99 protein-coding genes and 2 pseudogenes (1 of these 101 running past the window's edge) are annotated in these 115,343 nt (G+C 60.7%); 51 read left to right on the forward strand and 50 right to left on the reverse strand.

Annotation, left to right across the window (positions count from 1 at the left end; genetic code table 11):
- From pqqC to SOP85_RS06350, 4 genes are all read left to right on the forward strand, one after another.
- On the forward strand, nt 1–623 hold a 623-nt coding region (pqqC, locus tag SOP85_RS06335; RefSeq protein WP_323626421.1), incomplete at its 5' end, for a pyrroloquinoline-quinone synthase PqqC.
- Nucleotides 620–895 (forward strand): pyrroloquinoline quinone biosynthesis peptide chaperone PqqD, encoded by a 276-nt coding sequence (gene pqqD / locus SOP85_RS06340; protein ID WP_274077743.1) that lies wholly within the window; start codon nt 620–622, stop codon nt 893–895. The genes pqqC and pqqD, both read left to right, overlap by 4 nt.
- 13 nt (nt 896–908) lie before the next feature.
- Entirely contained in the window at nt 909–2,039 is a 1,131-nt protein-coding gene (gene pqqE / locus SOP85_RS06345; protein WP_442967896.1) for a pyrroloquinoline quinone biosynthesis protein PqqE, read from the forward strand.
- Nucleotides 2,005–3,831 (forward strand): S9 family peptidase, encoded by a 1,827-nt coding sequence (locus tag SOP85_RS06350; RefSeq protein ID WP_323626423.1) that lies wholly within the window; start codon nt 2,005–2,007, stop codon nt 3,829–3,831. Before pqqE ends, SOP85_RS06350 begins: the two co-directional genes overlap by 35 nt.
- Nucleotides 3,832–3,836: 5 nt before the next feature.
- On the opposite strand, the gene SOP85_RS06355 is transcribed toward SOP85_RS06350, so the two are convergent.
- Together SOP85_RS06355 and SOP85_RS06360 are read right to left on the reverse strand one after the other, a co-directional pair.
- A complete protein-coding gene (locus SOP85_RS06355; RefSeq protein ID WP_003228885.1) occupies nt 3,837–3,995 on the reverse strand; it encodes a YqaE/Pmp3 family membrane protein in 159 nt (52 codons plus the stop codon).
- A gap of 211 nt (nt 3,996–4,206) precedes the next feature.
- Nucleotides 4,207–5,490, reverse strand: a complete 1,284-nt coding sequence (locus SOP85_RS06360; protein WP_323606561.1) for an aspartate aminotransferase family protein — start codon at nt 5,488–5,490, stop codon at nt 4,207–4,209.
- A 169-nt stretch (nt 5,491–5,659) separates the two neighbouring features.
- On the opposite strand from SOP85_RS06360, the gene SOP85_RS06365 reads away from it, so the two are divergent.
- Complete coding sequence (locus SOP85_RS06365) at nt 5,660–6,589, forward strand: LysR family transcriptional regulator (protein ID WP_323626425.1); 930 nt, start codon at nt 5,660–5,662, stop codon at nt 6,587–6,589.
- A 227-nt stretch (nt 6,590–6,816) separates the two neighbouring features.
- On the opposite strand, the gene SOP85_RS06370 is transcribed toward SOP85_RS06365, so the two are convergent.
- The 10 genes from SOP85_RS06370 to bioB all read right to left on the reverse strand — a co-directional run bounded on the left by SOP85_RS06370 (nt 6,817) and on the right by bioB (nt 19,205).
- Nucleotides 6,817–8,595: an acyl-CoA dehydrogenase C-terminal domain-containing protein gene (locus SOP85_RS06370; RefSeq protein WP_323626426.1), complete on the reverse strand. Its 1,779-nt coding sequence runs from the start codon at nt 8,593–8,595 to the stop codon at nt 6,817–6,819.
- A 191-nt stretch (nt 8,596–8,786) separates the two neighbouring features.
- A complete protein-coding gene (locus tag SOP85_RS06375; RefSeq protein WP_323626427.1) occupies nt 8,787–10,583 on the reverse strand; it encodes an acyl-CoA dehydrogenase C-terminal domain-containing protein in 1,797 nt (598 codons plus the stop codon).
- 87 nt (nt 10,584–10,670) lie between these two features.
- On the reverse strand, nt 10,671–11,963 hold the full coding sequence (locus SOP85_RS06380; protein ID WP_274075529.1) for a GGDEF domain-containing protein: 1,293 nt from the start codon (nt 11,961–11,963) through the stop codon (nt 10,671–10,673).
- 173 nt (nt 11,964–12,136) lie between these two features.
- A complete protein-coding gene (locus SOP85_RS06385; protein ID WP_323606565.1) occupies nt 12,137–13,942 on the reverse strand; it encodes a phenylacyl-CoA dehydrogenase in 1,806 nt (601 codons plus the stop codon).
- Between the two features lie 253 nt (nt 13,943–14,195).
- Nucleotides 14,196–14,492: a pyrroloquinoline quinone biosynthesis protein PqqE gene (locus SOP85_RS06390; protein ID WP_323626428.1), complete on the reverse strand. Its 297-nt coding sequence runs from the start codon at nt 14,490–14,492 to the stop codon at nt 14,196–14,198.
- Between the two features lie 106 nt (nt 14,493–14,598).
- The gene (bioD, locus tag SOP85_RS06395; protein ID WP_323626429.1) at nt 14,599–15,279 is read right to left on the reverse strand and encodes a dethiobiotin synthase; all 681 of its coding nucleotides are present in this window, start codon (nt 15,277–15,279) and stop codon (nt 14,599–14,601) included.
- Nucleotides 15,276–16,088, reverse strand: coding sequence for a malonyl-ACP O-methyltransferase BioC (bioC, locus tag SOP85_RS06400; protein ID WP_274075533.1), 813 nt, complete (start codon nt 16,086–16,088; stop codon nt 15,276–15,278). Before bioC ends, bioD begins: the two co-directional genes overlap by 4 nt.
- A complete protein-coding gene (locus SOP85_RS06405; RefSeq protein WP_323626430.1) occupies nt 16,081–16,812 on the reverse strand; it encodes an alpha/beta fold hydrolase in 732 nt (243 codons plus the stop codon). Before SOP85_RS06405 ends, bioC begins: the two co-directional genes overlap by 8 nt.
- A complete protein-coding gene (gene bioF / locus SOP85_RS06410; protein WP_323626431.1) occupies nt 16,805–17,983 on the reverse strand; it encodes an 8-amino-7-oxononanoate synthase in 1,179 nt (392 codons plus the stop codon). Before bioF ends, SOP85_RS06405 begins: the two co-directional genes overlap by 8 nt.
- Nucleotides 17,984–18,149: 166 nt before the next feature.
- Nucleotides 18,150–19,205, reverse strand: a complete 1,056-nt coding sequence (gene bioB, locus SOP85_RS06415; RefSeq protein ID WP_020796035.1) for a biotin synthase BioB — start codon at nt 19,203–19,205, stop codon at nt 18,150–18,152.
- 94 nt (nt 19,206–19,299) lie between these two features.
- Here bioB and SOP85_RS06420 point away from each other — a divergent pair, with 94 nt between their 5' ends.
- From SOP85_RS06420 to rarD, 5 genes are all read left to right on the forward strand, one after another.
- On the forward strand, nt 19,300–20,040 hold the full coding sequence (locus tag SOP85_RS06420; RefSeq protein ID WP_323626432.1) for a ComF family protein: 741 nt from the start codon (nt 19,300–19,302) through the stop codon (nt 20,038–20,040).
- Nucleotides 20,041–20,103: 63 nt separating this feature from the next.
- Nucleotides 20,104–20,868, forward strand: a complete 765-nt coding sequence (locus tag SOP85_RS06425) for a TOBE domain-containing protein (protein WP_323626434.1) — start codon at nt 20,104–20,106, stop codon at nt 20,866–20,868.
- 67 nt (nt 20,869–20,935) lie between these two features.
- Entirely contained in the window at nt 20,936–22,837 is a 1,902-nt protein-coding gene (locus tag SOP85_RS06430; protein ID WP_323626435.1) for a PhoX family protein, read from the forward strand.
- 175 nt (nt 22,838–23,012) lie between these two features.
- Nucleotides 23,013–23,987 (forward strand): serine/threonine protein kinase, encoded by a 975-nt coding sequence (locus SOP85_RS06435; RefSeq protein WP_323626436.1) that lies wholly within the window; start codon nt 23,013–23,015, stop codon nt 23,985–23,987.
- Between the two features lie 206 nt (nt 23,988–24,193).
- Nucleotides 24,194–25,081 (forward strand): EamA family transporter RarD, encoded by an 888-nt coding sequence (gene rarD / locus SOP85_RS06440; RefSeq protein ID WP_323606569.1) that lies wholly within the window; start codon nt 24,194–24,196, stop codon nt 25,079–25,081.
- A gap of 215 nt (nt 25,082–25,296) precedes the next feature.
- Here the strand turns inward: rarD and SOP85_RS06445 are convergent, their stop codons facing one another.
- Nucleotides 25,297–25,815, reverse strand: a complete 519-nt coding sequence (locus SOP85_RS06445) for a glycine cleavage system protein R (protein ID WP_274075541.1) — start codon at nt 25,813–25,815, stop codon at nt 25,297–25,299.
- Nucleotides 25,816–26,317: 502 nt separating this feature from the next.
- Between SOP85_RS06445 and SOP85_RS06450 the strand changes: the two genes are divergently transcribed.
- Nucleotides 26,318–28,495 carry a malate synthase G gene (locus SOP85_RS06450; protein ID WP_323626437.1) on the forward strand — a complete coding sequence of 726 codons (2,178 nt, stop codon included), beginning with the start codon at nt 26,318–26,320 and terminating at the stop codon, nt 28,493–28,495.
- A gap of 62 nt (nt 28,496–28,557) precedes the next feature.
- On the opposite strand, the gene SOP85_RS06455 is transcribed toward SOP85_RS06450, so the two are convergent.
- Both SOP85_RS06455 and SOP85_RS06460 read right to left on the reverse strand, forming a co-directional pair.
- The gene (locus SOP85_RS06455; RefSeq protein WP_274075543.1) at nt 28,558–29,466 is read right to left on the reverse strand and encodes an EamA family transporter; all 909 of its coding nucleotides are present in this window, start codon (nt 29,464–29,466) and stop codon (nt 28,558–28,560) included.
- A 373-nt stretch (nt 29,467–29,839) separates the two neighbouring features.
- Entirely contained in the window at nt 29,840–30,283 is a 444-nt protein-coding gene (locus SOP85_RS06460) for a response regulator (RefSeq protein WP_323606571.1), read from the reverse strand.
- A gap of 254 nt (nt 30,284–30,537) precedes the next feature.
- On the opposite strand from SOP85_RS06460, the gene SOP85_RS06465 reads away from it, so the two are divergent.
- From SOP85_RS06465 to SOP85_RS06510, 10 genes and pseudogenes are all read left to right on the forward strand, one after another.
- Nucleotides 30,538–32,478 carry a putative nucleotidyltransferase substrate binding domain-containing protein gene (locus tag SOP85_RS06465; protein ID WP_274075545.1) on the forward strand — a complete coding sequence of 647 codons (1,941 nt, stop codon included), beginning with the start codon at nt 30,538–30,540 and terminating at the stop codon, nt 32,476–32,478.
- A complete protein-coding gene (locus tag SOP85_RS06470) occupies nt 32,475–33,182 on the forward strand; it encodes a 3'-5' exonuclease (RefSeq protein ID WP_323606572.1) in 708 nt (235 codons plus the stop codon). The genes SOP85_RS06465 and SOP85_RS06470 overlap by 4 nt, the downstream gene beginning before the upstream one ends.
- 224 nt (nt 33,183–33,406) lie before the next feature.
- Nucleotides 33,407–33,925 (forward strand): RNA polymerase sigma factor, encoded by a 519-nt coding sequence (locus SOP85_RS06475; RefSeq protein WP_032831242.1) that lies wholly within the window; start codon nt 33,407–33,409, stop codon nt 33,923–33,925.
- The gene (locus SOP85_RS06480) at nt 33,922–34,884 is read left to right on the forward strand and encodes a FecR family protein (protein WP_323626438.1); all 963 of its coding nucleotides are present in this window, start codon (nt 33,922–33,924) and stop codon (nt 34,882–34,884) included. Before SOP85_RS06475 ends, SOP85_RS06480 begins: the two co-directional genes overlap by 4 nt.
- A gap of 121 nt (nt 34,885–35,005) precedes the next feature.
- On the forward strand, nt 35,006–37,435 hold the full coding sequence (locus SOP85_RS06485; protein WP_323626439.1) for a TonB-dependent siderophore receptor: 2,430 nt from the start codon (nt 35,006–35,008) through the stop codon (nt 37,433–37,435).
- Between the two features lie 72 nt (nt 37,436–37,507).
- On the forward strand, nt 37,508–38,638 hold the full coding sequence (locus SOP85_RS06490) for a PepSY-associated TM helix domain-containing protein (protein ID WP_323606575.1): 1,131 nt from the start codon (nt 37,508–37,510) through the stop codon (nt 38,636–38,638).
- Nucleotides 38,635–38,814: a hypothetical protein gene (locus SOP85_RS06495; RefSeq protein ID WP_274075550.1), complete on the forward strand. Its 180-nt coding sequence runs from the start codon at nt 38,635–38,637 to the stop codon at nt 38,812–38,814. Before SOP85_RS06490 ends, SOP85_RS06495 begins: the two co-directional genes overlap by 4 nt.
- Before the next feature lie 275 nt (nt 38,815–39,089).
- Entirely contained in the window at nt 39,090–40,391 is a 1,302-nt protein-coding gene (locus tag SOP85_RS06500) for an MFS transporter (RefSeq protein WP_323626440.1), read from the forward strand.
- A gap of 168 nt (nt 40,392–40,559) precedes the next feature.
- On the forward strand, nt 40,560–41,189 hold the full coding sequence (locus SOP85_RS06505) for a glutathione S-transferase (RefSeq protein ID WP_323626441.1): 630 nt from the start codon (nt 40,560–40,562) through the stop codon (nt 41,187–41,189).
- A 147-nt stretch (nt 41,190–41,336) separates the two neighbouring features.
- Nucleotides 41,337–41,654 (forward strand): annotated as a pseudogene (locus SOP85_RS06510) (RHS repeat-associated core domain-containing protein); the annotation flags it as partial.
- 424 nt (nt 41,655–42,078) lie between these two features.
- On the opposite strand, the gene SOP85_RS06515 reads toward SOP85_RS06510, so the two are convergent.
- The 5 genes from SOP85_RS06515 to rloA2 form a co-directional block, all read right to left on the reverse strand.
- On the reverse strand, nt 42,079–42,303 hold the full coding sequence (locus SOP85_RS06515) for a hypothetical protein (RefSeq protein ID WP_274075553.1): 225 nt from the start codon (nt 42,301–42,303) through the stop codon (nt 42,079–42,081).
- Nucleotides 42,300–43,670, reverse strand: a complete 1,371-nt coding sequence (gene creD, locus SOP85_RS06520; RefSeq protein WP_323626442.1) for a cell envelope integrity protein CreD — start codon at nt 43,668–43,670, stop codon at nt 42,300–42,302. Before creD ends, SOP85_RS06515 begins: the two co-directional genes overlap by 4 nt.
- 72 nt (nt 43,671–43,742) lie before the next feature.
- On the reverse strand, nt 43,743–45,185 hold the full coding sequence (creC, locus tag SOP85_RS06525; RefSeq protein WP_323626443.1) for a two-component system sensor histidine kinase CreC: 1,443 nt from the start codon (nt 45,183–45,185) through the stop codon (nt 43,743–43,745).
- Complete coding sequence (gene creB, locus SOP85_RS06530) at nt 45,185–45,865, reverse strand: two-component system response regulator CreB (RefSeq protein ID WP_323626444.1); 681 nt, start codon at nt 45,863–45,865, stop codon at nt 45,185–45,187. Before creB ends, creC begins: the two co-directional genes overlap by 1 nt.
- A 59-nt stretch (nt 45,866–45,924) precedes the next feature.
- Nucleotides 45,925–46,431 carry a retropepsin-like aspartic peptidase RloA2 gene (rloA2, locus tag SOP85_RS06535; RefSeq protein WP_323626445.1) on the reverse strand — a complete coding sequence of 169 codons (507 nt, stop codon included), beginning with the start codon at nt 46,429–46,431 and terminating at the stop codon, nt 45,925–45,927.
- 165 nt (nt 46,432–46,596) lie between these two features.
- On the opposite strand from rloA2, the gene SOP85_RS06540 reads away from it, so the two are divergent.
- Nucleotides 46,597–47,484, forward strand: coding sequence for an acyltransferase (locus SOP85_RS06540; RefSeq protein WP_274075558.1), 888 nt, complete (start codon nt 46,597–46,599; stop codon nt 47,482–47,484).
- A 1-nt stretch (nt 47,485) separates the two neighbouring features.
- Here the strand turns inward: SOP85_RS06540 and SOP85_RS06545 are convergent, their stop codons facing one another.
- The 9 genes from SOP85_RS06545 to SOP85_RS06585 form a co-directional block, all read right to left on the reverse strand.
- Nucleotides 47,486–48,058, reverse strand: coding sequence for a DUF2780 domain-containing protein (locus SOP85_RS06545; protein ID WP_274075559.1), 573 nt, complete (start codon nt 48,056–48,058; stop codon nt 47,486–47,488).
- A 559-nt stretch (nt 48,059–48,617) separates the two neighbouring features.
- Nucleotides 48,618–49,817 carry a formaldehyde dehydrogenase, glutathione-independent gene (fdhA, locus tag SOP85_RS06550; RefSeq protein WP_323626446.1) on the reverse strand — a complete coding sequence of 400 codons (1,200 nt, stop codon included), beginning with the start codon at nt 49,815–49,817 and terminating at the stop codon, nt 48,618–48,620.
- 145 nt (nt 49,818–49,962) lie between these two features.
- Entirely contained in the window at nt 49,963–50,820 is an 858-nt protein-coding gene (purU, locus tag SOP85_RS06555; protein ID WP_046818241.1) for a formyltetrahydrofolate deformylase, read from the reverse strand.
- 147 nt (nt 50,821–50,967) lie between these two features.
- Nucleotides 50,968–51,600, reverse strand: coding sequence for a sarcosine oxidase subunit gamma (locus tag SOP85_RS06560; RefSeq protein WP_323626447.1), 633 nt, complete (start codon nt 51,598–51,600; stop codon nt 50,968–50,970).
- Nucleotides 51,601–51,756: 156 nt separating this feature from the next.
- Nucleotides 51,757–54,774, reverse strand: coding sequence for a sarcosine oxidase subunit alpha (locus SOP85_RS06565; protein ID WP_274075561.1), 3,018 nt, complete (start codon nt 54,772–54,774; stop codon nt 51,757–51,759).
- On the reverse strand, nt 54,771–55,100 hold the full coding sequence (locus tag SOP85_RS06570; RefSeq protein ID WP_274075562.1) for a sarcosine oxidase subunit delta: 330 nt from the start codon (nt 55,098–55,100) through the stop codon (nt 54,771–54,773). Before SOP85_RS06570 ends, SOP85_RS06565 begins: the two co-directional genes overlap by 4 nt.
- 14 nt (nt 55,101–55,114) lie before the next feature.
- Nucleotides 55,115–56,365 carry a sarcosine oxidase subunit beta gene (locus tag SOP85_RS06575; RefSeq protein WP_008057117.1) on the reverse strand — a complete coding sequence of 417 codons (1,251 nt, stop codon included), beginning with the start codon at nt 56,363–56,365 and terminating at the stop codon, nt 55,115–55,117.
- A 23-nt stretch (nt 56,366–56,388) separates the two neighbouring features.
- Nucleotides 56,389–57,642 (reverse strand): serine hydroxymethyltransferase, encoded by a 1,254-nt coding sequence (gene glyA, locus SOP85_RS06580; RefSeq protein WP_274075563.1) that lies wholly within the window; start codon nt 57,640–57,642, stop codon nt 56,389–56,391.
- A 283-nt stretch (nt 57,643–57,925) separates the two neighbouring features.
- Entirely contained in the window at nt 57,926–58,654 is a 729-nt protein-coding gene (locus SOP85_RS06585; RefSeq protein ID WP_323626469.1) for a TraX family protein, read from the reverse strand.
- Between the two features lie 131 nt (nt 58,655–58,785).
- Here SOP85_RS06585 and SOP85_RS06590 point away from each other — a divergent pair, with 131 nt between their 5' ends.
- Both SOP85_RS06590 and SOP85_RS06595 read left to right on the forward strand, forming a co-directional pair.
- Nucleotides 58,786–59,826 (forward strand): threonine aldolase family protein, encoded by a 1,041-nt coding sequence (locus tag SOP85_RS06590; RefSeq protein WP_323626448.1) that lies wholly within the window; start codon nt 58,786–58,788, stop codon nt 59,824–59,826.
- Between the two features lie 199 nt (nt 59,827–60,025).
- Complete coding sequence (locus tag SOP85_RS06595; RefSeq protein WP_323626449.1) at nt 60,026–60,850, forward strand: SDR family oxidoreductase; 825 nt, start codon at nt 60,026–60,028, stop codon at nt 60,848–60,850.
- A 118-nt stretch (nt 60,851–60,968) separates the two neighbouring features.
- Here the strand turns inward: SOP85_RS06595 and gbcB are convergent, their stop codons facing one another.
- Nucleotides 60,969–62,069, reverse strand: a complete 1,101-nt coding sequence (gbcB, locus tag SOP85_RS06600; RefSeq protein WP_046818719.1) for a glycine-betaine demethylase subunit GbcB — start codon at nt 62,067–62,069, stop codon at nt 60,969–60,971.
- A 283-nt stretch (nt 62,070–62,352) separates the two neighbouring features.
- On the opposite strand from gbcB, the gene gbcA reads away from it, so the two are divergent.
- Entirely contained in the window at nt 62,353–63,648 is a 1,296-nt protein-coding gene (gbcA, locus tag SOP85_RS06605; RefSeq protein WP_274075566.1) for a glycine-betaine demethylase subunit GbcA, read from the forward strand.
- A 1,033-nt stretch (nt 63,649–64,681) separates the two neighbouring features.
- Here gbcA and SOP85_RS06610 read toward each other — a convergent pair.
- From SOP85_RS06610 to SOP85_RS06640, 7 genes are all read right to left on the reverse strand, one after another.
- The gene (locus tag SOP85_RS06610; RefSeq protein WP_323606585.1) at nt 64,682–65,248 is read right to left on the reverse strand and encodes a GNAT family N-acetyltransferase; all 567 of its coding nucleotides are present in this window, start codon (nt 65,246–65,248) and stop codon (nt 64,682–64,684) included.
- Nucleotides 65,249–65,360: 112 nt separating this feature from the next.
- Complete coding sequence (gene etfB, locus SOP85_RS06615) at nt 65,361–66,131, reverse strand: electron transfer flavoprotein subunit beta (protein ID WP_323626450.1); 771 nt, start codon at nt 66,129–66,131, stop codon at nt 65,361–65,363.
- 15 nt (nt 66,132–66,146) lie between these two features.
- Entirely contained in the window at nt 66,147–67,367 is a 1,221-nt protein-coding gene (gene etfA, locus SOP85_RS06620; RefSeq protein WP_323626451.1) for an electron transfer flavoprotein subunit alpha, read from the reverse strand.
- Nucleotides 67,367–69,316: a dimethylglycine demethylation protein DgcB gene (gene dgcB, locus SOP85_RS06625; RefSeq protein ID WP_323626452.1), complete on the reverse strand. Its 1,950-nt coding sequence runs from the start codon at nt 69,314–69,316 to the stop codon at nt 67,367–67,369. The genes etfA and dgcB overlap by 1 nt, the downstream gene beginning before the upstream one ends.
- Nucleotides 69,317–69,453: 137 nt before the next feature.
- Entirely contained in the window at nt 69,454–71,514 is a 2,061-nt protein-coding gene (gene dgcA, locus SOP85_RS06630) for a dimethylglycine demethylation protein DgcA (protein ID WP_274075571.1), read from the reverse strand.
- A 15-nt stretch (nt 71,515–71,529) separates the two neighbouring features.
- The gene (locus SOP85_RS06635; RefSeq protein WP_323626453.1) at nt 71,530–72,060 is read right to left on the reverse strand and encodes a DUF5943 domain-containing protein; all 531 of its coding nucleotides are present in this window, start codon (nt 72,058–72,060) and stop codon (nt 71,530–71,532) included.
- A 78-nt stretch (nt 72,061–72,138) separates the two neighbouring features.
- Nucleotides 72,139–73,116 carry a dipeptidase gene (locus SOP85_RS06640; RefSeq protein ID WP_008033250.1) on the reverse strand — a complete coding sequence of 326 codons (978 nt, stop codon included), beginning with the start codon at nt 73,114–73,116 and terminating at the stop codon, nt 72,139–72,141.
- Nucleotides 73,117–73,352: 236 nt separating this feature from the next.
- On the opposite strand from SOP85_RS06640, the gene SOP85_RS06645 reads away from it, so the two are divergent.
- From SOP85_RS06645 to SOP85_RS06655, 3 genes and pseudogenes are all read left to right on the forward strand, one after another.
- Entirely contained in the window at nt 73,353–73,754 is a 402-nt protein-coding gene (locus SOP85_RS06645) for a lysozyme inhibitor LprI family protein (protein WP_274075572.1), read from the forward strand.
- 17 nt (nt 73,755–73,771) lie between these two features.
- A pseudogene (locus tag SOP85_RS06650) lies at nt 73,772–73,993 on the forward strand (helix-turn-helix domain-containing protein); the annotation flags it as partial.
- 33 nt (nt 73,994–74,026) lie between these two features.
- Nucleotides 74,027–74,443 carry a DUF3010 family protein gene (locus SOP85_RS06655; RefSeq protein WP_274075573.1) on the forward strand — a complete coding sequence of 139 codons (417 nt, stop codon included), beginning with the start codon at nt 74,027–74,029 and terminating at the stop codon, nt 74,441–74,443.
- A 119-nt stretch (nt 74,444–74,562) separates the two neighbouring features.
- On the opposite strand, the gene SOP85_RS06660 is transcribed toward SOP85_RS06655, so the two are convergent.
- Nucleotides 74,563–75,522 (reverse strand): GlxA family transcriptional regulator, encoded by a 960-nt coding sequence (locus SOP85_RS06660; RefSeq protein ID WP_274075574.1) that lies wholly within the window; start codon nt 75,520–75,522, stop codon nt 74,563–74,565.
- 209 nt (nt 75,523–75,731) lie between these two features.
- On the opposite strand from SOP85_RS06660, the gene choX reads away from it, so the two are divergent.
- From choX to SOP85_RS06690, 6 genes are all read left to right on the forward strand, one after another.
- A complete protein-coding gene (gene choX / locus SOP85_RS06665) occupies nt 75,732–76,676 on the forward strand; it encodes a choline ABC transporter substrate-binding protein (protein ID WP_274075575.1) in 945 nt (314 codons plus the stop codon).
- A gap of 76 nt (nt 76,677–76,752) precedes the next feature.
- Nucleotides 76,753–77,640: a 3-keto-5-aminohexanoate cleavage protein gene (locus tag SOP85_RS06670; RefSeq protein WP_274075576.1), complete on the forward strand. Its 888-nt coding sequence runs from the start codon at nt 76,753–76,755 to the stop codon at nt 77,638–77,640.
- A gap of 142 nt (nt 77,641–77,782) precedes the next feature.
- On the forward strand, nt 77,783–78,748 hold the full coding sequence (locus SOP85_RS06675) for an L-carnitine dehydrogenase (protein WP_323626454.1): 966 nt from the start codon (nt 77,783–77,785) through the stop codon (nt 78,746–78,748).
- 134 nt (nt 78,749–78,882) lie between these two features.
- Nucleotides 78,883–79,359, forward strand: coding sequence for a thioesterase family protein (locus SOP85_RS06680; RefSeq protein ID WP_274075578.1), 477 nt, complete (start codon nt 78,883–78,885; stop codon nt 79,357–79,359).
- 12 nt (nt 79,360–79,371) lie between these two features.
- Entirely contained in the window at nt 79,372–80,535 is a 1,164-nt protein-coding gene (locus SOP85_RS06685) for a gamma-butyrobetaine dioxygenase (RefSeq protein WP_274075579.1), read from the forward strand.
- 333 nt (nt 80,536–80,868) lie between these two features.
- On the forward strand, nt 80,869–81,135 hold the full coding sequence (locus tag SOP85_RS06690) for a hypothetical protein (protein WP_323626455.1): 267 nt from the start codon (nt 80,869–80,871) through the stop codon (nt 81,133–81,135).
- A 103-nt stretch (nt 81,136–81,238) separates the two neighbouring features.
- Here the strand turns inward: SOP85_RS06690 and SOP85_RS06695 are convergent, their stop codons facing one another.
- On the reverse strand, nt 81,239–82,342 hold the full coding sequence (locus tag SOP85_RS06695) for a GlxA family transcriptional regulator (RefSeq protein ID WP_007975492.1): 1,104 nt from the start codon (nt 82,340–82,342) through the stop codon (nt 81,239–81,241).
- Nucleotides 82,343–82,864: 522 nt separating this feature from the next.
- Nucleotides 82,865–84,241 carry an L-serine ammonia-lyase gene (locus SOP85_RS06700; protein WP_060542351.1) on the reverse strand — a complete coding sequence of 459 codons (1,377 nt, stop codon included), beginning with the start codon at nt 84,239–84,241 and terminating at the stop codon, nt 82,865–82,867.
- Nucleotides 84,242–84,679: 438 nt separating this feature from the next.
- Here SOP85_RS06700 and SOP85_RS06705 point away from each other — a divergent pair, with 438 nt between their 5' ends.
- From SOP85_RS06705 to choV, 3 genes are all read left to right on the forward strand, one after another.
- Nucleotides 84,680–85,627 carry a choline ABC transporter substrate-binding protein gene (locus SOP85_RS06705; RefSeq protein WP_274075581.1) on the forward strand — a complete coding sequence of 316 codons (948 nt, stop codon included), beginning with the start codon at nt 84,680–84,682 and terminating at the stop codon, nt 85,625–85,627.
- Between the two features lie 66 nt (nt 85,628–85,693).
- Nucleotides 85,694–86,539 (forward strand): choline ABC transporter permease subunit, encoded by an 846-nt coding sequence (gene choW / locus SOP85_RS06710; RefSeq protein WP_274075582.1) that lies wholly within the window; start codon nt 85,694–85,696, stop codon nt 86,537–86,539.
- A complete protein-coding gene (choV, locus tag SOP85_RS06715; RefSeq protein ID WP_274075583.1) occupies nt 86,536–87,714 on the forward strand; it encodes a choline ABC transporter ATP-binding protein in 1,179 nt (392 codons plus the stop codon). The genes choW and choV overlap by 4 nt, the downstream gene beginning before the upstream one ends.
- 212 nt (nt 87,715–87,926) lie before the next feature.
- Here choV and SOP85_RS06720 read toward each other — a convergent pair whose 3' ends face one another.
- Nucleotides 87,927–89,867, reverse strand: coding sequence for a BCCT family transporter (locus SOP85_RS06720; protein ID WP_274075695.1), 1,941 nt, complete (start codon nt 89,865–89,867; stop codon nt 87,927–87,929).
- Between the two features lie 380 nt (nt 89,868–90,247).
- Between SOP85_RS06720 and betI the strand changes: the two genes are divergently transcribed.
- From betI to yccS, 11 genes are all read left to right on the forward strand, one after another.
- The gene (gene betI / locus SOP85_RS06725; protein ID WP_274075584.1) at nt 90,248–90,841 is read left to right on the forward strand and encodes a transcriptional regulator BetI; all 594 of its coding nucleotides are present in this window, start codon (nt 90,248–90,250) and stop codon (nt 90,839–90,841) included.
- Nucleotides 90,842–90,903: 62 nt separating this feature from the next.
- Nucleotides 90,904–92,376, forward strand: coding sequence for a betaine-aldehyde dehydrogenase (gene betB, locus SOP85_RS06730; protein ID WP_323626456.1), 1,473 nt, complete (start codon nt 90,904–90,906; stop codon nt 92,374–92,376).
- A 152-nt stretch (nt 92,377–92,528) separates the two neighbouring features.
- Nucleotides 92,529–94,229 carry a choline dehydrogenase gene (gene betA, locus SOP85_RS06735; RefSeq protein WP_323626457.1) on the forward strand — a complete coding sequence of 567 codons (1,701 nt, stop codon included), beginning with the start codon at nt 92,529–92,531 and terminating at the stop codon, nt 94,227–94,229.
- Nucleotides 94,230–94,524: 295 nt separating this feature from the next.
- Nucleotides 94,525–95,250, forward strand: a complete 726-nt coding sequence (locus SOP85_RS06740; RefSeq protein ID WP_323606590.1) for an AzlC family ABC transporter permease — start codon at nt 94,525–94,527, stop codon at nt 95,248–95,250.
- A complete protein-coding gene (locus SOP85_RS06745; RefSeq protein WP_274075588.1) occupies nt 95,247–95,591 on the forward strand; it encodes an AzlD domain-containing protein in 345 nt (114 codons plus the stop codon). Before SOP85_RS06740 ends, SOP85_RS06745 begins: the two co-directional genes overlap by 4 nt.
- Before the next feature lie 229 nt (nt 95,592–95,820).
- Nucleotides 95,821–97,263, forward strand: coding sequence for a TldD/PmbA family protein (locus SOP85_RS06750; RefSeq protein ID WP_323626458.1), 1,443 nt, complete (start codon nt 95,821–95,823; stop codon nt 97,261–97,263).
- Nucleotides 97,263–98,600: a TldD/PmbA family protein gene (locus tag SOP85_RS06755; protein ID WP_323626459.1), complete on the forward strand. Its 1,338-nt coding sequence runs from the start codon at nt 97,263–97,265 to the stop codon at nt 98,598–98,600. The genes SOP85_RS06750 and SOP85_RS06755 overlap by 1 nt, the downstream gene beginning before the upstream one ends.
- 135 nt (nt 98,601–98,735) lie before the next feature.
- Nucleotides 98,736–100,163 (forward strand): multidrug transporter subunit MdtD, encoded by a 1,428-nt coding sequence (mdtD, locus tag SOP85_RS06760; protein WP_274075591.1) that lies wholly within the window; start codon nt 98,736–98,738, stop codon nt 100,161–100,163.
- A gap of 105 nt (nt 100,164–100,268) precedes the next feature.
- Nucleotides 100,269–101,606, forward strand: a complete 1,338-nt coding sequence (dbpA, locus tag SOP85_RS06765) for an ATP-dependent RNA helicase DbpA (protein ID WP_442967897.1) — start codon at nt 100,269–100,271, stop codon at nt 101,604–101,606.
- Between the two features lie 154 nt (nt 101,607–101,760).
- Nucleotides 101,761–102,939 (forward strand): NAD(P)/FAD-dependent oxidoreductase, encoded by a 1,179-nt coding sequence (locus tag SOP85_RS06770; RefSeq protein ID WP_274075593.1) that lies wholly within the window; start codon nt 101,761–101,763, stop codon nt 102,937–102,939.
- A 243-nt stretch (nt 102,940–103,182) separates the two neighbouring features.
- On the forward strand, nt 103,183–105,366 hold the full coding sequence (gene yccS, locus SOP85_RS06775; RefSeq protein ID WP_323626461.1) for a YccS family putative transporter: 2,184 nt from the start codon (nt 103,183–103,185) through the stop codon (nt 105,364–105,366).
- Nucleotides 105,367–105,381: 15 nt separating this feature from the next.
- Here yccS and SOP85_RS06780 read toward each other — a convergent pair whose 3' ends face one another.
- On the reverse strand, nt 105,382–106,119 hold the full coding sequence (locus SOP85_RS06780; RefSeq protein ID WP_323606593.1) for a substrate-binding periplasmic protein: 738 nt from the start codon (nt 106,117–106,119) through the stop codon (nt 105,382–105,384).
- A gap of 255 nt (nt 106,120–106,374) precedes the next feature.
- On the opposite strand from SOP85_RS06780, the gene SOP85_RS06785 reads away from it, so the two are divergent.
- A complete protein-coding gene (locus SOP85_RS06785; protein ID WP_274075596.1) occupies nt 106,375–106,827 on the forward strand; it encodes a GNAT family N-acetyltransferase in 453 nt (150 codons plus the stop codon).
- 98 nt (nt 106,828–106,925) lie between these two features.
- Here the strand turns inward: SOP85_RS06785 and SOP85_RS06790 are convergent, their stop codons facing one another.
- Genes SOP85_RS06790 through SOP85_RS06800 form a run of 3 tightly spaced genes read right to left on the reverse strand, consistent with a single transcriptional unit; the run spans nt 106,926 to nt 109,911 of the window.
- Nucleotides 106,926–107,222, reverse strand: a complete 297-nt coding sequence (locus SOP85_RS06790; protein WP_274075597.1) for a winged helix-turn-helix domain-containing protein — start codon at nt 107,220–107,222, stop codon at nt 106,926–106,928.
- 28 nt (nt 107,223–107,250) lie between these two features.
- Entirely contained in the window at nt 107,251–107,742 is a 492-nt protein-coding gene (locus SOP85_RS06795) for a M48 metallopeptidase family protein (protein WP_274075598.1), read from the reverse strand.
- 45 nt (nt 107,743–107,787) lie between these two features.
- Entirely contained in the window at nt 107,788–109,911 is a 2,124-nt protein-coding gene (locus SOP85_RS06800) for a putative bifunctional diguanylate cyclase/phosphodiesterase (RefSeq protein ID WP_274075599.1), read from the reverse strand.
- A gap of 321 nt (nt 109,912–110,232) precedes the next feature.
- On the opposite strand from SOP85_RS06800, the gene SOP85_RS06805 reads away from it, so the two are divergent.
- Together SOP85_RS06805 and SOP85_RS06810 are read left to right on the forward strand one after the other, a co-directional pair.
- Nucleotides 110,233–110,901 carry a polysaccharide lyase family 7 protein gene (locus SOP85_RS06805; protein ID WP_274075600.1) on the forward strand — a complete coding sequence of 223 codons (669 nt, stop codon included), beginning with the start codon at nt 110,233–110,235 and terminating at the stop codon, nt 110,899–110,901.
- Nucleotides 110,902–111,115: 214 nt separating this feature from the next.
- Nucleotides 111,116–111,499, forward strand: a complete 384-nt coding sequence (locus SOP85_RS06810) for a hypothetical protein (RefSeq protein ID WP_274075601.1) — start codon at nt 111,116–111,118, stop codon at nt 111,497–111,499.
- A 42-nt stretch (nt 111,500–111,541) separates the two neighbouring features.
- On the opposite strand, the gene fba is transcribed toward SOP85_RS06810, so the two are convergent.
- From fba to epd, 5 genes are all read right to left on the reverse strand, one after another.
- Nucleotides 111,542–112,606, reverse strand: coding sequence for a class II fructose-bisphosphate aldolase (fba, locus tag SOP85_RS06815; RefSeq protein WP_019694035.1), 1,065 nt, complete (start codon nt 112,604–112,606; stop codon nt 111,542–111,544).
- Nucleotides 112,607–112,739: 133 nt separating this feature from the next.
- Nucleotides 112,740–113,072, reverse strand: a complete 333-nt coding sequence (locus SOP85_RS06820) for an MliC family protein (protein ID WP_274075602.1) — start codon at nt 113,070–113,072, stop codon at nt 112,740–112,742.
- Nucleotides 113,073–113,128: 56 nt separating this feature from the next.
- Nucleotides 113,129–113,350: a hypothetical protein gene (locus SOP85_RS06825; protein WP_274075603.1), complete on the reverse strand. Its 222-nt coding sequence runs from the start codon at nt 113,348–113,350 to the stop codon at nt 113,129–113,131.
- A 35-nt stretch (nt 113,351–113,385) separates the two neighbouring features.
- On the reverse strand, nt 113,386–114,549 hold the full coding sequence (locus tag SOP85_RS06830) for a phosphoglycerate kinase (RefSeq protein ID WP_274075604.1): 1,164 nt from the start codon (nt 114,547–114,549) through the stop codon (nt 113,386–113,388).
- A 26-nt stretch (nt 114,550–114,575) separates the two neighbouring features.
- A protein-coding gene (epd, locus tag SOP85_RS06835; protein ID WP_274075605.1) for an erythrose-4-phosphate dehydrogenase crosses the window boundary here: on the reverse strand, nt 114,576–115,343 show its 3' portion. The gene runs 288 nt beyond the window's last position; the window shows 768 of its 1,056 coding nt (coding positions 289–1,056); its start codon lies off the right edge, out of view — the gene reads right to left on this strand; the stop codon is at nt 114,576–114,578.

Raw genomic sequence — 115,343 nt, forward strand, 5'->3', positions numbered from 1 at the left:
GCTGGGTCGCCAACCGTTTTTACTATCAGGTGAACATCCCGCTGAAGGACGCGGCAATCCTGGCCAACTGCCCGGACCGCGAGATCCGCCGCGAGTGGATTCAACGCCTGCTGGACCACGACGGCGCCCCCGGCGAAGACGGCGGCATCGAAGCCTGGCTGCGCCTGGGCCAGGCCGTCGGCCTCGACCCGGACCAATTGCGCTCCCAGGAACTGGTGCTGCCCGGCGTGCGCTTTGCCGTCGACGCCTACGTCAACTTCGCCCGCCGGGCCAGTTGGCAGGAGGCCGCCAGCAGCTCGCTGACGGAACTGTTCGCGCCGCAGATCCATCAGTCGCGCCTGGACAGCTGGCCGCAGCATTACCCATGGATCGACCCCGCCGGCTACGAATATTTCCGCACGCGCCTGGGTCAGGCGCGGCGCGATGTCGAGCACGGCCTGGCCATCACCCTCGAGCACTACAAGACCCGGGAAGGCCAGGAACGCATGCTGGAAATTCTCCAGTTCAAACTGGACATTCTTTGGAGCATGCTCGATGCCATGAGCATGGCCTACGAACTCAATCGCCCGCCGTATCACAGCGTGACCGGGGAACGGGTCTGGCATAAAGGAATCATCCTATGAGCTTCGATCGCAGCAAGACCCCGACCTGGCGCCCTGGCTACCGATTCCAGTACGAACCGGCACAGAAAGGCCATGTGCTGCTGTATCCCGAAGGCATGATCAAGCTCAATGAAAGCGCCGCGCTGATCGGCGGCTTGATCGACGGCGAGCGTGACGTCGCCGCGATTATCAATGAGCTCGACACGCAGTTCCCGGGCGTGCCCGAACTCGCTGACGACATCGAGCAATTCATGGAGGTTGCCCGTGCGCAGCACTGGATCGAACTTGCCTGATTCATCCAGCCAAGTGCCGCCCACACCCGAGATCGGCCTGCCCCTGTGGCTGCTGGCCGAGCTGACCTATCGCTGCCCGCTGCAATGCCCGTACTGCTCCAATCCGCTGGATTTTGCCGAACAAGGCAAAGAACTCAGCACCGAACAATGGCTCAAGGTGTTCCGTGAAGCACGGGAGATGGGCGCGGCGCAGCTGGGTTTTTCCGGCGGCGAACCCCTGGTGCGCCAGGACCTTGCCGAGCTGATTGCCGAAGCGCGCAAGCTGGGTTTCTACACCAACCTGATCACCTCCGGCATCGGCCTGACCGAGCAGAAAATCAGCGACTTCAAGAAGGCCGGGCTCGATCATATCCAGATCAGTTTCCAGGCCAGCGACGAGCAGGTGAACAACCTGTTGGCGGGCTCGAAAAAGGCTTTCGCGCAAAAGCTGGAAATGGCCCGCGCCGTCAAAGCCCACGGCTACCCGATGGTGCTGAACTTCGTGACCCATCGGCACAACATCGACAAGATCGACCGCATCATCGAGCTGTGCATCGCCCTGGAGGCAGACTTCGTCGAACTCGCCATCTGCCAGTTCTACGGTTGGGCACAGCTCAATCGAGTCGGGCTATTGCCGACCAAAGAGCAACTGGTGCGCGCCGAACGCATCACCAATGAATACCGCGCCAAACTGGAAGCCGAAGGTCATCCGTGCAAGTTGATTTTCGTCACGCCGGACTACTACGAAGAACGCCCGAAAGCCTGCATGAACGGCTGGGGCAGTATTTTTCTGACAGTGACGCCGGACGGAACCGCCCTGCCCTGTCACGGCGCCCGACAGCTGCCGGTGCAGTTTCCCAACGTGCGCGACCACAGCATGCAGCACATCTGGTACGACTCGTTCGGCTTCAACCGCTTTCGCGGTTACGTCTGGATGCCCGAGCCGTGCCGCTCATGCGACGAGAAGGAAAAGGACTTCGGCGGCTGTCGCTGCCAGGCGTTCATGCTCACGGGTGACGCGAGCAACGCCGACCCGGTGTGCAGCAAGTCGCCTCAACACGGCGTGATCCTCAAGGCCCGCGAAGAGGCGGAGCACGCGACCCAGACCATTGAACAACTGGCCTTTCGCAATGAACGAAACTCACGCCTCATCGCAAAAAGCTGAACCCTTCAGCGCCGCCAACGCCGTCGCGGCCGGTATCGACTTTGCCGAACTGCAGGTCGGCGCCCAGGGTTTGTTCTGGAACGAGTACCGCCCGGAGGATGCCGCGTGCCGGATCTGGCACTGGCGCGATGGCGTGGCCCACTGCCTGACGCCACCGCCGTTCAGCGTGCGCAGTCGGGTGTACGAATATGGCGGGGGCGCGTTTTGCCTGACCGGTGACGGCGTGGTGTTCGTCAATGAGGCCGATCAGCAACTGTATCGCCAGTCGTTGCAAGGTGAGACGCCCCAGTTGCTGACGTCCGGCGTGTGTCGATACGGCGATCTGCAGTTCGCTAATGGCCAAGTGCTGGCAGTCGAGGAAAATCGCAATGAACACCGCCTGGTGGCGATCGACCTGGCGGATGGCACGCGGCATTTGCTGGCCGAAGGCGCGGACTTTTACGCCGCACCGACCTTGAGTCCCGACGGGCAACGACTGGCCTGGATCGAGTGGAGTCGCCCGGACCAGCCGTGGACCGCGACCCGCTTGATGGTCGCCCATCGCCAGGCTGATGGCAGCTACGCCAGCCCCTTCTGCGTGGCTGGCGACCAATCCCAGGAGTCGCTGCAACAACCGCGCTTCGACAGTAACGGCCACTTGTACTGCCTGACCGATCGCGCTGGATACTGGCAGCCTTGGGTGGAGTCGGCCGATGGCCTGAAGCCGTTGCCCTGCGCCGCCGCCGACCACGGCCCGGCGCCCTGGCAACTGGGCGGCTGCACCTGGCTGCCACTGGGCAAAGGCAGCTACCTGGCCAGCTGGACAGAAGGGGGTTTCGGCCGCTTGGGACTTTGCGCCACCGAGTGCAACGACTTTACCGGCGACTACAGTCGCTTCCGCCATCTTGCACTGGATAAGCAGTTCATCTACTGCATCGCGGCGTCCCCCGTCAGTTCAGCGGCGGTGATCGCCATCGATCGCCAGACCCGCCAGGTGAAGGTCCTCGCAGGCGGCATTACACCGCTGCCCGCCGAGCAAATCAGTCGCCCACAAACCCTGCGCTACCCAAGCGGCTCGAGTGAAGCCCACGGCTTTTTCTACCCGGCCATGACCAGCGACGCCAAGCCGCCACTGGTGGTGTTCATCCATGGCGGCCCGACTTCGGCGTGTTATCCGATGCTCGACCCGCGCATCCAGTACTGGGCGCAACGGGGTTTCGCCGTGGCCGATCTCAATTATCGCGGCAGCAGCGGTTACGGCCGTGCCTATCGCCAGGCCCTGCATTTGCGCTGGGGCGAAGTCGATGTCGAAGACGCTTGCGCGGTGGTCAGCCATCTCGCTGATCGTGGCATGATCGACGGCGACAAGGCCTTCATTCGCGGCGGTAGCGCCGGAGGCTACACCGCGCTGTGCGCGCTGGCGTTCCACCAGGTGTTTCGTGCCGGCGCCAGTCTTTATGGGGTCAGCGACCCTGTGGCGCTGGGCCGGGCCACGCACAAGTTCGAAGGCGATTACCTGGACTGGTTGATTGGTGATCCGCAACAGGATGCCGAACGTTACGCCGCCCGCACGCCGTTACTGCATGCCAGCAACATTCACGTGCCGGTGATCTTCTTTCAAGGCGAGCTGGATGCCGTGGTGGTGCCGCAGCAGACCCGCGACATGGTCGAGGCCTTGCAGCACAACGGCATTCTGGTCGAAGCCCATTACTACGCGGATGAGCGCCACGGCTTTCGCAAAGCCGCCAACCAGGCCCACGCGCTGGAGCAGGAATGGTTGTTCTATCGACGGGTTATTGCGTCAGCAAATTGAATGGCTCAGCGCTTGGCGATGATGTACACCGCATGCACGATCCCGGGAATGTAGCCGCACAGCGTCAGCAGAATGTTCAGCCAGAACGCTCCGCCGAAGCCCACTTGCAGAAACACGCCCAGGGGTGGCAACAGAATGGCGATGATGATGCGGATAAAGTCCATGCGAGCAGCTCCTGATTGAAGGGGGCTCACGCGAGCCCATAACCAATCGACCTGTACCGTTGGTCAGGGTTCAGCCCGATTTGCCCGGCCAGTGTATCCAGGCCATGTTTCTGAACGACGCAGCTGCCACAAAAAAACGCCCCACGCCAAAAGAATCAGGCGTGGGGCGTGCGTTATACCGCGAGACGGTTCGGGAATTCTTGGGGCCTGCCTAGACGGCGATCCCTTTGCGACATTGCAGCTGCGCGGTGCGCACGCGGGAGAAAGCGCGGGCCAGGCGCAGCAGCATTTCATCGATGTTGGCTTTGCTCACCGTCAGCGCCGGGGTGAAACGCAGGCAATCGGCTTGCGGCGCATCGAGCAACAGCCCTTCGTACAGCGCGGCCTTGACCACGGCGTCGGCCGAGTCGTCGGACAGGGTCAGCCCCCAGAGCAGCCCTTGTCCGCGCAGTTCGCCGTGGCCATAACGATGGGACAATCGCTGCAGGCCTTCGCGCAGGTGCTGGGCCATTTCCCCGACATGCTCGAGAAAACCCTTGTCCTGCACACTGTCGAGCACCGCCAGGCCGGCCGCGGTCAGCAGCGCATTGCCATGATGGGTGCCACTCATTTCGCCCGCCTCGATGCAGCAGGCCTTGCCCCGCGCCAACAGCGCCGCCACCGGCACACCACCGCCAAGCCCTTTGCCGAGCACGACGATATCTGCGCGCACGCCGTAGGACTGTTCAGCCAGCAGGCTGCCACAGCGACCGACACCGGTTTGCACTTCGTCGAAGATCAGCAGGATGCCCAGCTCGCGACACAGGCGCTCGACCCCTTTGAGGTAATGCGCAGTGGCCGCAATCACCCCGGCTTCGCTCTGGATCGGCTCGAGCATGATCGCCACGGTCCGTTCATCCACCGCCGCATGCAGCGCCGCGAGATCATTGAAGGGAACGCGGCTGAAGCCCGGAAGCTGCGGCTCGAAACGGTTGATCAGGGTCGAGCTGTCCGACGCCGAAATCGTCCCCAGGCTACGACCATGGCAAGCCTGGTTGGCCACGATGATCCGCGAAGCGCCGCCGCGGTGCCGCTGCCCCCATTTGCGCGCCAGCTTGATCGCCGCTTCGCACGCCTCGCTGCCGCTGTTGAGCAGGTACGCCTGATCGCTGCCAGTGCTGTCACACAGGCGCTGGGCGAGATTGAGCATGCCGCGGTTATGCAAGCCGAAACCGGGATTGATCAGCGCTTGCGCCTGCGCGGTAATGGCACTGACCAGTGCCTTGGGGCTGTGGCCGAGGCTGTTGGCGCCGCCGCCCTGGGAGAAATCCAGGTACGCACGGTCCTCGCTGTCCCACAACCAGGAACCCTGGCCACGGACAAACACCTGCTTGGGACGATCGACACTGGGCATCAGGTACTCGCTGCAAAGATTGTCGTCCCTGGATGGGGCGCAATGGTCCGCCAGCAAATCATCGAGACTGGGCGATTGCCGACGCAGGCTGAACAGATTCATGGGATCAACCCTCGCAGAAGGTTTTTTGCGTTACCTATGCAAATGCCATCGAAGCAAAGGATATTCATCGCGTTCCGGGGCCCTGTAAGCCTTGTGAATGCAGTTAGACTAGGCCCAGGCAAGGCGTTGAGCCATTTCGATTTAGCAGCATTTTTGATAAGCATTACTTATGGATTTCAAGCAACTGCGTTATTTCGTCGCTGTGTATGAAGAGGGCCATGTGGGCCGGGCTGCCGAGCGCCTGTCGATTTCACAGCCGGCGCTGTCCCAGCAAATCCGCCACCTCGAACAATCCCTGGATGTAAGCCTGTTCGAACGCAGCAGCAAACGCCTGTTGCCGACCCTGGCGGCCCATACGCTGTACAACCATGCCCTGCCCTTGCTCGATGGCTTGCAACGGGCACGGGAAGCACTGGGCAACTTCAAGGGGCACGCGCTGCGCACCCTGGCCATCGGTGTGCTGCAAACCGTCCACACCAGCCTGGTGCCACAAATGCTCGAGCGGGTGCGCAAGGCTCAACCCCATCTGGTGGTGCAGATCTATGAACTGACCGGGCTGGAAATCGAGCGACGACTGCTCAATGGCTCCCTGGACATCGGCATCGGCTACTTGCCGCCTCGCCAGCCGGGATTGCACGGGGTGATGTTGTACGAAGATGAACTGACGCTGGTCATCCCGGCCGACCATCCATTGCGCGAATTCAAGAAAGTCTCCATGAGCCAGGCCGCCGAATTGCCAATGCTGCTGCTGGGCGAAGAATTTCAGATACGGCAGATCTGGCAGGCGCAACTGGCCAGCCTGGGACGACGCCCGCAGGTACAGGCCGAGCTGAACAACATGGTCGGCATTCTCGACAGCCTGCCGCACACGCGGTTGGCGACGGTGCTGCCCGGACGCTCGCAGAAAACCCACGGCAACCGGCAATTGTTGTGGAAACCCCTGAGCGAGCCGCGGGTGCCGCTGAAAGTCGGGTTGGTCTGTCGCGATGTGCAGCGGCAACAGGCCTCGCTGGCCTTGCTGCGCACGTTACTGGAGGAGGTGATCAATCGGCCGGATGAGCGTTTGAACAGCCCGTCGATACTGGATGACCTGGGCTAAACACTTTTCTCGAGGCAAAAGAAAACCCCGCCGAAGCGGGGCTTTGCAGACTGTTTCCCTGACATCCTTTTCACTCCGCCGTCCTGGCAGAATCCTACGTGTCCGTGTTGTTACTTTGCGCTTCCTGCGCTACGTCCATGAGAAGTAGATTAGCTGTGGATCCAATTTCCGACTATGGGAGAACAGCAGCACGTCATGTAAGAGAATGCTTACATTAGGTTACATCATCAGAATTGCCCGGCATCCAGCAGGAACAACGACTCGCTACCGGCCTTCACCGACGCGCTCAACGAGTGAATACGCGGCAGCAAGCGGGCGAAATAGAAGCGTGCGGTGCCCAGTTTGCTGGCGTAGAAATCGTCCTGGGTTTCTTTGCCCAGGGCGGCCTTGGCCATCAACGCCCACATGTAGGCGTAAGCGACGTAACCAAAGGTTTGCAGATACTCGACCGACGCCGCGCCGATTTCATTCGGGTTGTTTTTCGCCCGGTCCAGCAGCCATGAGGTCAATTCGTCGAGGGTGGTCACCGCATCGTTCAGTGGCTTGGTGAACTCCGCCAGGTCCGCACTGGCGGTGGCGGTGAAGTGACGAATCTCGTCGGCGAACAGGTTGTAGAACGCACCGCCCGTGCCGACGATCTTGCGCCCGACCAGGTCCAGCGCCTGGATGCCGTTGGTGCCTTCATAGATCTGGGTAATGCGTACATCGCGCACCAGTTGCTCCTGGCCCCACTCACGGATGTAACCGTGGCCGCCGAACACCTGCTGGCCGTGAACCGTGGTCTCCAGACCGAGATCGGTGAGGAACGCCTTGGCCACCGGGGTCAGCAAGGCCACCAGGTCTTCCGCGCGTTTGCGGGTGGTGGCGTCTTCGCTGAACTTGGCGGTGTCCAGTTGCATGGCGACGTAGGTGGAGAAGGCGCGACCGCCTTCGTTCGAGGCTTTCATGGTCAGCAGCATGCGACGCACGTCCGGGTGAACGATGATCGGGTCAGCCACTTTGTCCTTGTTCTGCGCGCCGGTTGGCGAACGGCTCTGCAGACGATCACGGGCGTACTCGACGGCGTTCTGATACGAGCGCTCGCCGGTGGCCAGGCCCTGGATGCCGACGCCCAGACGCTCGTAGTTCATCATGGTGAACATCGCCGCCAGGCCCTTGTTCGGCTCGCCGACCAGGTAACCGACGGCTTCGTCGAAGTTCATCACGCAGGTCGCGGAGGCCTGGATGCCCATCTTGTGTTCGATCGAGCCGCAGTTGGCCGGATTGCGCGCGCCCAGGCTGCCGTCGGCATTGACCATGAACTTGGGCACCAGGAACAGCGAAATCCCTTTTGGCCCAGCCGGCGCATCCGGCAGCTTGGCCAGCACCAGGTGGATGATGTTTTCGGTCAGGTCGTGTTCGCCGCCGGTGATGAAGATCTTGGTGCCGCTGACTTTGTAGGAACCGTCGGCCTGAGGCTCGGCCTTGGTGCGGATGATCCCAAGATCAGTGCCGGCGTGCGGCTCGGTCAGGCACATGGAACCGGCCCAGACGCCGGCGTACATGTTCGGCAGGTAGGCGGCCTTCAGCTCTTCACTGGCGTGGGCGTTGATCGACAGGCAGGCACCCGCAGTCAGCATCGGGTACAGACCGAACGACAGGCTGGCCGAGTTGACCATTTCTTCGACCTGGGCCGAAACGGCCTTGGGCATGCCCATGCCGCCGTAGGTCGGATCGCCACCGACACCGACCCAACCGCCTTCAGCGTAGGTCTGGTAAGCCTGTGGGAAACCTGCCGGCGTGGTGACGGCACCGTCCGCCCAGTGGCAACCTTCTTCGTCAGCGGCACGGCTCAGGGGTGCGATGCTTTTGCTGGTGACCTTGCCGGCTTCTTCGAGAATGGCTTCGACCGTTTCAGCATCAATGGTCTCGGCCAATGCTGGCAGCTCGGCCCAGAGTTTGGCGACCTCGAATACTTCATTGAGGACGAAGCGCATATCGCGCAGGGGCGCTTTGTAGTCAGCCATGGCAAACCTCGCAAGATCTAAACAGGTGAATCGTAGGAGTTGTGTTTTTCGTTGGTTCCGAGTGTAACCCAACAACTTTTGCGACACATAGGGTCGGTCTATGACCGTTTTGTAATGTTTAGTCACCGACTATTCAGTCATAAAAAAGCCCGCAATTCAGCGGGCCTTCCTTTGTGATTCATTTTAAAAGATTAAAGCGCGAATATTTCCGCTGGCAGCTTCATCAGGCAATCACTGCCTGCCTCGATGGCTGCCCGATGAGCGGCAGTACGCGGCAGCAATCGCTTGAAGTAAAACTCGTTGGTGGCCAACTTGCCCTGGCAATAATCGGCATCACCGCTGCCCGAATCCAGCTGCGCCTGCGCCACCAGCGCCATGCGCAGCCACAAGTAGCCGAGGATGATGTATCCGCTGTACATCAGGTAATCCACCGACGCGGCGCCGACTTCATCCGGGTTTTTCATCGCGGCCATGCCGACCTGGGTGGTCAGTTCGCCCCACTGCTGATTGAGCGCGTTGAGTTGCGCCACATAACCGGCCAACTGCTGATGCCCGGCGTTCGCCGCACAGAACTTGTGGACGATCTTGGTGAAGCCGCGCAGCAGCTTGCCCTGGCTGCCGAGGACTTTACGCCCGAGCAGGTCCAGCGCCTGGATTCCGTTGGTGCCTTCATAGATCGGGGCGATGCGGCAGTCACGAACCAGCTGTTCCATGCCCCATTCACGAATGAAACCGTGGCCACCGAACACCTGCATGCCATGGTTGGTCACTTCCAGCCCGGTTTCCGTCATGAAGGCTTTGCAGATCGGCGTCAGGAAGGCCAACAGGTCTTCGGCGTCCTGGCGCGCCGTGGCATCCGCGCTCAGGTGCGCCACGTCGAGCAATTGCGCAGTGAAGTAAGTCAGGGCGCGGTTGCCTTCGTTGAAGGCTTTCATGGTCAGCAACATCCGGCGCACGTCCGGATGCACGATGATCGGGTCAGCGGCTTTTTCCGGAGCCTTGGGGCCCGTCAGCGCGCGCATCTGCAAACGGTCGTTGGCGTATTTGATCGCGCCCTGGAAACTCGCTTCGCCCAGACACAAACCCTGCATGCCAGTGCCCAGCCGCGCGTGGTTCATCATGGTGAACATGCAGTTGAGGCCCTTGTTCGCTTCCCCGATCAAAAAGCCCTTGGCCCCGTCGAAGTTCAGCACGCAGGTGGCCGAGGCCTTGATCCCCATCTTGTGCTCGATGGAGCCGCAGGAAACGCCATTGCGTTCGCCCGCTTCACCCTCGGCATCGGGCAGGAACTTGGGCACGATGAACAGCGAGATGCCTTTGGTCCCGGCCGGCGCATCCGGCAGTTTCGCCAGGACCAGGTGAATGATGTTGGCGCTCATGTCGTGCTCGCCGGCGGAGATGAAGATCTTGCTGCCGGAGATCGCGTAGCTGCCGTCGGCCTGGGGCACGGCGCGGGTCTTGATGATGCCCAGGTCAGTGCCGCAATGGGCCTCGGTCAGGCACATGGTGCCGGTCCATTGGCCGGCGGTGAGTTTGCTCAGGTAGGTGTGTTTCTGCTCTTGCGTGCCATGGGCGTGGATCGCCGACATGGCGCCGTGGGTCAGGCCGGGGTACATGCCCCAGGACGTGTTGCTGGAACCGACCATTTCGCTGATGACCAGCCCCAGTGAACTGGGCAGCCCCTGGCCGCCATACGCCGGATCAGCCGCCAGGCCATGCCAGCCACCCTCGACGTATTGGGCGAAAGCCTGCTTGAAACCTGCGGGCGTGGTGACCACGCCGTTGTCGAAATGGCAGCCCTCTTCATCGCCGCTACGGTTGAGCGGCGCCAGCACGTTTTCACAGAACCGTGCGCCCTCTTCGAGGATCGCATTGATCATGTCCGGGCTGGCATCGGTGGCGCCGAGGGCGGCGTAGTTGCTGTGAAAATCGAAAACGTGGTCAATCAGAAAGCGCATATCGCGCAAGGGGGCCTTGTAGTCGGGCATGGTCATTTCTCCGGCAGCAGATGACTCAAACCTACTGCCGCCGACCCGCCCTTCACAATCACAGTCCAGACGCTGAATGCGCCGTCATCACTCAACCGTAGCGGCGTCCATGCGCACCGCGCCACGGCGGCTCTGCCCGAATGCCATCACGCAGTTACGCCCGGCGCCCTTGGCGCTGTAGAGCGCCTCGTCCGCGGACTTGAGCACTTTCTCGGGGGTGCGTTGCTCCACGCGTTCGGCAACGCCGATACTCACCGTCACAGACACGCTCGAGGCACTGGCGCCCGCGCGACGCTGCCGGCCCTGATTGTCATCCTGTGGACGGCTGTCCTGATTGCGCAGATGAATGTTGTAGGTGGCGATGGACTCGCGAATGACTTCCAGGTGCGGCATGCACTCTTCGAGGGTCTTGCCTGCAAACACCAAGGCGAATTCTTCACCGCCATAGCGATAGGCCTTACCACCCCCGCCGATTTTCGACAACTTGCTGGCGACCAGTCTCAACACCTGGTCCCCCACGTCGTGCCCGTGGGTGTCGTTGAATTTCTTGAAGTGGTCGACGTCACTCATGGCCAGCACATAGTTGCGCCCCAGGCGCTGCATGCGCTCATTCAACGCCCGGCGCCCCGGCAGCCCGGTGAGTTCGTCACGGAAGGCCATCTGATAGGCCTCATGGGCCACGGCGGCGGCGATCATCAGCATCACCTGGCTGCACATGATGTTCAGGGTGAAGGGCAGGATGAAGGTTTTCGGCAACATCCAGAACAGCCCGAGCAACCCCACCAGCTGGGCGGCATGCAGGGGCCTTGGGTGACGCCAGTACTGCCATGCCAGCAGCAGGAACACGGCGATGAACACAGGATAGGACAGCTGGATCAGGCTCATCCAGGCGCCGTGCAAGACAGGCCAGCGAATCTCCGCCAGCCACGCCAGCAGCGTCTGCGGATAACTTTGCTCAAGGGCCAGGGCCACGCTACCCACGGCCAGCAACACGGCGAAACGGGCGACCATGTCTTGGAACAGATGAGTACGCTCCTGCCACGCGGCGAACACGCCGAACAGCAACGGCAACAGCAGGCAGCACAAATGAAACACCACCGCGGCGTCCTCACGCACCTTGCCGTGGTCGCGGTAGTAATCGGTCTGGGTGTCGAGCAGGAAGTAGGCGATGTACACCGTGACCATCAGGAACAGTTCACGCTGGCGTCGATAGACTGCGCAGTAGGCACCGCCAAGCAACAGCACCAGGGTGGGAAGCACCTGGAACAGCGACGTGAAGAAGACGTTCAGGTCCTTGATGTAGGCAGCCGCGAGCCCCGCCAGCAACAGCAGCAATGAAGGCAAAAAGTGACTTACACGCATAGGGGAAGAACGCGGCAAAGGTAAGGCTCCGACCCGTCATATCAGTGATGGCAATGTGCCCATAACTGTAACGGCAGGAACCCGGACTTGCTTAGCCCATTACCGAGGTATTTTCATGACAGTGCCTGCGCAGGCACAAAAAAGCCGCTGCTCCGGAAGGAACAGCGGCTTTTCAAGAAGCGCGTTAAGACTTAGTAGCCCAGCGCGAAATCTTCTTCTTTCATGTCCATCAGGTTGTTGGCACCCGACAGCATGGTTGCAACGTGAGAGCGGGTACGCGGCAGGATGCGCTGGAAGTAGAAACGCGCAGTCTGCAGCTTGGCGGTGTAGAACGCCTCTTCGGATGTGCCGGCAGCCAGTTTCTCGGCAGCCAGGCGCGCCATGTCAGCCCAGAAGTAGGCCAGGCAGGCGTAACCGGAGTACATCAGGTAGTCCACGGAGGCCGCGCCGACTTCTTCGCGATCTTTCATGGCGGCCATGCCGACCTTCATGGTCAGCTCGCCCCATTCCTTGTTCAGTGCAGCCAGCGGTGCAACGAACTCTTTGACAGCGTCGTTGCCTTCGTTGGTCTGGCAGAACTTGTGGACGATCTTGGTGAAGCCTTTGAGGGCTTCGCCTTGGGTCATCAGCACTTTACGGCCCAGCAGGTCGAGTGCCTGGATACCGGTGGTGCCTTCGTACAGCATCGAAATACGGCTGTCGCGAACGTTCTGTTCCATGCCCCACTCGGCGATGAAGCCGTGGCCGCCGTAGATCTGCACGCCGTGGTTGGCGGATTCGAAACCGACTTCGGTCATGAAGGCCTTGGCAATTGGCGTCATGAACGCCAGCAGTGCGTCGGCTTTTTTCTTCTCTTCCTCGTCCACGCCGTACTTGACGATGTCGACTTGCTTGGCGGTGAAGTAGACCATCGCGCGGTTGCCTTCGGCGAACGCTTTCATGGTCAGCAGCATGCGACGTACATCCGGATGCACGATGATCGGGTCAGCGGCTTTGTCCGGCGCTTTCGGGCCAGTCAGCGAACGCATTTGCAGGCGATCACGAGCGTATTTCAGGCCGCCCTGGAAGCCGATTTCGGCGTGGGCCAGGCCTTGCAGCGCGGTACCCAGGCGTGCGGTGTTCATGAAGGTGAACATGCAGTTCAGGCCTTTGTTCGCCGGGCCGATCAGGTAACCGGTGGCCGCGTCGAAGTTCATCACGCAGGTGGCGTTGCCGTGGATGCCCATCTTGTGTTCCAGGGAACCACAGGACACGGCGTTACGCGCGCCAACCGAACCATCGGCGTTCGGCATGAACTTCGGCACGATGAACAGCGAGATGCCTTTGGTGCCAGCCGGCGCATCCGGCAGGCGGGCCAGCACGATGTGGACGATGTTGTCGGCCATGTCGTGTTCACCGGCCGAGATGAAGATCTTGGTGCCGGAGACTTTGTAGGAACCGTCGGCCTGAGGCTCGGCCTTGGTGCGCAGCATGCCCAGGTCGGTGCCGCAGTGCGGTTCGGTCAGGCACATGGTGCCGGTCCATTCGCCGGACACCAGTTTGGTCAGGTAAGCCTCTTGTTGCTCAGGCGTGCCGTGCTCGGAAATGGTGTTCATCGCGCCATGGGAGAGGCCCGGGTACATGCCCCACGACCAGTTGGCTTCGCCGACCATTTCGCTGACCGCCAGACCCAGGGACTCCGGCAGGCCCTGGCCGCCGTGCTCCACGTCGTGGGCCAGGCTTGGCCAGCCGCCTTCGACGAATTGCTTGTAGGCCTCTTTGAAGCCAGTCGGGGTCTTAACACCGGACTCGCTCCAGGTGCAGCCTTCGATGTCGCCCACACGGTTCAGCGGAGCCAGCACCTGCTCACAAAACTTGGCGCCTTCTTCAAGAATGGCGCTAACCATGTCTGGAGTTGCGTCTGCACAAGCCGGAAGGCTCTGATAGTGCGCCTCGTAGCCGAGCAGTTCGTCACGAACGAAGCGAATATCACGCAAGGGGGCCTTGTAGTCAGGCATAGCGATAAACCTCTGCTGATGTAACCGGGAATGAGCGACCGTTGTCGAAACGATCAAACAGTTGTTTGAAACATACGTTTACGCCCAAATCTTGTCAAGCACCGATCTTTTGCCATTCGTCATCCGACGCCCAATTAGCGCGCACGCGGGCCTGACGCTGTTGGCCTGAGCAACGCGCAGCGTGAGAAAGATAGTGGATAGCAGGACTCACGCTGAAAGCGTACCCGTCAGACGGTGCGCTTTCAGCGTGAGTTCAGGCGTAGGTGTCGATCAGGGTGCCAAGCATTTCGTCGGAAGCCTTGGCGACTTTGGCGCCCAGCTCCACCTGAAACCTGCCTTCGGCCATGGCGATGTTGCTGCTCACGAGGTCTGACTGCTGACTGCGGTCGACTGAACGCAGGCGATCGGCCTGAGCTTCGGAAGATTGGCTGGTCACCGAACGCTCGATCGTTGTGTTGGCGATTTGTCCGGCGGCTTGATCGACACGGTTCTGCCCCGCCTGGACAGTGCTCAGGCCAGCATAAAAAGCGGTATTACCCGAAATTTCCATGGAAGAACTCGTCCTTGCAAAGAGTCGTCAATACCCATTGAAGCAGACATACCGGGAAATGGCCCGTCAAAAACACTAATGGCACAGTGCCGCCATCGCCAATACCTTAGTCCAGCAGGTCCAGTTGCAGGTGCTCCGCCACCGCCTCGGCCGTGACCATCTTGAGTTTCGGCACCCGTCCCAGGCACGGCGCCGGGAGGCGTTCGGCGAGGGTTGCGAGGTTTTCTTCCAGGCGTGCGGTCTTCGGATCAATGATGTTCGCCACCCATCCCGCCAGCTGCAGGCCATCCCGGGCAATCGCCTCGGCCGTCAGCAACGCGTGGTTGATGCAGCCCAGGCGTATACCGACCACGAGGATAACCGGCAGGTTGAGTGCCATTGCCAGGTCCGACAGGTTGTCCTGGTCCGCCAATGGCACGCGCCAGCCGCCAGCGCCCTCGATCAGGGTGAAATCGGCCTGCATGTCGAGAATCTCGCGCATCGGCGTCAACAGCGATTGCACGGTCAACGCGATGCCGGCCTCGCGCGCGGCCAGGTGCGGCGCAATCGCCGGCTCCAGCGCCAGCGGATTGACCTGGGCGTAGGTCAGGGGCAGCGAACATTCCGCCAGCAGCGCCAGCGCGTCGGCATTGCGCAGGCCCTTGGGCGTCACCGAACAACCAGAGGCCACCGGCTTGCCCGCGGCCGTGCTTAACCCGGCTGATCGCGCGGCATACAGCAGGCCGGCGGCAATCGTGGTCTTGCCGACATCAGTGTCGGTTCCGGTGACGAAATACGCGGAGCTCATAAGGGTTTCTCCAAAACGGCATACACCACTTGATAAGTCGCCGGCAGGCCCTGGGCCTGACGAAACTGCTCATAAGCCTCGACCAGGCCGAGAATCCGCGCCCGACCGGTCAAGCCCCCCGGTCGCCCGGGGTTCAGGTTGTGCGCCCCCAAGGCCTTGAGCTCATGGGTCAGGCTGCGCACGTCCGGGTAATGCAGCACATGCGCCTGGTTTTCCAGGCTGATCGCCCGCAAACCGCTGGCCGCGCACAGCTGCTGATAAACGCCAAACTCGCGGAAGCGGTTGACGTGCACCATGCCATCCACCTGACGCCAGCTGTCACGCAGTTCGAACAACGTGCCCACACATAGACTAGCAAATGCGAAAACGCCCCCGGGTTTCAGTACTCGATGGGCCTCGCTGAGTACCGAAGTGAAGTCCGCGCACCACTGCACCGCCAGGCTGGAGAAAATCAGGTCGCACGTTGCATCGCGCAACGGCATGCGCTCGGCGTCGCCGGCGATGAAGTGCGTGGCGCCGCCCAAGGGCCGGGCGTGGTTGAGCATGCCTTCGGCGATGTCCAGGGCCACACCTTGGCTGACGGGAAACCGCTCACCCAGCGCACGACTGAAATGGCCGGTGCCGCACCCAAGGTCGAGCCAGCGCTGCGGCACGAACGCTTGGGGCAAACGGTTGAGCAACTGGCTGCCGACATCACGTTGCAACTCAGCCACGCTGTCGTAGCTCGACGCCGCACGGGAAAACGACGCGGCTACCTGGCGCTTGTCGGGCAAAGCGCCGGGCAATTGGGGAAAAGATAAATCAGTCATCGCCGCACTCATGCAAAAAGGCCTGGATCGCCCCCGCCACACCGTGGGGATTTTCCAGGAGGAACGCGTGGCCGGCCTGTTCGATCAGACCGATTTCAACATCCGGCAGCAGCGCCAGTAACGCCTCGGCGGCTTCTGCCGGCACCAGCCCGTCGAGGCCGGCATACAGATGCAATTGCGGACCGCGGAACGTCTGCAGGGCCTGGCGGGTGTCCAGTTGCGCAAGCAACTCCAGGCCACTCATCAGCACCGCCGGCGAGGAGTGTGGCGCGCCCCCGAGCAACAGCCTCGACAAGCCGCGCGGGTCTTCGGCACCTTGGGCACAGAGCAGTGAAAAGCGCTTCAACGTCGTGCGCGGATCGGTAGCGCAACCCGCCAGGAAGGCATCGAAGGTTTCCCCGGGCATTGCGGTTGGCCATTGTTCATGGCTGACAAAACAAGGGTTGCTCGCCAGGGTCAGCAGGCCACAGCAACGGTCGCCACGACGCGCCGCCAACTCGGACGCAAGCATGCCACCCAGCGACCATCCACCTAGCCAGGCGTCCTGTGGCACGCTGGCGTCGAGTTCATCGAGCCAATGTTCGAGATTGCTCGAGTCGAGCTCTGGCAGCGGCTCGATTTCCACGCGCAGATGTGCGTCCAGCCCCTGCAAGGCAGCGGCCAATGGCTCCAGCGGCGAAATCCCGAGACCCCAGCCGGGCAGCAGAATCAGTCGATCACGCATGGCCAGGCTCCGGTCCCAGTCGTTCATGACAATCGGCCAGTCCCTCTAACAATAGCTGCACTTGCGCCTCGCTATGGGAAGCGGTCAGGGTCACGCGCAGTCGGGCGCTGCCAGCCGGCACGGTTGGCGGGCGGATGGCGCTTACCATCAATCCGCGTTCGCGCAGCATCTGCGACAAACGCACCGCACGCCCGGCGTCACCGATCATGATCGGCTGGATAGGCGTGAAGCTGTCCATCAGCTCCAGGCCGATCTGCTCGGCGCCTTGGCGGAACTGGCGAATCAGCGCCTGCAAATGCTCGCGACGCCAATGCTCGTTGCGCAGCAGTTCCAGGCTTTTGAGGGTCGCGCAGGCCAGGGCCGGGGGTTGGCTGGTGGTGTAGATGTAGGGGCGGGCGAACTGGATCAGGCTCTCGATCAACTCTTCGCTGCCGGCGACAAAAGCACCCGCCGTTCCGAACGCCTTGCCGAGCGTGCCGACCAATACCGGCACGTCTTCCTGGCTCAGGCCGAAATGCTCGACGCTGCCGCCACCCTGGGCCCCCAGGGGACCGAAACCGTGCGCGTCATCGACCATCAGCCATGCACCCTTGGCCCTGGTTTCCCGGGCCAGCGCTGGCAGATCGGCAATGTCGCCGTCCATGCTGAACACGCCGTCGGTGACGACCAGCGTATTGCCGGTGGCTTTTTCCAGGCGCTTGGCCAGGCTCGTGGAGTCGTTGTGCAGATAGCGATTGAAACGTGCGCCAGACAACAGCCCCGCATCCAGCAACGAAGCGTGATTGAGCCGGTCTTCGAGCACCGTATCGCCCTGCCCCACCAGCGCCGTGACCGCACCGAGGTTGGCCATGTAGCCGGTGGTGAACAGCAGGGCACGCGGGCGACCGGTGAGGTCGGCCAAGGCTTCTTCCAGGGCGTGATGCGGGGTGCTGTGGCCGATGACCAGATGCGAAGCCCCGCCACCCACGCCCCACTTCGCAGCCCCGGCACGCCAGGCTTCGATCACTTGCGGGTGATTGGCCAGGCCCAGGTAATCGTTGTTACAGAACGCCAGCAATGGCTGGCCGTCGACCACTACTTGCGGGCCCTGCGGGCTTTGCAGCAATGGACGTTGGCGGTAGAGGTTTTCAGCACGACGGGCAGCCAGGCGTGCGGCGAGATCGAAAGACATGCAGGCCTCGGTGTCAGATCGCAGAGTGCAAAAGTTGCACGATCCCCTGTGGGAGCCAGCCTGCTGGCGATGACGGACTGTCACTCAACATTGACGTCGATTGACCTGACACCATCGCCAGCAGGCTGGCTCCCACAGGTTTGCATTTCTTCAGAAGGATCGGAGGTCAAACAGCCGCGTTATAGAACTGCTCGCTGCTCTTCTGCTCCACCAGCGCCTGTTCGATGGCAGCCTGATGCACTTCGTCGGCGTGTTCTTCGCGGGCTTCCGGCAGGATCCCCAAACGCCCGAACAGTTGCATGTCCTTGTCGGCCTGTGGGTTGGCAGTGGTCAGCAGTTTTTCGCCGTAGAAAATCGAGTTGGCGCCGGCAAAGAACGCCAGGGCCTGCATCTGCTCGTTCATGGCTTCGCGGCCAGCGGACAGGCGCACGTGGGATTTTGGCATCAGGATCCGCGCGACCGCGAGCATGCGGATGAAGTCGAACGGATCGACGTCGTCGGCATTTTCCAGCGGCGTACCGGCGACTTTCACCAGCATGTTGATCGGCACAGACTCCGGATGCTCCGGCAGGTTGGCCAGCTGGATCAGCAGGTTGGCGCGGTCATCGAGGGACTCGCCCATGCCGAGGATGCCGCCGGAGCAGATCTTCATCCCCGACTCACGTACGTAGGCCAGGGTTTGCAGGCGCTCGCTGTAGGTGCGGGTGGTGATGATGCTGCCGTAGAACTCAGGCGAGGTGTCGAGGTTGTGGTTGTAGTAATCGAGGCCGGCCTTGGCCAGCGCTTCGGTCTGGTCCTGATCGAGACGCCCCAGGGTCATGCAGGTTTCCAGGCCAAGGGCTTTGACGCCTTCGACCATTTTCAGCACGTAAGGCATGTCTTTGGCCGATGGATGTTTCCACGCCGCGCCCATGCAGAAACGGGTCGAACCGATGGCCTTGGCACGCGCAGCCTCTTCGAGGACCTTCTGCACTTCCATCAGCTTTTCTTTTTCCAGGCCGGTGTTGTAGTGACCGGACTGCGGACAATATTTGCAATCTTCCGGGCAGGCACCGGTCTTGATCGACAGCAGGGTCGATACCTGGACGCGGTTGGCGTCGAAATGAGCGCGGTGCACCGTCTGCGCCTGGAACAACAGGTCATTGAATGGCTGAACGAAGAGTGCTTTGACTTCGGCCAAAGACCAGTCATGACGCAAAGTTGCAGAGGTGCTGGCGCTCATGGGCGTTTCCTTTGTTTTATGCTTTGGCAGGCGACCGGGAAAGGGAATTTCCACCGGCGCATCACAGGTGTTTCGGCATATTTAAGGAAGAGCCATGCGCTGTCAACCACGATACGACAAGCAGGTTTACATCTGGTTAAAAAACAAACAGCACTGTTTGCTGTGTGATGAAGCGGCCGATGGCTCCACGCCCATTTGCATGGCTTGCGAAACCGAACTGCCCTGGCTCGGCGAGCACTGCCAGACCTGCGCCCTGCCCTTGCCCGCTGCCGGCCTGACGTGCGGCCAGTGCCTCAAGCAGCCTCCGGCGTTTGAACGAGTGGTTGCGCCCTGGACTTACAACTTCCCGATCGACAGCCTGATCACCCGCTTCAAGCACAGCGCGCAATGGCCGTTGGGCCACCTGCTCGGCGAACTTCTCGCTCAATCCCTGCAACATCGCTTCGACGATGACTTGCCGCGACCCGATGCGCTGGTCCCCGTGCCGATGGCTGCCCGGCGCCTGCGCCAACGAGGCTTCAATCAGGCTGCAATGCTGGCGCGTTGGCTCAGCGAACGCCTCGATGTGCCTTCCGATGAACGGTTGCTATCGAGAACCCAAGACACCAACGCCCAACAAGACCTCAACGCCGCGGCCCGCAAAAAGAACTTGCAACACGCCTTCGCCCTGGCACCCGACGTATCGGTGAAGAGTCGCCATCTGGCGCTGGTGGACGACGTACTGACCACGGGTGCCACCGCGCAAGCACTGGCTTGCCTGCTGATGGACGCAGGCGCCACACGGGTCGACGTCTATTGCCTGGCACGTACACCCAAACCTGGCGAGTCGCCGTGACTTGACTCCCGGGCCCCGAGCCGCCAACGTCCTCTCCATCGTCATTGCCCAAAGCGTCTTGCCATGTCCTTGCCTACGCTGTTGTCCCAGCACATTGTCCGCCGACCGCAACGCATTGCCCTGCTGCAACACATCGCCGAGCAGGGCTCGATCACCCGCGCGGCGAAAAGCGCGGGCCTGAGCTACAAGGCCGCCTGGGATGCCATCGATGAACTCAACAACCTTGCGCAGAAACCGTTGGTGGAGCGCAGTGTCGGCGGCAAAGGCGGTGGCGGCGCGAAACTGTCCACCGAGGGCGAGCGTGTGCTACGCCTCTATCAAAAGCTGCAGGTGCTGCAAGCCCAGGTCCTGGAGGCCGCTGAAGACGCCAGCGACCTCGATCTGCTCGGTCGCCTGATGCTCAGGACCAGCGCACGCAACCAGTTGCACGGCAAGGTGGTGGCCATTGAAACCCAGGGCCACAACGACCGGGTCCGCCTTGAACTGGCCGAAGGCTTGAGCATCGCTGCGCAGATCACCCACGACAGCACCGTGCGCCTGGACCTGCAAACCGGCACCGAAGTGGTCGCCCTGATCAAGGCCGGTTGGCTCGATGTGCTGGGCAGCGGCGACGAGGCAACACCCGGACACAATTGCCTCGAAGGCGTCATCGAGGAAATCCTCGACGCCGAAGACGGCCCCTGCGAAGTGCGTATCGGCCTGCCCAACGGCCAGACGCTCTGCGCCCTGGCCGAGCCCTGGCATTTGCAATCGCGCAAGCTGACCTGCGGCAAACCGGTGCGCGCGCAGTTCTCCCCGTCCAACGTATTGCTCGGCACGCCGCTTTAAATACACCTGCAACAAAAGCGTCATCATCCGCCATTAAGGTGACTGCAAAAATCGCAGGGAGCCTGATGTGAGCCTATTAGAAGACAACCAACCCACCGACCTCGAACAGATGGTCGGCCTCAGCCGCCGTGGTTTCATCAGCGCAGGCGCCTTGTGCGGTGCCGCCATGTTCCTCGGCGGCAACCTGCTGAGCCGCAGCGCACTGGCCGCCAGTGTCAGCGCCGGCACCAGCCGGTTGCTGGGTTTCGAGAGCATCCCCGCCGCGACCAGCGACGCGATCAGCCTGCCACCCGGCTACAAGTCTTCGGTACTGATCAGCTGGGGTCAGCCCCTGCAGAACAACGGCCCGGCCTTCGACGCGAGTGGCAACGGCAGCGCCGAGCATCAGGAAGTCCAGTTCGGCGACAACAACGACGGCATGAGCCTGTTCGCCTTCCCCGATGACAACAACCGGGCGCTGATGGCGATCAACAACGAATACACCAACTACCGCTACCTCTACCCCCACGCGGGCATGCCGCAATCAGCGCAGGAAGTGCACAAGGCCCTGGCCTGCGAAGGCGTGTCGGTGATCGAAGTGCAGCGCAAGGAGGGTCATTGGCAGTTCGTCCAGGGCTCGCCCTACAACCGGCGCATCCACGGCAATTCGCCGATCAGCCTGAGCGGCCCGGCTGCCGGTCACGCACTGCTGAAAACCAATGCCGATGCGCAAGGCAAGACCGTCCTCGGCACGTTCCAGAACTGCGCCAACGGCAAGACGCCGTGGGGCACCTACCTGACCTGTGAAGAGAACTTCACCGATTGCTTTGGCAGCACCAATGCCGAGCAGAAATTCGACGCCGCGCAGAAACGCTACGGCGTGGTGGCGACCAGCAAAGACATCAACTGGCATCAACACGATTCGCGCTTCGACCTGGCGAACAATCCCAACGAACTCAACCGCCACGGCTGGGTGGTCGAGATCGACCCGTTTGACCCGAAATCGACCCCGGTCAAGCGCACCGCACTGGGCCGCTTCAAACACGAAAACGCCGCCCTGGCTGAAACCAGGGACGGCCACGCCGTGGTGTACATGGGCGACGACGAGCGCGGCGAGTTCATCTACAAGTTCGTCAGCCGCGACAAGATCAACCACAAGAACCCCAAGGCCAACCGCGACCTGCTGGACCACGGCACCCTGTACGTGGCCCGTTTCGACGCAGGCGACGGCAATGCCGATCACCCCAAAGGCCAGGGTGAATGGATCGAACTGACCCACGGCAAAAACGGCATCGACGCCAGCAGCGGTTTTGCCGACCAAGGCGAGGTGTTGATTCATGCCCGTCTGGCGGCCAGCGTGGTGAAGGCCACGCGCATGGACCGTCCGGAATGGATCGTCGTCAGCCCCACGGACGGTCAGGTTTACTGCACCCTGACCAACAACGCCAAACGCGGCGAAGAGGGGCAACCGGTGGGCGGGCCGAACCCGCGCGAAAAGAATGTCTACGGGCAGATCCTGCGCTGGCGCACCGACCGCGATGACCACGCCTCGAACACCTTTGCCTGGGATCTCTTCGTGGTCGCCGGCAACCCGCAAGTGCATGCCGGCACGCCGAAGGGCGGTTCGTCGAACATCACCCCGCAGAACATGTTCAACAGCCCGGATGGGTTGGCGTTCGATAAGGCCGGTCGGCTGTGGATACAAACCGATGGCGATTCGAGCAATGCCGGTGATTTCGCCGGCATGGGCAACAACCAGATGCTCTGCGCCGACCCTGCGACCGGGGAAATTCGTCGGTTCATGGTCGGGCCGATTGGCTGCGAAGTGACGGGCATCAGTTTTTCGCCGGACCAGAAGACGTTGTTTGTCGGGATCCAGCATCCGGGGGAGAACGGTGGTTCGACCTTCCCTGAGCACCTGCCGAACGGCAAGCCGCGGTCTTCGGTGATGGTGATCACCCGGGAGGATGGCGGGGTCGTCGGCGCCTGACAGGGCCTCTTCGCTGGCAAGCCAGCTACAAAGTCATGCGCGATTTCAAAAATGGCGCATGACCTGTAGGAGCTGGCTTGCCAGCGAAGGCGTCAGCACAGTCACAACCTATCCATGTCTGTCTGCGCTACCATGCCTGGCCGGACGCAGCAGCCTGCTGCGCGCAGGAGTCAGCATGGCCCACCCGTTTGAAACGCTCACCCCAGACCTCGTGCTCGATGCCGTCGAAAGCATCGGTTTTCTCAGCGATGCCCGCATTCTGGCGCTCAACAGCTACGAAAACCGTGTCTACCAGGTCGGCATCGAAGACGCCGAGCCACTGATCGCCAAGTTCTACCGCCCACAGCGCTGGACCAACGAAGCGATCCTTGAAGAACACCAGTTCACCTTCGAACTCGCCGGGGTCGAGGTGCCGGTCGTCGCGCCGATGATCCACAACGGTGAAACCCTGCACGAACACAATGGCTTTCGTTTCACCCTGTTCCCCCGCCGCGGCGGCCGCGCGCCGGAACCCGGCAACCTCGATCAGCTGTATCGCCTGGGACAACTGCTCGGCCGCCTGCATGCGGTGGGCTCGACCAAGCCGTTCGAGCACCGAGAGGCGCTGGCGGTGAAAAACTTCGGCCATGACTCGCTGACGACCTTGCTCGAAGGCAATTTCATCCCCCGCAGCCTGCTGCCGGCCTACGAGTCCGTGGCCCGCGATTTGCTCAAGCGTGTGGAAGATGCCTACAGCAATACGCCGCACCAGAACATCCGCATGCACGGCGACTGCCACCCCGGCAACATGATGTGCCGCGACGAGATGTTCCACATCGTCGACCTGGACGACTGCCGCATGGGACCGGCGGTACAGGACATCTGGATGATGCTGGCCGGCGATCGTCAGGACTGCCTGGGTCAGTTGTCAGAACTGATGGACGGCTACAACGAATTCCACGACTTCAATCCCCGGGAACTGGCGCTGATCGAACCCCTGCGCGCATTGCGCCTCATGCACTACAGCGCCTGGCTCGCACGGCGTTGGGACGACCCGGCGTTTCCGCGCAGTTTTCCGTGGTTTGGTACGGAGCGGTATTGGGGAGATCAGGTGTTGGCGTTGCGCGAGCAGCTGGCGGCGCTCAATGAAGAGCCGCTGAAACTCTTCTGAGAAACACAAATTCACTGTGGGAGCGGGCTTGCTCGCGAATGCGGTGTGTCAGTCGACATCAAGTTTGCTGACACTGCGCATTCGCGAGCAAGCCCGCTCCCACATTTGTTCTGTGTTCACAATTGCCCAACCTATTCAGGCAGGACATTCGTAGACAAATCTCCTTACAATCCCCTCTTTGTTAGCTGCCTAAGCAAGGATTCTGCATGCAAGCCGCCAACCCGCGTCGCGGGTACATCCTGGGCCTGAGTGCCTACATCATCTGGGGACTTTTCCCGCTCTATTTCAAAGCCATCGCCAGCGTGCCCGCCGTGGAGATCATCATCCATCGCGTGCTCTGGTCGGCGCTGTTCGGCGCCTTGCTGCTGATGGTCTGGAAACACCCGGGCTGGTGGCGCGAACTGCGGGAGAATCCGCGCCGGCTGGCGATCCTGGCCCTGAGCGGCACGCTGATCGCCGCCAACTGGCTCACCTATGTGTGGTCGGTGAACAACGGGCGCATGCTGGAGGCCAGCCTCGGTTACTACATCAACCCCTTGGTGAACGTGCTGTTGGGGATGCTGATCCTCGGCGAACGGCTGCGCCGCATGCAATGGATTGCTGTGGGGCTGGCGGCGGTTGGCGTGGCGCAACAGGTCTGGCAAGTCGGCAGCCTGCCCTGGGTGTCGCTGGTGCTGGCATTGACCTTCGGTTTCTACGGGCTGATTCGCAAGCAGGCGCCGGTCAAGGCGCTCCCGGGGTTGGTGGTCGAAACCTGGATGCTGGTGCCGATCGCGCTGGCCTGGTTGCTGCTCAATCCAACCGCCAGCAGCGCCCAGGCTGAATTCTGGACCACCTCCGAAGCCTGGTGGCTGGTGGCTGCCGGCCCGGTGACGCTGGTGCCGTTGGTCTGTTTCAACGCCGCCGCGCGGCATCTGCCCTACACGACACTTGGATTCCTCCAATACCTGGCGCCGACCCTGGTGCTGCTGCAAGCCGTCCTGCTGTTTGGCGAGCACTTGTCGTCCAGTACGCTGGTGGCGTTCATCTTCATCTGGGCCGGCCTGGCGGTTTACAGCATCGATGCCTGGTTCAGCCTGCGTCGGCGCAGCTGATCAAAAAACGCACAAACCTCTGCAGGCCACGTTCTCCGTGGCCTGCACCGATCCTTCCCAAGGTTATCCACAGCGTGATCCCCGCCGTTTGTGCGCAAGTTGCTGAAACTGCTGGTTTTTTGATCAATCTTTGATAAGCCACGTCCGCCGTGGCCTGGCGGGCTGTCTCTACAGGTTATCCACAGGCAGGTGCACGTTTAATCTGGATAACCCGATCAAGGCTCACTGCGCAGTACCAATTCCACCATCAGATCGTCCGCCAGGGTTTCCAGGCGCGATTGCAGCACGTCCAGGGACAGCGTCAACGGCACCGCCAGTATCGCTTCGGCGTGGAACAGCGGCTCGCTGCTCATGGGCGCCGGACGCACTTCGGTCACCAGTCGTTCCAGGTTGACCCCCTGTTCACTGAGCAAGCGCGTGATGTCGCGCACGATCCCCGGCCGGTCATTGCCCACCAGTTCCATGGCGATCGGTTTCCAGGTGCACGACTGTTCGATACCGCTTTCGGCGATCAATACGCGAATGCCATGGGCCGACAGCCCTTGCAAGGCATCGACCAGTGAATCGTAGGCTTCCGCAGGCACCCCGACCCGAAGAATCCCGGCGAATTGCCCAGCCATGCGTGACATGCGGCTTTCCAGCCAGTTGCCGCCCTGCTCGGCGATGCATTGGGCAATGCGCTCGACCTGCCCAGGCTTGTCCGGTGCAAAAACAGTGAGTACGAGGTGGTCCATGGCGCAGCCCTCTTTTGTTATTGAAAGAGAAGTATAGGCAAGGGTGGTTGCTGTGCTGAATCGACTGACGCCGTCGCCTGTAGGAGCTGGCTTGCCAGCGAAGCGATGCACCATCGATCTGCCGCCCAGCCACAAATCGTGTACAACTTTTTATATTTAACTGGAACAATCTCATGGTTTTTTGAGAACATCCCGATCCGCGACGTGACTGCAATGCGTCATGGGGTCGCAGAACGACGTAATTAGTCTAATTTTCACAACCGCAACTCATCATGTAGTATGCCGCTGCGCGCACTACATAACGTTGGATCGATGTCCGCCACAGGCGCAGTCGCATCCCTGAAAGCCCTGTCAGCAAGGCCCTAAAGCCGTTGATTGGTCCCCACCCAGCCGTCAGAAATGGCATGTACTGGTCGCAGGGTTTGTGGTTTAAATGGCCAGAGGCTTCATTGTTAAATTGAAGAGCTGAAAAGCGAAATAGCTGAGCAGAGTGAGGCAAGCAATGACTGAACACGTTCAAGTCGGTGGCCTGCAGGTCGCCAAAGTCCTGTTCGACTTCGTGAACAACGAAGCCATTCCCGGTACCGGCCTCACCGCCGATAAGTTCTGGGCCGGTGCCGACAAGGTCATTCATGACCTGGCGCCGAAGAACAAAGCCCTACTCGCCAAACGCGATGATTTCCAGGCTCGTATCGATTCCTGGCACCAGGAACGCGCCGGCCAGGCGCACGATGCCGTGGCTTATAAAGCCTTCCTGCAAGACATCGGTTATCTGCTGCCAGAAGCGGCCGATTTCCAGGTAACGACGCAAAACGTCGATGAAGAAATCGCCCGCATGGCCGGTCCACAACTCGTGGTGCCGGTGATGAATGCCCGCTTCGCGCTCAACGCCTCGAACGCCCGCTGGGGTTCGCTGTATGACGCGCTCTACGGCACCGACGCCATCAGCGAAGCTGACGGCGCGGAGAAAGGCAAAGGCTACAACAAGGTTCGCGGCGACAAGGTCATCGCCTTCGCCCGCGCCTTCCTCGACGAAGCGGCGCCCTTGGCGGCCGGCTCCCACGTCGATTCCACGCACTACAACATCGTTGACGGCAAACTGGTGGTCGCCCTCAAAGGCGGCAGCAACAGCGGCCTGCGCAACGATGCCCAGCTGATCGGTTTCCAGGGCGATGCCTCGGCACCCACCGCGATCCTGCTGAAAAACAACGGCCTGCACTTCGAAATCCAGGTTGATGCCAGTACCCCGGTCGGCCAGACCGACGCAGCGGGTGTCAAAGACATCCTGATGGAAGCCGCGCTGACCACCATCATGGACTGCGAAGACTCGGTCGCCGCCGTCGACGCCGATGACAAGGTGGTGATCTACCGCAACTGGCTCGGCCTGATGAAGGGCGACCTGTCGGAAGAAGTCGCCAAGGGCGGCAAGACGTTTACCCGTACCATGAACGCCGACCGCACCTACACCGGTGTCGACGGTAACGCGGTGAACCTGCACGGTCGTTCGTTGTTGTTCGTGCGCAACGTCGGTCACCTGATGACCATCGACGCGATCCTCGATAAAGACGGCAACGAAGTGCCTGAGGGCATCCTCGATGGCCTGGTGACTTGCCTGGCGGCGATGCACAACCTCAACGGCAACACTTCGCGCAAAAACACCCGCACCGGCTCCGTCTACATCGTGAAGCCGAAGATGCACGGTCCTGAAGAAGCGGCGTTCACCAACGAGCTGTTCGGGCGCATCGAAGACGTGCTGGGCTTGGCGCGCAACACCCTGAAAGTCGGCATCATGGACGAGGAACGCCGTACCACGGTCAACCTCAAGGCCTGCATCAAGGCCGCCAGCGAGCGCGTGGTGTTCATCAATACCGGCTTCCTTGACCGCACGGGCGATGAAATCCACACCTCCATGGAAGCCGGCCCGATGGTGCGCAAGGCTGACATGAAGGCGGAAAAATGGATCGGCGCCTACGAGAACTCCAACGTCGATATCGGCTTGAGCACCGGCCTGCAAGGTCGCGCGCAGATCGGTAAAGGCATGTGGGCCATGCCGGACCTGATGGCAGCGATGCTGGAACAGAAAATCGCTCACCCATTGGCCGGTGCCAACACCGCGTGGGTACCTTCGCCGACCGCCGCTGCGTTGCACGCGCTGCACTACCACAAGGTCGACGTGTTCGCCCGTCAGGCCGAACTGGCCAAGCGTGCCCATGCGTCGGTGGACGACATCCTGACCATCCCGCTGGCCGTGAACCCGCAGTGGACCGCCGAACAGATCCAGAACGAACTGGACAACAATAGCCAGGGCATCCTGGGTTATGTGGTGCGCTGGATCGACCAGGGTGTTGGTTGCTCGAAGGTGCCGGACATCAATGACGTCGGCCTGATGGAAGACCGTGCCACGCTGCGTATTTCCAGCCAGCACATCGCCAACTGGCTGCGCCATGGCATCGTCACCGAAGAGCAAGTGATGGAAAGCCTCAAGCGCATGGCGCCGGTGGTGGATCGTCAGAACGCCGGTGATGCGCTGTACCGTCCGCTGGCACCGAACTTCGACAGCAACATCGCCTTCCAGGCGGCGGTCGAACTGGTGGTGGAAGGTACCAAGCAGCCGAACGGCTATACCGAGCCGGTTCTGCACCGTCGTCGTCGCGAGTTCAAGGCCAGGAACGTGCTGTAAAATATAGTTGCTCGACAACAATCCCCCGGCCTGACGACCGGGGGATTATTGTTTTTGCCCCGTTATTTCCTGAGCCGTAAGGCGCTTTCAGCGATGTAGTTCGCAATTCTTGGTGCAAACATGAATATGGCAATACCCAGGACCGTAAGCACGAGGGCAAATAGTTTTACGCCTTCAATGGGTTCATCGAGCACATACCATGAAGTCAGGATACCGGATACCGGAACGATGACAGACAACGGGGCAACCTGGCTCGCCGGATACTTCCTGATCAAGCGGTTCCACGCCCAATAACCGAAAATGGTCGCCACGTACGCCTGGAACAGGATGGACAACAACACCGACGTATTCAAGTCCGTCAACAACGCCTCAAAGGGCTCAGCCCCCTTCACCCAATAAGTCATCAGGTACAGCGGCGCAATTGCATACAGGCTCGACCAGACGACGAAGGAAAAGATGTCGACGACCTTGCTTTTCTTGATCAGTACATTGCAAAGACTCCAGCAAAAGGCTGCCAGTAGTATCAGGAACAGACCTTGGCTCTGGTCATGCGATTCGGTCATATGAATGATGAACATCAGCCCGACCAATGCCAGGAGAATACCTGCTACCTGAATGGCCGACATTTTTTCGCCGAATAACATCACTCCCCATATGACCGTAAAAAAGGCACTGAATTGCAGGAGCAAAGAAGTCACACCAGCACTGACACCGAGAAACATTCCGTAGTTCATCAACCAACACATTCCGACCCCGAACAACAAACCGTATAGCGCGAGGGTTGAAGCACTGATGTTTTTCGGCTTGGGAACGAAAAACACCAACGGAAATGCACAAAAAGTGAAACGCAAGGCAGTCAGCATAAACGGGTCTATTCCATCGAGGCTGATATCAATGACCGAATAGTTGCTACCCCACATGACTGTTACTACGAGAATCAAAAGCAAGTCGCGCCAATCCATTTTTATCATGTTGTTCCCTTATAACCATCCACACGCACACACGTGAAAACTCTAACTTCCAGGCAAAAATGGAATCACTCAGCAAAATGAGAACACGCTTGTTCAATAGCGCCACTCAATGAGTCGCTTCCGGGCTAAGAAATCGGCATGTAATGATTAGTTATTATTTTTCTGAGTTGATTGAAAAACGGATACAACAAAAGTCATCCGAACTTCAATCTTTGGGAAGATATCTGAAAACTTGAGCAACAACCGCCAGCTATTTATGAGCAGACTTGTCTCAACTCAAGGAGAAAAATTTAATTACACCCAGGAGAACGCAAACTCCACTCAAACACGGTTGAAAGGAGATACGAGGCAACTATCACTTACAAATGTTTGGTTACTGAATTCCTAGTTCTTGCTTGACCAGCGCTAACAACTTGTCGGCATCAATCGGCTTGAGCAGAAAGTCCACTACGCTCAGGTGCATCGCGGCTATCGCGTCTTTTACGTCGGCGTCGCCGGAGACGATGATGATCGGCATCGCCGCCCGCACAGACTCCCGCACCTGGCGAATCAGGTCCAGGCCATCGATATGGCCCATGCGCAGGTCGGTGATCACCAGGCCAATCGAGGGTTTCTCTTCCAACATCTTGAGTGCGGTTTCGCCACTGGCTGCCGTCATGCAACGAATGCCGTCCAATGCCAGGATCTCCGACAACAACTCTCGGGCGTCCTTGTCGTCGTCGACGATCAGCACCCGTTGCGGCGGCAGGTCGGGTTCCAGCATGACGTCACTGAGCGCCTGGCGCTCGGCGTCACTCAAAATATCGTGGTCGGACATGGCATTCTCTACATGTTCAATTCAATTCCCTAGCACAGTGGTGAGACATCGCTAAGCACACCATCAATGTGCACTCCGTCGGAAAATTTTCCAATAGGGCAAAGGTGAGGTTTTTCTCACGTTTGGGTAGGTTCTTTCCGAATCTGCATCACGTTTGCGGCCTACCTAGACTTACGTCCAATGGGCACCCCGACCGTAGGGGTCGACCATGGGTGAGTCATCCGACAACAACAATTCAAAAAAAGACTGCGGTAATGGTTATGAGTAAAGCGGACGCCTTCACACAGGCAGGGAAAACCGCGGTGTTGCAGAACATCCAGGGCACTTTGCAATTCCTTCAGCGCTTCCCGCCCTTCAACCAGATGGAACACGCGCACCTGGCGTACCTGGTCGAGCAATGTCAGCTGCGTTTTTATGCCCCCGGCGAGAGCATCATCAAGCCCGCGGACGGCCCGGTTGAGCACTTTTACATCGTCAAGCAGGGTCGGGTCGTCGGCGAACGGCCGCACACGGCCAAGGGCGGCACCGAAACCACTTTCGAAATCACCACCGGCGAGTGTTTCCCCCTCGCTGCGTTGCTGGGGGAGCGTGCGACCCGTACCGAACATCTCGCCGCCGAAGACACCTTTTGCCTGCAGCTGAACAAACTTGCATTCATCAAGTTGTTCGCCATTTCCGGCACCTTCCGCGATTTTGCCCTGCGTGGTGTGAGCAGCCTGCTGGACCAGGTCAATCAGCAGGTCCAGCAAAAAGCCGTGGAAACCCTGGGCACCCAATATTCTCTCAACACCCGCCTGGGTGAATTGGCCATGCGCCATCCAGTGATGTGCAGCCCAATCACACCCCTGCGTGAGGCCGTGACCCAGATGCACGAGCAGCAGGTCGGCAGCATTGTGATCGTCAATGAACATAAGGCGCCGCTGGGGATTTTCACCCTGCGTGATCTGCGTCATGTGGTGGCCAACGGCACCGGCGACTTCAGCGAGGCGATCGAGCGGCATATGACCCGGTCGCCGTTTTTCCTGTCTCCGGACCACAGCGCCTTCGATGCCGCGATTGCAATGACCGAGCGGCATATCGCCCACGTCTGCCTGGTCAAGGATCAGCGCCTGTGCGGCGTGGTCTCCGAACGCGATCTGTTTTCCCTGCAACGGGTCGACCTGGTTCACCTGGCGCGCACCATTCGCAGCGCCCAGCGTGTGGAAAACCTGGTGCTGCTGCGGGGCGAGATCGGTCAACTGGTGGAGCGCATGCTGGCCCACGGCGCGTCTTCGACCCAGATCACCCACATCATTACTCTGCTCAACGACCACACCGTATGCCGGGTGATCGAGCTGACCCTGGCCGAGAAAGGCGACCCGGGTATCCCGTTCAGCTGGCTGTGTTTTGGCAGCGAAGGTCGCCGCGAACAGACGCTGCACACCGACCAGGACAACGGCATTCTGTTCGAAGCACAGGACGCCGCCCACGCCGCCGAGATTCGCGGAAAACTGCTGCCCATCGCCCATCAGATCAACCAGAGCTTGGCGCTCTGCGGTTTCACCCTGTGCAAAGGCAACATCATGGCCGGCAATCCCGAGCTGTGCCTGTCCCGGGCCGAATGGGCGCGACGCTTTGCGGCGTTTATCCGAGAGGCCACGCCAGAGAACCTGTTGGGTTCAAGTATTTACTTCGATTTGCGCGTGGTCTGGGGCAGCGAGCAAGGCTGCGAACAGTTGCGTCGGGGGATTCTCGACCAGGTGGCCGACAACCGCCTGTTCCAGCGCATGATGGCGGAAAACGCACTGCGCAATCGTCCTCCCGTAGGACGTTTCCGTGAGTTCGTGCTGGCGCGCAAAAATGGTGAGAAGGCCACTCTGGACCTGAAGATCCAGGGCCTGACTCCCTTCGTCGACGGCGCGCGGTTACTTGCCCTGGCCCACGGCATCGAAGCGAACAACACATTAGAGCGCTTCCGCCAGCTGGTGGCCAAGGAGGTCATCGAGCCACTGGACGGCGCGGCGTACGAAGAGGCTTATCACTTCATCCAGCAAACCCGCATGCAACAACATCAGCTGCAGACCCGGGAAAATTTGCCCTACTCCAACCGGGTCGATCCCGACAGCCTCAATCATCTGGATCGACGCATCCTGCGTGAATCCTTGCGCCAGGCTCAACGCCTGCAAAGCAGCCTGACCCTGCGGTACCAACTATGAGCCTGTTTTCATGGCTGCGCCCCGCAGGCCCAAGCTTGTCCGTAGAGCTGCAGCAGCGCCTTCAATGCCTGCCAACGGTGGGCGGATTGAGTGAATGCAGCCTGCGCGAGCAGCGCTGGGTCGTGCTCGACCTGGAAACCACCGGGCTGAACATGAACAAGGACCGGGTACTGTCCATCGGCGCCGTGGTCATCGAGGATGGCGCAATCGACTTCAGTCGCCAGTTCGAGCGCACGTTGCAATGCGACGAACTCAAACTCGGCCCCAGTGTGCTGATTCACGGCCTGGGACCCAGCGCCATTGCCGCCGGCAGCGATCCGGCCGAAGCGTTACTGGAGTTCATGGAGTTTGTCGGCGACAGCCCGGTGCTGGCCTTTCATGCGCCGTTCGACCAGCACATGCTGGGACGCGCATTGAAAGATCACCTGGGCTACAAGTTGCAGCATGCTTTCCTGGATGTGGCGGATATCGCCCCTTTGCTGTGTCCCCAGGCCAACATCCGCGAAGCCGGTCTGGACGAGTGGATCGACTGGTTCAAGCTGGAAGTCTTCGAGCGTCACAACGCCAGCGCCGACGCCCTGGCGACCGCCGAACTGGCGCTGATCCTGTTCAGCCGCGCGCGTCAGCAGCATATCCATAGCCCGTTGAACCTGCAGCAGCGGTTGAATCAGTGGAAGCGGCGGCAGCAAACCCATTCCTTTTGACACCCCCCTGTAGGAGCGAGCTTGCTCGCGAAAAAACATCAGGCGCATCGGTCCTACCGGCAAAACGCGTCATCGTTGACGTTTTTCGCGAGCAAGCTCGCTCCTACAAGGTCTTACGACAAACCCTACCCCTACCCGACCGGTGTCAATTGCTTACCTTCCTCGCCTCTGACAGAATCGCGAACAATTCTCGTTAGTTAACACTTCCCAATCGGTGATGCTGCGTGTCGTCAGTCCCAAGCCCGCAAAGTGAGCTCGTTGGTGCGCTATATCGCGACCACCGCGGTTGGCTATTGGCCTGGCTACGGCGCAATGTCGCCTGCCCGCAACGGGCTGAGGACCTGAGCCAGGACACCTTCGTGCGCCTGCTCGGACGTGAGGAACTCAAAGAGCCGCGCGAGCCGCGGGCGTTCCTGGTGGCGATTGCCAAGGGCCTGCTGTTCGACTACTTCCGCCGCGCCGCGCTGGAACAGGCTTACCTCACCGAGCTGATGCTGATTCCAGAAGCCGAACAACCGTCGGTGGAAGAACAGCAAATGATCCTCGAAGACCTGAAAAACATCGATCGTCTGCTGGGCAAGCTGTCGAGCAAGGCCCGTGCGGCGTTTCTCTACAATCGTCTCGATGGCCTGGGCCACGCGGAAATTGCCGAGCGCCTCGGGGTGTCGGTGCCGCGGGTGCGCCAATACCTGGCCCAGGGCATCCGTCAGTGCTACATCGCCTTGTACGGTGAGCCAACATGAGCCCGGTCAACTCCAAGCCGGTGTCGGCGCAGGTGCTCGATGCCGCTATCGCCTGGCAACTGTCCCTGGACTCCGGCAACCCGGTGGAACGCGAAGAGTTCGCCAAATGGCACGCCGCCCACGAAGAACACGCCCGCGCCTGGCGTCAACTGGGCATGCTCGACCAGCGTTTCAGCGTCGCCAGCGGCCCGGCCCGCACCGCCCTGCTGCAATCGCGCGAAGGCATTCGCCGGCGGGCGCGCAAGCTTGGCAGCGGCCTGGCCAGCGTCGTTGCAGTGCTGGGGTTGGCGCTGTTTGCCGGTGAGCGTTACCTGCCAATCGACTATTGGCTGGCCGACCAGCGCACCGCCACCGGGGAGCAACGCACCATTCGCCTGGATGATGGCACCTTGATCAACCTCAACACCCACAGTGCGGTGGACGTGCGTTTCGATGAGAAGCAGCGACTGGTCGTCCTGCAGGAAGGCGAAATCCTGATCGAAACCGCTCACGGCGATGCCCGGCCGTTTATCGTTGAAACCCGCGAAGGCAGCATGCGCGCCCTGGGTACGCGGTTCCTGGTCAAGCGTGAAGAGCAAGGCACGCGACTGAGCGTGCTGCAATCGGCGGTGGCCGCCCATCCGCAATCCAGTCCCGAAGAGCAGATTCTGCGCGAAGGCCAGCAAATGCTGATTCGCAGCGACGGCCTGGGCCCGATTGCCGCGCTCAACCTCGGCGCCGATGCCTGGACCCGCGGCATGCTGGTGGTGGACAACGCGCGGCTGGAGGATCTGGTGCGTGAAATCGGTCGCTATCGCCCGGGTCACCTGGGTGTGGCGCCGGAAGTGGCTGATCTGCGGATCACCGGTAGCTTCCCACTCAAGGATACCAACCTGGCCCTGAACGCGTTGTTGCCGACCCTGCCGGTGCAGATCGAACAGCACACGCCATGGTGGGTGACGGTGGCGGCCAAGCCCTGACAGGTGGTGCAGGACGCCGTGCAAATGATGAATCGAAATTATTTTCATCCAGCCCTATCACTTTTTGATTTTCGTCCGGCACCTAGGCAATTGAGAAGTATTCACTTTCAGGAGCCGCTGTATGTCCCGTTCGCTAGACACCTTGTTGCGCCCCGGTTTGCTGGCGCTTGCCATTGCCCTTTGCACCCCTTTGGCCAGCAGCCAACTGATCGCCGCTGAACAGGCGTCCAGCGTTCGCGCCTACAACCTGCCGGCCGCGCCATTGGCCAGCACCCTAAACCAGATCGCCAGCCAGGCGGGTCTGGCGCTGTCGTTGAACCCGTCGCTGGCCGCCGGCAAGACGTCGGCCCCGGTCCAGGGCCAGTTCGACGCTGCCGGAGCCCTGCGCGAAGCCCTGCGCGGCACCGGTCTGCAACTGGAACAAAGCGGCGGCACCTACACCCTGGTGGCGGTGCCCGAGGGCGTGATGGCGCTGCCGGCGACCAGCGTCATCGGCGTGGAAGCAGATACTGAAAACGCCTGGGGCCCGGTGCAGGGGTATCTGGCCAAGCGCACGGCCGCCGGGACCAAGACCGACACCGCGCTGGTCGAGGTGCCGCGTTCGATTTCGATTGCAACGCGCGACCAGATGGACGACCGCAACGTGCACAGCCTCGACGACGCCGTGCGCTACATGCCCGGCATCACCGCCAGCAGCTACGGCAGCGATACCCGCGCCGACTGGTTGCGCGTGCGCGGCTTCGAGCCGACCCAGTTCCTCGATGGCCTGCCACTGCCTAAAGGCGTGTACGCCAACCCGAAACAGGAGACCTGGAACCTCGACCGCTTGGCCCTGCTGCGCGGCCCGGCTTCGTCGATCTACGGCCAGACCCCGCCGGGCGGCCTGCTGGACATGGTCAGCCGCCGTCCCAGCGCTGAATCGAGCAACGAGATCCAGGTGCAATACGGTAGCGACAATCATCGCCAGATCAACTTCGCCAGTACTGGCAAGATCGACGATGAAGGGCAGTTCCTCTACGGCCTGAGCGGTGTGGTCCGCGACAGCGGGACGCAGATCGACCACGTCGACAACAAGCGCTACAACATTGCGCCCAGCCTGACCTGGAACATCGACGAAGACACCACCTTCACTCTGCTCTCGCAGTTCACTCGTGACGATACCGGGATCACCAGCCAGTTCCTGCCGATCCAGGGCACCAGGATCCATTCACCGCTCGGCGATATTTCCCACCACAAAAACCTGGGCGACCCGGACTGGGAATACTACGACCGCACCTACTACGCACTGGGTTACGCCTTTGAACATCGTTTGAACGATGTCTGGCAGTTCCGCCAGAACCTGCGCTACACCAAGTCGGACCTGTCCTTCCAGGCGCTTACCGTCGGCGCCTATCCGTTCACTCAGGTCGATGCCGACGGCAACGTGGGCCGAACCAGTACCTCGACCGACGAGGACATCAGCCAGTTCGCCGTGGATAACAACTTCCAGGCCGACTTCGCCACCGGCGATGTCCAGCACACCTTGTTGCTCGGCCTCGATCACCAGCGCAGCAACACCAACTACACCTCGATCTTCGGCGATGGCCTGACCACCAACGTCAACAACCCGATTTATGGCCAGCCGATCGTGCGTCCACCACGCTCCGACGCGTTCTATGACTACGACCAGAAGACCTATCAGACCGGCCTCTACATCCAGGATCAGCTGGCCCTCGACCAATGGCGCCTGACCCTGGGCGGCCGCGAAGACTGGGTCCACACCGGCACCAAGTTCTTCAACAAGGGCGATGCCACCAACACCGAACGCGATACCAACTTCAGCGGCAACGCGGCGATCAGCTACGTGTTCGACAACGGCATCGTGCCGTACCTGTCGTACGCCGAATCGTTCCAGCCAACCAGCAACGCCACCGCATCGCCGACCGATTCGTTCAAGCCGACTGAAGGCGAACAATGGGAACTGGGTATCAAGTACCAGCCACCGGGCAGCGATACCTTGCTGAGCGCGGCGATCTACGACTTGACCCAGAAAAACGTTTCGGTCACCACGACCAATTCGGCCGGCGTCAATATCACCAGCCAGACCGGTGAAGTGAAGGTCAAGGGCCTGGAGCTGGAAGCCGTTTCCGACGTGACCGAAAACCTCAAGGTGATCGCGGCCTACACCCTGGCCAAGTCCGAAGTGCAGGATGGCACTTTCAAAGGCAACCGCCTGCAGCTGATGCCTAATCAACAGGCTTCGCTGTGGACCGACTACACCTGGCACAACGGCGTGATGGACGGGTTCGGCGTGGGCGGCGGCGTTCGCTACACCGGCAATACCTACGGCGACCAGGCCAACACCGAGCTGGGCAAGGCTGACGCCTACACAGTGTTCGACGCTGCCGTTCATTACGACCTCGGTCGCCTGGACAACAGCCTCAAAGGTGCCTCGCTGGCGCTGAACGCGACCAACCTGTTCGACAAGGACTACATCTCGACTTGCGACAGTTTCTACTGCTACTACGGCGACCAACGCAGTGTCGTCGCCAGTGCCACCTACAAGTGGTAACGGCTTGACCCGACAGGCCCAACGACCCGGCCGTCCTTCGTGGACGGCTTAGGTTTTTCTGAAGGCTATGAAATGAAAAGTAAAACAATTCGCCGCTGGTCCTTCGTCCACACTTGGACCAGCCTGATCTGCACCGTGTTTCTGCTGATGCTGGCACTGACCGGCCTGCCGTTGATCTTCCACCACGAGATCGACCATCTGCTGGGCGATGCCGCCGAGTTGAAGCAGATGCCGGCGGACACCCCGCAGCTGAATTTGCAGCAACTGGTGCAGGCCGCTGAAAAACATCGTCCCGGCGAAGTCATGCAGTACTTCGGTTTCGACGAGGACGAACCCAATGGCGCGATCGCGATCATGGCGGCCACCGCCGGCACCGAGCCGAACTCGTCCCACACCTTCATGCTCGACGCCCGCACCGGCGAAGCGCTGGAGATGCCGTCGGCCAATGGCGGCTTCATGATGGTCATGCTGCGCCTGCACGTGGACATGTTCGCCGGGCTGCCGGGCAAGTTGCTGCTGGCGTTCATGGGGTTGCTGTTCGTCGTCGCGATCGTGTCCGGCACCGTGTTGTACCTGCCATTCATGCGCCGCTTGAAATTCGCCACCGTGCGCCAGGACAAGTCCACCCGCCTGCGCTGGCTTGACCTGCACAACCTGATCGGCGTAGTGACTTTGACCTGGGCGCTGGTGGTGGGTGTAACCGGTGTGATCAGTGCCTGCGCCGACCTGCTCATCGCCGCGTGGCGCAACGACAGCCTGAGCGCGATGGTCGCGCCGTATCGCGATGCGCCGCCATTGACGCAACTGGCACCGGCCACGCGTTTGCTCGACATCGCCAAGGAAGTCGCACCCGGCATGCAGCCGGATTTCATTGCCTTCCCCGGCACGCGGTTCTCCAGCGAGCACCATTACGCGGTGTTCATGAAAGGCAGCACGCACCTGACCTCGCACTTGCTGACGCCGGTACTGATCGACGCCAGCACCCTGCAAGTCACCGCCGTGGCCGAACGTCCCTGGTACATGGACGCCATGGGCATGTCACAGCCGTTGCACTTCGGTGACTACGGCGGCATGCCGATGCAGATTCTCTGGGCGACCCTGGATGTGCTGACGATCATTGTGCTCGGCAGTGGCGTCTACCTGTGGGTGGTGCGGCGCAAGGCTGCGAAACCCGTGCTGGAAAAAGCGGAGAGCGTGGCATGAGGCCCCGGCAGTCGAATTTCTGGAAGGTGTTCGCCACCCCCACCGTCATCGCCTTGTTCAGCGCGGCGGGGTTGTTCGCCGCGCTGCTGGGCGATGGGATCTGGGATGCCTTGAGCTGGCTTGGCCTGGGTATTCCAGCCGCCCTCGCCCTGCGCGGCCTCCTCCAACGCCGATAATGCGCCCCCCTCTGTAGGAGCGAGCTTGCTCGCGATAAACCTGAGAACGCCTCGGGGAGCCAGGCTTCCAGCGTCATATTGAAGGTCATCGCGTGCAAGCTCGCTCCTACAAGTCATACGACGACAATGCCCCCCGCCCGTCGCCTCTCCCCGCTAAATCCCTGACATATTTGTTGACACATTCACCCTTGCGCTTCTATAAAGGCGCATGTTGTACGACAACCTACAACAAATGCGACACCCACAATAAATCCAAGAAAAATGACGGTGATGTGATGAAAGTCAAAGGCATCCGCTGGTGGATGGTCGGTCTGGTAACTGCCGGTCTGATCGTCAATTACCTCGCTCGCAATACCCTGTCAGTGGCCGCCCCGACCCTGATGAGCGAAATGAACATTACCACCGAGCAGTACTCGCACATCGTGGTCGCCTGGCAGGTCTGTTATGCGCTGATGCAACCGGTGGCCGGCTACATCATCGATGCCATCGGCACCAAAATGGGCTTCGCGATCTTTGCCTTCGCCTGGTCGATTGCCTGCGCGCTGGCAGCACTGGCGAGTGGCTGGCAGGGCTTGGCATTCGTTCGTGGCCTGCTCGGGCTGACGGAAGCGGCAGGCTTGCCGGCGGCCGTGAAAGCCACCACCGAATGGTTTCCGGCCAAGGAGCGTTCGGTAGCCATTGGCTGGTTCAACATCGGTTCATCGATCGGCGCACTGCTGGCGCCGCCCTTGGTGGTCTGGGCGATCCTGCACAGTGGCTGGGAACTGGCGTTCCTGATCGTTGGTGGCCTGGGCGTGCTCTGGAGCTTGCTGTGGGTGCTCCTCTACAAGCATCCCCGGGACCAGAAACGCCTGGGCGATGAAGAGCGCGCCTACATCCTCAGCGGCCAGGAAGATCACTTCAAAGAGCCGGCCACCAAAAAGGGCAGCTGGAAGAAAATCATCGGCAGCCGTAACTTCTACGCCATCGCCAGCGCGCGGATCCTTTCCGAGCCGGCCTGGCAGACTTTCAATGCCTGGATTCCGTTGTACCTGATGACCGAGCGGCACATGAACATCAAGGAGATCGCGATGTTCGCCTGGCTGCCTTTCCTCGCCGCCGACCTGGGCTGCGTGCTCGGTGGCTACCTGAGTCCGTTCTTCCACAAGCACTGCAAAGTGTCGCTGTTCACCTCGCGCAAAATGGTCTTGCTGTTCGGTGCCTCGTGCATGATCGGCCCGGCATGCATCGGCCTGGTCGCCAGCCCGTACACGGCGATTGCGCTGCTGTGCATCGGCGGTTTCGCCCACCAGACCTTGTCAGGTGCGTTGTACGCGATCACCTCTGACTCGTTCGGCAAAAACGAAGTGGCCACGGCCACAGGCATGGGCGGGATGTTCGGCTACCTCGGCGCGGCCGCTTTCACTCTGGTGTTCGGCGTGATGGTGACCAAGATCGGCTACAGCCCGCTGTTCGTGACTTTGGCGATTTTCGACATCGTCGCCGCCTTCATCGTCTGGACCGTTGCCCGGGAACTCAAGCCTCAGCAGGCAGCTCCGGGCCCTGAAGCCGGTCAGACGCTGCAACCGGCCAGCTAAAACGCAAAACCTGTGGGAGCGGGCTTGCTCGCGAATGCGATATGTCATCTGATTAATTGTTGACTGACACGACGCCTTCGCGAGCAAGCCCGCTCCCACATGGCTCATCTTGAACCCACGCATCAACGCGCTATGCTGCCCGACACCTCCTCTGACCGAGACGTCGCCATGTCCACCCCGAGCATGACCCTCTACCACAACCCCCTCTCCCCCTTCGTGCGCAAAGTCATGGTGCTCCTGCACGAAACCGGTCAACAGGACCGCGTCGCCCTGCAGAACTGCGTACTCACGCCGGTCGACCCGGACCAGACCCTGATCGACGACAACCCCCTGAGCAAGATCCCCGCCCTGCGCCTGGCCGACGGCAGCGTCATCCACGACAGCCGGGTGATCCTCGATTACCTGGACCACCAGCACGTCGGCAACCCGCTGATCCCCCGCGAAGGCTCGGCCCGCTGGCGGCGCCTGACCCTCGCCTCCATGGCCGACGGGATCATGGACGCCGCGGTACTCGTACGCTACGAAGTCGCCCTGCGCGCCCCGGAAAAACACTGGGACCAATGGCTCGACGGCCAGCGCGACAAAATTCGCCGTACTTTAGCTTTGCTGGAGAAGGATGCGATTGCCGAGCTGACCAGCCATTTCGACGTAGCGGCGATCAGCGTGGCGTGTGCGTTGGGTTATGTGGATCTGCGCCATCCCGACCTGGAGTGGCGTGAAGCGAATCCGCAGTTGGCGGCGTGGTATTTCGAGGTGAGTCAGCGGCCTTCGATGCTGGCGACGATGCCCAAGGTTTAGCACTTCGCTGGTTGAAGTGACGTTTGATGCTGCGCAACGACCCTATCAGTTCTGCTAGTAGGCAAAAAATGAAAAAAATCCGATGCTTAAGGTCCGACTTTATGAACCGTACCTGGAGCTCGGTCAATGCCTATATATTCCAGTAAAACAGTCCTGCTCGCGACCGATCAACAGCGCTCGGTCCTAAATGCCCTCGACGCGAATAGGCCTCACCCCATCGCCTACTCACCCTACGGCCATCGGCCGGCAAAAAACGGCTTGCTCAGTTTGCTCGGGTTCAACGGCGAACGTCCTGACCCGCTGACCGGGCACTATCATTTGGGCAATGGGTATCGGCTGTTCAATACGGTGTTGATGCGGTTTAACAAACCGGACAGTTCGAGTCCATTTGAAGAAGGAGGAGTGAATGCCTACTCGTATTGCGAGGGTAACCCGATAGGCCGGTGCGACCCGACTGGACATTCATTTTTGTCGATGATCAGGAAAATGGTCACGTTTGTGACACCTGCCCATCCGGCTGCAACGCTCAAGCTCACGGCATCAACCGCTGCGGCGGTAGTAGGCGCCGCCGGGTTTATGGTAGAGGCTGACGATAAAACGGCAAACACCGCACTTCTACTTGGGTCAAGTTTTCTTTTAGGCGCTGGATTAGGAGGGATGTACCGATTCCGTCCTTCCAGGACTCCTCGACTGGCATCGACACCTAATACCGTTACCAGGGGAAATGTTGAGATGGGTCCTCTGAGAAGCTCTCCTGCCGATCCCCCCACGATCCAGCAGTTCATTCCTCGCGCTAGAATCCCTGGAATTGGCAGCCCCACCAACGCCGCCAACCTAAATATAAGAACCACCTGAACAAGTAAAAAGGGAAAAAAGGGCACAGATTTATTTAAAAAGGAATGTGCCCTCCAACCGAGACGTCGCCCTGTCCGACGGGATCATGGACGCAGCGGCGTTGATCCGTTACAAAGTCTGGTTTTTGGCCGACCGGACCGGGCTTTCCACGAGCAAGTCGAACGCACCACACCGGATCAACCGGAAACAACCCGAAAATCAGCGTCGCCAGCACCTCCCCTTCCCGCTGATCTTCCCGCAACCCCAGCGACCGACTCATTCCATCGCTCCAATATCGAACGCCAACGGCTTGGCCGCTTTCTGTCCGACCCCATACCAATCCAGTTTGCGGGTCAGCACCATGAACACCCCGAGCAAGCCGAACAGCAACAACGACCCCATCAACAGCGCGTAATCCTCGGCACTCAACAAGCCATAAAGCAGGCCGTACAAAGCCGCCAGCCCCACCGAAAAACTCAAGCCGTGACGCACGCTGCGCAGCACGTGGCAGACATAAAAACCAATCAACAATACACATCCGCTGGCCGACAATAGATACGCCAAGGCAAAGCCAATGTGTTCGGACAGCGACAACAAAAGCAGATAAAAGAACGCTAGCGCCACGCCCACCAAAGCGTATTGCACCGGGTGCACCGCCAGGCTTTTAAGCACTTCAAAAAGGAAGAAACCGGCGAACGTCAGGACGATGAACAACAGTGCGTATTTGATCGCGCGGTCGCTTTTCAGGTATTGGTCCACCGGGTCGACGAAGCTCACGCCAAAGCTGCGACCGGACAACGCCTCGCAAGCACCACTGGGCACGCAGCTGTTGAGGATCTCTTGCAGATTGGTGGAAAAAAACGAAGTCTGCCAATTGGCGGTGAAGCCTTGATCGGTGATTTCGCGCTGGGCTGGCAGGTAGTTGCCGATGAAACGGGGATGCGGCCAGTTGGCGCTCAGCGAGACCTTGCTGGTCTTGCCCACCGGCAGGACCTGAAACTGGCCGGTGCCTTGCAGCTTCAGGTCGAAACCGAAGGCCAGCTCTGTGTTTTGCCTCGCGTCCAACGCCGGCAACATCACATGGACGCCCTCCCCCAGCCAGCCGACCTGACTACCCGGAACGAAGTCCAGACGCTGGCCGTTGAGCTCGAGTTTCAAGGCATTCTCGATGCCGCGAATGTCGCTGATGCCGACCGCCAGGAATGGCCGATCGAACTGGTAATCAGCGAAATCTTCCTGGATACCCAGCTGCGCCGGCAGTGAAAAATGGCCGCTGATGCGGTTGTCGGCATGGAACAGCCGCGCCTGGTAAATGCCTCGGGAACGCAGTTCGGTCTGGACCTGGCCGTCGAGTTCGAAGCGCTCCGGGAGGAAGTACAAACGACCGCGCTCTTCACCAATGTCCTGATAGCGTTCGTGGGTTTTTTCGTGGGTCTTCCAGGTGCGCACGACTTTGCGATAGGGCACCACCAACAACGGCCCGCTCAATTGCTGGCTGTAACTGGCGCTGCGGGCGATGTCTTCAAGCACGCCGTCGCGCAGTTGCTGGCGGTCCTGGATGACGCCGTTGATCATCAGCAACGGGATCAGCAATAACACAATCAGCAGGGCAATCGCCCCGAGTTTCAAGGTCAGGCTTCGGTTCATGGGACTCTCCCTGTTTTGATAAGGCAGAGTCTGGACGGGCTGTGTGGGGGCTTTATGGGGGGAATGTGGAGATTATGTGGAGACTGCGACTTGGTCTAAAGGCAGGAGCAAACTGACTTCAACGCCACCCTCAACGTTGCCGATGCTCATCACCCCACCATGCAACTTCACCACTTCTTCCACGAAATTCAGCCCAAGCCCGGTGCTTTTTCGCCCAGTATCCGGTCGCGGCAGCGAGTAGAAACGCTCGTTCAGGCGCGGCAACGCATAGTCCGGAATCGCTTCGCCCTGGTTGAAGAGCTTGAATTCGATCTGCTCGCCCATTCGCTCGGCGGTGAATCGCATCACGCCCTGAGCAGGGGTGAAATCCAGCGCATTTTCCAGCAGGTTGCCCAGCGCCTGCCGCAACAAAAACGGCTCCCCCCTTAGCATCAGGTCCGCCGCAATCATCTGTGACACGCGCAACTGCCTGCCTTCGATCCGCGCAGACTGGGCATCAATCAGTTCGGCCACCAACGCCGCCAGTGGCACCTCGACACGCGCCTCAAGCCCCTGACGCTGTTCAACTTGCGCCAGGTTCAACAGCCGCTCGATCAACTGTTGCATGCGCGTACTTTCACTGTCGATGTTGCCGACAAAACGCTGCCGTTGAGCCAACGGCATCTCGCCCTGCAGCAGTTCCGCCGCGCCGCGAATCGCCGCCAGCGGGCTCTTCAATTCGTGGGTCAATGTGTGCACGTAACGCTCTACGTAGGCCCGGCCCTCGAGCTGCGTGCGCATCTGTTCTACGGCCGTCGCCAATTGCTCCAGCTCGCCACCGCGATAGTGCGGCACCTCGATCCGCCGGCCTTCGCTCACTGCTTGCGCATAAGCGGTCAAGCGCCGCAGCGACCGACTCAACCACCAGGACAACAGCGCACCGAACAGCAGGCCGAGGCCGATCAGGCCGGCGCCATAACCCAGCAATCGTCGCTCGGTGCGATCCACATAAGACTGCAACGAGCTGTTGGGCTTGGCCACAGTGACCACGCCGATGATCCGGCCGTTATCGCGAATCGGCGCGCCGACGTGCATCACCGACGAGCTCGCATCATTGGGGTCACTGCGGGTCGAGCGGGCACCATATTCGCCGCGCAGGGTCAGGTAAACGTCGTTCCAGCGCGAGTAATCCTGACCGACCGCTGTGCCGCTGGAATCCAGTACCACGATGCCGTTGGCGTCAGTGACGTAGATGCGGTGGTTGACCTGGTTTTTCGGCAAACCCCAGATGTTCGCCGCCGGTTGCCGCTCGCCGTAGGCCTTGAGCAGTTCCGGCCAGCGGCTCTGGTTGAGGGTGCCGGCCTTGAAGTCATCGCGCAGGATTTCCGCCATCAGGTTGGCGGTGTCGACCAGGGTTTCTTCCGTGGACTGGCGCACCCCGGGACGAATTTCTTCCATCACGGTGTTGAGCACGAAGTAGCCGGTCAAGCCGACGAACAGCACATAGACCAGGAAAATCCGTAACCCCAATGGCATCAGCTGTGTCCCGGGCTGTAGCTGTATCCGAGGCCGCGATGGGTCTGAATCGGCTCTGCATCGGCCTTAATCGATCGCAACTTGGCGCGCACGCTCTTGATGTGGCTGTCGATGCTACGCTCGTAGCCGGCATCGGCGGCCACGCCCAAGGCATCGAGCAATAGCTCGCGGCTGAACACGCGCTCGGGTTGCTCCAGCAGGCATTGCAGCAAACGGAATTCGTGTCGGGTCAGGCTCAGTGGCTGACCGCGATAACTGATCTGTATACGCTCGTAATCGATGCGGAACAGTGTTGGCGCGATTTCAGTCAGGTTTTTGGGTGCCATGCGCTTGAGAATCGCCCGGACCCGCGCCGCCACTTCACGGGGGCTGAACGGCTTGACCACGTAATCGTCGGCACCAATCTCCAGGCCTACGACACGGTCGATTTCGCTATCGCGGGCGCTGAGAAACATCACCGGTACTTCGCTGAAACGTCGCAACGCCTTGCAGGTTTCGAAGCCGCTGATGTCCGGCAGACCGATGTCGAGGATGATCAGGTCCGCCGGGGTCTGCCGCTGATGCTCAAGCGCCGCCGCGCCAAGTGTCAGCCACGTGGTGGTGAACCCCTCGCCCTGCAAGGCGAAAATCAGGGTGTCGGCAATCGCCGCTTCGTCTTCGACAATCAGGATATGGGGCATGGCGTCCGAGCCTGGCGGTTGAGTGGTCGAACGGTGCCCCAAGCCTTACACCCCGTCAATCAGCAATCGGGCTTGTCCGCCGTAAACCGTCGAGCCGGATTCACCGCCGCGCCAAACTCGCGCAAGGCCTTGGCGCCGATCAACAAGGGATAATTGAAGCTGCTGCGGTCAGTCAGGTTGACCTCGACCGTGCGTTTTACATTGCCCAGGCACAACTCGAGATCGACCACCGGCCGCTTGGTGGGCGCGATCACTTCGCTGTCATCCTCGTCCTCTTCGGAGCGGGTCTTGATCTTGCTGATCCTCGCGACCTTGTGTTCGTAGACCTTGTTGCTCGCACCCTTGGTCGCCAGGCGGAAACGCACCCAGTCTTCGCCGTCGCGGGTGAAAGTTTCGATGTCCTTGGCCGACAGCGAGGCAGTCAACGCGCCGGTGTCCATTTTGGCCTTGAGCACTTCGCCACCGATTTCCGGTAGCGAGATGTATTCGTAGCGGCCGTAGAGCGTCGGCTCGGCTGCCAAAGCCGGCAGGGCAAGGAGAGATAGCAATGCAAGAAGGGATTTCACGTATTGGGAGTCCTTGAGGAGTTGGCAGCGCAATTTTAGACCGTTGTTGAGTTGATCGTTCCCACAAGGGTAACGGTCCGGAGGTGAAACATTCGTCAGCGCCGATTTGGCCTGTCGTCCGAAGCTGCTTATCATGGCGCGCCCTAACGCTTCCAAGAGTCATTTATGCGCCGCCTGCTCACCGGCTGTTTCGTCACATTGCTGCTGTTGCTCAACACGCTGGTCCTGATCGGACCTTTGATGGTGTTCGCCTTGCTCAAACTGGTCCTGCCCGGGCGTTTTCGCGATTACGCGTCCTCGGTGGTGATGTGGATTGCCGAGACCTGGTCGGAAATCGACAAGCTGATCTTTCGCCTGTGCATCCCCACCCAATGGGATATTCGCGGCGGTGACGATCTGCGTCGCGACACTTCCTATCTGGTGATCAGCAATCACCAGTCCTGGGTCGATATCCCGGCGCTGATCCAGACGCTGAATCGACGCACGCCGTTCTTCAAGTTTTTCCTCAAGAAAGAACTGATCTGGGTGCCGTTCCTGGGCCTGGCCTGGTGGGCGCTGGATTACCCGTTCATGAAGCGCTACAGCAAGGCGTTCCTGGCGAAGAACCCGGAGTTGGCCGGCAAGGATCTGGAGATCACCCGACAAGCCTGCGAGCTGTTCAAGCGGCAACCGGTGACCGTGGTCAATTATCTGGAAGGCACGCGTTTTACCGCCGCCAAAAGTGCCCATCAGCAGTCGCCCTTCACCCACCTGCTCAAGCCCAAGGCCGGTGGCGTGGCGTTTGTACTGGCGGCGATGGGTGAACAGCTGGATGCGATTCTCGACGTGACCGTGGTGTATCCGCAGCCGGCCATTCCGGGGTTCTGGGACTTGATCAGCGGCAACGTGCCGCGGGTGATCATCGACATCAAGACCCGCGAGCTCGACCCGGCGTTGTGGCAGGGCGATTACGAAAACGATCCGCTGTTTCGTGAGAAGGTCCAGAACTGGGTCAACCAGCTCTGGATCGAGAAGGACCGGCGTATCGACGAGTTGCGCGCCGAAAGCCGCTGAATCAGCTGCCGATTCCGGTGCCGGTGCCGGTGCCGGCACCCCAAATGCCACCCAGGCTTTGCAGCAGCGAACCGCCGACACCCTGCTGACCGAAGTATTGCAGGATCACCGGCGCAAACACGCCGATCATGCCAGTGTCCATGCCCAGGGCGCTGAAGGCGTTGTTCAGGTCGTTGGTGTCCTTGACGTTGCCCAGGGCGTTATCCAGCCCTGCGGATTTACCGGTCGCCCCCAACAAGCCGGCGAGCGCGCCCAGTTCACCGCCGCCCGACAGTGTGTCGATTCCAGGTACGCTTTTGGCCAGTTCCGAATAGTCGGTCGAACTCAATTGATTCTTCGCCAGCCCGAGCATCGCCCCGGCACCGCCGACGGCTTGTTGTGGCGTCACATTCAGTTGGCTGAGCGCACCCAGCAGGTCCGCAGTCTCCGAAGTCGGCGCGGCCTCTGTGGCCGCGTTGCCGCCCTTCATCCCCGCAATGGCATTGGCCGCATCGCCCAGGCTGAACTGTGCGAAGACCGGGCTGGCCACGAATGTCATCAGGGAAGCCAGTACTAAACCGCGTGAAATCTTCATCCAGACATCCTCTTGTGCCATGAAAACGCCCGGCTCACGGGCGCAAAGCTGCCGATTTGACCGGCTATGAGCGGGCATGTTCCTCAGGCACGCGTCCATTTTCAACCCGCTCGTCGCAATACGGGACTGAGGGTTAAGAACCTATCAGATCTGCTAGTAGGCAAAAGCTGCAATCGGAACGATGCTGAAAGAACTGATTTCTTAGTCATGCCTGGAGCCTTGTCGCCTATTTCCTTGAAGTAACGTCGTTGGGACGTCAAAGCGTCAGTACATCGAACTTAGGGCGCCCGCCACCCTACTTCGAAACAGTAAATCAAACAGCCCGCCAGGGAAGGAGTCAGCACCGCATCAATCTACTGAGTTCTCAGCGTGATCGCATCCTGCACAACACTCGCGACATTCCGCATGAACAGCTAGGCACAAATATCCGAACTACACTTGAACGTCTAAATACAGAGATACGTGGGCTGAGACGTCAACTAGCTATCGTCAATGCCACTCCGATGCGAGATGCAAAAAAGGGCGACATCACGTCGCCCTTCTCTTACTTCAAACGCTCTTACGCCGCACTAAACAACTTATGCGGATCAATCACAAACTTCTTCGGCACGCCCGCATCGAACTCGCCGTAACCTTCCGGCGCCTGATCCAGGCTGATGACCTGCACGCCGACCACTTCAGCGATGTTGATGCGGTCCCACATGATTGCCTGCATCAGCTGGCGGTTGTACTTCATGACCGGGGTCTGGCCGGTGTGGAAGCTGTGGGACTTGGCCCAGCCGAGACCGAAGCGGATGCTCAGGCTGCCCATTTTTGCGGCGGCATCCACAGCACCTGGATCTTCGGTGACGTAGAGGCCAGGGATGCCGATCTTGCCGGCCACGCGTACCACGCCCATCAGGGAGTTGAGCACGGTGGCCGGGGCTTCGTGTTTTACGCCGTCATGGCCGTGACCGCGGGCTTCGAAGCCTACGGCGTCGATGGCGCAGTCCACTTCCGGTTCGCCCAGCAGCGTAGCGATCTGTTCGTGCAGCGGGGTGTCGGAAGACAGGTCGGCGATTTCGAAACCCTGGGCCTTGGCGTGGGCCAGGCGGATGGTATTGACGTCACCAACGATGACCACCGCCGCGCCCAGCAGGCGAGCGGAAGCGGCGGCGGCTAGACCCACTGGGCCGGCACCGGCGATGTAGACGGTGCTGCCTGGGCCAACGCCGGCGGTCACGGCACCGTGATAGCCGGTCGGCAGGATGTCGGAGAGGCAGGTCAGGTCACGGATTTTCTCCATGGCCCGGTCGCGATCCGGCAGTTTCAGCAGGTTGAAGTCGGCGTACGGCACCATGGCGTATTCGGCCTGGCCACCGGTCCAGTCGCCCATGTCGACGTAACCGTAGGCACCGCCCGGACGGGCCGGGTTGACGCTCAGGCACACGCCGGTGTGCATTTCCTTGCAGGAACGGCAGCGCCCGCAAGCCACGTTGAACGGTACGGACACCAGGTCGCCGATCTGCAGGTTCTCGACGTCGCTGCCCTTCTCGATCACTTCACCGGTGATCTCGTGCCCCAGCACCAGGCCGGTTTGTGCAGTGGTACGGCCGCGCACCATGTGCTGGTCGGAACCACAGATGTTGGTGGAAACCACACGCAGGATGACGGCGTGGTTGATCTTCCTGCCGCGCGGGTCCTGCATTTTCGGATAGTCGATTTTCTGTACTTCGACCTTGCCAGCGCCGAGATACACCACACCACGATTGCCAGACATGCTTTCACCTCGCTGTTGTTTTTATGTAGCGGTCGCGTCGCCTGGGATCGGCGGCGCGTTGATTGCTCGGGTTATTGCCTGTGTGTCTTGCGTTGTTTGTTGCGGCCCCTTCGCTGGCAAGCCAGCTCCTACAGGGGGAGGCGATCTAGAGAACGACTGTTCTGTTCGCGTTCAAAAACACTCTTCTCTCAATGTGATACCCGACGGCCCGGGCCAGGGTCAGCCCTTCGATATCCCGCCCCTTGGCGATCAGGTCTTCCGGGTAATGGCTGTGATCCACCACCTCCACGCCTTGGGCAATGATCGGCCCTTCGTCGAGGTCGTTGTTGATGTAATGCGCCGTGGCGCCGACCAGTTTCACGCCCTTGTTGTAGGCCTGGTGATAGGGCTTGGCACCCTTGAACCCGGGCAGCAGGGAGTGGTGGATATTGATCGCCTTGCCATCGAGTTTGCGGCACAGCTCCGGCGACAACACCTGCATGTAGCGGGCAAGGATCACCAGCTCGGCACCGCACTCTTCGATCACCTGCAACACCTGACGCTCCTGGGACGGCTTGTCGTTCGGGTCCAGGGGGAAATGGTAGTACGGAATCTGGTGCCAGTCGGCCAGCGGCTTGAGATCGGGATGGTTGGAGACCACGGCGGCCACGTCCATCGACAGCTGGCCGATGCGCTGGCGGTAGAGCAAGTCGTTGAGACAGTGATCGGCCTTGGAGACCATGATCACCACTTTCGGCCGGTAATGCGGCGGGGTCAGTTCGAAGATCATGCCGAAGGATTCACCACGTTCGGCCAAGCCTGCGCGGAAGGACTGCTCGTCGAAGCCATCCGGTTGGCGAAATTCCACGCGAATGAAGAAGCGGCCCGAGAGCCGGTCGTCGAAGGAATGGTGCTCGGTGACGTAGCAGCCCTGCTCGAACAGAAAGCGCGTCACCGCGTCCACGGTGCCGAGCACGCTGGGGCAGTCGGCGGTCAGAATCCATGTGTCTGGGGCGCGGCTCATAGTGCGGTGACTCCTGAGAAATCGGTAAACCTGCCTGTAGGAGCGAGCTTGCTCGCGATGGACGTCAACGATAACGCGTGCATCCTGATGCAATGCGTCGCCCTCTGGTCCTTCGCGAGCAAGCTCGCTCCTACAGGTGATCGATGGTCAAGCCTGAACGCTAAGGCCATATTCGGCAGAAGCATCCTGCAACCACAACCACCAGTAATCCGAGAAGCTGCGGCGGATCAGCAGTTCCCAGGTGTCTTCGGCGGTGTGACGGATCACCAGTTGCGACTTGGCGAACACCGTGCCGACCGCCTTGCCCACCGGAAAGTTGTTGGGGTGCACGTCGTAACTGGTGGACTTCATCAGCACCTGGCGCACGTTCGGGCCGCTCAGTTCGAGGATCTGCTGCCCACCGCTGACGTTGACGATCTGGATATGCAGGTCGCCCAGCGCTTCACGCAGCTTTTGCTCGGCGGCGAATTCTTCGCCGGTCGGCACGATCAGCAGCCATTCATCCGGCCCCATCCATTGCAGGCTGGTTTCACCTTTGACGGTGACGGTCAGCGCACCTGGCAGTTCGATCCCGAGCGCCTTCTGCACGCCGGCGGCGAACGCGGCATCGTGGCCGTCGCCACGGATGGTCAGGTGGCCGAGGAGTTTTTTCTCGCGCACGGTCACGCCGGCGCTCTTGCGACCCTTGCCCACCAGGCTGGCGAGGTCGGCATGATGCAGCGACGACTCGGCCTTGGCCCCGGTGGTTGGGCGTTGTTGGTAAACATTGGCTGCGGTCATAAAGCACCTTTCCTGAATTCTGTTGGTTCCGGTCCTGGTGGTGGCTGTTGCGCCGCCTTCGCGAGCAAGCCCGCTCCCACATTCGACCGCGTTCCCCCTGTGGGAGCGGGCTTGCTCGCGAAAGCGGCAGCCAGCACACCACAGGACCCGAGGTCGTTAAACGTTCTGGCGTTCGCCCTTCGGATCGAAGAACACCGAAGAAACGATTTCCGCCTCGATCACGCTGCCGTCCGCCAGTGGCGCGAACACACGCTCACCCATGCGGTTCAGGCCGCCCTTGACCACGCCCATGGCAAACGAATAGCCCAGGGAGTTGTGCGCGTAGCTGGAGGTCACGTGGCCGACCATGGTCATCGGGATCGCCTGCTTGGTGTTGAACACCAATTGCGCGCCTTCCGGCAGCCATTTGTTCGGATCGATCGGCTTCAGGCCCACCAGCTGCTTGCGCTGGTCACGCACGCAGTCTTCGCGATTCATCCCACGCTGGCCGATCCACGAGAACGGTTTGGTGCGACCGACGCACCAGCCCATGTTCAAGTCGTCCGGGGTCATCGAGCCGTCAGTGTCCTGGCCGACGATGATGAAGCCCTTCTCGGCCCGCAGTACGTGCATGGTTTCGGTGCCGTACGGCGTCAGGTTGTACTTCTTGCCGGCGTCGACGATTTTTTCCAGCACGCCCATGGCGTAGTCGGCTTGCACGTTGACTTCGTACGACAGCTCGCCGGTAAACGAAATCCGGAACACCCGCGCCGGCACACCGCCCACCAGGCCTTCTTTCCAGGTCATGAACGGGAAGGCTTCGTTGCTCAGGTCGATGTCGGTGACTTCGGCGAGCAGCTTGCGGCTGTTCGGCCCGGACAGGGTCATGGTCGCCCAGTGATCGGTCACGGAAGTGAAGTACACCTTCAGGTCCGGCCATTCGGTCTGGTGGTAGATTTCCAGCCATTGCAGCACGCGTGCAGCGCCGCCGGTGGTGGTGGTCATCACGAAGTGGTTGTCGGCGAGGCACGCGGTCACGCCGTCGTCGAACACCATGCCGTCTTCTTTGCACATCAGGCCGTAACGCGCCTTGCCCACGTCAAGCTTGGTCCAGGCGTTGGTGTAGATGCGGTTGAGGAACTCGCGTGAGTCCGGCCCCTGGATGTCGATCTTGCCCAGGGTCGAGGCGTCCAGCAGGCCGACGCTGTCGCGCACGGCTTTGCATTCGCGCTTCACGGCAGCATGCATGTCTTCACCGGATTTCGGGAAGTACCACGGACGTTTCCACTGACCGACGTCTTCGAACTCGGCGCCGTTTTTCAGGTGCCAGTGATGCAGTGCGGTGAAACGCACCGGCTCGAAAATGTGCCCACAGTGACGACCGGCCACGGCACCGAAAGTCACCGGCGTGTAGTTCGGACGGAACATGGTGGTGCCCATCTGCGGGATGGTCACGTTCAGCGAACGGGCGGCGATGGCCAGGCCGTTGACGTTGCCGAGCTTGCCCTGGTCGGTGCCAAAGCCCAACGCGGTGTAGCGCTTGACGTGCTCGACCGACTCAAAGCCTTCGCGAGTCGCCAATTCGATACCGGCCGCGGTGACGTCGTTTTGCAGATCGACGAATTGCTTCGGCGCACGCGCAGTGACTTTCTCGTAAGGCACTTGAAACAATGCCAGCGTCGGTTCTTCCTGGCGGACCAGGGCTTTTGGCAACTTGGCTTCGACCGGACCGAAGCCGGCTTCGCTGGCCGCGCGAACGCCCCCTTCAAAACCGTCGGCCAGGGAATCGCCGAGGCCATAGACACCGTTGATGCCACCGACGCATACGCGTTTCTGCGGCGCCTCACCCGGTACAAAACCGAGGATGTCTTCGCGCCAGATCGGCTTGCCACCCAAGTGCGAGGCCAGGTGGACCACCGGGCTGTAGCCGCCGGAACTGGCGACCAGGTCGCATTCGAGCCATTCGCCCGGGCTGGTGACCTTGTGTCCTTTGACATCGATCGCCGCCACGCGGGCAGCGGTCACGCGCTTACTGCCACGGGCTTCGATCACAGCGCTACCGGTGAGGATGCGGATGCCTTTGGCGCGCGCCTCTTCCACCAGCGCACCACGCGGGTTGCTGCGGGCGTCGGCGACGGCCACCACTTGCAGACCGGCATCGAGCCAATCCAGCGCAACGCGGTAGGCGTGGTCGTTGTTGGTCGACAGCACCAGCTTCTTGCCCGGTGCCACGCCGTAGCGGCGAACGTAAGTCGAGACAGCGCCAGCGAGCATGTTGCCCGGCACGTCGTTGTTGCCGTAGACCAGTGGACGCTCGTGAGTGCCGGTCGCCAGCACCACACGCTTGGCACGAACCCGGTGGATGCGCTGACGCACCTGGCCAATCGGTGCGCGGTCGCCGAGGTGGTCGGTGAGGCGCTCGTGGATGGTCAGGAAGTTATGGTCGTGGTAACCGTTGACCGTGGCGCGCGGCAACAGCAGCACGTCCGGGGTGTCCTTCAATTCGGCGATGACGCTGGCGACCCACTCGGTCGCAGGCTTGCCGTCGAGGCTTTCGCGGGAGTCGAGCAGGCTGCCGCCGAACTCTTCCTGCTCGTCAGCCAGGATCACACGGGCACCGCTGCGTGCAGCCGCCAGTGCAGCGGCCAGGCCTGCAGGGCCGGCGCCGACGATCAGCACGTCGCAGTGCTGGTTCATGTAGTCGTAGGTGTCCGGATCGTTCTCGGTCGGCGAGCGGCCAAGACCGGCGGCCTTGCGAATGTACTTCTCGTAGGTCATCCAGAACGATTGCGGGTACATGAAGGTTTTGTAGTAGAAGCCCGGAGGCATCAGCTTGCCGCCGACCTTGCCGAGAATCCCCATCATGTCGTTGTTGACGTTCGGCCAGCCGTTGGTGCTGGTGGCGACCAGGCCCTGGTACAGCGCTTGTTGCGTGGCGCGTACGTTCGGGATTTGCGTGGCTTCGGTGGCGCCGATCTGCAGCACCGCGTTCGGCTCCTCGGCACCGGCGGCATAGATGCCGCGCGGGCGGGAATACTTGAAGCTGCGACCGATGATGTCGACGCCGTTGGCCAGCAATGCAGCGGCCAGCGAGTCGCCCTCGAAGCCTTTGTAGCTCTGGCCGTTGAAGGTGAAGGTCAGGACTTTGTTGCGGTCGATCCGTCCGCCGTTGGACAGGCGATTGGTCTGGCTCATACCTTCTCTCCCAGAGCCGTGGTGGCCGCTTTCGGGCTATCGGTCTTGTCGGTGAATTGTGGCTTGGCGCCGATCTTGTAGGTTTCGAGAATCTCGTAGGTCACGGTGTCACGGGTGGCGTTGAAGTACTGACGGCAACCGGCGACGTGATCCCACAGCTCGTGATGCAGACCGCGAGGGTTGTCGCGGAAGAACATGTAGTCGCCCCACTCCTCGTCGGTGCAGCTGTTCGGGTCCAGTGGGCGCGGGATGTGCGCCTGGCCGGATGCGTGGAATTCCTCTTCGGAGCGCAACTCGCCGCAGTGAGGACAGAAGATATGCAACATGGGGATTTCTCCTGTTAGTGGGCAACCGCAGCAGCGCCGTGTTCGTCGATCAACGCACCGTTGTGGAAACGGTCGATGGAGAAAGGTGCGGCCAGTGGGTGCATTTCACCCTTGGCCAGGCTGGCGGCAAATACGTTGCCCGAGCCAGGTGTCGCCTTGAAGCCGCCGGTGCCCCAACCGCAGTTGAAGAACATGTTCGGTACCGGGGTTTTCGAAATGATCGGGCAGGCATCCGGGGTGGTGTCGACGATGCCGCCCCACTGACGGTTCATGCGCACGCGGGACAACACCGGGAACATCTCGACGATGGCCTGCACGGTGTGCTCGATCACCGGGTACGAACCACGCTGGCCGTAGCCGTTGTAGCCGTCGATACCGGCGCCGATCACCAGGTCGCCCTTGTCGGACTGGCTGATGTAACCGTGCACGGCGTTGGACATGATCACGCTGTCGATGATCGGCTTGATCGGCTCGGACACCAGCGCTTGCAGCGGGTGGGATTCGATCGGCAAGCGGAAACCGGCGAGCTTGGCCATGTGCCCGGAGTTACCGGCAGTCACTACACCGACGCGCTTGGCGCCGATGAAGCCCTTGTTGGTTTCCACGCCGATGCACACGCCGTTTTCCTTGCGGAAGCCGATCACTTCGGTCTGCTGGATCAGGTCCACGCCCAGGGCGTCGGCGGCCCGGGCAAAGCCCCAGGCCACGGCATCGTGACGGGCCACGCCGCCGCGACGCTGGACGGTGGCGCCCATCACCGGGTAACGGGTGTTCTTCGAGCAGTCGAGGTACGGGATCTCATCGGCCACTTGCTTGGCATCGAGCAGTTCGCCGTCGACGCCGTTGAGGCGGTTGGCGCTGACCCGACGCTCGGAGTCACGGATGTCTTGCAGGGTGTGGCACAGGTTGTAGACGCCACGCTGGGAGAACATCACGTTGTAGTTCAGGTCCTGGGACAGGCCTTCCCACAGTTTCATCGCGTGTTCGTACAGGTGCGCCGACTCGTCCCACAGGTAGTTGGAGCGCACGATGGTGGTGTTGCGCGCGGTGTTACCGCCGCCCAGCCAGCCTTTCTCGACCACGGCCACGTTGGTGATGCCGTGTTCCTTGGCCAGGTAGTAGGCGGTCGCCAGACCATGCCCGCCACCGCCGACGATGACCACGTCGTAGACCTTTTTCGGGGTCGGCGTGCGCCACATGCGCTGCCAGTTTTCGTGGTGGCTGAGGGAGTGTTTGAAGAGGCCGAAGCCTGAGTAGCGTTGCATAGTCATTTACTCCAAAACCGCGCTCAGCGATAAACCGGGAAGTCCGCGCACAGTGCCGATACTTGCTGGGCGACATTGGCCTCGACATCGGCATCGCCGAGGTTGTCGAGGATGTCGCAGATCCAGCCGGCCAGTTCGACGCACTGGCTGACCTTGAAGCCGCGAGTGGTCACCGCCGGGGTGCCGATGCGCAGGCCGGAGGTCACGAACGGCGACTGAGGATCGTTCGGGACAGCGTTCTTGTTCACGGTGATGTGGGCGCGACCGAGTGCTGCATCCGCCTCTTTGCCGGTGAGACCCTGACGGATCAGGCTGACCAGGAACAGGTGGTTATCGGTGCCGCCGGACACTACATCGTAGCCGCGTTTGATAAAGACGCCGGCCATGGCCTGGGCGTTGTCGATCACTTGCTGCTGGTAAGCCTTGAAGCCTGGCTCCAGCGCTTCCTTGAAGCACACCGCCTTACCGGCGATCACGTGCATCAGCGGGCCACCCTGGGCACCGGGGAACACTGCAGCGTTGAGCTTCTTCTCGATTTCTTCGTTGGACTTGCACAGGATCAGGCCGCCACGTGGACCGCGCAGGGTCTTGTGGGTGGTGGTGGTGACCACGTCGGCGTACGGCAGCGGATTCGGGTACAGGCCGGCGGCGACCAGACCTGCTACGTGGGCCATGTCGACGAACAGCAGTGCACCAACCTTGTCGGCGATCTGGCGGAAGCGAGGGAAGTCGAGGGTCTTGGAGTAGGCCGAGAAACCCGCAACGATCATCTTCGGCTGGCACTCGACGGCCAGGCGCTCGACTTCGTCGTAATCGATCAGGCCGGTCTTGGTGTCGATGCCGTACTGCACGGCGTTGTACAGCTTGCCCGAGGACGACACCTTGGCGCCGTGGGTCAGGTGACCGCCATGGGCCAGGCTCATGCCCAGGATGGTGTCGCCGGCTTGCAGCAGGGCCAGGTACACGGCGCTGTTGGCCGAGGAACCGGAGTGCGGTTGCACGTTCGCGTAGTCGGCGCCGAACAGCTGCTTGGCGCGTTCGATGGCCAGGGCTTCAACCTTGTCCACGTGCTCGCAGCCACCATAGTAGCGCTTGCCCGGATAACCTTCGGCGTACTTGTTGGTCAGGCCGCTGCCTTGCGCTTGCATGACGCGTTTGCTGGTGTAGTTCTCCGACGCGATCAGCTCGATGTGATCTTCCTGACGTTGCTCCTCGGCATTCATCGCCGCCAGCAGTGCATCGTCGTAACCCTGGATCTGGTCTTGCTTGCTGAACATCGCGTCTCTCCCAGCGGCGGCGGTGCGCCATTCGTCTCGGTGAGGCACTGGCTTTTCGGCAGTGCCCTTTGATAGCGATGGTATGACTGGCTTGGAGTCGTCAAATGCCTACGGGCGCCACGCAAAGGTGCGTTTACGACATGGCGGGAAACAGCTGGCCTGACGCAAGTCTCAAATCAGCACAACCCCCTTGTGGGAGCGGGCTTGCTCGCGAAGAACGATGACGCGGTCTGTCTGAAACACCCAGGTGCCCGCTTCGCGAGCAAGGCCGCTCCCACAAGGGTCAAGCGATGGCCTGGCGTAGTGCTAGCAACAGGAGGAAATGCGCGGGATAGAGCGCATAGGCCCAGCGGCGCATGGGTGGTGCTTTTACGTCATGGAAGTGTCGCAACAGGAACAGTCCCAGCCATGGCGCAATCAGACAAGTGACGATGGCGGGAATGGCCGCGCTGTTGCCCAGTCGCGCGGCGTAATACAGCACCTGCCATTGATTGGCCGCCAGACAGACCAGCCCCGGCAGCAGCGCGAAATACCAGGGACGACCGATCACCAGCAGCAGCGCCAATGGCAACAGGACTCCAAAGAAACCGAACATCACTTTTTGCGTGAACAGCGCCGCCAACAGCAAGGCGACGGCTGCCAGTAACCGCGATTGCAGCGTCGGCTGCTGCCAGCCACGCGCCACCAACAGACCAAGGACCAGGGTGGGCATTACGTTCAGCGTGTCGTGCCCAGGAATGAACATTCGGTAGGGAATTTCGCTCACGGCGCTAAACAGCAACAACCAGCCCAGATAGCGCCATTGCCCACCCCTCTCCACAGCAGGCTTTCGCGCAAGATTGGCAGCCATTGCCAGACAGAACCACGGAAACGCCAACCGCCCGGGCACATACAGCAGATCGACGGAATAACCGACATATCGCAGGTGATCGAGCACCATGCTCAAAAGCGCCAGCCACTTGAGCAGATCCAGAGCACCGTCGCGCTGCTTTAAGTGTGTAGTCACGTGCATAATTGCCCGGCATCCTTGTAATTTTCTGACAGCGACATCCCGTGTGCTCTCCTGACGATCTTGGGTACAGTGCGCACCATCATTGACCACGAGACGCTTCACCATAGGCGCCTCGACCACGGAAGCAGGCCATGACCGATAAGAGCCAACAATTCGCCAGCGACAACTATTCCGGCATCTGCCCTGAAGCCTGGGCTGCCATGGAACAGGCCAACCATGGCCACCAGCGCGCTTACGGCGACGACGAGTGGACCGCCCGCGCGTCCGACGATTTCCGCAAACTGTTCGAAACCGACTGCGAAGTGTTCTTCGCCTTCAACGGCACCGCCGCCAACTCGTTGGCCCTGTCGTCGCTGTGCCAGAGTTACCACAGCGTGATCTGCTCGGAAACCGCCCACGTCGAAACCGACGAATGCGGCGCACCGGAATTCTTCTCCAACGGCTCCAAGCTGCTGATCGCCCGCACCGAAAACGGCAAGCTGACCCCGGATTCGATCCGCGAAGTGGCGCTCAAGCGCCAGGACATCCACTACCCCAAGCCCCGCGTCGTGACCCTGACCCAGGCCACTGAAGTCGGCAGCGTCTACACCCCGGACGAAATCCGCGCCATCAGCGCCACCTGCAAGGAATTGGGCCTGAACCTGCACATGGACGGCGCGCGCTTCTCCAACGCCTGCGCGTTCCTCGGCTGCACGCCAGCGGACCTGACCTGGAAGGCCGGGGTTGACGTGTTGTGCTTCGGCGGCACTAAAAACGGCATGGCCGTGGGCGAGGCGATCCTGTTCTTCAACCACGCACTGGCTGAAGATTTCGACTATCGCTGCAAACAGGCCGGGCAGCTGGCGTCGAAAATGCGCTTCCTTTCCGCCCCATGGGTCGGAATCCTGGAAAACGGCGCCTGGCTCAAATACGCCCGCCACGCCAACCACTGCGCACAACTGCTGGCCGAACTGGTCAGCGATATTCCAGGCGTGGAACTGATGTTCCCGGTGCAGGCAAACGGCGTATTCCTGCAGCTGTCGGAACCGGCCATCGCCGCACTGACCGCCAAGGGCTGGCGTTTCTACACCTTCATCGGCAACGGCGGCGCACGCTTCATGTGCTCGTGGGATACCGAGGAAGAGCGGGTGCGGGAATTGGCCCGCGACATCCGCGAAGTCATGTCCCACTAACACCACAAACCCTGTGGGAGCGAGCCTGCTCGCGATAGCGGCGGATCAGCCAACATTGATGTTGGAGCAAAATCCGCCATCGCGAGCAGGCTCACTCCTACAAAGGCATCCGAATCCCCTGACATTCTGCACCTGAAGACTTCGTCTACATTGTCTGTCGAGCCGATCCGCTCACATAACAATAATCAGGAGCGTACGCATGTCACAGCAAGGCAAAACCCTGTTCATCACCGGCGCCAGCCGTGGCATCGGCCGCGAGATTGCGCTTCGCGCCGCGCGTGACGGTGCAAACATCGTGATCGCCGCCAAAAGTGCCGAGCCGCATCCCAAACTGCCAGGTACGATTTTCAGTGTGGCCCGGGAAGTTGAGGCCGCGGGCGGCAAGGCGCTAGCCCTGCAAGTGGATGTGCGCGATGAAGTCGCCGTGCGCGAGGCGCTGGCCCAGGCCAACGAACATTTCGGCGCCATCGATGCGCTGGTCAACAACGCAGGCGCGATCAAGTTGACCGGAGTCCAGCACATCGAACTCAAGCGCTTCGACCTGATGCACCAGATCAACACGCGCGCCGTGTTGCTGTGCAGCCAGGCTGCCCTGCCCTACCTGAAGAAATCCGCAGGGCACATCCTCAACCTGTCCCCGCCGCTGAATCTGGACACCAAGTGGTTCGCCCAATACAGCCCCTACACCGTGACCAAGTACGGCATGAGCATGCTGACGCTGGGCATGAGCGAGGAATTCCAGAATTACGGGATCAGTGTCAATTCGCTATGGCCGCAGACCATGATTGCCACTGCCGCGATCGAGTTTCAGCTGGGGTCGAGGGAGTCGTTCAAGCATGCGCGCCTGCCTGCGATCATGGCCGATGCCGCCCATATCATTTTGAGCAGTGCGAATCGCAGCCTGACCGGACGCTTGTTGATCGATGAGGAAGTATTGCGGGAAAACGGTGTGACGGAGTTCGAGCACTATCGGTTTGCACCGGATAGCAGCGACAAACTCATGACTGACCTGTTTATCGACTGAGATATCCTCAACCCCTGTAGGAGCTGTCGAGTGAAACGAGGCTGCGATCTTTTGACTTTAAAGATCAAGATCAAAAGATCGCAGCCTTCGGCAGCTCCTACAGTGGCTTCGGCGTTAGTTAGAACTCGATGCGCACGTCACCCTTCGGCACACTGCAGCACGACAAAATGTACCCTTCGGCTTCGTCTTCCTCGGTGATCCCGCCGTTGTGTTCCATCTCCACTTCGCCACCCAGCTTCAAGACCTTGCAGGTGCCGCAGATGCCCATGCCGCAGGCTTTCGGGATCAGCAAACCCGCCTTCGCCGCCGCTGCGTGAACGGTTTCGCCCGGCGCAATGCGAATGCTTTTCCCCGACGCGACAAACTCCACCTGATGCAGATCCGCCACGTCGAGTTCCGGTGCATCGGCCGCCTGTTCAGCGTGCTCCACGGCGTCGGCACGCGCCTCTGGCGGGGTCGCGCCGAAAGACTCCTCGTGGTAACGCGACATGTCGAAACCAGCGCCTTCCAGCAAGCGCTTGACCGCATTCATATAGGGTGTCGGGCCGCAGCAGAATACTTCGCGCTCAAGGAAGTCCGGCGCCATCAATTCAAGCATTCGCTGGTTGAGGTAACCGCGATAACCGGCCCAGGGCTCACCCATGCCGTGCTTCTCGCAGATCAGGTGCAGGCTGAAGTTATCGATCCGCGACGCCATGTGTTCCAGCTCGCGGTGGTAGATGATGTCCTTGGGCGAACGGGCGCTGTGGATAAACACCATGTCGACATTGCCGTTGGTATCGTAGAACCAGCGCGCCATGGACATGACCGGCGTGATACCCACACCGCCGCTGAGGTAAAGCACCTTTGGCGCGGTGAAGTCCATGGCGTTGAACAGCCCGACCGGCCCGTGCACCGCCAGTTCCTGGCCTTCGTGCAGGGTGTCGTGCAGCCAGTTGGACACCTTGCCGCCCGGCACGCGCTTGATGGTTACCGAAAAGCTGTACGGCACCGATGGCGAGCTGGAAATGGTGTACGAACGCATGATCGGCTGGCCTTCGATTTCCAGCTCCAGGGTGACAAACTGCCCCGGCTTGAAAAAGAACAGGATCGGCTGGTCGGCCATGAAGCAGAAGGTGCGCACATCCCAGGTTTCCTGGATGACTTTGACGCAACGGACGATGTGCCGACCATTGGCCCAGGTCTGGGTGGTTACCGGGTTCAGGAAGCTGTTGGACATGCTGATCTCCACGGCCGACTGTCGGCCTTCATGTTGGCGATTCTGCGTATAGCGCGAACCACCCATTTACCTATCTGCGACATTCACATGCTTATCGCGACCAGCCCCCAACGACCGGGGCTTGCGCGTCGGGAACAGATTGCACCATGTCGCCCATGGATAAGGTTCTGGCCAGCGCCGGCCCCACACTCGCCACACACCAAGACACATTCTTTACACCTTGCGTAGCAACCCTGATTAGCCACTTTCGCCGGCCACACAGAATGGCCTTGAGGATTAAACGATGGACGTCACTACTACCCTTAGCCTGGGCGATCCGCTGGAACCCGCACGCAAGGCCACCGCGCAGATGCTGCAAGAGCGCGAGCGCACGTTCTCGCTGCCGCAGCCGTTCTACTCTGACGAGCGCCTGTTTGATATCGACATGCAGGAAATCTTTCAGAAAGAGTGGTTGATCGCCGGCATGACCTGCGAAATCCCCACCAAGGGCAATTACCTGACGCTGCAAGTGGGCAAGAACCCGATCATCGTGATTCGTGGCGCAGAAGGTGTAGTGCACGCATTCCATAACGTCTGCCGCCACCGTGGTTCGCGCCTGTGCACCAGCGAAAAAGGCAAGGTCGCCAAATTGGTCTGCCACTACCACCAGTGGACCTACGAACTCGACGGTCGCCTGCTGTTCGCCGGAACCGAAATGGGCGCCGATTTCGACATGAAGCAATACGGCCTGAAACCGGTGAACGTGAAGACCGCCGGTGGCTACATCTTCATCAGCCTGGCAGAGAACCCGCCGGCCATCGATGACTTCCTGTCGACACTCAACCATTACATGGAACCGTACGACATGGAAAACACCAAGGTGGCGATCACCACCACCTTGATGGAAAAGGCCAACTGGAAGCTGGTGCTGGAAAACAACCGCGAGTGCTACCACTGCAACGCGTCGCACCCGGAACTGCTGAAAACCCTGCTGGAATGGGACGACGTCACCGACCCGCGCGCCGACCAGGCCTTCAAGGACCACGTGGCCGCCTCCGCCGCTGCCTGGGAAGCCGAGAAGATCCCTTACGCCCACGCCAGCTTCGGCCTGCGTAACCGCATCGTGCGCATGCCGCTGCTCAAGGGCACCGTGTCGATGACCCTGGACGGCAAACAGGGCTGCGCCAAGCTCATGGGCCGCATCAAGAACCCGGACCTGGGCTCGATGCGCATCCTGCACCTGCCGCATTCGTGGAACCACTGCATGGGCGACCACATCATCGTGTTCACCGTGTGGCCGATCAGCGCCCAGGAAACCATGGTCACCACCAAGTGGATCGTGCACAAGGATGCCGTTGAAGGCGTGGACTACGACGTGGAGCGCATGCGCCAGGTCTGGGACGCCACCAACGACCAGGATCGTCGCCTGGCCGAAGAAAACCAGCGCGGCATTAACTCCACCGCTTATCAGCCAGGGCCTTACTCCAAGACCTATGAGTTTGGTGTGGTGAATTTTGTGGATTGGTACAGCGAGCGCCTGCTAAACAACCTCGGGGCTGAGCCTGCGCCTTACCTCAAAGGCGTCCCTGTTCAAGGCTAATGTAGGAGCGAGCTTGCTCGCGAAAAATTCAAGGACACCACTGGGTATCTGGTTTTACGCGTCATCGTTCACGACCATCGCGAGCAAGCTCGCTCCTACAAGGGGCTTGCTCACAACAGGTTCTCTCCCCGCTAAATATTCCGCATCATTTAGTACTGTACGAAATATGATCTATTCCGTTCAGCGCTATGCTCTACGTGCCTCACAGCCTTCCGCAAACAAGTTATCCACACCTCCACCCACAGCAAATGGGGACAACTGGGGAAATGCGCAAAACTTTTTCCACAAAACCCAAAGAAAAACCGTGACTTATCCGAAACCAAGGTTCTCCGAAAGCATTGATCATTTTTTGATCTAACGCCCGAAAGCCTTGCCACACCTGCCCTGCAGAGGATCGCAAACACCTTATCCACAGAAGCGCCAACAGAGATTGGGGGCAACTTCGAGGCCGCTGTGGAAAACCGCTGAAAGCCGCGATATTTCTAGGTGTGCGGGCGGTTTGTAGATTGAAATAGGCAATTTGATCATTTTTCAACCATAACCCTGAAAGCCATGAATCTAAAGGCCTGCAGCGTTGAGCGAACATCTTATCCACAGAAGCGCCAACAGAGATTGGGGGCAACTCAGCTGACTTGTGCACACTCCCTCTCGAAAAAAAGTCATGAAAAACCGCAGCTTAAGGTGGTTGTTTTTTGATCTGGTGGCTGCAAGCCGCGGTTTGTGTGGGTTTCAGCGAGGGGCGAACACGTTATCCACAGAAGCGCTAACAGGGATTGTGGGTAAAGAGGTCAAAAGCTTCTGAAATGATCAACCCGTACAAGAACTAGCAAAGACCGCTTAAAAGACTTCATAGCCAACCCACTCATAAAAACCAGGTTTTAAGATCAAGCGCTGAAGCACAGAAAATTTCGTGACCGGTTGCTGCACCCTCAACAGTGCACAATGGAAATGTAGCAGGAGGGTGAGGTCGCGAGAGGTAGCCGGTTATCCACCAGGCTGTGGATAACCGCTAGAGAAAGGATAATTCGAAGCCCTAGGGCCGATACATCAGATAGGCTTCACCCGTGACCCGAATCATCGGATGCGGCGTGATCTGGCAGGAATCGACGATGCGGAAGCCGTGGCGCTCATAGAAACGCCGGGCGCCGGTGTTCGCGGCGTAATCGATCAGGCTCAGGCCATTGAGTCCGAGCCGGTTGGCGCGGTCGTAGGCGTATGCAAGGAACTGCTTGCCCAGCCCTTGGTTGCGCCAGCCTTCATGCAGCGCCAGGCTGGAAATATAAAGGGTGTCGGGGATTTCCATGGTGGCGTACGGCGCCAGCACCGGGTCGGTCACCGGCGCTGCGAACGGGTCGTGACGCATTACATAGCTGTGCAACATGCCGATGACTTGCCCATTCGCTTGGGCAATAAGGCAGTTCTGCCAGGAGAAATCCACATCGTCACGGGCATATCGCAGGGCCCCGACGTCCAGCAGATCCTGGCCGGGCTCGGCTAACTGGCTCCAGATGTAATCCGCGGCCCCTTCCGAGGAAATCTGGAACAAACGCGCAATCTCTCGCGCATCCGCGCGCACTGCCGAACGAAATTCAACCGACATGTATTGGAACTCCACCAATCATCGAGCGCCCGTTTTAACGTGGGCGCTTATGGCGCGGCAACGCGCCGGAGGGACAGTTATTTTTCCGGGTGTTGCAGCTTGAAGTTCAATGTCACCGCACCACACCCTCTTCAATCAGCAGTTTGAGAATCGCTTCAGCCCCCGCCTGTGCCGTAACGCCCTTGAGCACCTGCCCCCCGCCACCGCTAGCCTTGGCCGTTGCCGCTTTCATGCGATCGGCGCCGCTCTTGGCCTTGATCACCTTCAAGCGTTTCGGCCGTGGCTTGGCCGGTTGCAGGGTGGCGACGGCCAACAGTTCGTCGTCGACGACCTCCACGTCATCAGCCTGCAACACCCCACGCCGGGCCGGGCCGTAGGCGCTCTGACGTGGCTTGGGTGCGGCGTTATCCACAGTCGCCAGGAACGGCAAGCGCACTTCCAAGCGACGGCGCTGGCCGCGCGGCAACGCCTGCAGTACCAGCGCAGAACCGCCATCGATCGACTCGACCTGCGCCAGCCCCACCACCAGCGGCCAGCCAAGGCCTTCGGCCAGCAGGAACGGCAACATGCCCGAGCCCTCGCCGGTTTCCGCCTGGCTGCCGGTCAATACGACCTGAGCGCCAGCGTCGCGCAAATAGGCGGTCAACGCCGGCAGCGCATCGGCGCCTTGCGGTTGTTCCAGCACATGCAATTGCTCAAGTCCCATGCCCAGGTAAGCGCGCAAGGCCGGCTCGGCGACATCGCCGGCGTGTAGCACCTGCAAGTTATCCCCAGCCAGTTGCAAACCCAGTTCCACCGCCCGCGCATCCTGATCCGCACGGCGTGGTCGACCGGAGGTCGGGTGGGCGCCGATGGACACCAGGCTGATGATTTTCGTGCTCATAACCCTTTCCTTCCCTTAAGCCGCATCGCGCCTGGCCTCGTTGCGGTAGGCCTCTACCGCCGCGATCAAGGCTTGAAGAATCTCGGCGCTCTCGCCGATCACCGACAGGTCGGCCCGTTTGATCATGTCGCAGCCCGGGTCGAGGTTGATCGCCACCACCTTGTCGCAGGCACCGATGCCTTGCAGGTGCTGGATCGCCCCGGAGATCCCCACCGCCACGTAGACCCGTGCGGTGACCCAGGTACCAGACGCGCCGACCTGACGGTCGCGGGCCATGAAACCATCGTCCACCGCCACCCGGGACGCGCCTTCGGTGGCGCCCAGGGCTTCGGCGGTCCTGTGGAAAAGTCCCCAATCCTTGACCCCGTTGCCGCCGGAGAAGATGAATTCCGCTTCGGCCATTGGAATCGCTGCCGGGTCCACCGCCACCGCCCCCAGATCCTCGATGCGCGAGAGACTGCGGGCGACGGTTGTGGATAACTCCACCGGCAGGGCTTCGTGACGGGTTTCGCTGACCGGTTCGGCGCATTCCACAGCGGCCAGGATCAACCGCGCAAGCGGCCGTGCCAGGTCTTGCAAACCGGCACCGGCGCGACCGATGCATTCGTGATCCTTGACCTGCCAAACCCGCGTGGCCGGGCGTTCGCCCAGGGCGGCAGCAAAGCGTCGACCCAGTTCACCGCCACCAGTACGACTGTCCGGCAGCAACCAATGACGTGGGCTGAACTGGTTATCCACAGCCCGCAGTCCCTGGACCCGTTGTTCCGGTGCATAACCGCTGAACTGCTCGCCTTCAAGCACCAGCAGGCGATCGACGCCAGCCGTGGCGAAGGCGTTCTCCTTGTGCTCGCCGAAGACCACGGCCAGTACCGCGCCGTCCTTGCCGGCCAATTGATGAGCCAGGCCGAGCAAGTCGCGGTCGTGGCTGCTCAAGCGGCCGCCGACCATGTCCGGCACCACGCTGATGTAGAACGCCGGTGCAGGCACCTGATGCAGCGGCAATTGCACTTCAACGGCGGCCGTACGCTTGGTCGCCCCGCCCTGCTGGGCGCCGCTGCGGTCGATGCGCTTGATGCCGTTGGGGCCGATGAAGCCGATGCCATGGGGGTTCTTGCGGATGACGCCGTTCGGCCCCATCCAGCTGTGTTGCGCCGGTTGCATGGCCGCGTGCAGCGGGTGCAGGCGGTTGCGGGCGATCCATTCGGCACGGGGGTCGCGGCGGATAATGTCGCTCATCAATGCACCTCCGCAGGTTCACGTTGGGCCGGTGTGGCCGGCTTGCTCGGTGCCTGGTCTTCCAGCAACGCGTCGGCCACCAGTTCGGCAATGTCCTTGATCAACGGTCGCGGCTCGACCACGCCTTCAAGCATCGCGGTGCACTGCGGGCAGCCCACGGCCACCAGTTCGGCGCCCGTCTCGCGGATGTCTTCCATGCGCATATCGGGGATACGCTGCTTGCCCGGAATGTCGGTGATCGGCGCACCGCCGCCACCGCCGCAGCAGCGCGAGCGGAAGCCGGAACGTTGCATCTCTTTCACTTCGATGCCGAGGGCACGCAGGACCTGACGCGGCGCCTCGTATTCGCCGTTGTAGCGGCCGAGGTAGCACGGGTCGTGATAGGTCACGCTGTCACCCTTGTGCTGGCCGAGATTCAGCGCGCCGGCGCCGATGATTTCCGCCATGTAGGTGCTGTGGTGCTGCACCAGGTAGTTGCCATCGAAGGCGCCGTATTCGTTTTTCAACACGTGGAAGCTGTGCGGATCGCAGGTGACGATGCGGTTGAAGCTGTATTTGGCCAGGGTCTGGATGTTGCGTTTGGCCAGCAACTGGAAGGTTGCCTCGTCGCCCAGACGCCGGGCCACGTCACCGCTGTCACGCTCTTCGAGGCCGAGCACGGCGAAGTCGATTTTCGCCGCTTTCAACACTTTGACGAAGGCGCGCAGGGTGCGCTGGTTGCGCATGTCGAAGGCGCCGTCGCCGACCCAGAACAGTACGTCGGTGGATTTCTTTTCGCTGAGCAGATTGAGGTTCAAGTCCGCCGCCCAGTTCATCCGTCCGCCCGGGGCGAAGCCGCCCGGGTTGTCGGTGGCGATCAGGTTTTCCAGGACTTCGGCGCCCTTGTTCGGGGTCGCGCCTTTTTCCAGGGTCAGATGGCGACGCATGTCGACGATGGCATCGACGTGCTCGATCATCATCGGGCATTCCTCGACGCAGGCACGGCAGGTGGTGCACGACCACAGGGTTTCGGCGTCCACCAGGCCGTTGACGATCGGCTGATGCGGATTACCCGCATGCTCGCCAATTGGTTTGCCTGGATACGGGCTGCCGGCGAATTTCGCATCGGTGCCACCCGCCAGACCGACGACCATGTCCTGAATCAGTTTTTTCGGGTTCAACGGCTGTCCGGCGGCAAACGCCGGGCACGCCGCTTCGCACTTGCCGCACTGCACGCAGGCGTCGAAGCCGAGCAGTTGGTTCCAGGTGAAATCCTTGGGTTTTTCCACGCCCAGCGGAGCGTTCGGATCGTTCAAGTCCAGAGGCTTGAGACCCGTAGAACGACCTCCACCAAAACGCTCGGCGCGACGGTGCCAGGCCAGGTGCAGGGCACCGGCAAAGGCGTGCTTCATCGGCCCGCCCCAAGTCATGCCGAAGAACAACTCGGACACGCCCCACAGCACACCGATGCCGAGGATCACCGCCAACATCCAGCCACCGAAGTTCTCCGGGAGGATACCGGCCACCGGCAGGGTCACCAGGAAGAACGACGCCGAGAACGCCAGCAGGCTTTTCGGCAGGCGCATCCACGGGCCTTTCGACAGGCGCGCAGGTGGGTTGCGTCGACGCAGGTAAACGAAGATCGCGCCGACGAACATCACCGCCGACATTAGCAGCAGCGCATAGCCGAGGAAGCGGTTATGCAGGCCGAATCCGTGAACCAGTATCGCCAGCACGACGGAAGCCACCGCGCCGCCAGCCGTGGCAACGTGGGTGTTGGCGATGTATTTGTCCCGCGCCACCACGTGGTGCAGATCGACCATATAGCGCTTGGGCATGGCGAACAGGCCGCCGATCAGGTCGACCTTCGAGGCTCGGCCCCGGCGCCACATGGCCACCCGCCGCAACGCGCCCAGAACCGCGAGGCCCAGGGCGGCGAACAACAGGATTGGAAGAAGGGTGTTCAACATGGTGGAGCTCCCACAAACCACGGAGTCATGCATCGGTCTTGTAGGAGCCGGCTTGCTGGCGATTCAGACGACGCGGTGAGTCAGGCAGACCGCGTTATCGTTCATCGCCAGCAAGCCGGCTCCTACAGGTGGTTGGCTTAGAAATCCTTGCACAGCCGCAGTGCGTCGTAGATCGCCGCGTGCACGTTGCGCTGGGCCACGCAGTCACCGATACGGAACAGCAGGTAACCGTCACCGCTCTGTGCAAGGCTTGGTTGCGGCTTGATCGCGAACAAGGCTTCGACGTCGATCTGGCCCTTGTTGCGCGAGCCTTCCTTCATCGCGTAGTAGATTTCCTCGTCCGGACGCACGCCGTTCTCGATCACCACCTGGTCCACCACCCGCTCCTCTTTGGCGCCGGTGTATTCGTTTTCCAGTACTGCGATCAACTTGTCGCCTTCGCGGTAGACCTTCTCCAGCATCATGTCGCCGGTCATGATCACTTCTTTTGGATACATGCTGCGGTAGTAGGTCGGGAACGACGTACCGCCGATGGCCACGCCCGGCTTGATGTCGTCGGTGACGATCTCGACCTGGCTGCCCTTGTCGGCGAGGAAGTCGGCGGTGGACATGCCGGTGAACTCGCAGATGGTGTCGTAGACCAGCACGTTCTTGGCCGGTGCAACCTTGCCGTCGAGGATGTCCCAGCTGCTGACCACAAGGCCTTCGGCCGCGCCCCAGTGCTCGTTCTGCTCGATGAACGGATGTCCGCCGACAGCCAGCACCACCACGTCCGGACGCAGGTCCATGATGGTCGGCGCATCCGCCGCGGTGCCCAGGCGCAGGTCGACTTTCAACCGTGCCAGCTCCAACTGGTACCAGCGGGTGATACCGGCGATCTGGTCCCGTTGCGGCGCTTTCGAGGCCGTGGTGATCTGCCCGCCAATGAACTCTTTCTTCTCGAACAGCGTGACGTCGTGACCACGTTCGGCGGCCACGCGGGCGGCCTCCATCCCGGCAGGACCGGCGCCGACCACCACCACCTTGCGTTTCACCCCGGTGGTTTTCTCGATGATGTGCGGCAGGCCCATATATTCACGGGAGGTCGCCGCGTTCTGGATGCACAGCACATCCAGGCCCTGGTACTGACGGTCGATGCAGTAGTTGGCGCCGACGCACTGCTTGATCTGGTCGATCTGGCCCATCTTGATCTTGGCGATCAGGTGCGGGTCGGCAATGTGCGCGCGGGTCATGCCGACCATGTCGACGTAACCGCCCTCCAGAATCCGCGTGGCCTGGTTCGGGTCCTTGATGTTCTGCGCGTGCAGCACCGGAACCTTGACCACTTCCTTGATGCCGGCGGCCAGGTGCAGGAACGGCTCCGGTGGATAACTCATGTTCGGAATCACGTTGGCCAGGGTGTTGTGGGTGTCGCAACCCGAGCCCACGACGCCGAGGAAATCGAGCATGCCGGTGTCGTCGTAATACTTGGCGATCTGCTTCATGTCCTCATGGGACAGACCGTCCGGATGGAACTCGTCACCGCAGATGCGCATGCCCACGCAGAAATCGTCACCGACCTCGGCGCGCACGGCTTTCAACACTTCCAGGCCGAACTTCATGCGGCCTTCGAAGGTGCCGCCCCATTCGTCGGTACGCTTGTTGACCCGCGGGCTCCAGAACTGGTCGATCATGTGCTGGTGCACCGCCGAGAGTTCGACACCGTCCAGGCCACCGGCCTTGGCGCGACGCGCGGCCTGCGCGTAGTTGCCGATCACCCGCCAGATTTCTTCTGGCTCGATGGTCTTGCAGGTGGCACGGTGCACCGGCTCGCGTACACCGGACGGAGACATCAGGGTCGGCCAGTTGAAGCCGTCCCAGCGCGAGCGCCGGCCCATGTGAGTAATCTGGATCATGATCTTGGCGCCGTGCTTGTGCATGGCGTCGGCAAGATTCTGGAAGTGCGGAATGATGCGGTCAGTGGACAGGTTGACCGAGCTCCACCACTCCTGCGGGCTGTCGATGGCCACGACGGACGAACCGCCGCAGATCGCCAGGCCGATCCCGCCCTTGGCCTTCTCTTCGTAATACTTGACGTACCGGTCGGTGGTCATGCCGCCGTCGGTGGCATAGACCTCGGCGTGCGCAGTGCTGAGCACGCGGTTGCGGATGGTCAGTTTGCCGATCTGGATCGGCTGGAACATTGCTTCGAAAGCCATGGCGGGTTCCTCGACTTACAACGGCTTGACGATGAACAAGCCGTCTTCGTGGCCCTCTTCGGAGCCACCGTAGACTTGCTCGGCCACGGTGCGAATCTGGCTGCCGCGGGCGGCGAGGATCTGGTCCATCGCGCCGGCAAACCAGCCTGTGAACATGTAGTCGACCTTGCGCCCGACCTTGCCGTACACGTAGACGAAGGCGGAGTGTTCGAGCTTGACGCTGGCAGTGCCTTTATCGAGGTCGATGCCCTGGATCTTGAACAGGCCCCAGCCACGTTGCGACAGGCGCTTCATGTAGTGCTCGAACACCGCGACGCCTTCCAGGCCGTGGCATTCGGCTTCTTTTTCACACCAGTGCCAGGCGGACTTGTAGCCGGCCTTGTAGAGGATTTCGGCATAGGCGTCGGCGCCCAGCACTTCCTCGATGCCCATATGGTTATTGACGAAGAAATGACGCGGCACATACAGCATCGGCAGGGCGTCGGAGGTCCAGACACCGGTTTCGCTGTCGACTTCGATAGGCAATTGCGGGGCGATCTTGGCCATGGAAACTTAACTCCAGAAAAATTTTGGTGTTGCCTGCGGCGCGGATGGCCGCAGGTAAGGATTCAGAAGTGCGGCGGCTTATTCGCCCCAGACGTCTTTGAGCACGTTGACCCAGTTCTCGCCCATGATCTTGCGCACCACACGCTCGCTATGGCCGCGCTTGAGCAGGGTTTCGGTGAGGTTCGGGAACTCGCCGACGGTGCGGATGCCCAGCGGGTTGATGATCTTGCCGAAGCTGGTCAGGCGGCGGGCGTAGCCCTTGTCGTGGGTCAGGTATTCGAAGAAGTCCTGGCCATGACCCTGGGTGAAGTCGGTGCCGATGCCGATGGCGTCTTCGCCGACGATGTTCATGGTGTATTCGATGGCTTCGGCGTAGTCGTCGATGGTCGAATCGATGCCTTTGGCCAGGAACGGCGCGAACATGGTCACGCCGACAAAACCGCCGTGATCGGCGATGAACTTCAGCTCTTCATCGGACTTGTTGCGCGGGTGGATTTTCAGGCCCGACGGCAGGCAGTGGGAGTAGCAGACCGGCTTCTTCGATTCGAGGATGACTTCTTCGGACGTCTTGGAGCCGACGTGGGACAGGTCGCACATCACGCCAACGCGGTTCATCTCGGCGACGATTTCGCGACCGAAGCCCGACAGGCCGCCGTCACGCTCGTAGCAACCGGTGCCCACCAGGTTCTGGGTGTTGTAGCACATCTGCACGATACCCACGCCGAGCTGCTTGAACACCTCGACATAGCCGATCTGGTCTTCAAAGGCGTGGGCATTCTGGAAGCCGAAGAGGATGCCGGTCTTGCCCTGCTCCTTGGCCTTGCGGATGTCGGCGGTGGTGCGCACCGGAATCACCAGGTCGCTGTTCTCGCGGATCAGTTTCTGGCTGGCGGCGATGTTGTTGACGGTGGCCTGGAAGCCCTCCCACACCGACACGGTGCAGTTGGCTGCGGTCAGACCGCCCTTGCGCATGTCTTCGAACAGCTCACGGTTCCACTTGGCAATAATCAGCCCGTCGATAACGATGCTGTCGGCGTGCAATTCGGCTGGGCTCATCAGGCTGTCCCCTTGTTGTCGATTCATGCGCCGAATCGTCTGCCGGCGCTTTGGGGCCAGCATATGCCTGAGGGACGGGGCAGCCGGGTGCAAAAACGACAGGGGAATTGCCGAAAGCGTCAATCCGCGACAAAGGGTCGTCGCAAGGCACAATTGCCGACCTGTTCAAGGCGGTCCGCTTGGGCCAGAATTCGCCGCATCACTTGATGCTTCACTGGATGGGAGCGGCAACTCACATGAAATTCTTCTTCCTGGCATTGGCACTGATGGCGACCGGCGTACACGCAGCCGAGGAGTCCGAGGACACCCCCTGCGACAAAGTCGAAAACGACATCCAGACCCTGGAATGCTCGGCCTTCAACAAAACAACCGCCGAAGACTTGCTGGGCGAGAACTACAAGAGTCTGGCCGAGCGCATGCAGTCGCTCTACGGCAAGAACCCGTCGCAATTGGCCGACATCACCGCGAAGATCAAAGCCGCGCAACAGCAATGGCTGAAAACCCGCGACGCCGACTGCGCCATCGAAGCCTTCCCGGCCGCCGCTGGCAGCAAGGCCTTCACTATTGCGCAAAATGATTGCGTGGCGCGGATGAGCGATGAGCGGTCGGAGTTTCTGGAGTCGATTGGGCAGGAGTGAACGCAAGGATGGAAAACATGATGATCCCTCACGAAGTCGTTAGCCGCATTGTCGACGGTGCGTTGCCTGTACGCGCCTGGCGCGAACACTTGAACCTTACACAGGATGAAGTGGCCAAACGCATGGGCATCTCCCAACCGGCCTTCGCCCAGCAGGAAACCGTTGCGAAGCCGCGCAAGGCCACCCGCGAAAAGATTGCCGCGGCGTTTGGCATCACCGCCAATCAACTTGAGCTGTAAGCTTCACGCCTTCAGCCAGAAAAGGGATTCAACATGAAAGTCTGCGGCATCGAAATCAAAGGCAGCGAAGCGATCATTGCCGTGGCCACCCTCGAAGGCTCGGCCCTGGGACACCTGGCGCTCGCCACCAAGAAAATCGCCCTCGAGGATGACGACGAAGCCGCCAACGTCAAGGTGTTTGCGGCTCAGGTGGCGTCGTTCGTGCGGGAGAATTCGATTGATCGCATTGCGATCAAGAAGCGCAGCAAGAAAGGCGAGTTTGCCGGTGGGCCGACGACGTTCAAGATCGAAGGGGTTTTCCAGTTGCTGGAGAATTGCGAAGTGACGTTGTTATCGCCGCAGACCATCAATGCCCAGGCCAAGAAGCACGGGTTTGAGCCTCCGGCGACGTTGAACAAGTATCAGCATGAGGCTTACAAGGCGGCGTGTTCGGCGTTGATGAAAAAATAAGATCAACCACAGATCAATCTGTGGGAGCTAGCCTGCTGGCGATAGCGGTGTATCAGTCAATCTAGATGTTGACTGACACACCGTTATCGCCAGCAGGCTAGCTCCCACAAGGCGTAATTTCAGATCACTTTTTGTATATCGCTGATCCGCCGCCGGTCTTCCCGCGGACACCGCTCAAACTTCGCCCGATAACTGCGGGTGAAATACGACGGCGATTCAAACCCGCAGGCGATGCTCACTTCCAGCACGCTCATATCGGTCTGCCGCAACAACTGCCGCGCCTTCTCCAGGCGCAAACGCAGATAGAAATTGCTCGGCGTGTCGTTCAAATGCAGGCGAAACAACCGCTCCAACTGCCGCCGCGTCACCTTGATCGATTCCGCCAATTCCAGCGTACTCAACGGCGGTTCGCTGTGCTGCTCCATCTCACCAATCACCTGCACCAGTTTCTTGTTACTGATGCCATAACGCGTGGCGACTTCCATGCGCTGGTGGTCTTTGCGCGGGCGGATGCGGCCGAGCACGAATTGTTCGCTGACCTGGATCGCCAGTTCCGGGCCGTGGGCCTGGGCGATCAGATCCAGCATTAAATCGATGGACGCGGTACCGCCGGCGGAGGTGATGCGCCGACGGTCGATCTCGAACAGTTCCTGGGTGACGCTGAGTTGCGGATAGGACTCCTTGAAGGCGTCGATGGCTTCCCAGTGCAGGGTCAGGCGGTGGCCGTCGAGCAGGCCGGCTTCGGCGAGGATAAAGCTGCCGGTGTCGATGGCGCCGAGGGTGACGCCTTCAAGGTCCAGCCGGCGCAGCCAGTGCTCCAGCGCTGGAGTGGCGAACTTCAGCGGTTCAAAGCCGGCGACCACCAACAAGGTCGAGCCCTTCTTCAACGGCTCCAGTGCCGCGTCGGCGTTGACCGACATGCCGTTGCTGGCCAGCACTGCCCCGCCATCGGCGCTCAATACATGCCAGCGATACAACTCGCCACGAAAACGATTGGCGACCCGCAACGGCTCGATGGCCGAGATAAATCCAATGGCCGAGAAACCCGGCATCAACAAGAAGTAGAAATCCTGGGACATGGTGCGCACTCGATGGCCGGTAACGAGAGGGCGGGTAGCGTGAGGACGTTGATACGCCACTTGCAACAGCCATTCAAGAGCACAGGTCGCTGCAGTGCAAGAGCTGGTCGCCGCAGTGCGCTTTCATGGCCGCTTAGCTGCGTAACTTGTCATCACCGGCGCATCAGACGCCGGAACTCACAATAATGAAACTGCCGAGGAACCTGAGAATGAAACGACTGATCAGCAGCTGTGTTCTTGCACTCAGTGGTACCGCTTTGCTGAGCGCCAGCGTCATGGCCGCGGAACCCGCCTCTTGCCAGAATGTACGCATGGGCGTGGTGAACTGGACCGACGTGATCGCCACCAGTGCGATGACCCAGGTATTGCTCGACGGCCTCGGCTACAACACCAAACAAACCAGCGCCTCCCAGCAAATCATCTTCGCCGGGATCCGCGATCAGCGCCTGGACCTGTTCCTGGGTTACTGGAACCCGCTGATGACCCAGACCATCACCCCGTTCGTCGACGCCAATCAGGTCAAGGTGCTTGAAGCACCCAGCCTGAAAGATGCCCGCGCCACCCTCGCCGTTCCGACTTATCTTGCAGACAAGGGCCTGAAAACCTTCGCCGACATCGCCAGGTTCGAAAAAGAACTGGGCGGCAAGATCTACGGCATCGAGCCCGGCTCGGGCGCCAACACCCAGATCAAGGCGATGATCGCCAAGAACCAGTTCGGCCTCGGCAAGTTCCAACTGGTCGAATCCAGCGAAGCCGGCATGCTCGCGGCGGTGGATCGCGCGGTGCGCCGCAAGGAAGCCGTGGTGTTCTTCGGCTGGGCGCCGCACCCGATGAACGTCAACGTGCAGATGACCTACCTCACCGGCAGCGACGACGCCCTCGGCCCTAACGAAGGCATGGCCACGGTCTGGACCGTCACCGCGCCGAAATATGCCGAACAGTGCCCCAACATCGGACGCCTGCTGAGCAACCTGACGTTCACCGCCGAAGACGAGAGCCGCATGATGCAGCCACTACTGGATCACAAGGACGCCTTCGAATCGGCCAAACAGTGGCTGAACGATCACCCGCAAGACAAACAGCGCTGGCTCGAAGGCGTGACCACCTTCGATGGCAAGCCGGCGGCTGAGAACCTCAAGCTGACCAGCAAATAACCCCCTGACTTGAACCACCGATTCGCAGCCCGAACGGGCTGCGAACGGAACCACTACGCCTGTAAGGAACCGAAAAATGAACCACGACGTCATCATCACCTGCGCACTCACCGGTGCTGGCGACACGACCGCCAGGAGCCCACACGTGCCGGTCACCCCGAAACAGATCGCCGCTGCCGCCGTGGAAGCCGCCAAGGCCGGCGCCACCGTGGTTCACTGCCATGTCCGCGATCCTGAAACCGGCAAGTTCAGCCGCGACGTGGCGCTGTACCGCGAAGTGATGGAGCGCATCCGCGAGGCCGATGTCGACATCATCGTCAACCTCACCGCCGGTATGGGTGGTGACCTGGAAATCGGCGCTGGCGAGAAGCCGATGGAGTTCGGCCCGAACACCGACCTGGTCGGCCCGCTGACCCGCCTGGCCCATGTCGAAGAACTGCTGCCGGAAATCTGCACCCTCGATTGCGGCACGCTGAACTTTGGCGATGGCGACACCATCTACGTCTCCACCCCGGCGCAGCTGCGTGCTGGCGCCAAACGCATCCAGGAGCTGGGCGTGAAGGCCGAGCTGGAGATTTTCGACACCGGTCACCTGTGGTTCGCCAAACAGATGATCAAGGAAGGCCTGCTCGACAACCCGCTGTTCCAACTGTGCCTGGGCATCCCGTGGGGTGCGCCGGCCGACACCACCACCATGAAAGCCATGGTCGACAACCTGCCTGCAGACGCCGTCTGGGCCGGTTTCGGCATCGGCCGCATGCAAATGCCGATGGCCGCGCAAGCCGTGCTGTTGGGTGGCAACGTGCGCGTCGGGCTGGAAGACAACCTGTGGCTGGACAAGGGCGTGCTGGCGACCAACGGCCAGTTGGTCGAGCGTGCGACAGAAATCCTCAGCCGCCTCGGCGCTCGTGTGCTGACCCCGGCTGAAGGCCGCAAGAAAATGGGCCTGACCCAGCGCGGTTGATTGCACTTACACCCTACCCCTGCAGGAGCCGGCTTGCCGGCGAAGAGGCCGGTAAATCCGCCGCATCTTCTGCGGTGCTGAAATCGCCTTCGCCGGCAAGCCGGCTCCTACAGGGGTTCACCGAACTCTTCAGGAAGTTGCCATGACCTTCATTACCGAAATCAAAATCTTCGCAGCGCTGGGCAGCGGTGTCATCGGCAGCGGCTGGGTGTCCCGTGCCCTCGCCCATGGCCTGGACGTGGTGGCTTGGGACCCGGCGCCGGGTGCCGAGGCCGCCCTGCGCAAACGCGTCGCCAATGCCTGGGGCGCCCTGGAAAAACAGGGCCTGGCACCTGGCGCCTCGCAGGATCGCCTGCGCTTTGTCGCGACCATTGAAGAATGCGTGCGCGACGCCGATTTCATCCAGGAAAGCGCCCCTGAACGCCTTGAACTGAAACTGGAACTGCACAGCAAGATCAGCGCCGCGGCCAAGCCCGATGCCTTGATCGGTTCCAGCACTTCCGGCCTGCTGCCGAGCGAGTTTTACGAGAGTTCGACTCACCCGGAACGCTGCGTGGTCGGGCACCCGTTCAATCCGGTTTACCTGTTGCCATTGGTGGAGGTGGTCGGCGGCAAGAACACCGCCCCCGAAGCCGTGCAAGCGGCGATGAAAGTCTACGAATCCCTCGGCATGCGCCCGCTGCACGTGCGCAAGGAAGTGCCAGGATTCATCGCCGACCGCCTGCTCGAAGCGCTGTGGCGCGAGGCGTTGCACCTGGTCAACGACGGTGTGGCGACCACCGGCGAAATCGACGATGCGATCCGTTTTGGCGCCGGTTTGCGCTGGTCGTTCATGGGCACGTTCCTGACCTACACTCTGGCCGGCGGCGACGCCGGCATGCGCCACTTCATGGCCCAGTTCGGCCCGGCCTTGCAGTTGCCGTGGACCTACCTGCCGGCGCCGGAGCTGACCGACAAGTTGATCGACGATGTGGTGGACGGCACCAGCGATCAGTTGGGCAAACACAGCATTTCGGCGCTGGAGCGCTATCGTGATGACTGCCTGCTGGCCGTGCTGGAAGCGGTGAAGACCACCAAAGAGAAGCATGGGATGGCATTTGCCGAATAAACACCGCTGATCCCTGTAGGAGCTGGCTTGCCAGCGATGAGGCCGGTACATCCGCCACCTCTGCGGTGTTGCTAACTTCGCCATCGCCAGCAAGCCGGCTCCTACAGGTTTTCATGACTTCAGGACTTGATGACATGCCCGCCCTCACCACCTACCAAACCAGAATCATCCCCGACTGGGTCGACTACAACGGCCATCTGCGCGACGCGTTCTACCTGCTGATCTTCAGCTACGCCACTGACGCCCTGATGGATCGCCTCGGCATGGACAGCAACAACCGCGAAGCCAGCGGCAACTCGCTGTTCACCCTCGAACTGCACCTCAATTACCTGCACGAAGTGAAGCTCGACGCCGAGGTCGAGGTGCATACACAAATCATTGCCCACGACAGCAAACGCCTGCACCTCTATCACAGCCTGCATCGGGTCGGTGACGACCAGGAGCTCGCGGGTAATGAACAAATGCTGCTGCACGTCGACCTCGCCGGGCCGCGCTCTACACCATTCAGCGAAGATACCCTGGGCAAACTGCAAGCCATCGTCGCCGAACAGACCGACCTGCCCGCCCCCGCCTACGTCGGCCGAGTGATCGCATTACCGCCAAAAAAATAACCAGGAGATCCCATGAACACCGCCGCCGCTTTTGCCGACTTCCGTACTTATCCATTGATCAGCGCGCTGACCGGCGTGCAGGCCATGGCCGATCGTGTCCTGGTGAAGTGGGCCGACAACCGCGTCAGCCCCTTTCACCACCCCTGGCTGCGGGACAATTGCCCGTGCCCGTCATGCGTCTACACGGTGACCCGCGAACAGGTGCTGGAAATCGTCGATGTACCAGAAAACCTGATGCCCGCCCAAACCAGCATCGACGCTGAAGGTTGCCTGAGCGTGCAATGGCAGGATGGCCACCTCAGCCGCTTCGACCCCGGCTGGTTGCGGGCCCACGCCTATGACGACGAATCCCGCGCTGAGCGCCTGGCCGGCAAGCCCAAGGCCAGGCTTTGGCACAGTGATCTGCAATTGCCGGTGTTCGACTATCAAGCGCTGATGAAGGACAACGACGCCCTGCTGCAATGGCTGCTGGCTGTGCGCGACACCGGCCTGACCCAAGTCCGTGGCGTCCCCACCGAGCCCGGCTCGCTGAAGCTGATCGCCCAGCGCATTTCCTTCATCCGCGAGAGCAATTTCGGCGTGCTGTTCAACGTGCAATCCAAGGCCGATGCCGACAGCAACGCCTACACCGCTTTCAACTTGCCGTTGCACAGCGATCTGCCGACCCGGGAGTTACAACCGGGGCTGCAATTCCTGCATTGCCTGGTCAACGATGCCGAGGGTGGCGAGAGTATTTTCGTCGACGGTTTTGCCATCGCCGACGCCTTGCGCCGCGAAGACCCGGAGGCATTCACCAGCCTTTGCAAGATCCCCGTGGAGTTTCGCAACAAGGACCGCCACAGCGACTACCGTTGCCTCGCGCCGATCATCGCCCTGGATGCTTTGGGGCAGGTGTCGGAGATTCGCATGGCGAACTTTCTGCGGGGGCCGTTCGATGCGTCGGTGGAGCAGATGCCCAGGCTGTATCACGCCTATCGCCGCTTCATTGCGATGACGCGCGAGCCCCGATTCAGGCTGATGCAAAGGCTCAATCCGGGCGAGCTCTGGTGCTTCGACAACCGTCGCACTTTGCATGCGCGCAATGCGTTTGATCCCGCCACCGGGGCGCGGCATTTCCAGGGGTGTTATGTGGATCGAGATGAGTTGTTGTCGCGCATTCTTGTGTTGCAACGCTAGACCGCGTCATCGTTCTTCGCGAGCTAACCCGCTCCCACAGGGGATCTGTGCACGACATTGATCCAATGTGGGAGATTCACAGGCAAAAAAAAGCCCCGATCAAGCCGTGACAGGATCGAGGCAGAGGGTACTGTTGAGGAGCTGCCGTGGGAAGGTGACCAAACCCTCGTGAAGCGAGCTGGGTCCAGTGTGCCGACTCTCAGCGCAGGGAAATAGCCCGAAAACGACCTGTTCATAGTCAATGCTGCCATAACGACAAATCGCCCTTGCCGCCACTGCGTGCCACTACCAGAATCGAGCCACGACATCATTCCCAGAAGAAGGATTAGCGTCATGATGCACGCCGATTTGATAGACCAGGAAGACCTGTTGGGCCAGCTCAAGTCATTGGGCTTTCAAGTGCCGACCGGCGCCACCGCCGAGCAGGCTTGCGAGTTTGCGGTGCGAGGTTTGAACAACGAACGGGCCACCGAGCTGCGCACAATGGTCAAGCAGATGTACACCAGCAGCGCGACGATCCTGCCGGCGGTGCGCCAGGCCATTGACAGGCAATTGCTGCCGGCATTGGCGGAGTACCAGCAGAGCCGCACTGCCCGTTAAGACACCTTCGCGAGCAAGCCCGCTCCCACATTCAACCGAGTTCCATCATGGGAATGCGGTTGAATGTGGGAGCGGGCTTGCTCGCGAATGAAGGCGCCTCGGTCTAGAGCCTTACACTGGCAAACGTCGACTCATTACGCGCCTGACTCAGCGCCGACAACGGCCCCGACAAAGGCGACAGCACCAACGCCTGTGGCAGCGGCATCATCGCCACCTGTTGCGTGGTGTTGGAACCCACACGCTCGTCACGCGGCGGAATGCCGAAGTATTCGCGGTAGCACTTGGAGAAGTGCGGCGTGGACACGAAGCCACAGACCGACGCCACTTCGATGATCGACATCGGCGTTTGCTTGAGCAGTTGCCGCGCGCGGATCAGGCGCAGTTTCAGGTAGTAACGCGACGGCGAGCAATGCAGGTACTTCTGGAACAGCCGCTCGAGCTGACGACGGGACACGGCGACGTACACCGCCAGTTCGTCGAGGTCGATCGGCTCTTCGAGGTTGGCTTCCATCAGCGCGACGATTTCCTGCAACTTCGGCTGATTGGTGCCGAGCATGTGCTTGAGCGGCACGCGCTGGTGATCCTGTTCGTTGCGGATGCGCTCGTAGACGAACATCTCCGAGATCGCGGCCGACAGCTCGCGACCGTGATCGCGGCTGATCAGGTGCAGCATCATGTCCAGCGGCGCGGTGCCACCGGAGCTGGTGAAGCGGTTACGGTCGAGGGTGAACAGGCGGGTACTCATGGCCACCCGCGGAAACGCTTCCTGCATCGCCGCCAGGCATTCCCAGTGCACACTGCAATCGAAACCGTCCAGCAGGCCGGCGCAGGCCAGGGCCCAGCTACCGGTGCAGACTGCACCCAGGCGACGGGACTGACGGGCCTGGCTCTGCAGCCAGGACACGTGTTCGCGGGTAACAGTGCGTTGAATGCCGATACCACCGCAGACGATCACGGTGTCCATGGGAGGCGCTTTGTGCATGGAAGCGTCAGGGGTGATTTGCAAACCGTCACTGGCCCAGACTTGACCGCCATCGACGGTGAGGGTGGTCCAGCGATACAGCTCACGGCCGGACAACTGGTTGGCCATGCGCAGCGGTTCGACTGCGGAGGCCAGGGAAATCAGCGTGAAATTGTCCAGCAGCAGAAAGCCGATGGATTGAGGCGCACGGTTCTGGGGTTGGGCCCCGGAGTTGAACGTCGTCATCGCGGTATCTCCTCACACAAAGCGGGTGATGGCCTCAGGCGGAGGCTCTTGTTATTGCCATCGTTCTCGCGTGGGAGACGGGCTTTGTAATGACAGAGCAATTGCCATGCCTAAATTTGAATGCGCGTTCAATAACTCCTGAAAACGACGTCGGAATGTGTCTATATATGACGCGGCGGGAGTAGGGGTTATAAGTGCCATCAATGGCGGCAAGCGCTCTGCCCCGTTGCGTGTGAGCAAATCGGTAGCACTTGTGGGAACAGGGCTGCGGCGAGCCCTGCAAGAGTGTCACCGCAGGCACGGGTGACGGGTGGTCAGGGACAGGAGTGGTCCTGATTTTGAAGTCAGGTACTTATCTGTAAGCGACGCGCCAAAAGGTGGCGTGTTTTAAATCGGGTGTTCACTTAACGCGCAGTTTTGACTGGTCTGGCCCCATCGCCAGCAGGCTGGCTCCCACAGGTTTTGTGGCCGATCCAAATCTACTGTGGGAGCCAGCCTGCTGGCGATAGGATCGACACGGTCTCAGCACTCCACCGCGCTTACCGCCAACCCACCCCGCGACGTCTCCTTATATTTGTCATGCATATCGGCACCGGTATCGCGCATCGTGCGGATCACCCGATCCAGCGAGATAAAGTGCTGACCATCGCCGCGCAAAGCCATCTGCGCAGCGTTGATCGCTTTCACCGCAGCAATCGCATTGCGCTCGATACACGGCACCTGCACCAGGCCGCCCACCGGATCGCACGTGAGTCCCAAGTTGTGCTCCAGGCCGATTTCCGCCGCGTTACACAGTTGTTCCGGTGTGGCCCCGAGGATTTCCGCCAAACCCGCCGCCGCCATGGCGCAGGCCGAACCGACTTCGCCCTGGCATCCGACTTCGGCCCCGGAGATCGAGGCGTTCTTCTTGCACAGGATCCCCACCGAAGCCGCGCCGAGCAGGTAGTCGACGACATTGGCGTCGGTCACGTCCTCGCTGAATTTCATGAAGTAGTGCAACACCGCCGGAATGATCCCCGCCGCGCCATTGGTCGGCGCCGTGACCATGCGCCCGCCGGCGGCGTTCTCTTCGTTGACCGCCAGGGCAAACAGGTTGACCCACTCCATGGCGCTCAGGGTCGAGCCGATCACGTTGGGTTTGTTCAGCTCCTGCAGGCTGCGATGCAATTTCGCCGCGCGACGGCGCACATTCAGGCCACCGGGCAGGATGCCCTCGTGCTTGAGGCCGTGCTCGACGCAATCCTGCATGGCGCGCCACAGGTGCATCAGGCCACTGCGGATTTCCTCTTCGCTGCGCCAGACCTTCTCGTTGGCCATCATCAGTTCGGCCACCCGCAGGTTGTGCGTTTTACACAGCTCCAGCAGCTCGGCCGCGCTGGAAAAATCGTACGGCAGCTCGGTGCGATCCATGTCGACCACCCCGCTGCTGGCTTGCGCCTCATCGACGACAAAACCGCCGCCGACCGAATAGTAGGTGTCGCGATGCAACTCGCCGTCATCTCCTTCGACAATCAGGGTCATGGCATTGGGGTGAAACGGCAGGTTTTCATCGATCAGGCGCATGTCCCTGGACCAGATGAACGGGACCGGCAAACGGCCGTCGAGCAACAACGTATCCGTTTCGCGCAGGATGTCGATGCGCAGGCCGATTTGCGACGGATCGATTGCATCCGGCCACTCGCCCATCAATCCCATGATCACCGCGTTGTCGCTGCCGTGGCCGATACCGGTGGCCGACAGCGACCCAAAGAGCTGAACTTCGACTCGCCGAACCTGCTCGAGCAGCCCCCGCTCACGCAAACCCTGCACGAACAACGCCGCCGCCCGCATAGGCCCCACGGTGTGTGAACTGGACGGGCCGATGCCGATTTTGAACAGGTCGAAAACACTGATAGCCATTGCTGCCGGACTCCTGGATGTGCCAACGCCCAGGCGCAAAAGCGCCCGGTGACGGAGCTGCTACGCTCAAGCTGCAATCCGTCGGGATGGCCGCATCATCAGGCTTTTATCCTGTCGTTCGACGTCTCACACCGACGCACTCATGTCCACGAACGCCGCGTGTCTTTCACGTCGTGTTTGCGCCGTTTTTTTGCGGTTCAGACGGACAAAAGAGGCTGAAAAAAGCTGTAAACGACGTCACCGACACTGGATGCGACCATCCCTGTACTGGTTACGACGCACCCTGTAGGCGTCAGATTTTCACTGGTACATGATCGTATCGACTCGATTGCAAGGCGCCGTGGTAGAGCTGTCTCCAAAACGCCATCCAACCGCAACCTATAAGTGCGGTGGTTCCAGTCGGAAACACTGCCAAAAAAAACACCAAGGAGTCCATCCATGAAAGGTTCCCCGTCGTTGTTGTTGGCCGCCCTGCTTAGTCTGCCGGTTCTGGCGCAAGCCGCCGAACCGGCCCAATGCAACACCGTAAACTTCTCAGACGTCGGCTGGACCGACATTACCGCGACAACCGCGACCACCAGCGTCGTGCTCAACGCCCTCGGCTACAAGACCAAGACCACCATGATTTCCGTGCCCGTGACCTACAAGTCCCTGGCCGACGGCAAGAACATGGACGTTTTCCTGGGCAACTGGATGCCGACCATGGAAAACGACATCAAGCCCTACCGCGATGCCGGCACCGTGGACACCGTGCGCACCAACCTCAAGGGCGCCAAATACACCCTCGCCGTGCCTCAGGCGCTGTATGACAAAGGGCTGCATGATTTCGCCGACATCGCCAAGTTCAAGAAGGAACTGGACGGCAAGATCTACGGCATCGAGCCGGGCAACGACGGCAACCGCCTGATCCAGAGTATGATCGACAAGAACGCCTTCGGCCTCAAGGACGCCGGCTTCAAGGTCGTCGAGTCCAGCGAGGCCGGCATGCTGTCGCAGGTCGACCGCGCGCAGAAACGCGACACCGCCGTGGTGTTCCTGGGCTGGGCCCCGCACCCGATGAACAAGCGCTTCAAGATTCAATACCTGACCGGCGGCGACGACTTCTTCGGCCCCGATTTTGGCGCCGCCACCGTGGCGACCAACACCCGCAAGGGCTACGCCTCGGAATGCAGCAACGTCGGTCAGTTGCTGAAGAACCTGGAGTTCACCGTCGACATGGAAAGTGAACTGATGGGCAACATCCTGGACGACAAAATGAAGCCTGACGCGGCCGCCAAGGCCTGGCTGAAAAAGAATCCCCAGGTGCTCGATACCTGGCTCGCTGGCGTGACCACCATTGACGGTAAACCTGGCCTGGAGGCCGTGAAAGCCAAGCTCGCACAGTAATCGCTTATGCCGGGCGGGTTCGCCCGCCCGGGCTGTTTATCTCCTTGCATGCGGACGTTCACTACCATGCTGATTGATCAGAAAATACCTCTAGGCCAGTACATCGCAGGCTTCGTTGAATGGTTGACGCAACACGGCGCCAACACCTTCGACGCAATTGCCGTGTCACTGGAAACGATGATCCACGGCGTGACGTTTGCGCTGACCTGGTTCAACCCGCTGGTCTTGATCGGCCTAATCGCAATACTTGCCCACTTCATCCAGCGCAAATGGGGCCTCACCGCCTTCGTCATTGCCTCCTTCCTGCTGATCCTCAACCTGGGGTACTGGCAGGAAACCATGGAAACCCTCGCCCAGGTGTTGTTCGCCACCCTGGTCTGCGTATTGATCGGCGTGCCGTTGGGCATCGTCGCCGCGCACAAACCGATGTTCTACACCATGATGCGTCCGGTGCTCGATCTGATGCAGACCGTGCCGACCTTCGTCTACCTCATTCCTACCCTGACTCTCTTCGGTCTGGGTGTGGTCCCGGGCCTGATCTCCACGGTGGTGTTCGCGATTGCCGCGCCCATCCGCCTGACCTACCTGGGCATCCGCGATGTCCCGCAAGAATTGATGGACGCCGGCAAGGCCTTCGGCTGCTCGCGCCGTCAACTGCTCTCACGTATCGAACTGCCCCACGCCATGCCAAGCATCGCGGCCGGCATCACCCAGTGCATCATGCTGTCGCTGTCGATGGTAGTGATCGCGGCACTGGTGGGCGCCGACGGCCTGGGCAAACCCGTGGTCAACGCACTGAATACCGCTGATATCGCCCTGGGCTTCGAAGCAGGCCTGGCGATCGTACTGCTGGCGATCATGCTCGACCGTATCTGCAAACAACCCGACGCTAAAGTAGGGGGTGACGCATGAGCATAATTCGCTTCGAAGACGTCGACGTAATCTTCACCAAGGATCCGCGCGAGGCCCTGAAGCTTCTCGATCAAGGTTTGACCCGCAGCGAGATCCTGAAAAAGACCGGGCAAATCGTTGGCGTGGAAAAGGCCAGCCTGGATATCGAAAAAGGTGAAATCTGCGTGCTGATGGGCCTGTCCGGCTCCGGCAAATCCAGCCTGTTGCGTTGCATCAACGGCCTCAACACCGTCAGCCGTGGCAAGCTGTACGTCGAGCACGAAGGCAAGCAGATCAACATTGCTGCCTGTACCCCGGCCGAACTGAAAATGATGCGCACCAAGCGCATCGCCATGGTGTTCCAGAAGTTCGCCCTGATGCCTTGGCTGACGGTGCGCGAGAACATCAGCTTCGGCCTGGAAATGCAGGGCCGTCCGGAGAAGGAACGCAAGAAGCTGGTCGATGAAAAACTCGAACTGGTAGGCCTGACCCAATGGCGCAACAAGAAACCCGATGAGCTGTCCGGCGGCATGCAGCAACGTGTGGGCCTGGCCCGCGCGCTGGCGATGGACGCCGATATTTTGCTGATGGACGAACCGTTCTCCGCGCTCGACCCGCTGATCCGCCAGGGCCTGCAGGACGAACTGCTGGAACTGCAACGCAAGCTGAGCAAGACCATCGTCTTCGTGAGCCACGACCTTGATGAAGCCCTGAAGCTCGGCAGCCGTATCGCGATCATGAAAGACGGCCGGATCATCCAGTACAGCAAGCCTGAAGAAATCGTCCTCAACCCTGCGGACGACTATGTGCGCACCTTCGTCGCCCACACCAACCCGCTGAACGTGTTGTGCGGTCGCAGCCTGATGCGCACCCTGGACAACTGCAAGCGCATCAACGGTTCGGTGTGCCTCGATCCGGGTGGCGATTCGTGGCTCGACCTGGCCGAAGGCAACACCATCAAGGGCGCACGCCAGAACGGCTCGAGCCTGGATCTGCAGAACTGGGTACCGGGCCAGGCGGTTGAAGGCCTGGGTCGCCGGCCGACGCTGGTGGATTCGAATATCGGCATGCGCGATGCGCTGCAGATCCGCTACCAGACCGGCAACAAGCTGGTGCTGCACGACAACAACCATGTGGTGGGGATTCTCGGCGACAGCGAGCTGTACCACGCGCTGCTCGGCAAGAACCTGGGGTAAGGCAACAGACACAAAAACGCCGCGAGAGGATCGCGGCGTTTTTGTTTATGCGGATATCGGGCGATGCAGCTTCGTGGCTAATGGCCCCTTCGCGAGCAAGCCCGCTCCCACAGTTGACAGCATTCCTCTGGTAGAACTCGGTCACCTGTGGGAGCGGGCTTGCTCGCGAAGAATGCGACGCGGTGTCACTGAAACACCGCGCCCCTCACAACTTAGCTATAGACCCGGCCAAGGAGCTGCCGATGGCTTTCAAACTGATCGAGCACATCACGGGTGATCTGATCCTGAGTGAAGCCCATCAGGTCGTAGTCCTGGCTGCCGTTGTGCAGGTACACCTCGGCGCGGTAGTAACGCTGACGCGCCTCATCGGATTGAGCCGACTCGGTGGGCGTAGCCAGGTAACCATCCAGGCTGACTTCGTAGACAAACGGGTTGCCCTCTTCCATCTCCACCCGCACGCCCATGCAACGCTTGGACTTGCCCAGCAACGTCTGCACTTCCAGGCCCTGGGCGCGCATTTGCGTGGTCGCATCCTGCAAGGCAGGGCTCACATGCTTGTCCATGAAGCGCTGCACCACCGACTGGCTCGGTTGCAGGTCCAGCTGGGTCAAGCGCTCGCTGAAACCACGACGACCACGGGCCGCCAGTTCCGCTTGCTCCTGTTCGATCTGCACGTCCTGGCGCATGGCCTTGTGCAAGCCGAACATGAAGCACACCAACACCACCGAGAACGGCAGGCCGGCCAGCACCACCATGGTTTGCATGGCTTCGAAGTTACCGGCGAACAGCAGGCCGATGGTCACCAGGGTGATCACCACAGACCAGAAGATCCGCAGCCAGTGCGGCGCATCTTCATCGACGTTGCCGCCTTTGCACGACAGGTTGGCCATCATCACCGCGCCGGAATCCGCCGGTGTCAGGAACAACACGAAACCCACGAAGATCGACACGCCGATCACCACTTTCGACGCCGGGTAATGCTCAAGCAACTGGTAGATCGCCATGGACGGCTGCTCCAGCGCCGTCTTCCCGAGCTCCACCGCCCCGTGGTTCATCACCAGGTCCAGGGCCGAGTTACCGAAGATCGACAGCCACGCCAGGGTGAAACCCAGCGGAATCAGCAATACGCCAGCCACCAGTTCACGCACCGTGCGACCACGGGAAATACGCGCGATGAACATGCCCACGAATGGCGCCCAGGAAATCCACCAGGCCCAGTAGAACAGGGTCCACAGGCCCAACCAGCGGTCGGACTTCTCGCTGTCGCCTTCGTACACATACAGGTCGAAGGTCTTCAGCACCACGCCGTTGAGGTAGTCACCGACGTTTTGCACGAAGCCGTTGAGCAGGTGCAGGGTCGGGCCGAACAGCAGGACGAAAATCAGCAGGCCGCTGAACAGCACGATGTTGAGGTTGGACAGGCGACGAATGCCGTTTTCCACCCCGGACACGGCAGCGATGGTCGCCACGGTGCTCATCACGATGATCACGATCAGCAGGTTGGTGTTGCTGTGCTCCATGCCGAACAGGTTTTCCAGGCCCGACGACACCTGCAGCGAACCAATCCCCAGGTTGGTCACCAGGCCCAGCAGGGTCACGAACATGCCGAAGCCGTCCACCGCATGCCCGGCCGCGCCCTTGACCCAACGCTCGCCCACCAGCGGATACAGCGCCGAACGCAACGCCAGCGGCTGGTTATGCCGGTAGGCGAAATACGCCACCGCCAGGCCGACCAGCGCGTAGATCGCCCAGCCATGCAGGCCCCAGTGCAGGAAGGTCAGCTGAACCGCCTGACGGGCGGCAAGGTTGCTGCCGGCCACGCCTTCCGGCGGGTTGAAGTAGTGGTCCAGCGGCTCGGAAGCACCGAAGTACAGCAGCGAGATGCCGATACCCGACGAGAACAGCATCCCCGCCCAAGCGCCGTAGCTGAAGTCCGGGGTGTCGTCCTTGCTGCCCAGTTTCAATTTGCCGTAGGACGAGAACGCCAGGCCGACCACGAAGATCAGGTAGGCGGCAATCACCACCATGTAGTACCAGCCGAAGCTACGGGACAACCAGGCTTGCGCCATACCGAGCAGTCTGCCGGCCTCTTGCGGGGCGATGATCAGAATGGCGGTCAACAACAGAATCAACGCGGTAGAGGTGTAGAACACCCAACCGTTGACCGTCACCTTCTCGGGTGGGGTCTTTATTAGCGAGGCAGAACTCATGGCACAGATGCTCCGGGCAGTGCGAGAGAAGAACGCAAGACAAACGGGTTACCCGACCAATCGGTTAGTGGGCAGCCGACCAGCGGGTGATATAAAGACAACCCCAAAGGGCCCGAAGCCCCTTGAGCGCCGTGGCGCGTAGGTTTCGAGCATTTACGGAAGTCGTTTTTTTCGCCGCTACGCGTCGGAAAAACCTGTAGGCAGCGACGATTTGTCGCAGATCTTATTCTTTGTTGATTGAACGTTCAATCAAAACAAAATAGACTGGCCCTCAATCCGATAGACGTCCTGCGTCTGCCGGAAGGCCTAAGGAGATGTGCAAGATGCCCAAGGTCGGTATGCAACCCATCCGTCGCCAGCAGTTGATCGAAGCCACATTGCTGGCGGTCGACCAGGTCGGAATGGGGGACGCCAGCATTGCGCTGATCGCCCGTTTGGCCGGTGTCTCGAATGGCATCATCAGTCACTACTTTCAGGACAAGAATGGCCTGATCGCCGCCACCATGGGGTACTTGATGACTGTGCTGAGCGAGAACGTCACCGCGCGCCGACTGGCGCTGACAGATGACAGCCCGCGGGCGCATCTGCAGGTGATCATCGAAGGCAACTTCGACGCCAGCCAGGTCAATGGCCCGGCAATGAAAACCTGGCTGGCCTTTTGGGCCACCAGCATGCACCAGCCGTCTTTGCACAGGTTGCAGCGGATCAACGATCACCGTCTGTATTCCAACCTGTGCTGCCAGTTCCGCCGCGTGTTGCCGCTCGATGAGGCGCGCACCGCCGCCCGGGGCCTGGCAGCGTTGATTGACGGCTTGTGGTTGCGCGGCGCGCTGTCGGGAGATGCTTTCGACACCGGGCAGGCACAACAGATCGCTTACGAATACATGGATATCCAACTGGCCAAGCGGGTGAGTTAGAGCACACACAGAACGCTCGACACCCGCACCGTGCCAACAACCAATGCACTTGCGAGGACTTTATGGCCCGTTTCGAACTGCAAAAACTCTACATCGACGGCGGCTACAGCGACGCTGGCAGCGACGCCACTTTCGAAGCCATCAACCCGGCTAACGGTGAAGTCCTCGCAAAAGTACAACGCGCTACGAAGGAAGACGTCGAGCGCGCTGTGGTCAGCGCCGAAAAGGGCCAGAAAATCTGGGCCGCGATGACCGCCATGGAGCGTTCGCGCATCCTGCGTCGCGCCGTGGACATCCTGCGCGAGCGCAACGATGAACTGGCCGCCCTGGAAACCCTGGACACCGGCAAGTCGTACTCCGAAACCCGCTACGTCGACATCGTTACCGGCGCCGACGTGCTGGAGTACTACGCAGGCCTGGTTCCGGCCATCGAAGGCGAGCAGATTCCGCTGCGCACCACCTCGTTCGTCTACACCCGTCGCGAGCCGCTGGGCGTCGTGGCCGGTATCGGCGCATGGAACTACCCGATCCAGATCGCCCTGTGGAAATCCGCTCCGGCCCTGGCGGCCGGTAACGCGATGATCTTCAAGCCAAGCGAAGTCACCTCGCTGACCACCCTGAAACTGGCCGAGATCTTCACCGAAGCCGGCCTGCCAGCAGGCGTGTTCAACGTCCTGACCGGCAGCGGCCGCGAAGTCGGCACCTGGCTGACCGAGCACCCACGCATCGAGAAAGTCTCGTTCACCGGCGGCACCGACACGGGCAAGAAAGTCATGGCCAGCGCTTCGAGCTCTTCGCTGAAAGACGTGACCATGGAACTGGGTGGCAAATCGCCGCTGATCATCTGCGACGACGCCGACCTCGACCGCGCCGCCGACACCGCAATGATGGCCAACTTCTACAGCTCCGGCCAGGTCTGCACCAACGGCACCCGCGTGTTCGTGCCGGCGCACCTGAAAGCCGCTTTCGAAGCCAAGATCGTTGAGCGCGTTGCGCGCATTCGCGTCGGCAACCCGGAAGACGAAAACACCAACTTCGGCCCGCTGGTCAGCTTCGCCCACATGGAAAGCGTGCTGGGCTACATCGCCAAGGGCAAGGAAGAAGGTGCACGCCTGCTGTGCGGCGGCGAGCGTCTGACCGAAGGCGAATTCGCCAAGGGCGCGTTCGTTGCGCCGACCGTGTTCACCGACTGCAGCGATGACATGACCATCGTGCGTGAAGAAATCTTTGGCCCGGTGATGGCGATCCTCTCCTACGAGACCGAAGAAGAAGTGATCCGCCGTGCCAACGACACCGACTTCGGCCTGGCCGCCGGTATCGTCACCAAGGACCTGAACCGCGCCCACCGCGTGATTCATCAACTGGAAGCCGGTATCTGCTGGATCAACGCCTGGGGCGAGTCCGACGCGAAGATGCCGGTTGGCGGCTACAAGCAGTCGGGTGTTGGCCGTGAGAACGGGATCAGCTCGCTGAACAACTTCACCCGCATCAAATCGGTACAGGTCGAGCTGGGCGATTACGTCTCGGTGTTCTAACCCGGGTTGTGTATTGCCCTTGAGGCCGCTTTCGCTGGCAAGCCAGCTCCTACAGGGACAGCGCAATACCTGTGGGAGCCAGCCTGCTGGCGATCGAGTGCGCAGCACTCGCCGAGGCCTGACCTGAACCAACTTCAAAGAGGGTGCATTCAATGTCCCAAGAATTCGATTACATCATCATCGGTGCCGGCTCGGCCGGTAACACCCTGGCGACCCGTCTGACCGAAGACGCCGGCGTCACCGTCCTGCTGCTCGAAGCCGGTGGCCCGGACTACCGTTTCGACTTCCGCACGCAGATGCCGGCCGCCCTGGCGTTCCCGCTGCAAGGCCGTCGCTACAACTGGGCCTACGAAACCGATCCAGAGCCACACATGGACAATCGCCGGATGGAATGCGGTCGCGGCAAGGGCCTGGGCGGTTCCTCGCTGATCAACGGCATGTGCTACATCCGCGGCAACGCCATGGACTACGACGGCTGGGCGAAACTGCCAGGCCTGGAAGACTGGTCGTACCTGGACTGCCTGCCGTATTTCCGTAAAGCGGAAACCCGCGACATCGGCCCGAACGACTACCACGGTGGCGACGGTCCGGTCAGCGTGACCACACCGAAAGCCGGCAACAACCCGCTGTTCCACGCCATGGTTGATGCAGGCGTGCAGGCCGGTTACCCGCGCACCGAAGACTTGAACGGCTACCAGCAGGAAGGCTTCGGCCCGATGGACCGCACCGTGACCCCCAAAGGTCGTCGTGCTTCCACCGCCCGCGGTTACCTGGACGTGGCCAAGAAGCGTTCGACCCTGACCATCGTCACCCACGCCCTGACCGACAAGATCCTGTTCGACGGCAAGCGTGCGGTCGGCGTGCGTTACCTGGTCGGCGACGCCGAAGAGCGCGTTGAAGCCAAGGCGCGCAAGGAAGTGCTGTTGTGCTCCGGCGCCATCGCTTCGCCGCAGATCCTGCAACGCTCCGGCGTCGGCCCGGCCGAACTGCTGAACAAGCTCGACATTCCGGTGGTCCACGACCTGCCGGGCGTGGGTGAAAACCTGCAGGACCACCTTGAGCTGTACCTGCAATACGCTTGCACCCAACCGGTCTCGCTGTACCCGTCGCTGCTCTGGTACAACCAGCCGGCCATCGGTGCCGAGTGGCTGTTCAACGGCACCGGCATCGGCGCCAGCAACCAGTTCGAAGCCGGCGGTTTCATCCGTACCCGTCCGGAATTCGAATGGCCGAACATCCAATACCACTTCCTGCCGGTGGCGATTAACTACAACGGCAGCAACGGTGTGAAAGAACACGGCTTCCAGGCGCACATGGGCTCCATGCGTTCGCCAAGCCGCGGGCGCATCCAGGCCAAGTCCAAGGACCCGCGCCAGCACCCGAGCATCCTGTTCAACTACATGGCCACCGAGCAGGACTGGCAGGAATTTCGCGATGGCATCCGCCTGACCCGTGAAATCATGCAGCAACCTGCGCTGGACGCCTTCCGTGGTCGCGAAATCAGCCCGGGCATCGAAGTGCAAACCGATGAGCAGCTGGACAAGTTCATCCGCGAACACGCCGAAACCGCGTTCCACCCGTCCTGCTCGTGCAAGATGGGCACCGATGAAATGGCCGTGGTCGATGGCGAAGGTCGCGTGCATGGCATGCAAGGCCTGCGCGTGGTCGATGCGTCGATCATGCCGATAATCACCACCGGCAACCTGAACGCGCCGACGATCATGATGGCCGAGAAAATCGCCGACAAGATCCGTGGCCGCCAGCCATTGCCGCGCAGCAAGGCCGATTACTACGTAGCGGGCGATGCGCCGGTGAAGGGCAAGCCTATGCGTGAAGTGGACCAGACGGCTTAACCACTAGCGAACTGGCTTCAAACAAAACCGTCAACCTTCCCGGGTTGGCGGTTTTTTTTGGCTAGCACATACCGCTTTAAACAAACAACAATCATCACAACAAGTAACTAAAAACAATTACAAACACTTCCACAAAACTCGCAACACATGTATTCACACTAACATAAAAACCTCCATTACTATCCGCGCCCCAATTCAATCGGACACGAGCAGTTTTAATGGAAATCAAGGACATGCCTGATATCGACTACCCCAAGGTCCTAAGTTATTTCCGAGACAACGGGGTGGTTCATTGATGGGGACTCCGGATGTATCGATTCGCTCTTCGGCCAGCAACGTTTTTATTGAAGGTGCACGGGACGCGATCACGTTTGGCGTTGCGTTCATTTTCCTGTACTTATCCATAGGTGTTTTAAGCGCGACACAATCATTATCACTGAGCCAAGCGCTCGCAACGACCCTGTTGATATTTTCCACCCCGCTGCAGTTTTTGCTGATACAAAGCTATAACGACGGATGGATATTGCTCCCCATCATCGTTGCGCTCAATGCTCGTTTCGTGCTGCTCTCCGCGACACTGGCACCTTATATAAGGAGCACTTCAACCACGAAAACCATGGCGTCCCTGATCCTCATCACTCCCTCGATATTCACAGGCTGCCTTACTCGATTCAAGCGGAAAACCGATCGCCCCTTCACTTACATGATAGGCCTTGGCATCCCAATATTTGGTGTATCGATTATCTGTACCTACATCGGTTTCGTCGCCGGTGCAGGACTTACCTCACCGGTCATCTATGCTGCGATGACACTGCTATTACCCCTCCAATTTACAGCGTTGGCCGGCAAGCACTGGCCTCATTACGCGGAAGTATCAAGTTATTGGCTGGGCTTTGTCGGTGCACCATTGCTGATCTATCTATTCAAGGATTACAGCTTGCTCTGCACGCCTTTTATAATTGGCGGACTGGTCGTACTCATCGAAAACAATTACAAAAAACGAGGCAACGTAGCTTCATGACAATCTGGCTTCTTATTGCATTCTCCGCCGTTACCGCCTTTGCATTTCGTGCCCTGCCCTTTGCCTTCAAAAACAGCACTGCGCTCACCCGAACCCAGGGTTCCTTTTATCGGTTCATCAGCTACAGCGCGCAAGCCATGTTGGGGGTCATCATCTACGACACCGCGTTCAACAAGATGGATGCGCTTACGCTGATAAGGCAGTTTCAGATGATGGATGCAGTGAAGCTGTTCTTGCTGGTGGGCACCTTCATTGCGGTCGTCAAAACAAAAAAAATCCTGCCTTCTTTCTTTGCAAGCCTGTTCATTTATGTGGCAGCGTTCGCCTACCTGAGCGCTTGAAAACAGCGCCTTGACTGACAGAGGGATTGATCGCGAGCAAGCCGCAATGGGGTGTTCGCGAACTTCAATCGTCAGCAAACCTGTCACGCGTCCTCTGCAGTGCGCAATTTCCCCCCCCCGCCATCCGCCCTTGATCCTCCCCACGCACAGGCCTACTCTAGTGCCGCGCAATCGCTTCATCCCCTCGCCGCACCGCTGCACCGCCACTCCATACCAAGGAGGTTCCCGAATGTTCGATTTCCACCCCCAGCTCAAGCAGCGCTTTGCTGCCTTGCGCACGGGCGCCGAATTCTTTTCCCTGCGTTATGTGCGCGAGTCCGGCCAGTACCTGTCGGTGCGCAAGAACGTCGCCGAACCGCCGAGCCTGAGCCGCGACGAAGGGGCGATGCTGACCGTGCGGGTCAACGGCGTCGAAGCCTATGCCGCCACCAACGATCTGTCGCAGCAAGGCCTGCAAGCCGCCCTTGAGCGCGCCGAACAGCAGGCGCGCCGGCTCAAGCCTCACGCCTTGCTGGATCTGCGCGACCAGGCGGTATCCAGCGACCGTGCCGATTATTTCTCGCCGAACCTCGACCAGCCGTTCCCCTCCCTGAGCGACTGCTACCAGCTGCTGGGGGCCGAATCCGCCGCCGTGCCCAAGGACGAACGTCTGGTGAGCTGGCAGGTCAGCATCGGCATCACCCACGTCGAGCAGATCTACCTCAACAGCGCCGGCGCCGAACTGCGTCAGGCCCAGCGCTTCGTCTACCCAGGCCTCGATGTCACCGCCTATGACGGCAACGACAGCCAGACCCGCACACTCGGCCGGGAAAACTTCGGTCAGCAGGGTGGCTTCGATGTCATCAGCCGCTGCGGACTGATCGGCGCAGGGGTGAAAATTGCCGATCAGGCGCTGCAATTGCTGCTGGCACCGAACACGCCGCAAGGTCCGCGCGACCTGCTGCTGATGCCCGACCAGATGATGCTGCAGATCCACGAATCCATCGGCCACCCGCTGGAACTGGACCGCATCCTCGGGGATGAGCGTAATTATGCCGGCACCAGCTTCGTCAAGGCCGGCGACTTCGGCCATCTGCAGTACGGCTCGACATTGTTGAACGTAACGTTCGATCCCGATATCCCGGAACAGCTCGCCAGCTACGGCCATGACGACGACGGCACGGCCGCCAGCAAACAGTTCCTGATTCGCCAAGGCATGCTGCTGCGCCCCTTGGGTGGTGCACTCTCGCAGTTCCGCGCCGGCCTCGACGGGGTCGCCAACAGTCGCGCCTGCGGCTGGAACCGCCCGCCGATCGACCGCATGGCCAACCTCAACATCGAGCCTGGCGACCAGCCGCTCGAGCAACTGATCAGCAACATCGAACACGGCATCCTGATGAGCACCAACCGCTCATGGTCCATCGACGATGCGCGCAACAAGTTCCAGTTCGGTTGCGAATGGGGCCAGTTGATCGAAAACGGCGAACTCAAGGGCGTGGTGAAGAACCCGAACTACCGGGCCATTTCCGCGCAGTTCTGGAAGAGCCTCAGCGCGGTCGGCGATGCCAGCACCTTCAAGGTCCTGGGCACACCGAACTGTGGCAAGGGCGAACCGAATCAAGTGATCCGCGTGGGCCATGCCTCGCCAGCCTGCGTGTTCAGCAACGTTGATGTATTTGGGGGAGACAGCTGATGACTACGTCGAAAGCCCAGGCCGAGTCGTTCAAGGCATTGGTCGCCGAATTACGCGAAGCGCTGCACGAATCGGAACAGTTCACCCTCAGCTACGCCGCCGAATCCTCGGCCTTCGTGCGCTTCAACCACGCCAAGGTGCGTCAGGCCGGGCAGGTGCAACAGGCGAGCATCGGTTTGAAACTGATCAACGATGGCCGCCACGCCGACCTGCAGATCACCCTGGCGGGCGATCCTGCAGTCGACCGTCAGCGCCTTGCCGAAGGCCTGCAACAACTGCGCGAAACCTTGCCGCTGCTGCCCCAGGACCCTTACCTGCTGCTCAACTACAACGGCTGGCAAAGCAGCAACGTGCAGGAGCATCCGCTGCCGGACACCGAGCAAGTGGTCGCAGAAATCACCCAGGCCGCCGAAGGCCTGGACCTGGTCGGATTCTATGCCGCCGGGCCGATCAGCCGTGGTTTCGCCAGCTCCGCCGGGGCGTTCGGCTGGCACCAGGCCAACAGTTTCAACTTCGACTTCAGCCTGTTCCATGAGAACGGCCAGGCGGTGAAGGCCAGCTATGCCGGACACGACTGGAACAGCGCAGGCTTTGCCAAACGCTTCCAGCAGGCACGTGAACAGCTTGAATACCTGGGGCGACCGCTGCGCACCCTGGCGCCGGGTCAGTACCGCGCCTATTTGGCGCCCGCCGCACTGGAAGAGATCATGGGCATGCTGTGCTGGGGTGGCTTTTCGGCACAGTCGATCGCCAGCAAAAGCAGCCCGCTGCAGAAGCTCTACGGGGGCGACCAGGCGTTCAGCCCGCTGGTTTCGCTGGATGAAAAGGTCAGCGGCTCGCTGAGCCCGGCGTTCTCCGACGAAGGTTACCCGCGAAGCGATCTGGGCTTGATCGTCGAAGGCAGGGCCGGTGCACAACTGGTGGGTTCACGTAGCGCCGCCGAATACGGCTTGACCGCCAACGGCGCCAGCGGCGGGGAATCGCCGACGGCCCTGAACATGCAGGCCGGGGATTTGCCCGAGGCACAGATCCTCAAGCAACTCGGTACCGGCCTGTACATCAGCAACCTGTGGTACCTGAACTTCTCGGATCAACCGGCAGCACGCCTGACCGGCATGACACGCTTCGCGACCTTCTGGGTCGAGAACGGCGAGATCCAGGCACCGGTCAGCACCATGCGTTTCGACGACAGCGCCTACAGCCTGCTGGGTTCACAGCTGGAAGCGCTGACCGCTGAGCGCGAATTGCTGTTGTCGGCGAGCACCTACAGCCAGCGGGCGACGGCATCGGCGTTGTTGCCGGGGGCGATCGTGCGGCGCCTGACGTTGACCCTGTAAACACAATCCCCCTGTGGGAGCGGGCTTGCTCGCGAAAGCGGTGGGTCATTCAGCATTGATGTTGAATGTGATGGCCCCTTCGCGAGCAAGCCCGCTCCCACAGGGTTCGGTTCCCTGACCACCACAAGAGGTCCCATGCCCAACCGCCCGCCTCTCGATCCGGTCACCGCCCGCTGGGTGCCTTGGGTCGTCGCCATTGCCTTCTTCATGCAGTCCCTCGACGGGACGATCCTCAACACCGCCCTGCCGGCCATGGCCAGCGACCTGGCGGAAGACCCGCTGCGCATGCAGGGCGTGATCATTGCCTACATGCTCACGGTCGCCTTGCTGATTCCCGCCTCTGGCTGGATCGCCGACCGTTTCGGCACGAAAAAAATCTTCTTCAGCGCGATCCTGCTGTTCAGTTTCGGCTCGCTGCTCTGCGCCTTGTCCAGCAGCTTGAGCATGCTGATCGGCGCCCGGGTGATCCAGGGCCTGGGTGGCGCGTTGATGTTGCCGGTCGGACGATTGGTGGTGCTGCGCGCCTACCCGCGCTCGGAACTGGTACGAATCATGGGCTTCATCACCATTCCCGGCCTGCTCGGGCCGTTGATCGGCCCGACCATGGGTGGCTGGATGGTGGAGTACCTGACCTGGCACTGGATCTTCCTGATCAACCTGCCGGTGGGACTGGTGGGCTGCTACGCCGTGTGGAAATTCATCCCCGACCTGCGTGGTTCCGAACGGACCCGCTTCGATAGCCTGGGGTTCCTGCTGTTCGGCGCGGCGATGATCCTGATCACCGTCGCCATGGAAGGCTTGGGCGAACTGCACCTGCCACACCTGCGGGTGATGCTGCTGTTGTTCGGCGGCATGGCCTGCCTCGCGGCCTACTGGCTGCGTGCGGGTCACATCGACAATCCGCTGTTCGCGCCATCGCTGTTCAAGACCCGGACCTTTGCCGTCGGCATTCTCGGCAACCTCTTCGCCCGGCTCGGCAGCGGCGCGCTGCCGTTCCTCGTACCGCTGTTGCTGCAAGTGGCGCTGGGCTATTCGCCGTCCCAGGCGGGGATGAGCATGCTGCCGCTGGCGGCTGCGGCGATGATCGCCAAGTGGGTGGCGCGACCGCTGATCGAACGCCTGGGCTACCGTATCGTGCTGACTGGTAACACCCTGGCGCTGGGGATCATGCTGGCCAGCATGGGCCTGGTCAGCGAGCAGACGCCCTACTGGCTGCTGCTGTGCCTGCTGGCAGTGCTGGGGGCGATCAACTCCCTGCAGTTCACCGCGATGAACACCGTGACCCTGATCGACCTTGATGACGCCAGTGCCAGCAGCGGCAACAGTCTGCTGTCGGTGGTCGCGCAATTGTCCCTGAGCCTGGGCGTGGCCTGCGCCGGCGCATTGCTCGGCGGGTTCACCGCTGGGATCGGCAAGGACGGGGTGGACACGGTTTTGGGGGCATTCCAGCTTACGTTCGTGACCGTGGGGATCATGGCGATGCTGGCCGCAACGATCTTCTCGCAACTGTCAAAGAATGACGGACGGCGAGTCAAACGTCCGGAAGAACACATAGAGCCTTAGGGCGAATGGCCATCGGACTGGTACACTGCGCGACATTTTGTTTTGCAGGCCAGTCCCGTGACCACCATCGCCACCGAATTTAATACTTTGCCGCTGTCCGCCGCCATGCTGGCTAACCTCGACTCCCTCGGTTATGCCCAGATGACGCCGATCCAGGCGCAAAGCTTGCCGGTGATCCTCAAGGGGATGGACCTGATCGCCCAGGCCAAGACCGGCAGCGGCAAGACCGCCGCCTTCGGTATCGGCCTGCTGAACCCGATCAATCCGCGCTACTTCGGTTGCCAGGCGCTGATCCTGTGCCCGACCCGCGAGCTGGCTGACCAGGTCGCCAAGGAAATCCGTCGCCTGGCCCGTGCCGAAGACAACATCAAGGTCCTGACCCTGTGTGGCGGCGTGTCCCTCGGCCCGCAGATCGCTTCGCTGGAACACGGCGCGCACATCATCGTCGGCACCCCGGGGCGCATCCAGCAGCACCTGCGCAAGGGCTCGCTGGTCCTGCACGGCCTCAACACCCTGATCCTCGACGAAGCCGACCGCATGCTCGACATGGGTTTCTACGACTCCATCGAAGAAATCATCATGCAGGCCCCGGAGCGTCGCCAGACCCTGCTGTTCTCCGCCACCTACCCGGTGGGCATCAAGCAGCTGGCCTCGAAGTTCATGCGCAACCCGCAGCAAGTGAAGGCCGAGGCGTTCCACGACGACACGCAGATCGAGCAGCGCTTCTACGAAATTTCCCCTGACGATCGCATGAGCGCCGTGACCAAGGTGCTGGGCCACTTCCGCCCGGCGTCCTGCGTGGCGTTCTGCTTCACCAAGCAGCAGGTCCAGGAAACCGTTGATCACCTGACGGCCAAAGGCATCTCCGCCGTCGGCCTGCACGGCGACCTGGAACAGCGTGATCGCGACCAGGTACTGGCCATGTTCGCCAACCGCAGCACCTCCGTGCTGGTGGCCACCGACGTCGCGGCCCGCGGCCTGGACATCGATTCCCTGGACATGGTGATCAACGTCGAACTGGCCCGTGATTCGGAAATCCACATCCACCGCGTCGGCCGTACTGGCCGCGCCGGTGAGAAAGGCCTCGCGATCAGCCTGGTGGCGCCGTCCGAAGCGCAGCGCGCCCAAGCCATCGAACAATTGCAGAAGACACCATTGACCTGGGATCAGGTGGACAACCTCACCTCCAAGGGTGGTGGTCCGCTGCTGCCTCAGATGAGCACCCTGTGCATCGGCGCAGGCCGCAAGGACAAGGTGCGTCCAGGTGACATTCTTGGCGCACTGACCGGTGAAGCGGGCATCCCGGGCGCCCAGGTCGGCAAGATCGCCATCTTCGACTTCCAGGCCTTCGTGGCCGTGGAACGCGGCGTCGCCAAGCATGCCCTGCAACGCCTGAACGACGGCAAGATCAAGGGCCGTTCGTTGCGCGTGCGCATCCTGTAAGCGATCTTCGACCCAACGAAGATCCCCCTGTGGGAGCGGGCTTGCTCGCGAAAGCGGTTTATCAGTCGACATTGATGTTGAATGTGATGGCCCTTTCGCGAGCAAGCCCGCTCCCACAGTTTGTTTTGTGGTGATATACCGAGAGGACACCGTTTTGCGCTCTACCGAAGTCGTGATCATTGGCGCTGGCGCCGCAGGGTTGATGTGTGCACTGACCGCCGCCGGGCGCGGGCGCCAGGTGCTGTTGCTCGACCACGCCAACAAGGCCGGCAAGAAAATCCTGATGTCCGGCGGTGGCCGCTGCAATTTCACCAACATGTACACGGAACCGAGCAATTTCCTTTCGCAGAACGCCCACTTCTGCAAATCTGCCCTGGCCCGCTATACCCAGTGGGATTTCATCGGCATGGTGGCCAAGCACGGCGTGCCGTACCACGAGAAAAAGCTCGGCCAGCTGTTCTGCGATAACAAATCCAGCGACATTCTCGAAATGCTGCTCAACGAGTGCGATCAGGTCGGCGTCAGCCTGCACCTGGACACCTCGATCCAGACCATCGAGAAACTCGAGAAGGGCTATTTGCTGGACACCACCCTGGGCCAGGTGACGTGCGAATCGCTGGTGATCGCCACCGGCGGCCTGTCGATCCCGACCCTGGGCGCCACCGGTTTCGGCTACCAGGTGGCCAAGCAGTTCGGTCACGACCTGCTACCGACCCGCGCGGGGCTGGTGCCGTTCACCATCACCGATCAACTCAAGGAACTGTGCACCGAGTTGTCCGGTACCTCGGTGGATTGCCTGGTCAGCTGCAATGACCAGAGCTTTCGCGAGAACATCCTGTTCACCCACCGTGGCCTCAGCGGACCGGCGATCCTGCAGATTTCCTCGTTCTGGGAATCCGGCGACACGGTCGAGATCAACCTGATGCCCGACCACGACGTACCGTCCTGGCTGCAACAGCAACAGGCCGAACGCCCGAACAGCGAACTGAAAACCCTGCTCGGTGAAATTTTCACCAAGAAGATGGCCAATCTGCTGGCGGACAACTGGTTTGTCTCCAAACCGATGAAGCAGTACACCCACGGGGAAATTGCCGCCATCGCCGAGAAACTGGCGAGCTGGAAAGTGGTACCGGCCGGCACCGAAGGCTACCGAACCGCCGAAGTGACCCTGGGTGGCGTCGATACCAACGAGGTGTCGTCCAAGACCATGGAATCGCTGAAGAGCCCCGGCCTGTATTTCATCGGTGAAGTGCTGGACGTCACTGGCCATTTGGGCGGCTTCAACTTCCAGTGGGCCTGGGCCTCCGGCTACGCCGCCGCACAATACGTCTGACACCCTGCTCCCTGTAGGAGCTGGCTTGCCAGCGAAGGCGACCTGACAGTCAACAAAGATGTTGGATGTACCGGCCTCATCGCTGGCAAGCCAGCTCCTACAGGTTCTTTGTCTGCCTGAAGAAATGAGGCGGGCGTGTGACATCAAGGAACAGAAATTGCTGTCAGATGTGATCGCCGCCATTGCGTCGGCGTCATTACTGGCTCAATTTAGCGTCATTGCCTCGGAAGGCCTTCGCATTTCATGTCATCGACCTCGTTCCGTCAGTCTCTGCGCCGGCTTTGGGCGCTGGATAAATTCAGCTACAGCGTGCGGGTGTTCATCGCCCTGACCGGTACCATGGCTCTGTGCTGGTATCAGGATGAAATGGGGCTGTTGATCCCGTTGTTCCTGGGGATTATCGCCAGCGCCCTGGCCGAGACCGATGACAGTTGGCAGGGCCGCCTCAACGCGCTGGCGGTGACACTGGTGTGTTTCGCCGTCGCCGCGCTGTCGGTCGAACTGCTGTTCCCCTACCCCATACTCTTCATCATCGCCTTCGCCCTCGCCGCCTTCTGCCTGACCATGCTCGGCGCACTTGGCGAACGCTATGGGGCGATTGCCTCGGCGACGCTGATCCTGTCGGTCTACACCATGATCGGCGTCGACCAGCGCGGTGGCGCGGTCACCGATTTCTGGCATGAGCCGGTGCTGCTGGTGGCCGGTGCCGCCTGGTACGGCCTGCTGTCGGTGCTGTGGCAGGCGCTGTTTTCCAACCAGCCGGTGCAGCAAAGCCTGGCGCGGCTGTTCCGTGAGCTGGGTTTTTACCTGAAGCTGAAGTCTTCGCTGTTCGAGCCGATCCGCCAGATGGACGTGGAAGCCCGGCGCCTGGAACTGGCCCAGCAGAACGGCCGGGTGGTTGCCGCGCTGAACGTCGCCAAGGAAATCATCCTGCACCGGGTCGGCAACGGTCGCCCAGGCTCTAAGGTCAGCCGCTACCTGAAGCTGTACTTCCTCGCCCAGGACATCCACGAGCGTGCCAGCTCCTCGCACTACCCTTACAACGCTCTGGCGGACGCGTTCTTCCACAGCGACGTGCTGTTCCGCTGCCAGCGCCTGCTGCGCCAGCAAGGCAAGGCGTGCCGGGCGCTGGCCGAGTCGATCCAGATGCGCCAGCCGTTCACCTATGACGCGAGTTTCGCCGAAGCCCTCGGCGACCTGCACGCCTCCCTCGAACACCTGCGCATCCAGAGCAATCCCGCCTGGCGCGGGCTGCTGCGTTCACTGCGGGCCCTGGCGGCCAACCTGGGCACGCTCGATCGCCTGCTCAGCGATGCCAGCAACCCCGACACCCTGGCCGACGCCACCGACAGCAGCCTGCTCGACCGCTCGCCACGCAACTTCAAGGATGTCTGGGTTCGCTTGCGCACGCAGCTGACGCCCACCTCCTTGTTGTTCCGCCATGCTCTGCGCCTGCCCCTGGCCTTGAGCATCGGCTACGCCATGGTGCATTTGATCCACCCGTCCCAGGGTTACTGGATCATCCTCACGACGCTGTTTGTCTGCCAGCCGAACTACGGTGCAACAAGGCGCAAGCTCGGCCAGCGGATCATCGGCACCGCCATCGGCCTGACCTTGGCCTGGGCGCTGTTCGACCTGTTCCCGAACCCGCTGATCCAGTCCTGTTTCGCGATTGCCGCCGGGGTGGTGTTCTTTATCAACCGCACCACCCGCTACACCCTGGCGACGGCGGCGATCACCCTGATGGTGCTGTTCTGCTTCAACCAGGTGGGCGACGGTTACGGGCTGTTCCTGCCGCGGCTGTTCGATACCCTGCTCGGCAGCCTGATCGCCGGCCTGGCGGTGTTCCTGTTCCTGCCGGACTGGCAGGGTCGGCGCCTGAACAAAGTGCTGGCCAACACCCTGACCTGCAACAGCATCTACCTGCGCCAGATCATGCAGCAATACGCCGCCGGCAAAAGCGACGACCTGGCGTATCGCCTGGCGCGGCGCAACGCCCACAACGCCGATGCGGCGTTGTCGACCACCCTGGCCAACATGCTGATGGAGCCGGGACATTTCCGTAAGGAAGCGGATGTCGGCTTCCGCTTCCTGGTGCTGTCGCACACCCTGCTCAGTTATTTGTCCGGGCTGGGTGCGCATCGGGAAACCCAACTACCACAGGATGTGCGCGAACAACTGATCGAAGGCGCGGGCGTGAAACTGGCGGCCAGCATCGACGAAATCGCCCAAGGCCTGGCGAGCAAATCCGCGATTGCCATCCAGAGCGATGAGGAGGAAGCGCTGGCCAACGCGCTCGAGCAGATGCCCGATGAAATCGATGAGGGTCAGCGCCTGGTGCAGACGCAACTGGGTTTGATCTGCCGGCAGCTGGGGCCGCTGCGCACACTGGCGGCGCATCTGATCAAGGACACCAGTGAGGATTGAGCCATCAGCCTCGGCTTACATGCCGTGGCGCTTCATCAGCCGTGCATAAGTGCCGTCGGCCTTCATGGCCACGATGGCGCGATCAAAACCGGCGACGATCTGCTCATGCTGAGGATTTTTCAGGCTGACCAGAATGTGCAGGCCATTCTCGCTCAGCGGTTTGGGCAAGAACTCCACGGCATTGCGGACCTTGGGCGACTCACGGGCCAGGTAGTAACGAGCGACGTATTCGTCTTCCAGGGTCAGCTTGACCCTGTCGGCAGCGACCATGCGCACCGCCATGGCGAAGTTGTGCACCGGAATCTTCTGCAATGACACATCCTGATCGAAAGTCGGCGAATAGGCGTAGCCACGCACCACGGCAATCGGATAGGTGTACAGCTGCGGCAAAGTGCTGAATTCGATGGGTGCCTCTTTACGTTTGAGAAAGCGCACGCGATTGATCAGGTACTCGCCCGAAAACTGTCCGAGCTGTGTGCGCTCCTCGTTGAACCAGGCATTGACCAGAACGTCATAGCGACCCTCGCCCAACCCAAGCAACGCCCGTGCCCACGGCACCTGCTCGAAATCACTGGCATAGCCGGCCCGCGCCAGGGCGGTACTGACAATGTCCGTGGCCAACCCGCCGTTGAACAGCGTGGCGTCGGTAAAGGGTGGCCAGGCATCCGCCACCAACCGCAATTTTTCTGCGGCTACACTTTCAGTCAGCAACAGCAATCCAAGCAAAGCAAAGGCTCGATGCAATCGCGGCATGCCAGAAAATCCTTAGCGGGCGGGCTGCCCGACGTGTTTTCAGCCAAAACGCCAAGACCCGTACCGGCACCCCCAGGCACTCAAATGTCAGCGCGTTGCAGCACTGCACAGCGCTTGATTGAAGATTACACAAAGAAGACAGCGTCGCGCCAAATGAATGATGGCATTTTGGTCTTTGTCACAGATTCCTGCGCCATAAAGACATCCTTCGTCGAGGCGCTTAGTATCAACAGGACGTTTTCAGGGAATCGACACATGACAATCAACTGGGTCTGTAAACACCACAGCGATCTGGGCAAGGAGCAGCTGTATGCCATTTTGCAGCTGCGCGCCGAAGTGTTCGTCATCGAACAAAAATGCATCTACCAGGACATCGATGGCCAGGATCTGGAGGGCGACACCTGCCATTTGATGGCCTGGGACGGAGATCGGCTGGTGGCGTATCTGCGCCTGCTCGATCCCGAGCTACAGGGCGGTGACGTGGTGATCGGGCGGGTGATCATTGCGCCACAGGCGCGAGGTACCGGGCTGGGGCATGAGATGATGGCCCAGGCGATGAAGCAGATTGAAAAGCGCTGGCCAGACATGCCGGTCTACCTCTCGGCCCAGGCGCATCTGCAGGGGTATTACGGGCGGTACGGGTTTGTGGTCGCGGGTGAGGAATACGTTGAGGATGGTATTCCACACATTGGCATGCGGCGTTCGTAAGGGCCCCTTCGCGAGCAAGCCCGCTCCCACATTGGAATGCGTTCCCCCTGTGGGAGCGGGCTTGCTCGCGAAGGCGTCAGATCAATCACCACAAAAACTCAGGGATACTCCAGCACCGCCTTGATCTGCCGAAGATTACGCTCGATCCACCCGCGATCGATCGCCCCCCACCCGCGAATCCGATAGCGCCCGGCATGGTTGCGCGCGCCTTCTTCCTGCTCGAACTCGCAAACAATATCCAGGTCCGCCAGGGCGGCGATGGTGTCCTGGGCCGTGCGCCGGGGCATGCCGGTGGCTTCGGTCAATGCCGGAACGCTGCTGGCCAGGCCGCTGTCGATCAGGTACGCCACGTACAAGCGGCGGTAGAAGCTGCTCTTGGTCTTGCTTACGTCCATCCATGCGCTCCTTGTTCATTGGCTCTTTTCATTGCAGGTCGCGCCAGGTCAGGTACACCCGCACATCGAACTCCACCTGGTGATACCCGGGCAACATGTGCTCGCACAGCTTGTAGAAGGCCTTGTTGTGATCGGACTCCTTGAAGTGCGCCAACTCATGCACCACGATCATTTTCAGAAACTCCGAAGGCGCCTCCTTGAACAATGAGGCAATGCGGATTTCTTTCTTGGCCTTGAGCTTGCCGCCTTGCACCCGCGAGATGGTGGTGTGCAGGCCAAGTGCGCGGTGGGTCAGGTCCAGGCGATTGTCGAACAGCACCTTGTCGATGGACGGGGCGTTACGCAGGTATTCCTGCTTGAGGTCCAGCGCATAGGTGTACAGGGCCTTGTCGCTCTGGACCCCATGCTTTTGCGGGTAACGCTGGTTCAGGTAATCGCCCAGCCGACCGTCGGCGATCAACTGACGCACCTGGTCCTGCAAGGTAGCCGGGTAGGCCTGGAGGTATTTCAACGCGGTCATCGCAGCGGCAACACAAATCACGAAAAGGTCGCCAGTGTAGCGAATTCAGCCAGTCAGCGCGCCCCAGTCGAAGGGCTGCACAAAGCTCTCGGTGTCTTCGGCCATCATCGGTCGGGCCACCAGGAAGCCTTGCACATACTCACAGCCATTGGCTTGCAGCCACTGGTATTGCGCCATGGTTTCGACCCCTTCGGCAATCACCAGCATCCCGTACTCCTTGCACAGGTCGACCACATTGCGTACCAGCGCCGCGTCCCTTGAGGACTGCGGAAGCCGGCTGATCAGATGGCGGTCGAGTTTGAGCGTATCCAGTTGCAGATCGCGCAGGTGCGACAGTGAACACGGGCCGGAACCGAAATCGTCAAGCGCCACCCGCACCCCCAGATTGCGCAGCAAACGCAGCTGTTTACGGGTTTCCTCCGGATTATGCATCAAGGCCTCTTCCGTCACCTCGACTTCCATGTGACGTGGCTGCAAACCATGTCGCTCCAGTACCAGGCGCAACTCGGTCACCAGATGGGGCATGGCAAACTGGGTGCTGCTCAAGCTGACGCCCACCACCAGGTCCTCGGCAAACAAAGTCTCCCAGGCTTTGCGTTGCCCGGCACTGCGCTGGTAGATCCAGCTGCCCAGGCGACTGATCAAGCGCGCCTCTTCCAGCAGCGGCAAAAACAAGCCTGGCGGAACATCGCCGACACTCGGGTGCTGCCAGCGCAACAACGCCTCGAACCCGCGAATCCGTCCATCGGCAACCGCCACCTGCGGCTGATACACGAGATTGAAATCACGGTTCTCGATGGCCGTTCGCACGCTTTCTTCGAGCATCAGCCGCGAACGTGCCCGGCCGTTCATTTCGTGATCGTAAAACCGATACTGTTGCCGGCCAGCGCGCTTGGCTTCGTACATGGCGATGTCGGACGCGCGCAGCAAGCCGTCGAGATTGGCGCCGCAGTCGGGGAATGTAGCAATGCCGATGCTGGCACCGAGGACGATATCCAGACCATCGATTTGCTGGCAGACCGACACCCGTTCGATGAGCTTTTCCGCAATCTTGGCCGCCTGCTCGGGAAACTCCAGGTCCAGCAACGCGGTGAATTCATCACCGCCCATGCGTGCCAGGATATCGAACGGACGCAGGCAGGCCTTCAACTGTTCGGACACCCAACGCAACACCCGATCGCCAGCATCGTGGCCGAGAGAATCGTTGACCCGCTTGAAGCCATCGAGGTCCAGGTACAACAGGACCCAGGCGCTGTCGGCACGTTCGCCGCGCAACAGCAGGTTTTCCACGGTCTGGTAAAAGCCGCGACGGTTGAGCAGCCCGGTCAGCGGGTCGGTGACCGCCTGGAACTCGAGTTGCTGATGCAGGTGGCGCACCACCGACATGTCCAGCACTGTCACCACCATTGCATGTTGTTCCGTGGGCAGCGGCGCGCAAGAAAGTGCCACCGGCACCTGTTGCCCGGGGGCAGTACGCAGCAGGGCGTCGTGCAGGCGCAAGGTCTCGCCGCGCTTGTACCCGGCCAGCAGGTCAGAATCGGCCCAGACAGGTATGTGCGGTTTTTGCAGGAAATCCAGGAACTCCTTGCCCTGCAGCTCCTGCACCGTGGCGTTGAGCAGTCGCGACATCGCCGGGTTGGAAAATTGGATCAGGCCGTCCTCGCCGACCACCAGGATGCCCTCGGCGGCGTTGTCCAGCACCGAGGCGTTGAACGCGCGAGCGACCTCCAGGTCATGGCTCAGGCGCTGCAATGCCCGGCGATTGCGTTGATGTTCGAGCAGCGCCTGGACCTTGGGCTTGAGAATCTGCGGATCAAAGGGTTTGAACAGGTAATCCACCGCGCCACTGGCGTAACCCTTGATCACGGCATCCTGGGACTGTTCGTTGGCGGTGAGGAAAATGATCGGTGTCAGGCGGGTCCTTTGGCTGCCGCGCATCAGGCGCGCCACTTCAAAACCGTCCATGCCCGGCATCTGCACATCCAGCAACACCAGGTCGACATCGTATTCAAGCAACAGCCCGAGCGCCTCGAAACCGGATGCAGCGGTGATCACCTGCCAATCCTGGCGCTGCAGCAAGGCGCGCATGCTCACCAGATTTTCAGGGTAATCATCGACGATCAACAGGGTTGAATTGCCTTCAGCTGGCATTGGGTGCGCGCATTCCATGCTGCTTCTCTAGGGCTGGATGTCAGGCCGACTTCTCGTGAAAACCGGACAGAAACTGTGCCTTCACTCTAGACCGGGATCTGCGAAAGCAGAAGGTGTCAGTGCGCCATCATTCGACCGAAGCGTCATTTGCCGACTAACGGTCGGCCACGCAGCCCGCTAAAACCGGGCAGGATGGCACTTCGACAGGATGTTGGCGCCAATTAACTGCCCGGCGGGCGTTAACAAAATAGTCCTCTACGCTTATAAAGACCGCCCCCAAAGGCACGTGCCAGAGCGTTTGGCACGTGCGTGCAGCATTAATTCGCGGAAGCTTTGATTATGATTGACCTCGCAACCTGGAACCTCAGTGTTCCCGTCGGCAGCCCGCCCTACACGGTTGAAACCTCAAAACTGGTGGACGGCTTCAAGGATCAATACTTCCACTCTGACACCGGCGTTCTGTTTTTCTGGTCACCGGTGACCGGCTCGCGCACTGAAAACGCGATCTATCCCCGCACCGAGCTGCGTGAAACCTACAGCAACGGCACGCTGAAAAACTGGTTCTACCCGGACGCCGACAACTTGCTTCACGCCACCCTGGCGGTGAACCAGGTCCCGAGCTCGGGCAAGATCGTGATCGGGCAGATCCACGCCTATAACAGCCAGAAGCCGATGGTCAAACTCGAATACCAATACAAGACCAAGACCGAGACCGGCAACCTCGTGATCAAGGTGCGCATGCACCCCGACGACGCCGAAAGCCGGGTCATCACCCTCGCCACCGGGATCAAGCTCAATAATGAGTTCAACTACCTCATCCACCTGAGCCCCGGCGGCGCACTGGGCGTCAGTGCGGCGGGCTACCAGTGGGACACCAATATCAGCGCCACCTGGCGCGACAAACCGCTGTACTTCAAGGCCGGGGTGTATGTGCAGGACAACACCGGGTACACCAGTGAGGGCGGGAAAGTGACATTCAGCAAGCTGGATATCGATCACGATAAATAAGCGCTTTTCGAGTTCACAAAAACCCGTCCCTCACGACGGGTTTTTTCATGCAATTCAACACTGAAAGCTTATTACCTGATATTCGCACCAACATAACAATATCGAATAAATAACTGTCATTTATAACAGGTGAATATTCGCGATCTCGAAATTATTCTTTTTCAGCGCCCCTCAATAGTTCTCCTGGTCTCCAGATCGAATCAAGGAAGGCTCCATGAGTGCTCAGCAAAAGATCAACATGCAGGGATACATCACTGCCGCCTATAGCGCCACTGATGAAGCAGGAACGCCTTACGAATTGAACATCACTTCCAGCACTGACAGAAGCGGCGCCATGACAGGTACATTGCGCGTTGGCATGATTGAGTACGTGTTGGTCGGGGACTATCGGTTTAGAAATTCGACTGGCGCGCAAACCGATATTTACTTTGCCGGGTCAAACGAACGTGACCACTACGCGCGATCTGGATATTTCATTCTCGAAGCCAGCGATCGGCGTTATGAATCACTCAAGGGAAAACGCGTATGTTGCGATCCTCATACTCAGACACTGCGCATACTTGATATAGAATTTGTCAGAATTACCGCTCTTCCATAAAAAACCCGCCGATCGGCGGGTTTTTTATCAAACACTTGAGGCTTAGTTGACCTTGGCGTTCAACTCACCTTTCAGATAACGCTGGAACATCGCTTCAAGGGAGATCGGCTTGATCTTCGAAGCGTTGCCCGCGGTACCGAAGGCTTCGTAACGGGCGATGCACACGTCGCGCATGGCAGTCACGGTGGCGCCGAAGAATTTACGTGGGTCGAACTCGCTCGGGTTGGTGGCCATCAGGCGACGCATGGCGCCGGTGGATGCCAGGCGCAGGTCGGTGTCGATGTTGACCTTGCGCACGCCGTGCTTGATGCCTTCGACGATTTCTTCAACCGGAACGCCGTAGGTTTCTTTAATGTCGCCGCCGTACTGGTTGATGATCGCCAGCCACTCTTGCGGAACCGAAGAAGAACCGTGCATCACCAGGTGGGTGTTCGGGATGCGCTTGTGGATCTCTTTGATACGGTCGATCGCCAATACGTCGCCGGTAGGCGGTTTGGTGAACTTGTAGGCGCCGTGGCTGGTGCCGATGGCGATGGCCAGGGCATCCACCTGGGTGCGCTTGACGAAGTCAGCGGCTTCTTCCGGGTCGGTCAGCATTTGGCTGTGATCCAGAACGCCCTCGGCGCCGATGCCGTCTTCTTCACCGGCCATGCCGGTTTCCAGCGAACCAAGGCAGCCCAGCTCGCCTTCTACCGATACGCCGCAGGCGTGAGCCATGGCCACGGTTTGTTGGGTAACACGGACGTTGTAGTCGTAGTCGGTCGGGGTCTTGCCGTCTTCGCCCAGGGAACCGTCCATCATCACCGAGCTGAAGCCCAGTTGAATGGAGCGCTGGCAGACGTCAGGGCTGGTGCCGTGGTCCTGGTGCATGCACACCGGGATGTGCGGGAATTCTTCGATGGCTGCCAGGATCAGGTGACGCAGGAACGGTGCGCCAGCGTATTTGCGAGCACCGGCCGAAGCCTGGACGATCACCGGGGAGTCTGTCTTGTCAGCGGCTTCCATGATGGCGCGCATCTGCTCAAGGTTGTTGACGTTGAAGGCTGGAACGCCGTAGCCGAACTCGGCTGCGTGGTCCAACATCTGGCGCATGCTGATAAGTGCCATTGTGTGTGTCTCTCCCGGTTTGGGTCGTTAATCGTGCCAGCCTGCCGTAGCGGCGGCGGCTATTCAAGTTATTGCAGATCGGGGGTTGGTCCGGGCTGCGAATACGGTCGATGCTTTTGCGGTCTGGCCGTTGTTATTGGGCTTTACAGCCTCGGCCAATCAAATCATTGGTGGCGACCCAGTAGACCAGGCCTTCCTCACCTTTTATGTGAAACGCCAGCATGTTGTCGCTGTACAGCGAACCCGACGCGCCCGGCTCCTGCTTCAGGCGATGGACCTGATCGGCCCCGCCCAGGCGCACGTCGACTTCGTTGTGGCTGTCGTCGGTGTAGCGCCAAACCACTTTGGCCTGGCTGTCGCAGGTCCAGGTGGTCCAGTCATCCGCCGCGGTGGTCGACTGGAACGGGTTCCAGTTGGCGCACCCGCCCAGCAATGCCAGCGCCGTAATGGCGATAAAGCCTTTCATCCGTGTCCCTCGACTGACGGCAGACACCGCCAGCCCTGAGTAAAGAGTCAGACCCGTCAAGGACAACCATGTTCCTTGGCGGGGGTCTGTGTCTCGTATTTGTCCAGGCCTTCAGGCCCGGAACGCTTGTTGAGCACCGGGTTGGTCTCCGCCTGCCAGTCGGCCTGGTTGCAACCGTTCCGGGGCGCGGACGGCGCGGGTTCCGGCGTGGCTTTGGGATTACTCCCGCAAGCCGCCAGCGATCCCGCGACGATCAACAGCGCTAAGGTCTTGACCATTTGAACACTCCCTTTCCTGGTCAAACGGGCGACCCTCAGGCCTTGGCCCGGCTTTCCAGGACTTCAACGGCTGGCAACACCTTGCCTTCGACGAACTCCAGGAACGCGCCGCCGCCGGTAGAAATGTAGGAGATTTGCTCGGCGACGCCATATTTATCGATGGCCGCCAGGGTGTCGCCACCGCCAGCAATGGAAAATGCCGCGCTGTCTGCGATGGCCTGGGCCAACACTTTGGTACCGTTACCGAACTGGTCGAATTCAAACACGCCGACCGGGCCGTTCCACAGGATGGTCTTGGACGATTTCAGCAGTTCGGCGAAATTGGCCGCCGTCTGCGGACCAATGTCCAGGATCATGTCGTCGGCGGCCACATCGGCGATCAGCTTCACAGTGGCCGTTGCGCTTTCAGCGAATTCCTTGGCGACCACAACGTCTACCGGCAGCGGCACGCTGACTTTGGCGGCGATGGCGCGAGCGGTGTCCAGCAGGTCCGGCTCGTACAGCGATTTGCCGACAGGGTGACCGGCAGCCGCCAGGAAGGTGTTGGCGATACCGCCGCCGACGATCAGTTGGTCGCAGATCTGGCTCAGGCTGTTGAGCACGTCTAGCTTGGTCGAGACCTTGGAACCTGCCACGATGGCGGCCATTGGCTGAGCCGGGGCGCCGAGCGCCTTGCCCAGTGCGTCCAGTTCGGCCGCCAGCAAAGGACCGGCAGCGGCAATCTTGGCGAACTTGGCCACGCCGTGGGTCGAACCCTCGGCACGGTGCGCGGTGCCAAAGGCGTCCATCACGAACACGTCGCACAGGGCCGCATACTGCTGGGCCAGCTCATCGGCGTTCTTCTTTTCGCCCTTGTTGAAGCGCACGTTTTCAAACAGCACAATGTCGCCGGCTTTCACGTCGACGCCGCCCAGGTAATCAGCCACCAGCGGCACTTCGCGGCCCAAGGCCTTGCTCAGGTAGTCAGCCACTGGCTTGAGGCTGTTCTCGGCCGAGAATTCGCCTTCGGTCGGACGGCCAAGGTGCGAGCAGACCATCACGGCCGCGCCTTTTTCCAGGGCCAGCTTGATGGTCGGCAGCGAAGCCAGGATTCGCGCATCGCTGGTGACGGCACCGTCCTTGACTGGGACGTTGAGGTCTTCGCGAATCAGTACGCGCTTACCTTGCAGATCGAGGTCGGACATCTTCAACACGGTCATGGGTCGCATTTCCTGAGTAGCTGTTCTTAGAGAGCAGGTTTTTTTGAGGCTGTGTGCAGATAGTGTTCCGCAACGTCCAGCATTCGGTTGGCAAAACCCCATTCGTTGTCGAACCAGGCCAGGATGTTCACCAGCCTTGGGCCGGAAACTCGAGTCTGACTGGCATCGACGATCGCCGAATGTGGGTCGTGGTTGAAATCACAACTTGCGTGGGGCAACTCGGTGTAGGCCAGCAGACCTTTGAGCGGGCCGCTGGTGGCAGCCTCGCGCAGGATCCGGTTGACCTCGGCGGCGTCGGTGTCGCTCACGGTCTGCATCGTGATGTCGAGGCAAGACACGTTAACCGTCGGCACACGTACGGCTTTGGCCTGAATTCGCCCGGCAAGTTCCGGCAGCAGACGTTCGATGCCGCGCGCCAGACCAGTGGACACCGGAATCACCGACTGAAACGCCGAACGGGTGCGGCGCAAGTCTTCGTGATGGTAGGCGTCGATCACCGGCTGGTCGTTCATGGCCGAGTGGATCGTGGTGATCGACACGTACTCTAGACCAATGGCCTGGTCCAGCAGGCGCAACAGCGGCACACCACAGTTGGTGGTGCAGGAGGCGTTGGACACCAGCAGCTCGTCGCCGGTCAGGCAATCCTGGTTCACACCGTAGACGATGGTGGCGTCGACATCCGCCTCGCTGGCCATCGGCTGGGAAAACAGCACGCGCGGCGCGCCGGCGTCGAGGAACCGCTGGCCGTCTTCGCGAGTGTGGTAGGCGCCGGAGCATTCCAGCACCAGATCGAC

Origin of the sequence: Pseudomonas sp. YuFO20 (assembly GCF_035064975.1) — a bacterium.
Classification (GTDB): domain Bacteria; phylum Pseudomonadota; class Gammaproteobacteria; order Pseudomonadales; family Pseudomonadaceae; genus Aquipseudomonas; species Aquipseudomonas putida_AE.

What these genes read in the sequence shown, in the direction of transcription:
- SOP85_RS06390 (WP_323626428.1), bottom strand. Translation starts at nt 14,492, where the DNA reads ATGGAAATTTCGGGTAATACCGCTTTTTATGCTGGCCTGAGCACTGTC.
- SOP85_RS06540 (WP_274075558.1), top strand. Translation starts at nt 46,597, where the DNA reads ATGCGCCGCCTGCTCACCGGCTGTTTCGTCACATTGCTGCTGTTGCTC.
- SOP85_RS06505 (WP_323626441.1), top strand. Translation starts at nt 40,560, where the DNA reads ATGTCCACCCCGAGCATGACCCTCTACCACAACCCCCTCTCCCCCTTC.
- SOP85_RS06470 (WP_323606572.1), top strand. Translation starts at nt 32,475, where the DNA reads ATGAGCCTGTTTTCATGGCTGCGCCCCGCAGGCCCAAGCTTGTCCGTA.
- SOP85_RS06675 (WP_323626454.1), top strand. Translation starts at nt 77,783, where the DNA reads ATGACCTTCATTACCGAAATCAAAATCTTCGCAGCGCTGGGCAGCGGT.
- SOP85_RS06480 (WP_323626438.1), top strand. Translation starts at nt 33,922, where the DNA reads ATGAGCCCGGTCAACTCCAAGCCGGTGTCGGCGCAGGTGCTCGATGCC.
- bioB (WP_020796035.1), bottom strand. Translation starts at nt 19,205, where the DNA reads ATGAGCGCCAGCACCTCTGCAACTTTGCGTCATGACTGGTCTTTGGCC.
- purU (WP_046818241.1), bottom strand. Translation starts at nt 50,820, where the DNA reads ATGAGCCGCGCCCCAGACACATGGATTCTGACCGCCGACTGCCCCAGC.
- SOP85_RS06680 (WP_274075578.1), top strand. Translation starts at nt 78,883, where the DNA reads ATGCCCGCCCTCACCACCTACCAAACCAGAATCATCCCCGACTGGGTC.
- SOP85_RS06385 (WP_323606565.1), bottom strand. Translation starts at nt 13,942, where the DNA reads ATGCCTGACTACAAGGCCCCCTTGCGTGATATTCGCTTCGTTCGTGAC.
- SOP85_RS06825 (WP_274075603.1), bottom strand. Translation starts at nt 113,350, where the DNA reads ATGGTCAAGACCTTAGCGCTGTTGATCGTCGCGGGATCGCTGGCGGCT.
- SOP85_RS06790 (WP_274075597.1), bottom strand. Translation starts at nt 107,222, where the DNA reads ATGGACGTAAGCAAGACCAAGAGCAGCTTCTACCGCCGCTTGTACGTG.
- SOP85_RS06660 (WP_274075574.1), bottom strand. Translation starts at nt 75,522, where the DNA reads ATGTCCCAGGATTTCTACTTCTTGTTGATGCCGGGTTTCTCGGCCATT.
- mdtD (WP_274075591.1), top strand. Translation starts at nt 98,736, where the DNA reads ATGCCCAACCGCCCGCCTCTCGATCCGGTCACCGCCCGCTGGGTGCCT.
- SOP85_RS06755 (WP_323626459.1), top strand. Translation starts at nt 97,263, where the DNA reads ATGACTACGTCGAAAGCCCAGGCCGAGTCGTTCAAGGCATTGGTCGCC.
- SOP85_RS06750 (WP_323626458.1), top strand. Translation starts at nt 95,821, where the DNA reads ATGTTCGATTTCCACCCCCAGCTCAAGCAGCGCTTTGCTGCCTTGCGC.
- SOP85_RS06495 (WP_274075550.1), top strand. Translation starts at nt 38,635, where the DNA reads ATGAGGCCCCGGCAGTCGAATTTCTGGAAGGTGTTCGCCACCCCCACC.
- fdhA (WP_323626446.1), bottom strand. Translation starts at nt 49,817, where the DNA reads ATGTCTGGCAATCGTGGTGTGGTGTATCTCGGCGCTGGCAAGGTCGAA.
- gbcA (WP_274075566.1), top strand. Translation starts at nt 62,353, where the DNA reads ATGGACGTCACTACTACCCTTAGCCTGGGCGATCCGCTGGAACCCGCA.
- choX (WP_274075575.1), top strand. Translation starts at nt 75,732, where the DNA reads ATGAAACGACTGATCAGCAGCTGTGTTCTTGCACTCAGTGGTACCGCT.
- dgcA (WP_274075571.1), bottom strand. Translation starts at nt 71,514, where the DNA reads ATGGCTTTCGAAGCAATGTTCCAGCCGATCCAGATCGGCAAACTGACC.
- SOP85_RS06640 (WP_008033250.1), bottom strand. Translation starts at nt 73,116, where the DNA reads ATGAGCCCAGCCGAATTGCACGCCGACAGCATCGTTATCGACGGGCTG.
- SOP85_RS06515 (WP_274075553.1), bottom strand. Translation starts at nt 42,303, where the DNA reads ATGAGTCGGTCGCTGGGGTTGCGGGAAGATCAGCGGGAAGGGGAGGTG.
- pqqD (WP_274077743.1), top strand. Translation starts at nt 620, where the DNA reads ATGAGCTTCGATCGCAGCAAGACCCCGACCTGGCGCCCTGGCTACCGA.
- SOP85_RS06685 (WP_274075579.1), top strand. Translation starts at nt 79,372, where the DNA reads ATGAACACCGCCGCCGCTTTTGCCGACTTCCGTACTTATCCATTGATC.
- SOP85_RS06355 (WP_003228885.1), bottom strand. Translation starts at nt 3,995, where the DNA reads ATGGACTTTATCCGCATCATCATCGCCATTCTGTTGCCACCCCTGGGC.
- choW (WP_274075582.1), top strand. Translation starts at nt 85,694, where the DNA reads ATGCTGATTGATCAGAAAATACCTCTAGGCCAGTACATCGCAGGCTTC.
- SOP85_RS06490 (WP_323606575.1), top strand. Translation starts at nt 37,508, where the DNA reads ATGAAAAGTAAAACAATTCGCCGCTGGTCCTTCGTCCACACTTGGACC.
- SOP85_RS06425 (WP_323626434.1), top strand. Translation starts at nt 20,104, where the DNA reads ATGTCCTTGCCTACGCTGTTGTCCCAGCACATTGTCCGCCGACCGCAA.
- gbcB (WP_046818719.1), bottom strand. Translation starts at nt 62,069, where the DNA reads ATGTCCAACAGCTTCCTGAACCCGGTAACCACCCAGACCTGGGCCAAT.
- SOP85_RS06830 (WP_274075604.1), bottom strand. Translation starts at nt 114,549, where the DNA reads ATGACCGTGTTGAAGATGTCCGACCTCGATCTGCAAGGTAAGCGCGTA.
- SOP85_RS06610 (WP_323606585.1), bottom strand. Translation starts at nt 65,248, where the DNA reads ATGTCGGTTGAATTTCGTTCGGCAGTGCGCGCGGATGCGCGAGAGATT.
- SOP85_RS06370 (WP_323626426.1), bottom strand. Translation starts at nt 8,595, where the DNA reads ATGGCTGACTACAAAGCGCCCCTGCGCGATATGCGCTTCGTCCTCAAT.
- SOP85_RS06565 (WP_274075561.1), bottom strand. Translation starts at nt 54,774, where the DNA reads ATGAGCCAGACCAATCGCCTGTCCAACGGCGGACGGATCGACCGCAAC.
- SOP85_RS06420 (WP_323626432.1), top strand. Translation starts at nt 19,300, where the DNA reads ATGCGCTGTCAACCACGATACGACAAGCAGGTTTACATCTGGTTAAAA.
- SOP85_RS06465 (WP_274075545.1), top strand. Translation starts at nt 30,538, where the DNA reads ATGGTTATGAGTAAAGCGGACGCCTTCACACAGGCAGGGAAAACCGCG.
- SOP85_RS06800 (WP_274075599.1), bottom strand. Translation starts at nt 109,911, where the DNA reads ATGGAATGCGCGCACCCAATGCCAGCTGAAGGCAATTCAACCCTGTTG.
- SOP85_RS06785 (WP_274075596.1), top strand. Translation starts at nt 106,375, where the DNA reads ATGACAATCAACTGGGTCTGTAAACACCACAGCGATCTGGGCAAGGAG.
- SOP85_RS06635 (WP_323626453.1), bottom strand. Translation starts at nt 72,060, where the DNA reads ATGGCCAAGATCGCCCCGCAATTGCCTATCGAAGTCGACAGCGAAACC.
- SOP85_RS06350 (WP_323626423.1), top strand. Translation starts at nt 2,005, where the DNA reads ATGAACGAAACTCACGCCTCATCGCAAAAAGCTGAACCCTTCAGCGCC.
- creC (WP_323626443.1), bottom strand. Translation starts at nt 45,185, where the DNA reads ATGCCATTGGGGTTACGGATTTTCCTGGTCTATGTGCTGTTCGTCGGC.
- SOP85_RS06655 (WP_274075573.1), top strand. Translation starts at nt 74,027, where the DNA reads ATGAAAGTCTGCGGCATCGAAATCAAAGGCAGCGAAGCGATCATTGCC.
- SOP85_RS06460 (WP_323606571.1), bottom strand. Translation starts at nt 30,283, where the DNA reads ATGTCCGACCACGATATTTTGAGTGACGCCGAGCGCCAGGCGCTCAGT.
- SOP85_RS06595 (WP_323626449.1), top strand. Translation starts at nt 60,026, where the DNA reads ATGTCACAGCAAGGCAAAACCCTGTTCATCACCGGCGCCAGCCGTGGC.
- SOP85_RS06570 (WP_274075562.1), bottom strand. Translation starts at nt 55,100, where the DNA reads ATGTTGCATATCTTCTGTCCTCACTGCGGCGAGTTGCGCTCCGAAGAG.
- SOP85_RS06485 (WP_323626439.1), top strand. Translation starts at nt 35,006, where the DNA reads ATGTCCCGTTCGCTAGACACCTTGTTGCGCCCCGGTTTGCTGGCGCTT.
- SOP85_RS06405 (WP_323626430.1), bottom strand. Translation starts at nt 16,812, where the DNA reads ATGCGTGATCGACTGATTCTGCTGCCCGGCTGGGGTCTCGGGATTTCG.
- rarD (WP_323606569.1), top strand. Translation starts at nt 24,194, where the DNA reads ATGCAAGCCGCCAACCCGCGTCGCGGGTACATCCTGGGCCTGAGTGCC.
- dgcB (WP_323626452.1), bottom strand. Translation starts at nt 69,316, where the DNA reads ATGTTGAACACCCTTCTTCCAATCCTGTTGTTCGCCGCCCTGGGCCTC.
- etfB (WP_323626450.1), bottom strand. Translation starts at nt 66,131, where the DNA reads ATGAGCACGAAAATCATCAGCCTGGTGTCCATCGGCGCCCACCCGACC.
- SOP85_RS06695 (WP_007975492.1), bottom strand. Translation starts at nt 82,342, where the DNA reads ATGACGACGTTCAACTCCGGGGCCCAACCCCAGAACCGTGCGCCTCAA.
- creB (WP_323626444.1), bottom strand. Translation starts at nt 45,865, where the DNA reads ATGCCCCATATCCTGATTGTCGAAGACGAAGCGGCGATTGCCGACACC.
- SOP85_RS06740 (WP_323606590.1), top strand. Translation starts at nt 94,525, where the DNA reads ATGGGGACTCCGGATGTATCGATTCGCTCTTCGGCCAGCAACGTTTTT.
- SOP85_RS06745 (WP_274075588.1), top strand. Translation starts at nt 95,247, where the DNA reads ATGACAATCTGGCTTCTTATTGCATTCTCCGCCGTTACCGCCTTTGCA.
- yccS (WP_323626461.1), top strand. Translation starts at nt 103,183, where the DNA reads ATGTCATCGACCTCGTTCCGTCAGTCTCTGCGCCGGCTTTGGGCGCTG.
- SOP85_RS06360 (WP_323606561.1), bottom strand. Translation starts at nt 5,490, where the DNA reads ATGAATCTGTTCAGCCTGCGTCGGCAATCGCCCAGTCTCGATGATTTG.
- SOP85_RS06705 (WP_274075581.1), top strand. Translation starts at nt 84,680, where the DNA reads ATGAAAGGTTCCCCGTCGTTGTTGTTGGCCGCCCTGCTTAGTCTGCCG.
- choV (WP_274075583.1), top strand. Translation starts at nt 86,536, where the DNA reads ATGAGCATAATTCGCTTCGAAGACGTCGACGTAATCTTCACCAAGGAT.
- bioF (WP_323626431.1), bottom strand. Translation starts at nt 17,983, where the DNA reads ATGTCTTTCGATCTCGCCGCACGCCTGGCTGCCCGTCGTGCTGAAAAC.
- SOP85_RS06645 (WP_274075572.1), top strand. Translation starts at nt 73,353, where the DNA reads ATGAAATTCTTCTTCCTGGCATTGGCACTGATGGCGACCGGCGTACAC.
- SOP85_RS06560 (WP_323626447.1), bottom strand. Translation starts at nt 51,600, where the DNA reads ATGACCGCAGCCAATGTTTACCAACAACGCCCAACCACCGGGGCCAAG.
- SOP85_RS06545 (WP_274075559.1), bottom strand. Translation starts at nt 48,058, where the DNA reads ATGAAGATTTCACGCGGTTTAGTACTGGCTTCCCTGATGACATTCGTG.
- bioD (WP_323626429.1), bottom strand. Translation starts at nt 15,279, where the DNA reads ATGAGCTCCGCGTATTTCGTCACCGGAACCGACACTGATGTCGGCAAG.
- fba (WP_019694035.1), bottom strand. Translation starts at nt 112,606, where the DNA reads ATGGCACTTATCAGCATGCGCCAGATGTTGGACCACGCAGCCGAGTTC.
- SOP85_RS06455 (WP_274075543.1), bottom strand. Translation starts at nt 29,466, where the DNA reads ATGATAAAAATGGATTGGCGCGACTTGCTTTTGATTCTCGTAGTAACA.
- SOP85_RS06445 (WP_274075541.1), bottom strand. Translation starts at nt 25,815, where the DNA reads ATGGACCACCTCGTACTCACTGTTTTTGCACCGGACAAGCCTGGGCAG.
- SOP85_RS06810 (WP_274075601.1), top strand. Translation starts at nt 111,116, where the DNA reads ATGAGTGCTCAGCAAAAGATCAACATGCAGGGATACATCACTGCCGCC.
- SOP85_RS06375 (WP_323626427.1), bottom strand. Translation starts at nt 10,583, where the DNA reads ATGCCCGACTACAAGGCCCCCTTGCGCGATATGCGCTTTCTGATTGAC.
- creD (WP_323626442.1), bottom strand. Translation starts at nt 43,670, where the DNA reads ATGAACCGAAGCCTGACCTTGAAACTCGGGGCGATTGCCCTGCTGATT.
- SOP85_RS06700 (WP_060542351.1), bottom strand. Translation starts at nt 84,241, where the DNA reads ATGGCTATCAGTGTTTTCGACCTGTTCAAAATCGGCATCGGCCCGTCC.
- SOP85_RS06780 (WP_323606593.1), bottom strand. Translation starts at nt 106,119, where the DNA reads ATGCCGCGATTGCATCGAGCCTTTGCTTTGCTTGGATTGCTGTTGCTG.
- SOP85_RS06450 (WP_323626437.1), top strand. Translation starts at nt 26,318, where the DNA reads ATGACTGAACACGTTCAAGTCGGTGGCCTGCAGGTCGCCAAAGTCCTG.
- SOP85_RS06575 (WP_008057117.1), bottom strand. Translation starts at nt 56,365, where the DNA reads ATGCAACGCTACTCAGGCTTCGGCCTCTTCAAACACTCCCTCAGCCAC.
- betI (WP_274075584.1), top strand. Translation starts at nt 90,248, where the DNA reads ATGCCCAAGGTCGGTATGCAACCCATCCGTCGCCAGCAGTTGATCGAA.
- dbpA (WP_442967897.1), top strand. Translation starts at nt 100,269, where the DNA reads ATGCTGGCTAACCTCGACTCCCTCGGTTATGCCCAGATGACGCCGATC.
- SOP85_RS06585 (WP_323626469.1), bottom strand. Translation starts at nt 58,654, where the DNA reads ATGCACGTGACTACACACTTAAAGCAGCGCGACGGTGCTCTGGATCTG.
- SOP85_RS06500 (WP_323626440.1), top strand. Translation starts at nt 39,090, where the DNA reads ATGAAAGTCAAAGGCATCCGCTGGTGGATGGTCGGTCTGGTAACTGCC.
- SOP85_RS06820 (WP_274075602.1), bottom strand. Translation starts at nt 113,072, where the DNA reads ATGAAAGGCTTTATCGCCATTACGGCGCTGGCATTGCTGGGCGGGTGC.
- SOP85_RS06795 (WP_274075598.1), bottom strand. Translation starts at nt 107,742, where the DNA reads ATGACCGCGTTGAAATACCTCCAGGCCTACCCGGCTACCTTGCAGGAC.
- betB (WP_323626456.1), top strand. Translation starts at nt 90,904, where the DNA reads ATGGCCCGTTTCGAACTGCAAAAACTCTACATCGACGGCGGCTACAGC.
- bioC (WP_274075533.1), bottom strand. Translation starts at nt 16,088, where the DNA reads ATGACTGATTTATCTTTTCCCCAATTGCCCGGCGCTTTGCCCGACAAG.
- SOP85_RS06670 (WP_274075576.1), top strand. Translation starts at nt 76,753, where the DNA reads ATGAACCACGACGTCATCATCACCTGCGCACTCACCGGTGCTGGCGAC.
- etfA (WP_323626451.1), bottom strand. Translation starts at nt 67,367, where the DNA reads ATGAGCGACATTATCCGCCGCGACCCCCGTGCCGAATGGATCGCCCGC.
- glyA (WP_274075563.1), bottom strand. Translation starts at nt 57,642, where the DNA reads ATGTTCAGCAAGCAAGACCAGATCCAGGGTTACGACGATGCACTGCTG.
- SOP85_RS06435 (WP_323626436.1), top strand. Translation starts at nt 23,013, where the DNA reads ATGGCCCACCCGTTTGAAACGCTCACCCCAGACCTCGTGCTCGATGCC.
- SOP85_RS06690 (WP_323626455.1), top strand. Translation starts at nt 80,869, where the DNA reads ATGATGCACGCCGATTTGATAGACCAGGAAGACCTGTTGGGCCAGCTC.
- SOP85_RS06805 (WP_274075600.1), top strand. Translation starts at nt 110,233, where the DNA reads ATGATTGACCTCGCAACCTGGAACCTCAGTGTTCCCGTCGGCAGCCCG.
- betA (WP_323626457.1), top strand. Translation starts at nt 92,529, where the DNA reads ATGTCCCAAGAATTCGATTACATCATCATCGGTGCCGGCTCGGCCGGT.
- SOP85_RS06590 (WP_323626448.1), top strand. Translation starts at nt 58,786, where the DNA reads ATGACCGATAAGAGCCAACAATTCGCCAGCGACAACTATTCCGGCATC.
- SOP85_RS06365 (WP_323626425.1), top strand. Translation starts at nt 5,660, where the DNA reads ATGGATTTCAAGCAACTGCGTTATTTCGTCGCTGTGTATGAAGAGGGC.